Source organism: Brevundimonas sp. T2-11 (assembly GCF_055397675.1).
Map to the genome: position 1 here is coordinate 554,292 of NZ_AP027920.1, position 109,356 is coordinate 663,647.

Below are 109,356 nucleotides of genomic sequence, written 5' to 3' on the forward strand. Positions count from 1 at the left end.
CGACAGCTTCGTGCACAACACCCTGTCCTTCACATGGGCCTCGGGGGAAACAGGCACGGCCTACGATGTCCAACTGGCCCGCAAGCTCCTGAGCGAATACGGCCTCAGCGTGGATCAGGTGAAGGCCATCTGGGGCGAGGACCGTTCGGTGGAGGGCGAACTGGGGCGTCTGCTTGACAACCCCGTGGTTGCGGCGGCCGCCCGCACGGTGCTGGACGCCGGACGCAGCCTGCGGACGAAGGAGGCGTGGATGCGGGACGCTCTGCTGCTGCGTGAAGTCCTGGACGCTGACCTGGGCGACCACGGAACAGTGGAGGGGGCAGCGGGGGCGATCGCCACGCCGCCGGTCGCGGACTTCAGCGATCACGACGACCTCTACGCCGAGGACGAGGCGCGCTGGCGGGATGTCCTGTTCGGGGACGGTGACGACGGCAGGGGCGCCAACGTCACCGATCCGAGCGTCCGCGCGTCACTGGAAGCCTTCTTCGGACAGGCGGGCAGAGGCGCCTACGGCTCGGCTTTCGGGCGGCCGGATATCGACGACGGTGTGGGTGAGCCTGCCGTGCCAGCGGACGGCGGCGAGGTCGGTCCGATCGGTTCGCGCGTCATGGGCGGCTCGGGTCATAGCTCCGACCTAGATCAGCCGCTGCCCGGTCAGGCGCGTCAGACGAGCGCGGGCGATCTCGATCCCGCCCTGGCCGCCGCGACGGACCTGATCAGCACCGGTTCCGAAGATCTCTGGGCGCCGGCGGAATTCGGTCTGGCCTCGACCGAGTCCGGGCGGTCCTGGTGGCTTCAGGGCGAGGGCGTGGCGCGCTTCAGCGACGGCGGTTCATTCCTGGCCGCCCTGGACCCGATCACGGAAGGCCTGCCCGCCTCGGCGGGTGTGGAACAGTTGTCCCAGCATCAGAAGCTGACCCAGGCCCTGGCCGCGTTCGGGCGCGACAAGGGGGCTTCGGCCGCCGTGTGGAAGCGGTCGGGCGAGATCGAGGCCGAGGCGACGTCGCAGATGCTGGGGGCTTCGGGCTCGCGCTTCGCGGCGCTGGCGCGTATGCCCGCGTGAATTCATGAGTGAGACGAATGTAATGACGGATACGACTTCTCCCGCCGCCCAGGCCCAGGCGCCCAAGACGGTCTCGCAGATGCTGGGCGAGATCGTCTGGCTGATGTCGCAGTCGCCGGTGCACAAGCAGTTGTTCATCGGCGACCTGGAATGGTTCGCCATGCCGGCCATCCTGCTGGAACAGTTTCGTACCTTCTACGGTCCGAATGCGCCGGCCGCCGTGGCCTTCTGGGCCATGGTGTCGGAAGAAACCGAGCAGAGGCTGGAAGCTGGGGCGCACAAGCTGCGGGCCGACGAATGGAAGGGCGGCGACCGGCCATGGCTGATCGAACTCGTGGCGCCCTTCGGGGCCCAGGACGAGATTCTCGCCGATCTGTCCCTGAGCGTCTTCAACGGCAGGCCGTTCAAGTTCCATACGGTCGGCGAGGGCGGCCAGCGGGTGGTGAAGACCTATGAAGCGCCTGAAGCGACCCTCAACTAGTCGCCTGATCCCGGCGGCGGGCCTTGTGCTCGCCGTCGGCCTCGGGGCCTGTCAGACACTCGTGACCACGCCTTCCCTGTCGGAGCGGCTGGCGCCTCTCGATCGGGCTCTGGCGAGCAAGCCGGCCGAACTCGAGGCGGCGGCGGCCTCGGGCGACGGCGAGGCGCAGTTCGGCCTCGCCCTGATCTGGGAGCATGGTCTGCATGGCTATTCCGTGGATATGAACAAGGCGGCTGAATGGCGGGCGAGAGCCCTGGCCAACCGTCGCTTCATGCCGATCACCCAGTATACGGCGGCGTTCAACGGTCAGCCGTCGCGGGTCAACATCATCAACGTCCCGACCTATGACCTGACCCCGGCGGAGGCGATGACGGCGGACGCCTGCATCGCCTGGCTGACGGGACAAAGGGCTGGGGCTGAAGTCTGCGGCGAAGAACCCGATGCAGCGCGGCGGCGGAATTTGTGGAATGCCGCATCGCGGCGATAGCTCGAGGTCCTGACGGACTGAACCGAAGGGGATCCGGTGTGTCCGGTCCCCGTTTTTCCTTGGGGGAAATCAGAATGAAAACGAACCTCTTCGCGGGCCTGGCCCTGGCCGGCCTCGTGGGTCTGGGCGCCTGCGCGACCTCGGAGGACATTGTTCCGGTGCCCTATACCGTCAGCGCGGCGACCGCCACGCCAGGCGCGCAGAGCATCCACGTGACTGTCGCCTCAAACGACGCCCGCACCGAGAACCGCGCGCGGATCGGGGCCCAGATCAACGGTTACGGCATGGAAATGGCCGCGATCCGATCCCAGGCGGAAGTCACCGAGATCGTGCGCGACGCGATCACTGCGGAACTGCGTCAGCGCGGTTATCAGGTCGGTGAGAGCGGATCGCGGGTCAACGCCGAGATCGGCGCCTTCTACAATGACTTCTCGACCGGCATGCTGGCCGGCAAGTCCAAGGCTGACGTCGCCCTGACCGTGACTGTGACCACGGCGTCGGGCGCCGAGGTCTATCGTCGGGCGATCGCCGGCCAAGCCGAGCGTAGCGTGCAACTGGCGAACGGCGGCAACGCCGCCAAGACCCTCGACCTGGCCCTGGGCAAGGCGCTTGAGGAACTGATGGGCGATCCCGCTTTCGTCGCGGCCCTGACGCGCTGATCGGAGAATGCGGGACGCGCGTGATCGCGCGTCCCGCCGGGACTCAGGCGCCGAAAGCGCGCTTGCAGATTTCCTGGCCGAAGGCGCCGGTCATCTGTTCTTCCGCCTGACTCATGCCTGCCGCGGCGATCAGGCCGCCGCCGCCGACCGAGCGGGCGATGTCGAAGTCGGCGATCTTCTGACCGGTCGCCGGATCGATGAGCACGGCCTGTCCCTTGATCACATTGGAGTCGCCGACCAGGAAGGTCATGGCCGGGTTGGCGCGCTTGAACTCGGTGATGCGGACCTCCAGGCGAAGCGGCGTCGATCCCTTGGCGCACTTGTCCATCTCTTCGCGGATCTGCGTTGCGAAGACCTGATCGAAATCAGCTGAAACGGTGTCGGGGCGTGCGGTCAGGACGATCTGACCGACCGACATGCGAGCGGCCTGTTCCTTCGGCATGGCGAGGATGGTGTCGCCGCTGCCGGACGACACGCAGCCGCTGACGCCCAGCGCGATCAACGCAGCGGCAAAATATTGAACTTTCATGACAAATCCCTAGCGCAGAACTGCGCTTGGCGAAAATAGCGGCGAACTCACGTGGCGCAACTGGAAGTCGTCGCAGGCACCTGAGATTCGCCAATCGGTATTGGCCCGGGCTTTGACGCCTTCCCCTTTCATCAGGCTTCGTCCTGTTGAAGACCTGTCGGCGTGGACCGGATGCGTCAACGGATGAGATCACCGGCATGGGCGCGGGGGCGCTGCTGACCGGCATCGAAAGCCATCACGGGCAAACAGCAGGCCGGGTGACGGATTAGGAGGGCAAGATAAAAGAGGGTGTGTTCGCTTCGCTTTGTCCTTTGGTTTCCACACTCTAGCGAGCGCGTCGACCGGTTCTGCGACTTGTAACGACTTGCGACGGTCGACGACGTTCTCGCGCGCCCTTGGGAGGCGTCGTCATGACCGTCCGCAGCGCCATCGAAGACCGCATGTCCGCCCTGTCCGGCGCGGAGGGGGAGGGCCTTCATGTTCGACTGGCGATGAACCCGAAGCGGGACGGCTCGGTGCGCGCCTCCATGCTGAAGCGGCTCTCGTCGTCGATGCGCTTCAGCTACGGCGGCAAGACAGGGGCGCTGAAGACGGCCGCCAGGCGATCAGGCAGCGCCTTCCGTGTGGACGTGCGTCAGCGGGTCATCGTCAAGGCTCTGGTGTCGCGTCACATGGGTAAGGGGGCGGCGCGAGGCGCGGCGCTCGCCGCCCACATCCGCTATCTCGGTCGTGAGGGCGCCGGCCACGAAGGGGAGGCGGGGACCTTCTTCGACCGGCAGGCCGAAGGGGTGGATGCGGCTGAGCGGACGAGAGGCTGGGTCGAACATCGCCACCACTTCCGCTTCATCGTCTCGCCCGAACATGGCGACCGCATCGCTGACCTGCAGGACTATGTGCGCGACGTCATGGGTCGGGTGTGCGCCGACCTGGGCGAGCCGGAGCTGCCGTGGATGGCGGTCTGCCATTACGACACGGGCCAGCCTCACGCCCATGTCCTGATGCCGGGCAGGCGCGCGGATGGGCGCGACCTGGTCATTCCTCGTGACTATGTCGCCTACGGCTTTCGGGCGCGGGCCCAGGAGACGGCGCAGGAGCGGCTGGGCGACCTGTCACGTATCGACGCCGAGCGCCGCGTCTGGCGCGAAACCCAGAGGGACGGCTTCACCGGCTTTGACCGGCGGCTGCTGGCCTCAATGGACGGGGAGGGGATGGTCGGCGACGCCGTGGGCGGCCGGAACGCCTGGGCGGCGCTGACGCGCGGCCGGCTGGCGCATCTGGAAGCCTTGGGCCTGGCCGAGCGTCAGGGGCGACGTTTCAAACTCGATGAGGACCTGGAGGGAAAGCTGCGGCGGCTGCAGATCTCGAAGGACATCATCCGCACCCTCAGTGAGCGTCGGCTGGAGACCGGCCAGACCGCTGAGGTCCTCAGGGAGGGCAGGGTCAGCGGACAGGTGATGAAGGCGGGTTTCCACGATGAGCTCGGCGTCTCGCCCTTCGTCGTGGTGAAGGACGCCCAGGGCCTGGAGCACTACGCGCGAATGGCGGTCGGAGCGGCCCTGCCGTCGGTCGGCGCCCGGGCGACGCTGGGTATGGATGCGCGGGGCCTGGCGCAGATCATCCCGGGGATCGGAAGGGGCGGGCCGGGTCTGGGCTTGTGAGACGAGCTGCGGCGCCGTCAGGGATGGACGTCCGCTCCATGGCATGGCGCGCTCCAGTCGCCGGCGCGTCGCGGCTGGCTCGAGGACGAGCGCAGGGCGGACAACTGGCTGCGGGCCCAGTCATGCAGCCTCTGGCGCGGATAGTAGGGCGTGCGCCCCAGATGCATGCAGGGCGGGCCGTCGGATCGGGTGCTGAAGATCTTGGCCAGGGTGGCCGGGGAGCGACGGATGCCCATACGCAGCAGTTCGGTGGACGCCTCCTTGCGGGTCAGCAGAAGGTCTTCAGTCTCTCCGAGGTAAAGGCCGGTCATTGCGGGCGCTCCTTTGTGAGGCGCTATCCGGCGATCATGATTCACGGGAGGTCAATGAGGCCTCTCGGCGCTGATCACGAAGCGGGCCCGTTTCAGGAATGTGCAGGGAGCTTCAGCGCGTTTCACCGGCTCCGACGCCATCACGGAGACTCTCGCGAACGTGACTCCTGATCGGGGCGAGAGGGAGGGAAGGCGAGGGCGATGAAGGCGAACAGGGTGGCGATCGGAGGTCGACTTCATCCGGCAATCTGGCTGCGCCCTTGTATGGCGTGGCCGTATCGGGGAGACTCTCGCCATGGCCAAGGCGCTCAAATCACTACCGGAAGCGAAACGCAGGGAGCTCGACCGCGCGGTCGAGATTCTGACGACCTCGTTTGCGGAGGCCGTTTCGACGCGCAAGGCCGACCGTCTGAAGAATGGCCGTATCCTCAAGATCATCCTGTTCGGCAGCTATGCGCGCGGCGACTGGGTGGAAGATCCGGTTGGACGTTACTTCTCCGACTTCGATCTTCTGGTCGTGGTCGATCATGAGGATCTGACGGACAGCGACTTCTGGCGTCAGGCCGAGCAGCGGCTGCTGTCAGCGACCGTGTCGGGACAGAACCTGCGCACGCCCGTCAGCGTCATCGTTCACAGCCTGGACGACGTGAACCATCAACTGGAGCGCGGACGGTACTTCTTCATCGACATCGTGCGCGACGGCGTGGTGCTGCTGGACACGCCGGGCGTCGAGTTCGTGGAGCCGACGCCGCTGGCGCCCGAAGAGGGTCAGCGGGAAGCAGAGGCTCACTATTCAGATGCGCTAACGGTAGCCGAGCAGTTCTTCGTGCATGCAGAAGTGGATATGGAACGCGGGTGGAATAACCTCGCGGCTTTCCATCTTCATCAGGCAACCGAAAATTTGTACCGCGCGGTGTTGCTGGTTCGTACCTTGTACGCACCAAAGTCGCACAAGATCGTCGCGTTGAGACGTTTAACGGAGCCTCTGTCGCCTGAACTCGTCGCGGTTTGGCCGGGCGCGACAAAGTTCGAGCGGCGGGCCTTCGAGCTCCTGCGCGCCGCCTATGTGAAGGCGCGCTATTCGCGGCACTACAAGATCACGCGTGAAGAACTGGACTGGCTGGCAGGACGGATCGAGTTCCTGAAGGGCGTCGTGCGCGAGACGTGTGAGGCGCATCTCGCCCGTGGGGCTGAGCCGACTAAGACCTAGCTTCAACCTTCCCTCGCAAGCTGACCCTCGGGCTCGTCTGGGCTCGAGGTCTGCTGTCGACCCGTTGCGGACCTTCGGCGCGTCCGTCAGCGCGCGAGCAGAGCCACAGACGGTCAGTCGACAACGGGCGAAGGGAAGTAGGTGAAGCGGGCCGATTGTCCTGATGCGGTCGAAAAGCTGACCTCGTAGGTCTCGGCATCCACCCCAATCGTGACCCCTTCGTGGGTCATGCGACGCAAGGCGTCCAGACGGGACGCGTCTGCAGCTTGGCATTGATCCTGCGGTGCCCGGCCTGCGTACGTAGCGTCGCTGACCAACAGCTTCCGTTTCGAATCCCACCGACCCGCATCCGTGCAGCCAAGGCGTAGTTCGTATGTGGTGGGCGTGAGATCGGTTGTCTCAATGTTGTCGAGCCAAAGCTCCACGCTAGACCCGGTGACGTCTTGACCGTTGATTTCCGTGGGGAACCAGTGGCCGGGCAAGCCGTCGCCCTCGTCTGCACAGCCCAACAAGGCCAGCATGGCTAATGTGCACCCAGCCCTGAGTGATGACCGGCTGCAAGAAAGAGTTGGATTGACCATCCCTAAACTGAGCATTGTCCGTGTCGGCTTTCCACCCATAAACGAACTTCGGCTCACGACCCGTTGCGGACATTTGGTAGGTCCGGTCTTCGGTTGTCGGCCAGGCTGGATATGGAGTCGCTCACTTGACCCAGAACTAGCCAATTCGATTAGGACCACTCTGCCAACTGAAACGCGCCACCGCCCATTACGGTGAAGGCTTCGGGGCGTTGCATTCCGATGAGACCTCGGCCTGCCAACTTGATTATCGATGTCGGCAAGTCGACCACGCCGGGAGGCCAGAGGCTTTCGATGTCATGGCCAAACACAGGCCACGCCAACGACACGTAAGAGGGGCCGTCCTCATGTTCGATCGACGATGCCAAGACACCCAGAAGGTGACCGCTTTCATCGAATGCCGGGCCGCCACTCATGCCGCCGACTGTGAGGCATTTCACCTCGATGCAGGGATGGGGGAGCATTACTCTGTCTCGGCCGGTCGAATAAATGGCGGTGACTTCGCCCACGCCCACCCGAACCTGTCCGGATATTTCGGCTTCGCTAGCCTTCTCAGATCGAAACCCCGCAATCTGTACACGTTCCCCAATCTTAGGAATGCGTGTTGTGAGGGCAGCGGTGTGGAACAACCTCTCGGGTGGAAACTTCGATGCCAGGTCGATCCGCAGTATGACGATATCGGTGTCGTTCATGACTACCTGATGCAGGCGCCAAAGCTGCAATCCGTCTTCAGTGACAGCCCCGAGAAAGGGGGCGTCTTCAGAGGCCAAAATCCTCGCAAGCCGTGGCTGGATAACGTGCTTGGCGGCCAAAGCGAGGCCCGGCCCAATCATGACGGCCGAGCCTTCCATGGACACCGACACGCCCGTTTTGAAACCTAGTCCCAGCAGCACGCTCCCGAAATGCGTCCACTCAGCTAAATCCCCTGCGCCATTCGATATGACGGGTGCGAACTGTACCGGCTGGAAACGAAGTTCTTCATGGATTCGAGCCGTCTTGGCCGGGTCATCCACCACAGTCCCCATCACGAACTTATTCATGGAGATGAGTGTGCGCTCGTCCGCCTCAAACCGTAAAGGTTGATGCCAGTGAAACATGCTTGGCGTGGAATTCGTTTTTCAGGCGCTATGTCCGCCTTCCACCCTTTTCGGACTTCGCCGGCGACCGTTTACCGGCCTGAAAGCCAATGTCCGCTTCCGGCGTCGAAGCTCAGGGCCGAAATCGACCCGTTGCGGACGTTCGCCCTTTCGCGTTCACTGAAGACATGGCCGACGACATTGATCGATCAGGAAATGCTATTCGCGACCATGTGTTCAGTGCGCTGAAGCGGATCACCATGTGCGCGGACCCAATCACCGACACAACGGAACTGTATTACGATCTGGGTCTGGCCGGTGAGGATCTGGGCGATGCCATCGACGCAATTAGGGAGCCGTTCGGCACCGACTTCAGCCTCATGGACTTGAGAAAGTACGCGCCAAACGAGGTAGCACATAACTTCGGCCTGAACCTCGTTCGAGAGTTTCGCGAATTGCGCGACGAGCGAACCTATCGCAGTTTGACCGTTGGAAGCCTTATCACGGCGGTTCAAGCCGGATCTTGGAGCGACCGCTAACCTCCCTTAAGCGAACTTCGCTTCTCGACCCGTTGCGGACGCTGGAGCGCGCTTTCGCTTTCGTCATCCTCCGGCGAGCGCAGCGAGACCGGGGGACCCAGCGGCGCCCGTAGGGCGAAAAGCCCACGCGCTGCGCTCGCAATGAAGATCGCCTTCGGCGCCGCTGGGTCCCCCGGTCTGCGCCGCCAAGAGGCGGCTTGCCGGAGGATGACGAAAGCGAAAAAAACGCCACTCTGGGGATGTCCGCTTCCCACCCTTAGCGGAAGTTGAGAACGCCCGCTGCGGGCAGCGTGTGGCCAAAGTCCGACTTCGGGCCAGATCCGAATGTCGCGAAATGACTCGAAGCGGCGGTTCGGAAAGGCCGCCTTGGGGCTATGTTAACGAGGCTCGCTCAGGATGGCAGGCTGCCAAGTTGCGCCGCTGCTGTAGCAGCCTCCCACCAAATACCGCCGACACCTTGGAGGCTTTGGGGGAGGAAGTGATTACCTATCACGCTTGCCTAGCCGACGAAGCTCGCCGCCGCAGCCTCGATCTGCGCTCGGATTTGTTCAGAGCCAGTCGAAGCTTTAAAATCGTCTGGCAGAGTGGCGAGCGATTGTGCGGTCCTAAGCAACCAGAACTGCAACGCTGTGCGCTCACCCGCTGCCAGATCGAATCGCCGCTTGGCGATGAAGGGCTGAACGCCCGTCAACACCCGCACCGCATAAGCACGATGGCTCGCATCGCTCAACATAGCTTCAACCCGCTCAAGCCCCGTGAGAATTGTCGCAATGTTTGCGATCGGCTGTCCCGGCCTTTCATCTAGTGCGCGCAGCAGCGCAATGCGGAAGGCTTGGGTGTCGATCTGATACGTCTGGAACCCGGGAAGTTCGTCAGCCTTCCGATAGGCCGTTCCGATACACTCTTCGGCCATGTCAAGCCGTGGCGCCTCAGCCATAGCGATTGCGTATTGAAGCCAGAAGAGCGGTTCGCCGTTAACCCGCTCATCGTACCGCAGGCGCTCATAAATGCTGATTATTGTAGCATCGGGATTGCCCTTGCCGCGCAGGGTCCGTCGCAGGCTGGAATAGGCCATCATGTTTGACATCAAGATGCGATAGGGTCGCTCATTACGACGCTTGGCAGCCGCGAGGGTGACTTCGACGACGGCATTCGCGATTTCCGTGGGTTCGATGAACTCATTGATCACGAAAGACGAGAAGACCGCCGAGCGGGCGCGGAAACTGTCAGCAGATGTTTCGAAGATTTCGTGAGACAAATCTTCGAGAGGTTTGAGGGCCGTAAACGGATCTTCCCCCACGATCGAGCGCAGGAATGCTGAGCCGACCGCTCCTTGGTGGGTCGCGATGAGCATCGTCATCGTGAGAACTCGCCGTGTCGCGATGCTCGCGAACAGCGGTGTCAATGCGGAACGGACACGATCTTGTATCGACTTGTTGTTGAATAGATCGAGCAGTAGGTCCCGGAAGTCAGACACCCGTCGATCTGTCGACATTCGCAGCCCGGCACTAACGCATAGCTTGCGGAAGGAGTTTACATCCGCTTGCGATAAGCCGTTCAAGCTGACGCGGTCAAATGGCTTTGGCAGCAACTCGGCAAGCTCATGAAAACGTACCTCGAAGGTACCTGTCCGAACCTCAACAACGATTTTAGCCTTGGGCAGCGCTTCCCGAAGGCCGCGCAGGGCGTCCTGCGCTGCTGAGTATTGTTCGACGAAAATTATCAGTCGCTCGACAGTCGCAAGCGCGGCTACTTCACGCTGAAGCGCTGGATGGCCAGGGCGGAGGACCAAGCAGCGCCAACCTCGTGCGGTGAGTTCGGCAGCTAACAGATGCAGAAAAATGGACTTGCCGTTCCCCAGGCGACCGTCGACTACCAACGCCGCCTTGGCTTCGATGATTTCCGCCGCCTTCTGAACCGCCGCAGCCCTGGAAATCGCGTAACTCTCGCCGGGCAGAGACCGAGCGAGCCTCGCAGCATCGAAGTCCCCGTAGACGAGCAGGTCGAAAACCTCTGGAGCCGTGGGCCGCGCGCTGGCGCGCTTATCGCGGGTGGGTCCGAGTGAGCCAAAAGCCTTTAGACTATCGAGACCAGCGGTTGGGGGATTTGCGGTTTTAGACAAGGCGTCAGCGAAACCATCGGTCCCGATAAACATCGAGCGGCCGTATTGGGCCGTGCGACGAACGAAGGTCGGATCAGGCGTTGGCCCTTGGATGAAGACCGTGCGGTTAGCGATCTGTGGGTTGGCCATCAGGAGGCCGGCAATGTGGTAATCGGCGAGGCTGTAGCCGATAATGTAAACCGCACTTGCGAACGCTAGGTCGCGCTGGAACTGGTCGTACCATGGCGAGCGCACAACGTACTGATTCACATAGGATGCTTCGCCAAGAACGAGGCTTTCGCGCACATTCTCGGGAGTAACCAGCCGGATGCTGCCGTGGAGATGTATGACTGCGCCTTGAGGCAATCGATTAGGAACCGGCTCCGAGACGTCAAAGGCGTTGGGTGTAACCTTTTTGTTCAGGCGGTGAAGCTCGACCGCATCATCGTAGTTGGTAGAGTAGATGCGTCGCCAAGATCGGTTCAGAATAGAAATCTGACCGTCAGTCAGCGACGCAATTCGGAAGATCTTGTAAAGTTCGTCACGCAATTTCTGAGCGTCGTCCTCTGCAAATTCTTCGGTTAGAACTTGCAGGTCGAAGTCGTTGTCCGACGGCAGTTCGAGCGCTTCGATGAAATGGCGACGCAAGCCGCGGCCATTCGGCGGATTGCCGCCGGCGATGTTGGTTGACCCAACGCTAAATCCAGATCCGAGAAAGAGGATGGACGATTCTGGATCGATCACCTTCAAATCAAAAACGTCGTCGGTCATCACTTGTCCCCACACCTAACCCTTAATAGCTGCAACTATAGCTACCTCTAGCTACTTCGTGACAGTCGAAACGGACACACCAGGCCCTAGGGGCCGACCCACGCCGGCCCGCGCTCAGCGGCTGAGGGCTGGGGGCTGGGTAATGTCTGGCGGTCTGGCACCGCGTAAAGTCTGTTCCTCGACCAGCAGCAGAAGTCCGCTTTTGGCGCGTTCCCGACCTCCGTATGCGCAGCACCTGATTCATTGCGGACTTCGAGGTCGTTCGCTCCATTCTTTTAGATTGCGAGGGGCGGAAGTGGACAACCAGGCGAAGGATATCGCGAAAAATAGAACGTCGCGCGATGATTGCCGCACTGGCGAATTGTCTCGTCCTAGCCACGCAATGCCCAAATGATGAGGCCGCGATTGACGACGGGTTCGTGGAACGCCGCGCATAGGTGGCCGTTTGCAACCGCCCTGTAGACCGCGCCGCTGAATTTGGTGTCGCCGTCGTTCGTCAAGGGCGCGTGGGCAGGGTACACCGACATGCGCAACTACCCTGAATAAACGCCCTCTCCGCCGCGGCACCCGCGCTCAGACCCAAGGTCCCGATGCTTCCGACGTTCCCGAAAATCATCGCGCTGCGAGCCGAAGCTAACGAAGCGTGCGTCAAGGCGATGGTGCGGGAGCTGGCTCCTCAGTTTGGGATGATCAAACACAACATCCAGTTCGAAGGCAGTGGACACTCGATCACTCGGGCGGACGACACGGTCAGCCACACCGAGCTGGAAGGGGTCTCCGGGGAGGTCGGGGTCAAGCGCGGCTCGCCACTGTCGGAGTTCACGCCGGACGTCGTGGATGAGCATCTGGCGAATATCGCCCGCCAGATAGCGGAAGGCTCAACCAAGCAGTTCTACAAGGTGATGGAGCGGGCGACCCGCGAGGCTGGCATGGTGATCGATGCGAAGGGCGGGCCAGCGACGGAGGGGCTGATCCTCGACGCGCTCGACAGGATGGAGCACACCTTCGACGAGGACGGGACGTGGAATCCGCCGACGATCATAGCGCCGAAGCACGTGGTGGAGCTGTTCGCGGGCAAGGACATGTCCCCTGAGGGGCAGGCCAGGCTGGCTGAAATTCTGGAACGAAAACGAAATGATTTCCGTCGTCGACAGGCTGGTCGAGTCCTGGCTGGATAGCCAAGGCGAGCGGCAGTACCAGCCGGCCTTCATCCAGCTGCTGGTGTCCGAAGGCTGGTCGGTTTTGCACAACACACGGCACTCGCCGATCGAGCTGGGCAAGGATGTAGTCGCCCGTAGCCCGAGCGGCGAGCTCCACTGTTTTCAGCTGAAGGGCAACCCGGCGAGCCGTGTCACCAAAACCGAAGCGCAGGGGCTTCTGCCGCAGGTGATCGAGTTGATCGATCTGCCGCCCTCCAATCTCTATCGGAAGGATGGCGAGCCGCATGTGGCAGTGTTCGTCACCAACGGCACAGTGGACGAGGAAGCCGAGCTGGTCTTCGGCCGTGCGGGTGATCGCACCGCGGCGCCCGCCTGCCCGGCCTCTCGGTTCGAGATCATCACCCGGGGCGACTTGTTGGCTAGGTTCGTGAAGGTCGCAGGGCTGGTCTGGCCGACCTCGATCGAGGGGACGCGCTCGGTCCTCAACCTGATGGCCGAGGACGGGCGAGGCCTTCCCGACCCGCTCAGGATCGGTGAGGTGCTCCTCGCGACCGCGCCACCGCCGGATGAAGATCTGTCCCAGCCCGCGCGATCTGCCCGGTTGAACGCCCTTCTGCTGATCGCCGAGATCATCAAGGCACCGTGGCGGGCGAGGTCGAACCATTTCGCGATGTTCGTCATCACCCTCCTGGCGGTCGTCCACGCGCTGCGCTTCTGCGACACAAGGCGTCGTCTGGATGTCGCCAGGCTCTACGCGGGCGTGGCGCTCGAACATGCGCGTGATCTCCTCGCCGAAGCCCAGGCCGCCGGGTTCGCCGCCGACCAAGTCTGGGCCGAAGGCTTCACGCTGGACGAGGTCGATGTCATGCATGAGCGCGGGCGACTGGTGGCCCTTTGTGCGGCGATCCTCTCGCTCAACCGGGACGAGGAGACGCCGACCGAGTTGGCCGACTACCGCGACACGCTCGTGGCCAAATCCGTCGAACAGCCGATGCTGTGGGGATTTGGCGCGGTCCCCGCGTACTTGGTGCGCTGGTGGGCCTATGAGCGACGGGGTGGCGTCACCCCTTCGCGTCAACTGGCGGCGATCCTTGTGAGTTTGCTCACGGCGTCAAAGGGGGCGGACGGTCTTCGTCCGCTGCCCGGGCCTTACTACGACTTCACCGATGTTTGGGCCTGGCGCAACGAGGTCCCCAACGTCGCCGATAGCGCCATCTTCGCCGACAATTTCGAAGGCCGCGTGTGGTTCGGTCGGGCGCTCCTCCAGATGCTCGCGAGTCGGGACGAGAAGGACTTATGTCAGTCCATCTGGCCGATCTACGCCGATCAGGTTCATGAGGAGCCTCAGCTTCCCGCTGATCGGTTCTTCGCCCCTGGGCTGGTGCGCGGTGTCGGACGTCTTTCGTCCCAAATCTTCGAGGCGAAGACCTGGGATGCCCTGCGCGCTGACAGTCAGGCGTTCGCCGGCGCCGACTTCCTCGAGGCCTTTCCCGACCTCGCCTGGGTGATCGCCGCCTACATTGCGATCATCCCCTATCGCGCCTGGACCGATGTCGTGATGTGGCTCGATCACACCCTCAAGCCTGCAACCGCCGCGACGATGGACAGACAAGCTGCGCCCTGAGCTTTTCGGCTATGGAGTCTGTCTCGACGGCTTCGGCGGCCAGGCAGGCCAGATGGGCCTGGGTTCCGGCTCGAACCGCCCCTTCAAGAGCTGGCGGATCGTCTGGACGATGCTCAGCTCGGCGAGCTCATCCAGGGCCGTCCATGGGGCCAACCCGCCGGAGTCATCTATCAGGGACGCGGCGGGATGATCCTCGCCGAGGAGCGACAAGAGATGGTTGTTGATTTCAGGCGTTGAAGGGCGCCTCAGCAAAACGATGAGGCCGCGGCGGTCGGCGCTGTCATTGAGCCGGGTCGCCAGCTGCTTGAGCTGGTCGACCTCACTCCGGCGCGTGACGATCAAGGTGAGCAGGACAGCGACGGAGCCGGGCAGGTTGAGCAATCGGTCTAGGGTGATCTGATCAACAATGCCCGGCTCGACGAATTTTGCGTTGTGGAACAGAGCGAGCGCTGCGTCCCGGCGAATGCCGAGCGGCCTTTCTTCATCGACGACAAGCCCCCAGAGCCATTGCCGGTAGCCGGCCGACTGCTGGCCGAGACGGCGCAGCAGAGGTCGACGAACGCCGGCGTCCTGCAATGCGAGCACGCTGCCTTGGACCGCATTGAGCAGCGCCGGGGACAGGACGTCGCGCGCGGCGAGGTGGGCGGCGGCCTCCCGAGCGAGTGAATGGTGTGGATCGCCGCTATGACCGGAATTGTAGGTATCCTTGGTCAGGTCCAGGAGCGCGGCCGAGGCGTTCTCGTCGGCAGGACGCTCCCCCAGTCTGGCGATCACCGCCTTCCTGACGATGCTGCCTTTCAGTCCCGGGAGCGCGACCAAGGCCGCGGTCGGTGTAGTGTCACCCACCGCCTCGATCGCCCGCCGGACGATATTGCCGATCGGATGATGCAGCGCGGCGCGCACCAGGTCGGTGCGGCCCAGATGCAATGCCACGGTCAACGCCGCGTCAGCAGGGGCGGTGTTGTCCGGAGACCACCCGTCCATCGCCAGGATGTACAGATGGTCAAAGGCGGGGTGCTGCCCATCGGTGAGCTTCAACAATCTCGCCGCGATCTCGGGATTGTCAGTTGTCACCGCGGCTGCGGCATCTGCAACCGGCCCCGGCTGCGCGAGCACGTTGTCCAGGTCGGCGCTGATCGCCCGGGCCAGTTCATCCAAGGGCGCTGGCAAGCGGGACGCCAACGCCATCCTGGCCGCCGCGAGGGCGTCTCGCGGCCAGAAATATTCCTGCAATGGGACGAGGTCGCGGTGGAGGGCGAGAACCTGCTCGGTTCGCGCCGCTGCAACATACTGCGACTGCGCGTCGGCCAAGCCTTCAAGGTCGTGGATCGCCCAGACGCGGCGCACCATTCCACGCACGGGTGCGTCGACGCCCGGCTCCCCGAGGCGCTTCTTCATTACAGGGATAAGACTGGTTTCGGTCCTGTGCGCCGCTAGCTTCCAGGCGGCTTTTTCTCGCGTACCGCCCCTGACAGCAGTCAGCAGGCTGTCGAACTCGTCCCGGTCGAGAGGCGCGGTGCCGGCTTCGATGTCCTCGGCCCATGACCAGCCAAGAAGGCCAACGTCCGGAAAGGCGGCAAGGCTCCGCCAACCGTCTCCCTGACGCTTGGCCCGGACCCAAGCTTTGGCGATCTCCCCAGCGGCCCAGTTCCCGTCGTCTGAAGTCCCGAGATAGTCGGCGTATTCATCGTCAAACACGCCGTTGATCAGATCAAGCTTCCAGCCCTCGCGGACCTCCTCGACATAGCCGTCGAAGATCGTTTGCGCCAACCGGACGGCTGGCTCGAGGCTCGACGGTGTGCGAAGGGCTCCATTGATGGCGACGTAGACTAGGGGGTCGTAGCTATGGCCGACGAGCCGGAGCGCCAAAGCGCCGAAGGCGTCCGTCAGATCGACGCCGAGCGCCGCGAGACGGTCCCCGAAATTGTCCGGGTGGAAGTCCCGCTCGTCTCCGATGACGTTGACTACGGCCTTGGCGAGAATATCCCGGATGCCGGGGTCAGCGGCGATGGCGGCCTTCCAGCCCGGCTGCGCAGGGGCGCCCAGCCACCGTCTCGACAGGTCGCCCAGATCCGGTTCGGGCGGCAGCGGAAGCGGTTCCAGGAACCATCGGGCCAGGTCGAAGGCGAGAATGCCGGCGCTCCCGACCTTGGCGGCCGTGCGAAACGCGACCTCGAACGGCGAACCGTCCAACGCCCGCAGCGCAGCCAGCAGTTTCGCGTCAATGGCGTCTCTGGCCGCCCTGGAGACGGTATCGACCAGACCTTCAACCGCGGTGGGGTCGCTCGACACGGCGCCGGCGAGCATCCGCGCCGCGATGAGGGGACCGACGAAACCCTCCCCGGACTGGCTTGCGAAGGCCTCAATCAGTCGTGCGCCGGCGGCCTCGAAGACCGCCGGATCGTCGAATGCGGCCGCCTTCAGGCCGGCTTCGACCTGGGGATGGGCGTAGCTGTAGCGGTCGTCCGCCTGGTCCAAGCTCTGCCCCGCGCGGAGGAAATGGACCAGGCTTTCAACCTGGATCGTCGTCCCGGGCAAACGGTTCACGGCGCGACGCGCGCGGGCCATCTCGTCAAGGCTGAGGCTGGCCTCGGCCTTGAACAGCAGCCAGAGAATCGTCGCAGCCTCGGCATCATCGCGCTCGATGATCTGGGCGGAGACCACGTCCTTGTACTGTGCGCCCTTGGCTCGGCGAAGCGATGCGCCAACCACATCGCCGGCGTCGCCCTCATCGGATATCGCCCTGGCGGCGCCGGCGACGAAGGTGCGGATCTCAAGAGGGGTGGTGAGGTCGTCGACTGCCCGTTCGATATGAGGCTCGATCACGCCGCGCAGCCGCAGGGGCAGGGTCTTGAGCATCCGCGCGAGCAGCTGGCGGCGTTCGGCGGGGCCATAGGCGCTCGCATCGAGCGTGACCTTCCAGGGCGCGAACGCGTCGTCCGGGATCTTGGCGTCACTGTAAACGTCCGAGCGGCTGGTGATGATCAACCAGGTCCCGCGCCGGCGGTGTTCGGACACTGCCTGCAGCGCCTTAGTCCAGCCGCCGGCATGATCGGCTAGGACGACCGGTCCCCAAGGGTCGTCCAGATAGACGATGACGGGGCTCGCCTGGAGGGCATCACTCAAAGCGCCGGGGCCGTCGGACGATCCCAAACGCATCAGGCGGGGGCCCTTGAGATCAGCTCTCAGCTGGTCGCGCAGACGTTCCGCGGTCCGGGTCTTGCCCGTGCCGCTCGGGCCCACGATCAGGACCGCCTGCTGGGCCGTCAGCGTCGCCTGGATCTGATCGAAATTCTGCGGTTCGACATAGTCTTCGCGGTCGATGCGCCCCGGCAGCAGGGCGTCGTGACGTTGCAGGATCTCCTCGACCTCGGCCTTACTCCAGACTCCGCAGTGATCTGACCGGCCGCGGACATGCGCCGCGGCGAACAGGGCGTCCAGGCAGGCCTCGATCCTATCGAACGGCATCAGCAAGGCGTCCTTGCAGAGGCGGGCGAGGCGATCCCGGATACCAGCTTCGGTCAGGCTGTCGATGACACCGACACGGCACTGGTCGCCCGCGAAGTAGGTTTGAAACCGGGGATCGACCTCGGCGAGGTCCGGCCATTCGCCGAACCGTTGGACACGCAGCTTGGCGGCCCGATCGACCAGATGGCCGCTGGTGGCCAGCAGGTAGCGGATCTTCAGGTCGGCGATCAGCCGGTTCTTGGCCGACGGTCGTCGCGTCCCGAGATCTCCGCCATGGTGGAGGAGGGTTTCAACGCCGGAGACCGTCCAGACTCCGTCGTCTCGTCGTTTCGACTGGATGACAAGCGTATAGGGTTCGGCGGCGGCCGCCAAGGCTTGGTTTTCCGACGGGGTGGGCTCGTCCGCGCCGAGCGCGCGGTGGATGTCCCCCTCGATGTCTTCGTGGCTGGGCGGCTCGACGATCAGCTGCGTCGCTGAATCCTGGATGACCAGAAACTCCACCGCCGCCAGAACTGTAACCCAAGCTTGGTAGTCGAGGCCGTCGTGTAATGTTGAACCGCTCAAGGCGAATCTTCCTCAAGAGGTCATTCGCGACTACTCAACCCGAGCCTTGTCCACCGCGCAACCCGGTCGACCGAGGTCCGTGCGTCAGCAGACGTTCTCACACTTTCGGCCGGTCGTCTCTGCTCCCGGCGGACGGATCTCGACGTCGTCGTCGCCCGCCTCGTCGCGTCCGCAGCCGCGCACCGCTCCATACGCCCATTCACGGGTTGGCCCGCGTCCGGGCTCGTTGTCGCTGCAGTTGGTTCTGAACATGTCCTCGGGGCGAACGCCGAACGCGACGAGGCGGTCCACCGTGGACTGGCGGGGATGCCGATAGCGGCTGCCGGCGGAGAAGACGACGAACTCCGGCGACACCGCCCGGATGAAGCAGCTGCTTGTCGCATTGTCCGCGCGATGATGCTGCCCGATGAGTCGGCGTATCCGGCACCGCCCCGTCGCGCTTGGACACCCTAGAGTTCCGTCCTACAAGCCATGCTGGCTAAAGCAGCGGAATGTCCACTAAGCGGGCGCAGCTAGATGTCCGCTGTTGGCGCGTTTCAGCCGTTGACGGCGACTTTTCCGCTGGTTTCAGGTAGCCTCTATCGCGTGCTAGAAATCGCTACGATTTCCGTCGCTGTGGTGACCATATGGTGACCACAGGCATCGGTCTCGTTGGCTGATATACTTTTTTATCAATGCTCTCAGGAGTTTATCGGCGCGGATAAGGCGGTTTCAGCTACCTGTATTGTGCTATCAAGGGCGAGAGCTGTTCCGTGCGGAGGGGAGCTTGCGGAGTCCCTCGCAGCCGTTTCAGCGTGTTTCAGGGCGTTCCATTTGGTTTCAGCAATTTTGCCCCACTAGTGCCCCACTAGAGAGACGCTAACATGACCACCCGAGAGGAGGTTCCTTGTTAGGAGTTTGATTTCTCAAGAGAAAGAATGGTGGACGCGACAGGGATTGAACCTGTGACCCCTACGATGTCAACGTAGTGCTCTCCCGCTGAGCTACGCGTCCGCCTGTTCTGCGGCCCGGCCGACTGATGTGTCGGTGGGCGGGAAGGCGGCGTCTATAACCCGCAGTTCGCGGGGGCCGCAAGAGGCTTGTGTCTTCTTTTTTCGGATTTTTTCGTTAGGCCGCGATCATGCGTTCGACCTCGTTCACCAGGTCGCGCAGGTGGACGGGTTTGGACAGGACCTTGGCCTGGGGCGTGGCCTGGGCGGCCGACAGGGCCACGGCGGCGAAGCCGGTGATGAACATGATGCGGATGCCCGGCTGGCGCGCGGCGGCGACGCGCGCCACCTCGATCCCGTCGGCGCCCGGCATGACGATGTCGGTGAGCAGCAGGTCGTAGGGGCCCTGTTCCAGGGCGTCGATGGCGTCGTCCCCGTTTTCGCAGTCCACGACGGCGTGGCCGGCGCGTTCCAGCGCGCGGGTCAGGAAGCCTCGGAGCGAGCCGTCGTCTTCGGCCAGCAGAATACGCGCCATGCGGGGTCAAGTCCTTGAATACCGGGCGCGACCCTAGGCGCTGATCTGTAAACTCACAGTGAAAATCGCCGTGAGGGCGAGCGCGTAGAGGGCGCGGCCGGGGATAAATCAGGCTATGGCCAAGCCATGAACCCCGTGGCGACCGATGCGACCTTCAGCCTGACGCCTTCCCTGGCGGGACGGGCGACGCCGCTGGTGTTCGCCTCGCCCCATTCGGGCGACCTCTATCCCGGCGACATGGGGGCGGCGGAGCGGCTGTCGGAGGCGACCTTGCGCAGCGCCGAGGATGCGGCTGTGGATCGGCTGCTGGCTGCAGGATCTGCGGCGGGGGCGGTGTTGATCGCCGGTCGAATCGGGCGGGCCTATGTCGATCTGAACCGGGCGCCGGACGAACTGGATCCGATGCTGGTTCTCAACTGTCCCGAGGCGCCGCCGCCGGGGCTGAAGACCCTGGCCGGATATGGCGTCGTGCCGCGCCTCGCCGGGGACGGGACGCCGCTCTATGATCGAGGCCTGACGCTGGAGGAGGCCAGGCAGAGGGTGGCGCGGGTGCATGTTCCCTATCACGACGCTCTGACCGGTCTGATGCAGGCGGCGCGCGACCGGCACGGACGCGCGGTCCTGATCGACTGGCATTCCATGCCCTCGCGCGCCACCGGGCCGCATGGGCCGGACGTGGTGCTGGGCGACCGTCACGGGACCAGTTGCACGACCGGGCTGACGCGCCGGCTGCGGGCGCTGTTCGAGGCCATGGGCTGGCGCGTGGCGCTGAACCGGCCCTATGCGGGCGGCTATGCCACCCAGGTCTGGGGGCGGCCCGAGGCGGGCTATGAGGCGATCCAGGTCGAGCTGAACCGGCGGCTTTACTGGGACGAAGCGGCGGGCGGGCCTTCGGCGGGGTGGGGGCGCTGCCAGTCGGGTCTGAACCGCGTGATCGCGGCCCTGGGCCAAGACTTCGCCTGACCCTGGCGGCGAGCCAAAAAAAAGCCGCGCCCGGGGGCGCGGCATATAAAGTCTATAGGGAGGAAACGCCCAGGAAGGGCAAGACGCTCGAAAGCGTCGAAAGCCAAGTTAGGTTGCAGCGCACAAAAATTCAAGCGCCGATTTTTGACTCGCGATCACAGGCTGTTACGTAAATCTGTTTCGTCGTTACGCAGCGGAAAGCGGCGCATGAACATGAATTGTTCGCGGCTGCAATAAGACCAAAGTCGGGCCTAACTGCGCTCCAGCAGCCGTCGGGCCGCCCGAACGGCTCGCGCCGCCGGCGATCCGGCCTGCCGCCAGACCAGCAGGCCGAAGGCCGAGATCACGCCCAGCGCCAGCCAGACCGGTCCGAACAGCCAGGCCGCAGCCGCCAGGGCGAAGTAGTAGCCGCGCACCCCCTGGCTAAATCCGCCCAGGGCCGGGTTCAGCACCTGGGCCACCGCGTGACCATAGGCGACGCGGTCGGTCTCGGTGTGGATTTCGGGGGCGGCGCCGATCAGGGCCAGGGCGTAGTTCATCTGGCGCAGCGACCAGATGAAGTCGAGGAAGCCGCGCGCCAGGCAGACCAGAACCAGGGCCAGCTTGGCCTCCAGAATCTTCATCGGCACGGCCTCGGCGCCCACGGCGGCGAAGCCCTTCAGCGCGTTCTCGCCGCCGAACAGGATGCCCGCCACCGCCGCGATCAGCAGCAGGTTGGTCGAGGCGAAGAAGGAGGCCGAGTTGATCGAATGGCCCATCAGCTGGCTGTCGATCAGCCGCATCTCGCGGTGGGTCATGGCCGTCATCCAGCTGTCGCGGACCACCAGCATGTCGTCGTTCAGCGACCCGCTGCGCCGGGCGATCAGCTTCAGCAGCGGGCCATAGCCCAGCCAGGCTGTGAAGAAGAGGACGAGGGCGATCCAGTCGAGCAGGGTCATGCCCTGTTGATGCCTTCAGTTCGGCCTAGGGAGCAAGGGCGAACGCCGCAGAAAGCCTGCCCTGAAGCTTGCTGTTCGGCGACGCAAAGCTTATCACGCGCCCCAATCTCCCCGTTCGCACCTGCAACAAGAGCGTAACATGAACATCGAAGCCATTCCGGTCGGCCCGAATGCGCCGTGGGACATCAACGTCATCATCGAGATCCCGCAAGGCGGCCTGCCGGTGAAGTACGAGATGGACAAGGAATCCGGCGCCCTGTTCGTCGACCGTTTCCTGCACACCGCCATGTATTATCCGGGCAACTACGGCTTCGTGCCGCACACCCTGTCGGACGACGGCGACCCCTGCGACGTCATCGTTCTGAACCCGACCCCGGTGGTGCCGGGCTGCGTCATCCGCTCGCGCCCGATCGGCGTGCTGAAGATGGTCGATGAAGCCGGCGGCGACGAAAAGATCCTGGCCGTGCCGGTCGACAAGCTGAACCCCTACTACACCGAGGTTTCCAGCTACCGTCAGCTGCCCGCCATCCTGATCGAGCAGATCGAGCACTTCTTCACCCGCTACAAGGATCTGGAGAAGGGCAAGTCGGTCACGGTCAAGGGCTGGGGCGACGCCGGCGAAGCCGCCGAACTGATCGCCCTGGGCATGAAGGCCCATCAGGACAAGCTGGCCAAGGCCGAAGCCGCCTGATCCGCTTGCGGTTCTGAATAAAGAAGGCCCCGCTGGTTCGACCGGCGGGGCCTTTTTTGTTTCTCCTCCCTATCGCCGTGCGATGGGGAGGTGGCGCGGCGCGAAGCGCCGTGACGGAGGGGCCGCTTCATCCAAACGCAGAAGCCCCTCCACCACTTGTGGTCCCCCTCCCCACAGAGTGGGGAGGAAAAGCGCAGCGTTACTTTTTCGCCCGGAACGCCGCGATCGCCTCGACCGTCTGGCGCACCTTGGCTTCGATCCCGGCCCAGTCCTTCGCCTGGATGGCGGCGTCGGTGATCAGCTTCGACCCCATGCCCGCCGCCACGATGCCGGAGCCGAACCACTTGGCGATCGAGGCCTCGTCCGGATCGACCCCGCCGGTCGGCATGATCTTGGTCCAGGGCATGGGACCCAGCACCGCCTTGACGAAGTCCGGCCCGCCGACCGAGGCGCCGGGGAAGAGCTTGACGATCTCACAGCCCAGGGCCTGGGCTTCCGAAATATCGCGCACCGAGCCGCAACCCGGCGAATAGGCGACCTGGCGGCGGTTGCAGACCTGCGCCACCTCGGGCACCAGGCAGGGGCTGATGACGAAGCGCGCGCCCGAGGCCAGGTAGAGGGCCGCCGTCGGCGCATCCAGGATCGAGCCGACGCCCATGATGATGTCGGGATCGGTCTGGGCGAACTGCTTCGACAGGGCGGTGAAGGTCTCCCAGGCGAAGTCGCCGCGGTTGGTGAACTCGATGGCCCTGGCCCCGCCGCGGGCGCAGGCGCGGATCACCTCGGCGCAGACCTCCGGGTCGGCGTGATAGAAGACCGGGACGACGCCCTGGCTTTCGAGGGCGGTCAGCACGCTGAGACGGTCGTGGCGCATGGGGTCTCCTTCAGGCCTTGAAGCCCGCAGATCGACGGTTGGCGGCCCCTGCGTCAAGGGTAACCGGGATCAATCCCGGTAACCGGTCGCCTATTCGGCGGTCGCCAGGGTCACGAGGCGCCGGACCATGGCGCTGTCCTTGTCGGCCAGCGGGTCCAGCATGGTGAAGTGGTCCAGCCCGTCCAGCACCTCGACATGGGTGTCGGCGCCCTTGCCGCCCCACTCGGCGGCCATCTGGCGGCTCTGGCGGATGAACTCGTTGCTTTCCGATCCGCCGACCCAGCAGTCCAGCGTCCGCCCGCCCGGCGCGCCCCCGTTGGGCGCAGGCCAGTGGATCGGCGACAGGGCCCGCGCCGTCATGGCGTCCAGCCCCAGCGCCGCGTTCAGAGAGGTGTGGATCAACGGCTCGATGTCGAAGACGCCCGAGATGGCCAATGCGGCGCGGGCGCGTCCCTCGGACAACATGCAGGCCGCCATGTGCCCGCCGACCGAATGGCCGAAAACCAGGGGCCGCTTGCCGGTGCGGTCGCGCACCAGCTCGGTGGCCCGGCGCATCTGGCTGATGATGGCGCCGACCCTGACCGTCGGGGCCAGGTCATAGCCGGGAATGACCACGCTGATCCCCTGATCCAGCAGGGCGGGCGCCACCCAGGCGAACCAGGCCCGGTCCAGCGCCTGCCAGTAGCCGCCGTGGATGAAGACGGCGGTCGGCGATCCCGCGCCGGCGTCGAACCACTCCATCCGCTGACGTTCGCCAGGGCCGTATTCGACGGTTTCCGGCCTCAGGGCGTCGATGACGCGGGCCGAATCTTCTCGCCATCGTTTCAGGATCGCCGGGTGGCCCGGCACCCGTTCCCGATTGTTGTAAGCCGCCTCGTAATCGACTGGAGGGGCCGTCAGTGTCGCCGGAGCCTTACCCATGCCGTTTCCATCCGCTATGCACCTCCGCTTGAACGGGAGGTTCCGACCATGATGACCGCCATTTTCGTCTTCATCAAATGCGAGTTGGGCTACGCCAACGATGTCGCCGCCGATCTGGTCGACAATGTTGAAAACGTGTCGGAAGTTTACTCGACCTCGGGTCAGCACGACCTGCTGGCCAAGTTCCAGCTCCATCGCGATTCCGACATCGGCGCCTTCGTGACCAAGCAGGTGCAGACGCGCCCGCACATCCGCGACACCTTCACCGTCATCACCTTCTCGCCCTTCCTGCCGTCGAAGAAGTAGCGCGACGGAAGGATCAGGTCTGAGGCCTGGCTGTCGGCTTGCGCCGCGCCGGGCGGCTCTCCCTGGCGGCGTCCTTGCGATCGGCGGCTTCGTCCTCGGCCCCGACCTTCTGCTCCACGGCGGCCGAGAACCGCTGGTAGACGCCCAGGCCCACCAGCACGACCACCGCCGCCATCAGCAATGCGGTGGGATAGATCAGCAGGGCCACGTCCTCGCGCGCCGTCTTGAACACCACCACCAGGGCCTCCAGGAAGACGGCGATGACGATGGTCGAGAGGAACTTGGTCAGGCTGCGCCGGGCCTCGGCCGCGCTGCGCTTTTCCTTGTCGCGCTGGACCTCTTCCTCGAACAGGTACTTGGCTACGTCGAAGACGGCGATGGCGACGATGACATAGCCCAGGACGTCCAGCAGGGCGTCCACGCCCGAATGGTCCGGACTGACCACGGCGCGCAGCGCATCGCCGACGCCCAGGAACACAAGTCCGAGCGCCAGAAGCAGCAACAGCAGGCTGGCGCCGCCGAAGACGATGCGGGTCAACAGGGTCATGTGGGGCCTTTCTCATGCTCCCTGCCAACGTTCGAAAGGCCAAGGCGTTTCCACGCATCAGAGACCGTAGCCAATCGCAACGGATTGCTGTTAGCGTGGCTTCAGGGAAACGCAGCAAGGGCACGCGAGATGGCCGATCTGGAGACGTTCCGCGCCGAGACGCGCGCCTGGCTGGAGGCCAACTGCCCGCCGGAGGTGCGCGGTCCGCGCGACGGCGACGAGGACTATGTCTGGGGCGGCCGCAACCCCGTCTTCAAGACGCCCGCGCACAAGCTCTGGCTGGACCGCATGGCCGAACGCGGCTGGACCGCCCCGGAATGGCCCAGCGAATACGGCGGCGGCGGTCTGAGCCGCGAGGAGGCCAAGGTTCTGGCCGCCGAGATGCGCCGCATCAAGGCGCAGATGCCGCTCGCCAGCTTCGGCATCTGGATGCTGGGCCCCGCGCTTCTGGCCTTCGGCACCGAGGAGCAGAAGCTGCGCTTCCTGCCTCCCATCGTGCGCGGCGAAATCCGCTGGTGTCAGGGCTATTCCGAGCCCGGCTCCGGCTCTGACCTAGCCTCGATCCAGACGCGGGCGGAGGATCACGGCGACCACTGGATCGTCAACGGCCAGAAGGTCTGGACCTCCTACGCCGACAAGGCCGACTGGATCTTCTGTCTGGTCCGCACCGACCCCGAGGCGCCCAAGCATCTGGGCATCAGCTTCGTCCTGTTCGACATGGCGACGCCGGGCGTCAGCACTCGCCCCATCACGTTGATCAGCGGCAAGTCGCCCTTCTGCGAGACCTTCTTCGACGATGTGCGCGTCGAGAAGGAGAACCTGATCGGGACGCTCAACCGGGGCTGGGACGTGGCCAAGGCCCTGCTGGCGCATGAGCGGACCATGATCGGCGCCATGGGCGACACCGGCGTCGGCCGCCCCCTGGGCCAGGTCGCGACGGATGCGCTCGGCGTGGACGAGGCCGGGCGGCTGGACGAGCCCAGCTTGCGCGTCCGCATCGCCGACTACGACATCGACGCCGCCGCCTTCCGTCTGGCGATGGAGCGGGTGGGGGATCAGGTGAAGGCGAAACAGGCCCATCCGGCCATCGCCTCCATGCTGAAATACTACGGCTCGGAACTGAACAAGCGCCGCCACGAACTGGCCATGGCGGCGGGCGGTTCGGACGCGCTGGAATGGGAAGGCGAGCGCTCCAAGGACGGCGCCGCCGCCCGCGACTGGCTGCGCACCAAGGCCAACTCCATCGAGGGCGGCACCAGCGAGATCCAGCTGAACATCATCGCCAAACACCTGCTGCAACTGCCGGGAGCGTGACAATGATCGCCCAAGTGAAGCCGAAGGAACTGCTGCTGATCGCCGCGGTCATCGGTATCGTTTTGAGCGGCCTGCTTAGCTTCGTCATGCTGACGCCGCTGGGCTGGGGGATGTCCTGGCAGGTGCGTGCACCCAGCTTTGGCGCCAAGCTTTTCTTCTTTGCACCGTTGATTGCGCTGATCGTCGCTGGCTTGGCGAGGTTTTTGCCGCGACCGTCGCCGTCACAGGAAATCGCTTTGCTGGCCGCACCGATCTACCAGGCGATCTATCTCGCCTTCTCCTACCTTGTCCTGAAGCCGGGAGCCTGAGCCCATGCCCCTGATCCTGACCGAAGAGCAGACCATGCTTCAGGACGCCGCCGACGGCTTCCTGAACGAACACGCGCCCATCGCCCACCTGCGCCAACTGCGCGACAGCCGCGATTCTGACGGCGTCTCGCGCGACCTGTGGCGGGCGTTCGGCGAGATGGGTTTCGCGGGGGTGATCATCCCTGAGGCGGACGGCGGCTCGGACCTTGGCGCCGTCGAGGCGGGCGTCATCGCCGAGAGCCTGGGCCGCACCCTGACGCCCTCGCCCTTCATGGGGGCGTCGGTGCTGGCCGCGACGGTGCTGAAGGCGGCGGGATCAGAGACGCAGAAGGCCTGGCTGGCGAAGATCGCGGCGGGCGCGGCCATCCTCAGCCTCGCCGTCGACGAAGGCCCCAAACACGCCCCGAGCAAGATCGTCACGCGGGCTGAACGGTCCGGCAACGGCTTCAGACTGAACGGCGCCAAGGGGTTTGTCCTGGACGGCCACGTCGCTGACGCCCTGATCGTCGCGGCGCAAACCGATGACGGCCTGACCCTCTTCCTCATCGACCCGAAGACCCCCGGCGTCGGCGTCGAGCGCACCGTCATGGTCGACGCCCACAATGCCGCCCGCGTGACCCTGACCGATGTGCTCGTGGACGCCGACGCCGTGATCGGCGCCGTGGGGGCGGGGCAGGGGCCGCTGGACGCCGCCCTGGTTCTGGGTCGCGCCTGCGCCGCCGCCTCTCTGGTCGGGGCGGGGGATCAGGCTTTCAAGGTGACGCTGGAATACCTGCGCACCCGCAAGCAGTTCGGCAGGCTGATCGGTGAGTTCCAGGCGCTGCAGCACCGCGCCGCCCACCTGTTCACGGAGCTGGAGCTGGCCAAGGCCGCAAGCCTGGCCGCCTTGCAAGCCATCGACGCGGGCCGCCCCGACGCCGAACAGGCCGCCGGCATCGCCAAGGCCAAGGCCGGCCGCGTCGCCGAGCTGGCGGTGCAGGAGGCGGTCCAGATGCACGGCGGTGTCGGCATGACCGACGAGTTCGACGTCGGCCTGTTCATGAAGCGCGTCCGCGTCCTGAACGAACTGCTCGGCGACGCCGGCTTCCACGCCGAACGACTGGCGCAGGCGCAGGGGTTCTGACCCTGCGGGATTGATCCAGGGCAAAGCTGGGCGGGGCCGGGGTGACGCATCGGCCTGGCCCGGCTAAACCTCCCGCAAGGGAGAAACCACATGACGCGATCCAACGCGCCCGCCTATCAGACCGGCTTCGCCAACCACTTCGCCACCGAGGCCGTCGAGGGCGCCCTGCCGGTCGGCCGCAACTCGCCGCAGCGCCCGGCCCTGGGCCTCTATGCCGAACAGCTGTCGGGGGCGGCCTTCACCGCCCCGCGCGACCACAATCTGCGCAGCTGGCTCTATCGCCTGCGGCCCTCGGCCCAGCACGGGCCGTATGCGCCCTTCGCGCAGGGCCGCGTGCGCTCCGGCCCCTTCAACGAGACCCCGCCCAATCCCAACCGGATGCGTTGGGACCCCCTGACCATGCCGGACCAGCCGACCGACTGGGTCGAGGGCCTGACCACCTATGGCGGCAACGGCGACGCGGATTCGGGCGTCGGCGTGGGCATCCACCTCTATGTCGCCAATCGGTCGATGGTCGATCGCGTCTTCTACTCCGCCGACGGCGAGCTGCTGATCGTGCCGCAGCAGGGGAGCCACCGCTTCGTCACCGAGATGGGCGTGATCGAGGCTCAGCCCGGCCACGTGGTGGTCATCCCGCGCGGCGTTCGCTTCCGTGTGGAAGTCGATGGACCCATGCGCGGCTATGTCTGCGAGAACTACGGCGCGCCCTTCCGCCTGCCGGACCTCGGCCCCATCGGCTCCAACGGCCTGGCCAATCCGCGCGACTTCGAGACCCCGGTCGCCTGGTTCGAGGACGTCGACCGCCCGACGGAGTGCATTCAGAAATACGGCGGCCTGCTGTGGACCACGACCTTCGATCACAGTCCGCTGGACGTGGTCGGCTGGCACGGCAACTACGCCCCCTATCGCTATGACACGGCGCGGTTCAACACCATCGGCACGGTCAGCTTCGACCACCCGGACCCGTCGATCTTCACCGTCCTGACCTCGCCCAGCGACACGCCCGGCACCGCCAACTGCGACTTCGTCATCTTCCCGCCGCGCTGGATGGTGGCCGAGGACACCTTCCGTCCGCCGTGGTTCCACAGGAACGTCATGAGCGAGTTCATGGGGCTGATTTTCGGCGAGTACGACGCCAAGGCGGGCGGCTTCGCCCCCGGCGGCGCCTCGCTGCACAACCGCATGAGCGGCCACGGCCCGGATCAGGCCAGCTGGAACGGCGCGACCCGGGCGGAGCTGAAGCCGCACAAGATCGAGAACACCCTGGCCTTCATGTTCGAGACGCGGATGCCGATCCGCACCACCGCCTGGGCCGAACAGACGCCGCTGATGCAGCTCGACTACGACGACTGCTGGACCGGGTTCGAAAAAGGAAGCGTCGGATGAGGCTGAAAGCTGTTCTGCTGGCGGCGGGCCTTGCCCTGGCCGCCTGTTCGCCAGCGCCGGCGCCTGAACCGGTGGTCCCGACGCCCGCCGAGGCCCCCGAGCCGCCGCCGACCATGAGCATCAGCACCTCGTCCTGCTCGTCGCGGGGCGGGCAGATGCAGCAGGTCGGCCGGGCCCAGACCTGGCAGTGCGTGGTTAGGTACGCCGACGCCGGCAAGCGCTGCACCGACGCCTCCCAGTGCGAGGGCCAGTGCGAGATCGCGGGCAACAGCGGCGTCGCGCCCGGCGCCCGTGCGGTCGGCCAATGTCAGGCCGACAGCAACCGCTTCGGCTGCCGCACCACCGTCAAGGACGGCAAGGCCGAGGCCACCCTCTGCATCGACTGATCAAGGCCTGAGGCGGGCGTCAGCCCGCCTCGTTGAAGGCCACTCGCGCCGCGCCCAGAAGCGCGGCCTGCTTGTGCAGGATCACCTTGGTCGGGATGGCCTGCATGTATTCCTTGAACCGGCCCTTGCGCTCGAAGCGGGTGCGGAAGGGGCTGGCCTTGAGGAAGGGCAGGATGCGCGGGGCGATGCCCCCGGCGATGTAGACCCCGCCGCGCGCTCCGGTGGTCAGGGCGATGTCCCCGGCCACGGCGCCCAGGATGGCGCAGAAGCGGGCCAGGGTGGCCCCGCAGGGGCTGTTGGGGTCCTTCATCGCCGTCTCGGTGATCTCGGCGGGATCCTCGATGTGCGTCTCGCGCCCGTCGATCTCGGCCAGGGCGCGGTGCATGTTCAGCAGGCCGGGGCCGCAGATCAGCCGCTCGATCGAGACCCGGTCATAGCGACGGCGCAGGATGCGCAGGATTTCGTCCTCGACCGGATCGCCGGGGGGGAAGCAGGCGTGACCGCCCTCGGACGGCATGGCCATCTCCTTGCCGTGGGCGTCGCGCACAAGGGCCGAGACGCCGAAGCCGGTGCCGGGACCCAGCACCGCCACCGTGGCGTGCGGGTCTCCGTCCACGGGTCCGCCCAGCGAGGCCAGCTGGTCCTCCGGCACGATGGGCGCGCCCCAGGCCAGGGCCTCGAAGTCGTTGATCAGCTTGACCGGATTCAGGCCCAGGGTCTGAAGCTCGCCTTCCGACACCCGCCACGGCGAATTGGTCAGGTCGATCTCGCCGTCCGTCACCGGTCCGGCCACGGCGATGACGCCGCCGCTCGGCTTGACGTCGCAGCCGTCGAGGAAGGCCTTCACTCCGCCGAGGAAGGTCGGATGTTCGGAGGCCGGGAAGCTCTCGTGGTGCTCCAGCACCGGACGGCCGTCGACCATGCGGGTCAGGGCGAAGCGGGCGTTGGTGCCGCCGACGTCGCCGACGAGGAGGATCTTGTCATTCATGGGTCGTTTCCTGCGCTCGGTTGGGCGGATCAGGCGTCCACCGTCCGGTCGACGAAGTTGGGATGGGGCAGGGTGTCGGTGTGGCCGCCCGGGCGGACGGGGAAGGCGAAGCAGACGGTCGCGCCTTCCTCCGCCGTGGTCACGACCTGGCGGAAGGCGCCGAACAGCTCGCGACCATAGCCCCAGGACGATCCATGGGCGTTGGCGCTCGAACGGACGGCCAGGGGGCGCGCGGTCAGATTGCCGACGCCCACCGTGGTCAGCACCCCGGCCTCGGCGTCCAGACGGATGATGTCGCCGTCCCGCACATGGGCCAGGGGGCCGCCGGCCAGGGCCTCGGGCGAGACGTGGATGGCGGCGGGGGTCTTGCCGCTGGCGCCCGACATGCGGCCGTCGGTGACGAAGGCGACCTTGAAGCCCTTGTCCTGCAGGACGCTGAGAGCCGGCGACAGGGAGTGCAGTTCCGGCATGCCGTTGGCCTTCGGCCCCTGGAAGCGTAGCACCAGCACCACGTCGCGGTTCAGCTTGCCGTCCTTGAAGGCCTGCAGGGCGTCTTCCTGGGTCTCGAACACGGCGGCGGGGGCTTCGACGATGCGGTTCTCGGGCTTGACCGCCGAGACCTTGATCACCGCCCGGCCCAGGTCGCCCTGCACCAGCCGCAAACCGCCCTCGCGGTCGAAGGGATCAGAGGCGGGACGCAGGATGTCGCGATCCAGGCTTTCCGACACGCCGTCGCGCCAGACCAACTCGCCGTCGATCAGCGACGGCTCCTGGAAATAGGCCTCGATCCCCTGACCCATGACGGTCACGACGTCGGTGTGGATGTTGCCCGCCTGCGCCAGCTCGCGCGCCACGAAGGCCACGCCGCCCGCCGCCTGGAAGGCGTTCACGTCAGCCGAGCCGTTGGGATAGACCCGCGCCAGCAGCGGCGTCACCGACGACAGCTGGTCCATGTCGGTCCAGTCGATCAGCACCCCCGCCGCCCGCGCCATGGCGACCAGGTGGATGGCGTGGTTGGTTGATCCCCCGGTGGCCAGCAGGGCCACGATCATGTTGACGATCGACTTCTCGCTGACGACGTCGGCCATGCGGCTCTCGCCCGAGCGGGCCAGTTCGACGGCGCGCTTGGCGGCGGCGGCGGTCAGGGCGTCGCGCAGACCCGTCTCCGGATGGACGAAGGCGGTCGAGGGCAGGTGAAGCCCGCCCAGCTCCATCATCATCTGGTTGGAATTGGCCGTGCCGTAGAAGGTGCAGGTGCCGGGCGAGTGGTAGCTGCCGATTTCGCTGGCCAGCAGGGTGGTGCGGTCCACCATCCCCTGCGCGTATTCGGCGCGGACGCGGGCCTTTTCTGCGTTGGGAATGCCCGAGGGCATAGGACCGGCGGGGGCGAAGACGACCGGCAGGTGCCCGAACGCCAGGGCCCCCATGAACAGACCCGGCACGATCTTGTCGCAGACGCCCAGCATCATGGCGGAGTCGAAGGCGTCGTGGGTCAGGGCCACGCCCGTCGCCATGGCGATGGCGTCGCGGCTGAACAGCGACAGCTCCATGCCGGGGCGACCCTGGGTGACGCCGTCGCACATGGCCGGGGTTCCGCCCGCCACCTGGGCCGTGGCGCCGACCTCGCGCACCGCCTTGCGGATCACGTCGGGGAAGCGCTCGAACGGCTGATGCGCCGACAGCATGTCGTTGTAGGCGGTGACCACGCCGACGTTGGGCTTCGACCCGTCCATGGCCGTCAGCTTGTCGGCGATTGTCTGACCGGCGAAGGCGTGGGCCCAGTTGGCGCAGGACAGCTTGGCCCGTCCGGCGCCGCTGTCACGGGCGGCGTCCATGCGGTGCAGATAGTCGGCGCGGGTGGCGCGGCTGCGTTCGGTGATGCGGGCGGTGACTTCCGCCACCACAGGGTTGAGAGCCATCAGACGGCCTCCGTCCAAAGCACTTCAAGAGGAACCTTCGCTGCGATCATGGCGGCGATGGGATGGATGCGCGGATCGCCCGCCGCCTCGCGCTCGAACACGGCGCGCTTCTTCGCTCCGGTCAGGGCCAGGATCACGCGGCGGGCGCTGATCAGATAGGGCAGGTTGATCGACAGGCGCTCCTGCGGCGGGGCCATCCCGTCCCGGCCCGGCGGCACGCCATAGACGGCGGGTTTCAGGCTCGGCGTCAGCAAGGTCTTCAGCGTCGGGCTCTCGGGGAACATCGAGCAGATATGCCCGTCCTCGCCCATGCCGAGCAGGACGGCGTCCAGACGCGCGCCCGCTGCGGCCAGCGCCTTCGACGCCTCGGCGGCGGCGCGGTCCACCGTCACCGATGGCGCATACAGGGGTAGGAAGCGCGCGGCCGCCGCCGGTCCCGTCAGCAGGGTCCGCTTCATCAGGGCCGCGTTCGAATCCGGCGAGGTCTCGGGCACATAGCGCTCGTCCACCAGGGTCGCCGTGACCTTCGACCAGTCCAGATCGGCTTGCGCCAACCGCGCATAGACGGGCGAGGGGGTCGATCCGCCCGCGCCGGCGAAGACCGCGCGGCCTTCGGCGGCGACGCCTTCGGTCAGGGCCTCGGCCAATCGCGCGGCGGCGGCCTCGGCCCAGGCGGGGGCGTCGGGGAAGGTTTCGATGGCGGGACTACTCATCGCGCGTGTTCCACTTGCGCCCGGTCCGCGACAGCAGCAGGTCCGCCGCCTCCGGTCCCCAGGTTCCGGCTGCATAGTCCAGCGGCTTGAAGGCGGCGCCCGCCCAGGCCTCGGACACCTCGTCCACCCATTTCCAGGCCTGTTCCGCCTCGTCGCGGCGCACGAACAGGGTGCTGTCGCCGTGCATGGCGTCCAGCAGCAGGCGCTCATAGGCGATGCGGCGGCGCGGCGGCGCGGCGTCCTTGCCGTTGACCCCCCAGGACAGGCTCATCTTGATCGGCTGCAGCTGCATGCGCTGATCCAGCCCCGGCTTCTTGTTCATCACCGACAGCGAGATGTCTTCCTCGGGCTGCAGTTCGATGACCAGGCGGTTGGCCTCGATCGCGCCGCGGTCACCGTGGTCGAAGATGGAGTGGGGCACCGGCTTGAACTGGATGACGATCTCGGTGCGCTTCTCGGGCAGGCGCTTGCCGGTCCGCATGAAGAAGGGCACCCCCGCCCAGCGCCAGTTGTCGATGTCGGCGCGGATGGCGACGAAGGTCTCGGTGTCGGACGGCTGGCCGCGTTCCTCGTCATAGCCTTTGGCCGGCTTGCCCTCGCTGGTCCCGGCCACATACTGGCCGCGCACGGTGACGCGCTCGGCTTCTTCCGGCGTGATGGGGCGAAGAGATCGCAGCACCTTGACCTTCTCGTTGCGCACCGAGTCCGGGTCCAGGTCGCTGGGCGGCTCCATGGCCACCAGGCACAGCAACTGAAGCATGTGGTTCTGCAGCATGTCCCGCAGGGCGCCGTATTCGTCGTAATAGGGCCAGCGGTCGCCGACGCCGACCGTCTCGCCCACCGTGATCTGGACGTGGTCGACCGTCAGATTGTTCCACAGCGGCTCGAAGATGGTGTTGCCGAAGCGCAGGGCGATCAGGTTCTGCACCGTCTCCTTGCCCAGGTAGTGGTCGATGCGGAAAACCTGACGCTCGTCAAAGGCGTGGGCCACCGCGTCGTCGATCTCCAGGAAGCTCTCCAGATCGCGGCCGACCGGCTTCTCCAGCACGATGCGGCAGTTCTTTTCGGCCAGGCCCGCCGCCTTCATCGCCGTGACGATGCGGCCATACAGGGACGGCGACACCGCCAGGAAGGAGGTCACCTCGCCGTCGCCGCACTTCGCCTTCAGCGGCGCCAGGCTGGCCGGGTCGGTGGCGTCGACGGCCAGATAGTCGAGGCGGGATTTCATCCGCGCCCAGCTGGCCTCGTCCCAGCCGCCATCGGCTTCGGCCCGGGCCTTCACCGCCTCATGGACCTTGGCGACATACTCCTCGGCGCTCTCGGTCGAACGGGCGGCGCCGATGATCTTCAGATCGTCCGGAAGCAGGCCGTCGTGGTCAAGAAAATAGAGCGAAGGCAACAGCATCCGCATGGCGAGGTCGCCGCCGCCGCCGAACAGAATCAGTGCCGCCATTCGTCCCATTCCTCCCTGATCCCGACATGCGGGATATTCGCCTCAAGGCTTATGTATCGGTCTTGGCCGCTTCCGCGCGCTTCGCCAAGACGACCAATACGTCCTGAAACACCATGTTACGGGCATGGAGAAGAACCAGCAGGTGATAGATCAGATCCGCCGCCTCGCTGGCCAGTTCCGCCTCATCGCCCGCCGCGCCCGCCAGAGCCGTCTCCACGCCCTCCTCGCCGACCTTCTGGGCCGCCCGTTTCGGCCCCTGGGCGATCAGGCGGGCGGTCCAGCTGTCGTTGGGATCGGCCTGGGCGCGGACCTGGATGGTGCGCTCCAGCCGCCCGATCCGGCCCAGGCCGGGCGCGTCTTCGTCGCCGAAGCAGCTGATGCGGTTCAGGTGGCAGGCGTTGCCGACGGGGCGCACCTTCACCACCACGGCGTCGCCGTCGCAGTCGGGCGTCACCGAGACCACGTTCAGGAAATCGCCCGAAGTCTCGCCCTTCCTCCAACGGCCCCCGCGCGAGCGCGAAAAGAAGGTGGCCTGTCCGCTGTCCAGCGTCTCGCGCAGCGCCGCCTCGTCCATATAGGCCAGGGTCAGCACCTGCAGGGTGTCGGCGTCCTGCACCACGGCGGGGATCAGGCCGTTCCCCTTGGCGAAGTCGATCTTGGTGATGTCGAGGGTCATATCCTCACCTCCACGCCTTGCGCATCCAGGTAACGTTTGAGATCGGGAATCGCGATCGCGCCCGAGTGAAAGACGCTGGCGGCCAGGGCCCCGGACACATCGGCCTGCTGGAATACATCGCGGAAATGCTCGACCGCTCCCGCCCCGCCGGACGCCACCAGCGGAATGGTCAGCCGCCGCCGCGCCTCGGCCAGCTGTTCGATGTCATAGCCGCGCCGCACCCCGTCCTGATCGATGCAGTTCAGCACGATCTCGCCCGCGCCCAGTTCTTGCGCCTCGATGATCCAGTCCATGGTCAGCCGGCCGGCGCCGCGCCGGGCGTCGGGATCGCCGGTGTATTTGTGGACCCGCCATTCGCCGTCCTGAAAGGCGCTGTCGACGCCGACGACGACGCACTGACGCCCCAGCCGCGCGGCCATCTCGCCGATCAGCTCGGGGCGCTCCAGCGCCGGCGAGTTGACCGACACCTTGTCCGCCCCGTGATCCAGACACCGCGCCGCCTGTTCCACCGTGCGGATGCCGCCGGCGACGCAGAAGGGGATGTCCAGCAGCCGGGCGATGTCCTGCACCCAGCCATAATCCAGCGTCCGCCCCTGCGGGCTGGCGGTGATGTCGTAGAAGACCAGTTCGTCGGCGCCCGCATCGCGATAGCGCGCGGCCAGTTCGGCGGCGTCGCCCATATCGACGTGGCCTTCGAACCGCACGCCCTTGACCACCCGTCCGTCCTTGACGTCCAGGCAGGGGATGATGCGCCTAGCGGTCATTGGCTGAAATCGGGGTCATGGCCACGGCCCGGACGGCCTCGGCCACGGTGAAGCGACCGGCGTAGATGGCGCGTCCGGTGATGGCCCCGGCGCAGCCAATGGCCTTGGCGGTGGTCAGGTCGTCCAGACTGGCGATCCCGCCCGAGGCCTGAATCGCCAGATCGGGGCGCCGTTCGATGGCCTCGGACAGCAACTCCCGGTTCAGACCGGTCAAGGCGCCGTCGCGCTCGACGTCCGTGATCAGGATATGCCGCAGCATGCCGACCGGATAGCGATCCAGCACGCTCCACAGATCCACGCCCGACGACTGGGTCCAACCCTTCAGGGCGGGCACGGGCAGGCCGTCCTCGTTTCTGACGTCCAGGGCCAAGGCTATGGCCTCGGGGCCGAACTGCTCCAGCCATTTCAGCACCTGATCCGTGTCGGTGACGGCCAGGGAGCCGACGACGACCCGGCTGATCCCGGCCCCCAGCAGGTGCTCGATATCCCTGGCCGAACGGACGCCGCCGCCCGACTGGACCTTGATGTCCACGGCCCGGGCCATGTCGCCGATCAGTCCATACTGGCGCGCCTCGCCCGCCTTGGCCCCGTCCAAATCGATGACGTGGATCCATTCCGCCCCTTCGGCGGTGAAGGCCGCCATCCGGTTGGCGGGGTGGGAATCATAGCGGGTCACGTGATTGAAATCGCCGTGCAACAGGCGAACCGCATGGCCGTCGATCAGGTCAATGGCGGGATAGATGATCACGCGGGCAGCTCCAGGAAGTTCTTCAGGATACGCGCCCCGGCGGCGGCCGACCGTTCCGGGTGGAACTGGCAGCCCCAGCGGTTGGCGCTGTTGACCACGGCGGGCACGGGGACGCCGTAGTCGGCGGCGGCGAGGGTCGCCGGGCCGTCGGGGCAGACGAAGCCGTGGACGAAATAGGCCCAGTCGCCGTCCCTGATCCCCTCCAGCAGGGGATCGGGGCGACGGATCGTCAGCCGGCTCCAGCCCATGTGCGGCGAGGGGCGAGACGGCGCGGGGGCAATGGCCTCGACCCGGCCGGGGATCAGACCCAGCAGGTCGGCCCCCCCATTCTCAGTGTCCTCGTCTTCGGCGCTGGTCTCGAACAGCAGTTGCTGACCCAGACAGACGCCCAGCAAGGGACGCTTGAACCGCCGCAGCGGCTCCACCAGACCCAGGGCGTTCAGCCGCTGCATGGCGTAGCCCGCCGCCCCGACGCCGGGCAGGATGACGCGTTCGGCCTCATCCAGATCGGCGGGATCGGCGCTGATCCGCACCCGCGCCCCCAGCCGCTCCAGCGCGAACCGCACCGAGGCGACATTGCCCGAGCCGTAACCGATCAGGGTGACGTTGCTCATGAGCCTGCTCCGATCCTCCCCTGTCGCAGGGCGACGGGGGAGGGGGACCATGCGCAGCATGGTGGAGGGGGCGAGATCGGGGCGCGGTCCCCCTCCCCCGCTCCGCAGGGGAGGATCGATGGCGCCGCCGTCATCACAGCACCCCCTTGGTCGACGGCACCACATCGCCCTCGACCCGGATAGCCTGCCTCAGGGCCCGGCCCAGGGCCTTGAACACGGCCTCGGTCTTGTGGTGGTCGTCGTCGCCGGTGACGCGGACGTGGATGGCCGCGCCCAGGTTTTCGGCCAGCGATCGCACCACGTGCGCCGTCAGGTCGGTGCGGTAGTCGCCGATGAAGGGGGTGGCGAAGGTCCCCTCGAACACCGGATAGGGCCGCCCCGACAGGTCGATGGAGACCGCCGCATTGGCCTCGTCCATCGGCAGGACGAAGCCGTAGCGGGCGATGCCCTTGCGCTCTCCCAGCGCCTGTTTCAGCGCTTGGCCCAGGGCGATGGCGCTGTCCTCGATGGTGTGGTGCGGGTCGGTGTGCAGGTCGCCTTCACACGACAGGCGGATGGAGAAGCCGCCGTGCGCCGCCACCTGTTCGATCATGTGGTCGAAGAAGCCGACGCCGGTGTGGATCGTCACCGGCCCGGCGCTGTCCAGATCGACGGCGCAGACGATGCGGGTCTCTTTCGTGTCGCGCACGGCCTGTCCGACGCGGGTGCGCCGCACCTTGGGCGTGGCGGCGCCGAGCGCCACCAGCAGCCGGTCGTTGACCTCGGGCTTCAGTGAAACGGGCAGGCGCACCCGCTCGCCCGCCGCGTCGGCGGTCAGGCCGAAACGGCGCAGGTCGGCGATGACGGCGGCGGGATCAGAGGGACGCGCGATGATCACCGGCCCGACACCGGCCTCCAGCGGCATCTGGCGCGACAGGGCCTCGGCGACGCGGGCGCGTTCGCGACGCACGCCGTCGATGCGCTCGGCGGTCTCGATCATCCGTGACGGGTCCAGGGCCTGCAACGCCAGCCGCACCGAGACCTCGGGCAGGGCGTAGGGCTCCAGCACGCGCGCCAGCCGCGCCAGGGTCTGCTCTTGTGCGACGGCGGCGCCGACCCGCGCCCCGGCCAGGCCATAGGCTAGAGACAGGCTGCGCAGCACGATCAGGTTGGCGTGGTCCTGCACGACCGTCGCAGCGGAGGGTCCTTCCGCGAACTCGACCAAGCCTTCGTCCACGACCAGCAGGGCGGGGGCGACGCGCTCGGCCATCTCGGCCACGGCCTCGGGCGAGCCCAGGGCGCGGATGACGACGGCGGCGACCTCCGCCCCCTCAGCCGGTCGGGCGTAGAGGGCGGCCAGTCCCTGATAGGGCTCGGCCTCGGGCGCCTGGACCTTCAGCCCGTCGCGGGCGGCTAGTCGCCAGACCAGCTCCAGTCCATGCGTCAGGCCGCGCACCGGCAGCACCTGATCGGCGGCGACGCCGTAGAGCTCGGCCAGTCGCGCGCTGAGCGCGGTCGGGTCGGCTGGATAGCGGTCCAGACCTTCGCCGCCTGACACCAGCGGCGGATAGGGGGCGGGCAGGGTCACGCTTCGGTCCTCAGATCGGCCGCCCGCGCGTGGGCCTCCAGCCCCTCCATCCGCGCCAGGCGGGCGGCGACGGGGGCGAGGGCGGCGGCGCCCATCTGCGTCACCGTCTGCACCGACATGGTGGTCATGAAGCTGGCGGTGGTGACGCCGCCCAGGGTTCGCGCCCCGCCGTCGGTCGGCAGGACGTGGCTGGGCCCGGCGGCGTAGTCGCCCAGCGTCTCGGCCGCCCACTGGCCGACGAAGACGGCGCCGGCGGCGGTGATCCGGTCCACCAGCCGTTCGGCCTCCTCGGCCTGGATCGACAGGTGTTCGGGGCCGTAGAGGTTGGCGACGGCGCAGGCCTCGGCCATGTCGGCCACGCGGATGGCGCGGGCCTGCTCCAGCGAGGCGCGGGCGATGTCGGCGCGGGGCAGGCTCTCTACCTGACGCTCCACCTCGGCGAGGATCTCGGTCAGGGCGGTGCCGCTGTCGGAGACCAGCAGAACCTGCGCGTCAGCGTCGTGCTCGGCCTGGCTCAACAGGTCGGCGGCGACGATCTCGAAGTCGGCGTCGCGGTCGGCGATGACCAGCAGCTCTGACGGACCCGCCGGCATGTCCTGGGCCGGACCGTTCGGCAGGCTGGACGCATAGCGCTTGGCCTCGGCCACATAGGCGTTGCCGGGGCCGAACAGCTTGTCGACAGGCTCGATCACGCCCGTCTCCAGCTCGACGCCAAAGGTCAGGGCCGCAATCGCCTGCGCCCCGCCCAGCAGCCACAGCTCGTCCAGCCCCGCCTCGGCGGCGGCGACGATCATGGCCGGGTGGACCGAGCCGTCCTTCGACGGCGGGGTGACGGCCACGCGCCGCCCGACCCCGGCCACGCCCGCCGGAATGGCCAGCATCAGCAGGGACGAAAACAGGGGCGCCGTCCCGCCGGGCACATAGAGGCCCGCCGAGCCGATGGGCCGCCAGACCAGCTTCGACTTCACGCCGGGCGTGGTCTCGATGAAGGCGGTGTCCTCGGGCCGGGTCGCGGCGTGGAAGACGCGCACATTGTCGGCGGCGACTCTCAAGGCCCGCGCGGCGGCGGGCGGCAGGTCGGCGCGGGCTTCAGCGGCGGCCTTCTCGGTGATGGCTACCCGGCGCGGCGCGGCGCCGTCCAGCTTGATCGCCCAGTCGGTCACGGCCTGACCGCCGCGCGCCTGCACGTCGTCGAAGATCTCGCGCACCACGCTGGTGACGAAACCCTCGGTGCGTTGCTGCGGACGCGCCAGCGCCGCCTGGCGCCCGGCGGCGTCCAGCCTGTTCCAGTCGATACGCTTCATCACATCATCTTCTCGATCGGCAGGACCAGGATGGCCGAAGCCCCCGCCGCCTTCAGCTTCTCCAGCGTCTCCCAGAAGACGGCTTCCTGACAGACGGCGTGGACGGCCACGGCGTCGTCGCGGCCCGACAGGGGCATGACGGTCGGCGAACCGGCGCCCGGCAGGATGGCGGTGATCTGATCCAGCGCCGAGCGCGGGGCGTTCAGCATGACGTACTTGGCCCCCTGCGAGGACACCACGCCGGCCATGCGCTCGATGATGGAGTCCAGCAGGTGTTGCAGTCCGGCCTCGGGCGGGGTGGGCGACTTGATCAGGACCGCCTGGCTGTCCAGCACCGTCTCCTTCGCCACCAGGCCGTTGGCCTCCAGCGTCGCTCCGGTCGAGACCAGATCGCAGATGGCCGAAGCCAGCTTCAGCCGCGGGGCCACCTCGACCGCCCCGCGCATGGTGACGATGTCGGCGGCGACGCCGCTCTCGTCCAGAAACCGGCGCAGGATCTTGGGGTAGGAGGTGGCGATGCGCAGCCCGTCCAGCGACGACGGCCCGGCATAGTCCAGCGTCGGCGGCACGGCGATCTTCAGCGTGCAGCGGCCAAAGCCCAGCGGCATGACCACCTCCGCGTTCGGCCCGCCATTGCGGCCTTCCTCCAGCACGTTCTCGCCGACGATGCCCAGATCGCAGACCCCGTCCGCCACGAAGGTCGGGATGTCGTCGTCGCGCACCCGCAGCAGGTCGATCGGATAGTTCTCGATCCGGTACAGCAGGTCGTTGTTGCCCTTGACCACCCGCAGGCCCGCGTCGCGGACCAGGTCGAGGCTGCGTTCGGCCAGACGGCCGGATTTCTGGACGGCGATGCGTAGCCGCCCCTGCACGGTGCTCATGATCTCAACTCAGGCTTTCAGTCTGTCCAGCACCAGGCGATAGCCTTGGTGCGGCATGTCCTTCAGGGAACGCGCGACGCGCACCACGGTGGTCGGGCTGGCCGAGGCCTCCACAGCGATCTCGCGATAGGTCTTGTCCCCCCCGTCCAGCAGCCGCGCCACCTGCCAGCGCTCGCCAAAGGCGCGCAGTTCGGCGGGGGTGCACAGGTCGGACAGAAAGGCGTCGGCCTCCGCCCGCGTCTGCAGCGAAAGCAGGGCGTCCAGCAGGGCGGTCTTGGCGGCGTCGGTGCTCATGGCGCGTTCCATTATGCTGTAACAATGGAACGGTCAAGCGCGACTCCCTCTTTCCTCCCCACGCGAGTGGGGAGGGGGACCGCGAAGCGGTGGAGGGGCTGCTACCGCCCCGTCACGCGCTGAAGGATCAGGGTCAAAACCCCGTCGAGATGATCGCGCACATCGGTCGAGCGCACCCGCAATACCTCGACGCCACGCGAGGTCAGCCACAGCGTCCGTCGCTCGTCATGCGCGATCTGCTCCGGATCATCATGACCCGCGCCATCGACCTCGACCGCCAGACGCGCGGCATGACAGTAGAAGTCGAGGATGTAGGGGCCGACCGGATGCTGACGTCTGAACTTCAGGCCCTCCAGTCCGCCGCCCTTGATCTGCGTCCACAGCCTGGCTTCCGGAGGCGTCAGGGCGCGGCGCATCCCGGCGGCGCGGCGATAGGTTTCAGCGGTCGGCGGCATGGCCCCTCCACCACTTCGTGGTCCCCATCCCCACAAGTGGGGAGGAGAGAGTAGCCGCTACGCTCGATCCGTCCTATCTCCCCACCCATGACCAAGGTTCTGATTATCGGCGCGGGACACGCGGGGGGCTCGGCGGCGGCGTTGCTGAGACAATATGGCTTCGAGGACGAGATCGTCCTGGCGGGCGAGGAGGCGGCGGCGCCCTATCAGCGGCCGCCCCTGTCCAAGGCCTGGCTGAAGGGGGAGGCGGGTCTGGAGGACCTGCTGCTGCGCCCCGAGAGTTTCTATGTCGAACAGAAGATCGACCTGCGCACCGGCGTCACGGCGACCGCCATCGACGCAGCGGCCAAGGTCGTGACCTTCGCCGATGGGGCGGTCGAGTCCTACGACGTGCTGATCCTGGCCACCGGCTCGACCGCGCGTCGTCTGGCCATTCCCGGCGCCGACCGGCCCGATCTGCTGGAGTTGCGCACCCTGGAGCACGCCGAGCGGCTGAAGGCCGTGCTGGCCCCCGGCAAGCGGCTGGCTGTGGTCGGCGGCGGTTATGTCGGGCTGGAGGCGGCGGCTTCGGCCCGCGCCCTCGGCGCCGAAGCCGTCGTCATCGAGCGCATGGACCGGGTGCTGGCCCGCGTGGCGTCCGAGCCTCTGTCAGCCTTCTTCACCGACCTGCACCGGCGCCACGGCGTCGAGATCCTGACCGGGGCCGAGGTCTCGGGCTTCGAGGACGACGGCGTGCGTCTGGCGGACGGGACACTGATCACGGCCGACGCCATCCTGGTCGGCGTCGGCGCCCTGGCGCGCGAGGCCTTGGCGCGAACGGCGGGCCTGGCCTGCGAGAACGGCGTCGTCGTGGACGAAACCGCCCGCACCAGCGACCCTTCCATCTACGCCATCGGCGACGTGACCCACCGCCCCATCCCGGTTCACGGCGGACGGATGCACCGTCTGGAAAGCGTGCCCAACGCCCTGGAACAGGCCAAGCAGGCCGCCGCCGCCCTCGTCGGCCGCGCGGCGCCCGCACCCGAGGTGCCCTGGTTCTGGTCTGACCAGTACGACGTCAAGCTGCAGATCGCCGGCCTGCCTTTCGACGCGGACCGACAGGTGGTGCGCGGCGATCCGGCCAGCGGCGCCTTTTCCGTCTTCCACCTGAACGGCGACCGCATCCTCTGCGTCGAGGCGGTCAACGCCCCGGCCGACTTCATGGGCGGACGCCTGCTGATCGGCAAGGCGACGCCGGTGGACGCAGACCTCCTGGCCGACCCGGCAACCTCGATCAAGGCGGTGGCGAAACCGGCCTGAGGGCGCGGTCGTGACGCCAGTGTGACATCTCTGCCGCAACTGCGATTTAGTCGCAGGAGTCAGATTGTCGCACCCTCAAAAGGTGATATTGCGAGCCGGTCTCAAAATTAACCGACTGGCTCCCCCATGTCCGACGCTCGTTCCACCGCCCTCAAGGCGCTCCTGTTCGCTTCCAGCGCCGCCGGCATGCTCTGCGCCGCGCCCGCCATGGCCGCTGATGAAGCCCCGATCGCCACGGCGGACATCACCCAGGACGCCACCACCCTGAGCGCCGTCGACGTGCACGGCCAGCGCATCAAGCGCGAGCCCAAGGACCCGACCTTCGTCGCCCCCCTGGTCGACACGCCGCGCTCGGTCACGGTCATCCCGCAACAGATCATCGAACAGACCGCCGCCACCTCGCTGCAGGACATCCTGCGCACCTCGCCGGGCATCACCTTCGGCGCCGGCGAAGGCGGCCAGCCTCTGGCCGACCGTCCCTTCATCCGCGGTCAGGCCTCGGGCAACAACATCTTCGTCGACGGCATCCGCGACACCGGCGGCCAGCAGCGCGAAGTCTTCAACCTGGAACAGGTCGAGGTCATCAAGGGGCCGGACTCGGTCTATTCGGGGCGCGGCTCGGGCGGCGGCAGCATCAACCTGGGTTCCAAGGCCCCGCGCCTGCAGAACTTCGTCAACGGCTCGGTCGGCGCCGGCACTGACAACTATGTGCGCGGCACGGTGGACGCCAACTGGCAGGTCAGCTCGACCGCAGCCATGCGCCTGAATCTCATGGTCGGACAGGGCGACGTCGCCGGTCGCGACTCGGTCGATTTCGACAAGTGGGGCGTGGGCGCGGCCATCGCCGCCGGCCTCGGCACGCCGACGACCTTGACCGCCAGCTACTACCACCTCGACAGCGATCAGATGCCCGACTACGGCATCCCGCTCTACACCAAGCTGGGCGGGGCCACGGCGCCGCGCCCCGACGCTTCGGGCATCCTCGACGTGCCCTATGACAGCTTCTACGGCCTCAAGGCGCGCGACTATCTGAACAATACGGTCGACACCCTGACCCTGGATATCGAGCACCGCTTCAGCGACACGCTCGCCCTGCGCAACGTCACCCGCTATTCGCAGACGGTGAACGACTACATCGTCACCAACCCCGGCGACGGCGGCGCGGCCCAGAACATCGGCGGCGTCTGGTGGATGAAGCGTGGTCTGAAGTCGCGCTGGAACCCCACCGAAACCCTGGCCAATGTCACCGACCTGCACGGGTCCTTCCTGACCGGCTCCATCAAGCACAATTTTGACATCGGTCTGGAGCTGTCGCGCGAGAAGAACCGCAACGCTTCCTATGTGGTGACGACCCTGACCGGCACGGCCTGCCCGGCGCCGCTGACGGGTCTGGATTGCACCCAGGTCTACAACCCGAACCCGAACGACCCCTGGACCGGCACGGTCACGCGCGGCAACGTCAACCGCAACACCACCGACACCATCGGGGTCTACGCCTTCGACTCGATGGTGTTCGGCGAGAAGTGGATCCTGAACCTCGGCCTGCGCTGGGACGACTACTCGGTCGAAGGCGCGGACTGGGTGAACGTGGGCACGCCCGCCGTTCCGACCCTGACGCCCCGCAGCGGCGACTGGGACTTCGTCAACTATCAGATCGGCCTGGTCTACAAGCCGACGTCGAACAGCAGCATCTACGCCTCCTACGCCACCTCCTCGACCCCGCCGACCATCTCGGCTGGCGACCAGAACAACGGCAGCGGCCTGGGCTCGGGCAATCTGGCCACGGAACTTCTGGATCCGGAAGAGACGCAGAGCTTCGAAATCGGCGCCAAGGCCAACCTGTTCGGTGACCGCCTGGCGGTCAGCGGCGCCCTGTTCAAGACGGTTCGCGAGAACGCCCTGATCCAGATTTCGTCCGGCTTCTACGAACAGGCCGGCGAGGCCGAGGTCCAAGGTCTGGAACTCGGCGTCTCGGGCAATGTCACCAGCAAGTGGCAGGTCTTCGGCGGCTACACCTGGATGGACTCGGAACTGGTCAAGGGCGCCTACAACAACGCCAACGTCGGCGATCCCCTGGCCAATACGCCGGAGCACACGGCCAGCCTGTTCACCACCTATCGCGTCATGCCCAAGCTGAGCCTGGGCGGCGGCGTCTACTATGTCGGCAAGTCGTTCGGCGGCAACCAGGGCGGCGCCGGCGGCGGCGGCAACCGCATCTACGCTCCGGAGTACACGCGACTGGACCTGTTCGCCTCCTACGACATCAGCGACCGGGCCTCGCTGCAGCTGAACGTCCAGAATGCGGGCGATGAGGAATACATCATCCGCACTAACGGCGTGCACCACGCCGACGTGGCCCCGGCCCGTTCGGCCATCCTGACGCTGAACGTCCGCTACTAAGCGACCGCGTTTCGCGCCATCATGTCGGCCCCGTCGTTCACCTGAGCGGCGGGGCCGATGCGTTTCCCACGGTGAGAGAGCCATGCTGCTGCACATCCCCGACGTCTTCACCAAGGCCGAGGTCGCCGCCCTGCGCCGGACCCTGGACGCCGGGCCCTGGGCCGACGGCAACATGACCTCGGGCCATCAGTCGGCGACCGCCAAGAAGAACCAGCAACTGCCCGAGGACAGCGCGGCGGCGAAGGAGGTCTCGGCCCTGATCGTCCAGGCTCTGAACGCCAACCCCATGTTCGTTTCGGCCGCCCTGCCGCACACGATCTTTCCGCCCCTGTTCAATCGTTACGAGGGCGGCGGCGAGTTCGGCGTCCACGTCGATAACGCCATCCGCCAGCGCGGGGATGTGCGTATCCGCAGCGACCTCTCGGCCACCCTCTTCCTGTCCGAGCCCGAGGACTATGACGGCGGCGAACTGATCATCGAGGAGCTTTACGGCGCCCAGTCGGTCAAGCTGCCGGCCGGCGACCTGGTCCTCTATCCGTCCAAGAGCCTGCACCGGGTCACGCCCGTCACCCGCGGCGCCCGCGTCTCCAGCTTCATGTGGCTGCAGAGCCTGGTCCGCGACGACGCCGACCGCGAAAGCCTGTTCCGCCTCGACGTGGCCACCCAGCGGGTCAACCTGGACAAGGGGCCGAAGGATCAGGCCGTCATCGAGCTGACCGGCCTCTATCACAACCTGCTGCGACGCTGGTCGGAGGTGTAGCCGCTGCTTTCCTCCCCACTTTGTGGGGAGGGGGACCGCGTAGCGGTGGAGGGGCTGCTTGGCCCCACCGCGCCCCTCCGTCTCGCCGCCTTCGGCGTCGATCCACCTCCCCATTTCATGGGGAGGAGAAAGCTCAGTAAACGTCCCGCCGATACCGCCCGCTTTCGGTCAGCCAGGTCAGCCGCTCCTCGCCCAGCGCCGCCTCCAGGGCCGCGTGAACGCCCTTGGACATGCCCTCCAGACTGCCGCAGACATAGACATAGGCCCCGCGATCGACCCAGTCGGCCATGGGCCGGGCGTGTTCCGCCACCAGCGACTGGACGTACCGGTTCTCGCCGCCGTCGCGCGAGAAGGCGCGGTCCAGCCGGGTCAGGGCGCCCGACGCCAGCCAGGCCTGCAGATCGGCGTCATAGAGGGCGTCGTGCGCCCGCGTCCGCTCGCCGAACAGCAGCCAGGCGCCGCCGGTCGTCTCATGCTGCGCCCGGGCCTTCAGATGCCCCCGCAGGCCCGCGATGCCCGTGCCGTTGCCGATCAGGATGATGGGGGCTTCCGGCGGCGGGGCGTGGAAGCTGCGGTTGGCGCGCACCCGCATGGCCACTTCGTCGCCGATCTTGGCGTCCTGCGTGAGCCAGCCCGAGGCCAGGCCCGGCGTCGCGTCCGGGCGGGTCATCAAGCGGATGCAGAACTCGACCCGCCCGTCCGAGGGCAACGAGGCGACCGAATACTCACGGCTGGCCGGCTGCTCGTCGTCGCGGACGGGCAGGCCGATCTCGGCGATGTCGCCGGCCGCCCAGTCGGGCGCGTGGTCGATGGGCTCGAAGGCCAGATGCCAGGCCTCGCCGCCGGGGCTGCCCGCGTTCAGCAGGGTCCGCTCGACCAGACGCCAGCGGTCATAGGCGGGCGGGGTCCAGTCGGGGACGGCGGTCGAGCCCGTTATCTGGTTCAGCTGGTGCTGCCAGTGGCGGATGGCGCCCGCGTCGCCATTGTCCACCTCGACCCGGTCGAACAGGGTCTGGGCGCCGCAGCCGTCCAGCCAGTCGCCGACCGCGTGGCCGAAGCCGCAATAGGCGTCATAGGACCGGTCGCCCAGGGCCAGCAGGCCATAGGACAGGTGCGACAGGTCGGCCTCGGCCTTCATCGCCTGCCGCACGAAGCGGGCGGCGCCGTCAGGCGCATCGCCCTCGCCGGTGGTGGAGGCGATCACCAGCAGGCGACGCGCCCCCTTCAAGGTCTCCAGATCCAGATCGGCGAACGACAAGGGCCGCGCGCCCACGCCGCCGTCGCCCAGCGCCCGGGCCGTCATCCAGGCCAGTTCCTCGCCAAACCCGGTCTGGCTGGCGAAGGCGATCAGCACGGCGTCCTCGCCCGCCGCCTCGGCCAGGGCGCGGGCCTGCTCGGCGGCCTTCCTGGCGGCGGCGCGCATGCGCCACACGGTCAGGCCGATCAGGGCCAGCCACAGGATCAGAGCGACGCCGGCCCACAGCCAGCGGGACAGGTCGGCGGTCACGGTCAGGCTTCTTCTTCGTCCATCATGGCGGCGAAGGCGGGCGTCATGCGTTCGACCAGGCCGCGCGGGGTGCGCTCGACAAAGCAGGCCGCGATCTGCATGGCCTCGGCCAACTCCGGCCCGTCATAGGGGCCCAGCACGGTCAGGGCCGTGGCCCATGCGTCGGCGCGCATGGCCGAGGCGTCGAACACCGTCACCTGCGCCAGGCCGTTGTCCACCGGTCGTCCGGTCGAGCCGTCGATCGTGTGCGGATAGAGGCGCTCTTCATGCACGAAGGCGCGGCGCCAGTCGCCGGACGTCGCCACCGCCACGTCGAACAGGGCCGCGACCGTATGCGGCGCGGGCGACCCCGGCACGGCCTCGATCTCGACCCACCAGGGCTGGGCGTCCGGCTTGACCCCGCGCCCCAGAAGCTCGCCGCCGACCTCGACCAGATGCGAGGTCGCGCCCATCTCGGTCAGGCGCGCGGACACCCGGTCCACCGCGTGACCCTTGGCGATGCCGGAAAAGTCCAGCTTCATCCCACCGGCTTGCACCGCCGCCTGGGCGTCGCGGTTCAGCCGCAGCTTCTGCCAGCCGGACACGGCCAGCGCCGCCCCGACCTCTTCGGCGGAGGGCAGGGGATTGAGCGGATCGCGCGGTCCCGGCGGGCCGAAGCCCCACAGATCGACCAGCGCCCCCAGCGTCGGATCGACCGCGCCGTTGACGTCGTCGGCCAGATCCAGCGAAGCGTTCAGCAGGCTCCAGAAGTCGTCCGACAGCTTCCACGTCCCGGCCAGCGCGGTGTTGAAGCGGCTGATCTCGCTGCCGGGCGTCCACGGACTGAACAGGGCGATGATGCGCGCCAGCTCCTCCTCGATCGCCGACTGAAACGCGTCCTGTGTCACGCCCATCGGCGGGACCAGACGCACCGACCAGGTGGTGCCCATGCTTTCCCCCGTCAGAGACCAGATCAGGTCGCTGGGCGGCCGCTCGGGCGCCTGGGCGCTCGGCGGGATCAGGACGCGCGTGTCCTGACGGCCTTCAACCGCCGCTCCGATCTGGAGCGGCGGCGGGGCCGAACTGGATTTCTTGACGGTCAGGGCAGGACTTCCAGCGCGCCGTTCCACGAGGCGTTGGAGCCGGGCTGGCCGTTGACGCCCGCCGTGCGCACCGAGGCGCCCAGCCAGTAGAGACCGGCCTCAGGCCAGGTCACGCTAAAGGCGCCGTCCGCGCCCGTCTTGACCGTGATCTCTTCGGGATTGTTGCGATAGCGGGTGCCGCCGCGCGCGATGGTCACCTCGACATCGGCGGCGGGTTGGCCGTCCTTCAGCAGCTTGAAGGTCGCGGCTTCGCCGACGGCCAGATCGTTCGGGTGGGTGACCGGGGCCAGTTCCAGACCCTTGCCGATGACGGCCAGATCGGTCGGCTCGCCCAGGGTCACGAAGGTCTCGGTGCGGCTGTCGGTGCGCGTGGCCTGAACCTCGGTGGCGTCAGTCGGGATGGCGGTGGCGAAGTCGGCCTCGGCGCCGCGCCAGCGCTTCTGCTCGCCGCCCTGCTTGTAGCTGGCCATGAAGCCCGAACCGACATTGGCGATGCGATAGGTGCCCGGCTGCGACAGGTGCAGGTCGAAGCTGGAGCGGTACTTGGCCTGATTGACGTTCTCGGCCTGGGCGGTCGAACCGTCCGGGGCCGTGATGGTCAGACCGGCCAGGCGCATGGCGGCGTGGTCGGGGATGAAGACCCCGTTCGACATGCCGGCGTCGAAACCGACCCAGGCGTCGTTGCCCGACAGCACGGTCGAGGTCGGGGCCAGCCAGGCGCGGTGCGCCTGGGCCGAGAGCGGGGCGGCCAGAACGGCGGCCAGCGACAGGAAGGCGAGGGTCTTTTTCATGATCTCAGATCCTTAGCGGGTCACGGCGACGCGAACGGCGCCCAGTTCGGTGGCGCCGGTTCCGGCGGCGGTGTTGGCGGCGCCCCAGCGGAAGGGCACGCGAACGACCTCGCGGCCGCCCAGTTCACGGGCCGCCTCGACGACGATGTTGTACTGGCCGGCGGGCAGGTTGCGCAGGCGGGCGCCGGGCACGGTCACCGAATGACGGCCGGGGGCCTTGGTCGGGCCGGACACGCCGTCGGCGGGCATGGCCATGGCGCGGCCGCCCTTGCGCCACCAGGTGCGCAGGTCCTTCAGCCAGTCCTTGCCGTCGCCCTCGTTGTTGCGGGTCTGCTGGTACCAGACGGCCAGGGTCTGGGCCGTGGTCTGGTCCGGCTTCTCGATCCACACGGCCACATAGGGGCGGTGATAGGAGGCGCTGGAAATGCGCGGCAGCTCGACGTTCACCGTCAGATCGGCGGCGACGGCGGGTGCGGCTGCGGCGGTCAGGCCGGCGGCGGTCAGGACGAGGGGAAGCTTGCGCATGAGGGGGAGCTCGCCAGTGAAAGGGTCAGTGGATGAAGAGAAGGGCGATAACGACAGGAACCAGCAGACCCAGGGCCACGATGGGCCAGGTCGAGGGACGGCCGCGGGCGTGCAGCCACAGCAGGGCCAGACCGGTGACGGAGAAGATCACGCAGGCTGCGGCGAAGACGTCGATGAACCAGTACCAGACCTTTCCGGCGTTCCGACCTTTGTGCAGGTCATTCAGGTAGGCGATCGCGCCGCGCGTGGTCTTCTCGTGCACGGCCTCCCCGGTTGAACGGTCGATGGTCAGCCATCCGTCGCCGCCGGGCGTGGCCAGGGCGACATAGATCTCGTCCGCCGTGGTCTCGGTCGGCTTGCCGTCCACCTGCACCTTGAAGGCCTCCGCCGCCCAGCGCGCGACGGGGGCGGGAACAGGGTCGGTGGTGTCCTCGGGGAAGTCCGCCAGACGCACCAGCAGGGGGGCGGGCAGGGTCGCCGTCGCCTCCTTGGTCACCGGCTCGGCCGGGATCTGGGCGGCGTGGTTCAGGGTGATGCCGGTGATCGCAAACAGGATCATGCCGACCAGGCTGACCGCCGCCGAGATCCAGTGCCAGCTGTGCAATTGCTTCAGCCAGAACGATCGCCTGGCGTTCAGCGCCGCCTTGGGTTTCGCGGGGGTCTTGGCGGGATTTGCAGCGGCTTCGGTCACAAGATGGCTCTGCCACACTGTGCGAACGATTAGCAATGCCATTCACCGACCGGAATGTCGCGGTTCGGCGGAAACAGAAGCCCCTAGGCCGCCACCGCCACCGCATGCCGCGACAGGGCCAGCCGGATGGCGTTCAGCAAGGCGTCGGGCTGGATCGGCTTCTGCGCCACCCCGTCCATGCCCGCCGCCAGATACTCGGCCTCGTCGCGCGGGTCGGCGTTGGCGGTCAGGGCCAGGATGGGCACAGCCGAGGCCGCGCCGGGCAGGGCGCGAATGGCCCGCGTCGCCGCCACCCCGTCCATCACCGGCATCTTCACGTCCATCAGGATCAGGTCGAAGGGCGCGATGGCCGCCCGCTCCACCGCCTGCCGCCCGTCCTCGGCGGTCTCATGGGTGCAGCCGAACAGCTCCAGCACCTTGCCGGCGACGAAGCGGTTGGCGGCGTTGTCGTCCACCACCAGGACATGCAGGGTCTCGTGCGCCGTCGGGGCGGCGGCGCGGTCCTCATGGCTGCGCGCGTCGGCCTCGGCCAGCGGCAGGTGCAGGTCGAAGCGGAAGCGCGCCCCGCCGGCGGGCGAGCGCTCCAAGGCCAGCGTCCCCTCCATCCGCTCGACGATCTGGCGGCATATGGCCAGGCCCAGGCCCGCGCCCGCGCCCTGACGCCCCGCCTCGCCGGTGTTGAAGGGCTCGAAGATGGCGGTCGCCGCCTCCTCGCTGACGCCGGGGCCGCTGTCATCCACCACGGCGTCCAGCCGCACCCGCCCGTCGTCCAGCCGCGTCGTCAGGCTGACCTCGACCGCGCCGGCTTGCGTGAACTTCAGCGCATTGCCGATCAGGTTGTTCAACAGCTGCTTCAGCCGCATCTCGTCGCCGACGACCCAGCGTGCGGCGGCCGTGTCCGTCGTCACCGTCAGGCGCAGAGCCTTCTCCTCCGCGCGCGGCCGCCAAAGGGCCGACAGGTCGGCGGCGACGGCGTCGAGATCCAGCGGCGCCGGCTCCAGCGTCAGGATGCCCGCCTCGGCGCGCGACATGTCCAGGGCGTCGGTCAGCAGCCGCAGCAGGCTGTTCCCCGAATCCAGAATGGTGCGGACATAGGGGCGCAGCGAGCCTTGAGTCAGTTCGCGCTCCATCAGGGCGGCCACCCCCAGCACCCCGTTCAGCGGCGTGCGGATCTCGTGGCTCATCACCGCCAGAAACTCGGACTTGGCCCGGCTGGAGGCGCGGGCCTCGGCCTCGGCGCGGACCAGGTTCTGGGCCAGCTGGCTCATGGCCTCGGCCCGGCGCTTGTGGATGGCCACCCCGGCCTGCAGGACGTGCAGCCCCGCCCCCACTCCGACATAGCGGCCGCGCGACACGACGATGAAGCCCTTCAGCAGGGCCCCCAGCCCCGCCGCGTCCATGTTCTGGAACAGGACGTCGGCCGAGGCGTCGGCCTCGACCAGCAGCGGCTTGGGCTCCATCAGGGCCGAGACCGGGCGGCGGGCATAGAGGGCGCGACCGAACTCGGCGGCCATCTTCAGGGTGAAGGCGTTGCGCTCGATCAGGCCTATGGGGCGACCGTCCTCGTCCACCACGGCGATGACCAGGGTGTCGGGCTCGGCCTGAAACCGGTCGAAGGCCTCGGCGCCGAACGCCTCGGGCGCCATGGGCGGCGCCGTCTCGACGAAGTCTCCGATCCTGGCCATCCTGACGCCCCTTCCGCGTTTTGCGTGAGCGCAGTTAGGCGGGCGGCGCTTAACAGCCGATTTTCCGAAAGTGAATGTTTTACAAGAGCAATTTGACGATTGCTCCGGGCGCGGAGCTTAAAGTCGGGCCAGCAGCTCCGCCGCGAAGCTGGACAGGCTGTCGTCGCGCGCCCCCATGACCACCACCCGGTCGCCGGGCCGGGCCATCTCCACGATCCGGTCGCCGCAGTCGGCGCGAGTCGCCAGCGCCTCGGCCCGACGCCCCTCGGCGCGCACGCCTGCGGCGATGTCCTCGCTGGCCACGCTGCGATCGGTGGTGCCGCCGTAATAGACCGGCTCGGGCATCAGCAGGACGTCGTGCTCGCGCATCAGGCCGGCGAAGCCCTCGATGAACTCCCGCTTCATCAGCTTCAGCGGGCCGAAGCCGTGCGGCTGGAACAGGATCAGCAGCCGCCCGTCGAAGGCGTGCAGGGTCTTCAGGGTGGCGGCGATCTTGTCGGGGTTGTGGGCGAAGTCGTCGATGACGGTGACGCTGTTTCGCGTGCCCACCACCTCGAGGCGCCGCCGGATGCCGGCGAAGCTCTCCAGCGCCGCGACGGCCTGATCGACCGGCACGCCCAGCGCCTTGACCGCGCCCAGCGCCGCCAGGGCGTTGGCGACATTGTGCGCGCCGGGGACGTTCAGCACGACCGGACGCGGGGCCTCGCCGCGCACCCGCAGCTCGAAGCTCATGCCGGTCGGCAGGGGCTTGAGGTCATGCGCCGACAGGTCGGCCTCCTCCTCGCCCAGCGCGAAGGTGATGGCCTTGCCGGGTTCGAGCGTCTGCGCCAGCGCCGCCGTCTCGGGGTTGTCGAGGTTCAGCACCGCCGTGGTCGCCCGGCCGACGAAGCCGCCGAACAGGTCGCGCAACTCCTCCATCGACTTGTGGTCCAGCGAGATGTTGGAGACGACCGCCACGGTGGCGTCATAGCGGGCGATGGAGCCGTCGCTCTCGTCCACCTCGGCCACGAACAGGTCCGGACCGCCGATCAGGGCGCTGGCGAAGGGATGATCCGCGTCGGCGAAATTCTTCATCACCGCGCCGTTGACCACGGTGGGCTTGCGTCCCGCCTGATCCAGAATCCAGGCGATCATGCCGGTGATGGTCGACTTGCCGCTGGTCCCGGCCACGCCGATCGAGGTCGGGGCGGCGTTGAACAGTTCGCTCAGCAGTTGGGGCCGGATCTTGATGGTCGCGCCGACACGTCTGGCCGCCCCGATGTCCGGCACCGTGTCCTCGACGGCGCCGGTGGCGACGACGATCTGATCGGGGCTGGTCACGCCCGATCCGTCCTGCGGCGACAGGGTGACGCCGTGGGCGCGCAGCCAGTCGAACTTGTCCGGCGTCCGGCCCTGATCCAGCGCCCGGTCCGAGCCCGCGATGCGGTTGCCCTGCGCCTGAACGATCATGGCCAGGGGCAGCATGCCGGACCCGCCGACGCCGCAGAAGAAATAGTCTTTGTTCATCGGCTTGATTTTGACGCGCGAAACCGGGGAATGTCCGGCGGCCTGACTAGCACGGGCGACGCCGGAGGCCAGCCCCATCCCTACGTCCACTCCCTTCAAGATCGGCGTCGTCAACGCCAGCTCGCGCCTCGACCCCGCCCGCGGCGAGGCCATTCAGGCGTGGATGGATCAGGCCTGGCCCGGCGGCGAGGTCCAGCTGGTCTTTCATCCGATGGCGTTCGAGAAACACGGCCACTTCGGCGGCGACGACGCCGTCCGCGCCGCCGCCTTCGTCGAGTTCGCCAATGATCCGCGTCTCGGCGCCGTCTGGTTCGCGCGCGGCGGTTACGGCGCGTGCCGCATCGCCGAGGCGGTCCTGCCGCAACTGACCGATGTGGCGAGGAAGAAGCGCTACCTCGGCTATTCGGATGCCGGCAGCCTGCTGGCCCTGCTCTACAAGGCGGGCTTCCCTCATGTCGCCCACGGCCCGATGGCCTCGGACGGGGCGCGGCATGACGCGACGGGCCGCCGCGCGGTGGACTGGCTGGTCGGCGGCGATCGCGCCTCTCTGGAGCCGTCCCTGCTGGACGACCCGCGTCCGGCCGTCGCCTTCAATCTGACCATCCTCAATGAACTGGTCGGCACGGCGCTGGAACCGGACCTGACCGGCCACGTCGTCATGCTGGAAGAGGTGTCAGAGGCCCTCTATCGCGTCGACCGGATGATGTTCCACCTGACGGGTCAGGCCTCGATCCGACGGGCGGCGGGCATCCGCCTGGGCCGGGTCTCGGACGTCACGCCCAATGATCCGGACTTCGGCCTGACGGCGGAGGAGATAGTCCGCTACTGGTGCGAGCGTTCCGGCATCCCCTACCTCGGGACCGCCGACATCGGCCACGACGCGGACAACAAGGTGGTGCCCTTCGGGGCTAACCGCTGACGTCGCAATCCTCCCCTGCGCAGCGGGGGAGGATCGAGCGCGGTTCTAGCCCTTGAAGGTCAAACCCTCGGGTCGGGCCTCGAAGCCCGACAGCCGGCCCAGGTAGCTCATGCCCAGCAGGGAGGCGGGCATGTCGCCATCGACGACCAGGGCCTCGACCGAAGTCAGTCGCACCCCCGCCACCGCCAGCGACGGCAGGACCACGGGCGCGGCCTTCACGGGACCGGAGGCGGTGTTGAGCGTCCGCGTGAAGTCATGGGCGTCCACGCTGAGGCCGGCCTTTTCCGCGTCGGCGCGGGTCAGGGTCACGACGCTGGCGCCGGTGTCGACCAGCATCCGCATGGGACGCCCGTCGATGACCGCCTCGGCCCAGTAGTGACCGTCCGCCGAACGCACGACCGAGGGCGCGGCGATGGCGGCCTGGGCTTCACCTGCGCCGTCCATCCAGCGCAGGGCGCCCGCGCAGGCCAGGGAGGTGGCCAGGGCGGCGGCGAAGACGACAGCAGAGCGCGGGTCGATGCGGATCATGACGTCACTGTGCCGCAAGGGTCTTGGCAGGCGATGAAGCGATACGGCGAACGAAAGGTTGACGGTCGAACGGCGTTAGCCGCCGCTTCGATCCTCCCCTGCGTAGCGGGGGAGGGGGACCATGCGCAGCATGGTGGAGGGGGCGAGGTCAGACGCGGCCGTTCTGAGATCAGTCGCCAGTGCGGCGTGAAATTGGCTGGAAGTCCGGCGCATATCCGCCCCCTCCACCGCCTGCGGCGGTCCCCCTCCCCCGTGAACGGGGGAGGATCAAATGTCTCGCTATCCGCCCAGCAGCACAGGATCGATCAGCCCCCGCCGCCCGTCCAGTTCGCCCATGATCTTCGCCCGCTCCTCCTCGCTCATCCGGCTCCAGGTCGCGATTTCGGGCAGGGTGCGGAAACAGCCCAGGCACAGTCCCGAGGCCCCGTCCACGGTGCAGACCATGACGCAGGGCGTGGCGATCGCACGCGGCGGCCGGGCGGGAGAGGGGGCGGCGGGCTGGTTCATGATTTTATGACGTTCAAACTACAACAAGTCCGACTCCGGACCAAAATCTTGACTTTTTAACCAGGCGGAGCTATCTAAGCCTCTGACGCGAAACGACTGACAGGGTGAGAGTCCCAATAAGCACGACGCGTCTTCTTTCATCGTTCAGCGAAAGGAGACGCCAAAAATGAACGACAAGGAGCGCAACCTCCAGCACGCCATGATGTCCTTCGCCCTCTGGGGCGGGATGCTGGTCAACACGAAGCAGATGAACAACGCGAACAACCGCGTGGTCAGTCATCCCTCGAACTTCGTGCCCATAACGATCAAACGGCCGCGCGCGTAGTCGCGAGGGTATTTGGTCCAACCGCAACCCCGGTCAGAACGACCGGGGTTTTTCAATTCCGCTTGCCTTCGCCCGCCGCCCCGCTGAAACCGGCTCCATCTTTCGGAAGGAGCATCGCCATGGGTCTGATCGTCGAGGAGCGCAAAGGCGCGGTCATGGTCTGGACCCTGACCCGGCCCGACCGGCTGAACGCCCTGCCGGATCTGGAAGACGGCGAGGCCTTCGCCAGCGCCTGCGAGGCGGTCAACGCCGATCCCTCGATCCGCTGCGTGGTCATGACCGGGGCGGGCCGCGCCTTTTCGGCGGGCGGCGATCTGAAGGCCATGAAGGCCCGCGCCGACCTGTTCGAGGGCTCGGGCGCCGCCATCCGCGAACGCTATCGCCGCGTGGTCCACCGCATCGTCCGCTCGCTCTACGGGCTGGAGGTTCCGCTGATCGCCGCCGTCAACGGCCCGGCCATGGGCCTGGGCTGCGACATCGCCGGCCTGGGCGACATCCGCATCGCCTCGGACCGCGCCAGCTTCGGCGTGCCCTTCATGAAGCTGGGCATCATTCCCGGCGACGGCGGATCCTGGCTGCTGCCGCGCAACGTCGGCTATGTCCGCGCCGCCGAGATGCTGTTCACCGCCCGCGCCATCGACGCCGAGACGGCCGACCAGTGGGGCCTGGTCAACCGGGTGGTCCCGCACGAGACCCTGATGGACGAGGCCATGAGCACGGCCAGCCAGATCGCCGCCCAGCCGCCCCAGGCCCTGCGCATGGCCAAGAGCCTGCTGCGCCAGGGCCGCGACATGAATTTCGATCAGATGCTGGAACTGTCCGCCGCCATGCAGGCCCTGGCCCACCTGACCGAGGACCACATCGAGGGCGTGACGGCGGTGCTGGAAAAGCGGACGGGGGAATTCACGGGCGACTGACCATCATGAAGCCCTTCCCCTCGAGGGGGGAGGGTTGGGTGGGGGTGGAGGCAGGCCGGGTCCTATTGATCACGGGAGGCGCGGACCGCCTCATGCGATCAACAAAAAAGGGGCCTCTCGCGAGGCCCCTTTTCCATTTCAGTCGTCGGCCTTAACGACGGGCCGGGGTCTGCATCGAGCGGTTGGCGGGCACGCCCGTGACGTTGGTGTCGCGCTTGGCGCCGGCCGTCTGGCCCGGCTTCATGAACTTGACCAAGACGCGCTGGCCGATCAGCAGCGGGGCGTCGTTGACGGCCACGACCACCTCGACCACGCGCTCGTCGGTGCGTTGCGAGGGATCGTCCGAGGCCAGCTTGCGGGCGCCGAAGACAGCGGCGCGGCGCAGGACCTTGCCGACATAGACCTTGCTGGGGTCGCCTTCGGGGGTGATCTCGACGGCCTGGTCGGCGGTGACGTTGGGGATGTCGGCCTCGACGATTTCGGCGCGGGCGATGCGCGGGGCGTCGGGCTCCAGGTCGAACATGTTGGACACGTTCAGGGTCGAGGCGCCGGCGCCCGGGTTGGCGTAGCGGCGCACGATGCGGCCGTCGGCGGGCGAGCGGATGACGGTCAGTTCGACGTCATAGGCGGCCTGGTCGCGGCGGGCGCGGGCGGTCTGGACCGCCGACTGGGCCGAGCCGAGACGGGCCTGGGCCTGGGCGATGGCGTCGCGGGCCTGATCCAGACGCTGGGCGGCGACGAAGTTGGTCGAGACCAGCTTCTGCAGACGGTCGTACTCGCGCTGGGCGGTGGCGATGTCGACATTGATCAGACGCAGCTGGCTTTCGGCCTCCGACAGGTTGGCGGCGGCGGTCTGCAGGGCCAGGCGCGGCTCGTCGTCTTCTTGACGGGCCAGGATCTGGCCGGCGACGACGCGGTCGCCTTCCTGCACCAGGACCTCACGCACCACGCCGCCGCGACGGGCCGCGATCTGGATGATGCCGCCCTCGATGTCGACCTTGCCGTTGGCGATGGCCGCATAGGGGCTCTCGACCTTCTTCTCGGCGGCCGCCGCGGCCTCGGCCTTCTTCGCCGCATTGGCCTTCTGGACCATGCTGAAGCCGACGAGGGCCACGATCAGGGCGACGAGGCCGATCCAGAGCCATTTGTTTTTCAGGAAAGCGGGCATGTGAGGCGTCCTTGAGGATCGGTGTCAGTGCGAGGCCAGAACGGCGTCGGGATTGGGGGTGCGGCGCTGATCGTCGATGATCACGCCGTCTTCGATGTGGATGACCCGGTCGGCCCAGGCTTCCAGGCGCGGGTCGTGGGTCACGCAGATGACCGCCGCGCCGTGCTCGGTGGCGGCCCGGCGCAGCAGGCGAATGACCACCTGGCCGTTCTCGCCGTCCAGGGCCGAGGTCGGTTCGTCGGCGAACAGGATCTGCGGGTCCTTGGCCAGGGCGCGGGCGATGGCGACGCGCTGCTTCTCGCCGCCGGACAGGGCCGCCGGGCGCTGGTGCAGACGATGGCCCAGACCCACCTCCTCCAGCGCCAGGGTGGCGCGCTTCTTCGCCTGGTCCGGCGTCAGGCCCTGGAATTTCAGCACCGTCGTCACCTGTTGCAGGGCGCTGAGCGACGGGAACAGGTTGAAGCCCTGGAAGATGAAGCCACAGTGATCCAGGCGGAACTTGTCGATCCGTCCCGACGACAGCTTCCACATGTCGTCCACGTCCAGGGCGTCGACCCGGCCCTCTTCGGGACGCAGCAGGCCGGACAGGGCGGCGATCAGGGTCGACTTGCCCGAACCGGACGGACCCATGACCATGGTCAGGTCGCCGTGGCGGGCGTCGAAATTCACGCCCTTCAAGACCTCGACATAGTTCTTGCCGGACTTGAAGCGCTTGACCAGGCCCTGGGCCTCGATGGCGAACTCGCCATGCTTGCCGTGAACTTTCGTATGCATGTTCATCGCAGCAGATCCGCAGGTTGGCTCTTCTTCAGGATGCCCATCGACAGCAGGCCGGACACCATGGCGATGAGGATCAGGCCGCCGCCGACCACGATCAGCAGGGGCAGGGGCAGGGCGATGATGACCGCCTTGGACATGGCGAACAGCGACAGCAGCCAGGTCAGGCCGATGGCGGCGGCGACGCCGACCACCCCGACCCAGAAGCTCAGCTCCATGACGATGCGCCGCAGGCTCCCCATGCCGACGCCCAGGGCGCGCAGCGAGGCGAACTCCTTGATATTGGCCATGATGGCGCCGCGCAGGGTCTGCCAGGTGATGGCCACGCCGATGATGATGCCCAGCACCACGCAGCCGCCGATGATGATGACCAGGATGCCTTCCTCGAACATGGCGCCGGCGTTGGCGTCGGCCAGTTCCTGACGGGTCCAGGCCTTCCACTGGCCGTTGCCCATCTTGTTCAGCTCGGCGACGACGGCGGGGGCCTGGGCCGGGTCCTTGATCTTGATCATCAGCGGGCCGACGCGCGGGCCGGTGTCGGCCTGACCCAGCATCCGCAGGGTGTCGCGCGACATGACCACGCCGGGCTGCATCATGTTGGGATAGCCGCGCGTCACGCCGACGACGGTGACGGTCTGGCCGTTGTACAGGGCCTTGTCGCCCAGCTTGACGCCCAGGGTGTTCAGGGCCGTCTCGTCGACGGCGACCGTGTAGGGCTGACGCAGGGCGTCGACCAGTTCCTGGGAATAGTCGGTCGGGATGGTGACCGAGCCCGGCGTGGTGTCGATGATGCTGGACTGGACGAATTTCTGACGGGGCGCGCCCTGCTTGGCGTTGTCGGCCTGGCTGCGGGTCGGATCGACCTCCTTGACCGACTGGAAGGTGCCGCCGGCGCCGTCCAGGGGCTGGACCTCAACCACGGCGGGGTGGTTGTAGGCCAGCGGAATGAAGCGGCGCGGCACGCCCGACGGGCCGTTGATCAGGCTCTTGGCCCCCGGCTGCAAGATCATGATGTCCGCGTTCGAGCGCTCGATCTGGGCCGTGAAGCCCTTGCCGATGCCGATGAAGACCCCGGTCATCGCCAGCACGAGCAGACCCGAAAGGGCCAGCGCCATGACGGCGGCCATATAACGTCGCCACTCAAAGAGCAGCGTGGATAGCGCGAGCGACATGACGCGTATTCATTCCCCTGACTTGCAGCGTTATCTGACCGCGCGCCGGTCCGGGGCCAAGTTAAATCGGGGTAAGGCTGCGGCTTCCCCCCGGCGTCTTGCGGCACTAAGGGGGCTTGAGGCCCGTCCATCGACGGCGCTAGTTACAAAATAACAGACGTGAGGCGCCGTGCCTTGCGCTCGGGAGAGAGCCTGAATGTCGCTTCGTCGCACCTTTTCCTTCACCGCCTCGCTGGCGGCCCTGGGCGTAGCCGCCGCCGTCACCGGCGCGACCGCCACTCCGGCCCGCGCCGACGAGGGCATGTGGACCTTCGACAACTTCCCGATCCAGACGGTGAACGACAAGTACGGCACGCGCATCGACCAGGCCTGGCTGGACCGCGTGCGCAACGCCGCCGTCCGTCTGCAGGGCTGCTCGGCCTCCTTCGTCTCGGGCGAAGGCCTGATCCTGACCAACCACCACTGCGTCATCTCCTGCGTCCAGGACCTGTCCACGGCCCAGAACGACTACGTCAAGAACGGCTGGATGCCGGCCATGCGTGAGGAAGAGAAGACCTGCCCCGGCCAGACCGCCGAGGTCCTGACCGACATCACCGACGTGACCGAGCGCGTCCTGGGCGCCGGCGCGGGCCTGGAAGGCGCGGCCTTCGTCACGGCGCGCGCCGCCGAGATCGACAAGATCCAGAAGGAAGCCTGCGGCGACGACCGCAAGCTGACCTGCCAGGTCATCAGCTTCTACCGCGGCGGCAAGTACGCCCTCTACAAGTTCCGCAAGTACGAGGACGTGCGTCTGGCCTTCGCGCCGGAGTTCCAGGCGGCCTTCTTCGGCGGCGATCCGGACAACTTCAACTTCCCGCGCTACGCCCTCGATGCGGCCTTCCTGCGCGCCTATGAGGACGGCAAGCCGGTCGCCTCGCCGAACCACCTGAAGTGGAACCCCGAGGCTCCGGCCGAGGGCGACGTCACCTTCGTCGCTGGCAACCCCGGCTCGACCTCGCGTCTGCTGACCATGAGCCAGCTGGAGCGCCTGCGCGACCAGCAGATTCCGGTCACCCTGATCCAGGGCTCGGAACTGCGCGGCCGTCTGGTCGAATACTCGACCCAGGGCGACGAAGAGAAGCGCGTCGCGCTGGACCCCATCTTCGGCCTCGAGAACAGCTTCAAGGTCTATTACGGCCAGCAGGGCGCCCTGACCGACCCGGCCTTCATGGCCAAGAAGCGCGACGAGGAGACCGAGCTGCGTCAACGCGTCGCCGCCGACCCGGCCCTGGCCGAGCGCATCGGCGATCCGTGGGCGGACCTGGAAAAGGTCCAGTCGACGGCCCGCGACCTCTATCTGCCCTACCGTCAGCTGGAAGGTAACGCCGGCGGCGGCTCGACCCTCTATTCCTACGCTCGCGCCATCGTCCGCGCCTCCAAGGAACGCGCCAAGCCGGTCGCCGAACGTCGCGCCGGCTACGCCGACAGCGACATCGCCGCCCTGGGCCGCCGCCTGGCCTCGGAAGCGCCGATCGCCAAGGGCGTCGAGGAAATCCAGCTGTCCTTCTGGCTGTCCAAGACCCGCGAATACCTGACCGTCGACAACGCCAATGTGAAGTCGATGCTGGGCCGCGAAAACCCCGAGGGCATCGCCGCCCGCCTGGTCGAGACCAGGCTGATCGACCCGGCCTTCCGCGCCGAGGCCCTGGCCATGACGCCGGAACAGCTGGCTGCCTCGGGCGACCCGATGATCGCCTTCGTCCTGGCCAATGACGACGCCGCCCAGGCCGTCCGCACCCAGTGGGACGCCGGCGTCAACGGCCCGACCGCCCGCGCCGCCGAAAAGGTCGCCCAGGCCCGCTTCGCCGTCTATGGCGACAACCTCTACCCCGACGCGACCTTCTCGCTGCGCCTGTCCTATGGTCAGGTGAAGGGCTGGACCTATCGCGGCGTAAGCGTGCCCTCCTTCACCTACATGGGCGGCCTGTACGAGCGCGCCACCGGCGCCGAGCCCTTCAACGCGGCCGCCCGCTTCGTCGACGCCGAGAGCCGCATCAACAAGAACGTGGTCTATGACTTCGTCTCGACCAACGACATCATCGGCGGCAACTCCGGCTCGCCGGTGATCAACGCTCGTGGTGAAGTGATCGGCGCCGCCTTCGACGGCAACATCCACTCCCTGGGCGGCTCGTTCGGCTACGACGGCGAACTGAACCGCACGGTGACGGTCTCCACCGCCGCCGTCACCGAGGCCCTGCGCAACGTCTACAACCAGCCGCGCCTGCTGCGCGAACTGGGCGTGCGCCGCTAAGCTTGAACTTCTCCTCCCCATTTTATGGGGAGGGGGACCACGAAGTGGTGGAGGGGCCTGCCCGGTTGACACGGCCCCTCCGTCTCGTCGGCTTCGCCGTCGATCCACCTCCCCATAAAATGGGGAGGAGACGCCCCCGTCTGACGCAGCGCCCTGCTAGCTTGCTTTGAACGGCGCGCCGATTTCAGACTATTCAGACGAATTGGACTCTGTTTTTCCCTCGCCAGAGTCTGAACCAGGAGTTCTCCATGCGTCACATGTTCTTCGCCTCGGCCGCCGTCCTGGCCTTCGCCGCTGCTTCTTCTTCGGCTCGGGCTGAGGAGGGCATGTGGACCTACGACAACTTCCCCATCGCCCGCGCCAACCAGACCCTGGGCACGAACATCGACCAGAACTGGCTGGACCGCGTCCGCCTGTCGTCGGTCAAGTTTGGCGGCTGTTCGGCGGGCGTCATCTCGGGCGAGGGCCTGGTGATGACCAACAACCACTGCGTCGCCACCTGCGTCGCCAACCTGTCCACGCCCCAGCTGCAATACGCCGAGACCGGCTTCACGCCCAGGAGCCGCGAGGAGGAGCTGAAATGCCCCGGCGGGTCGGCTGAAATCCTGACCGACATCTCCGACGTCACCGAGCGCGTCCAGAAGGCAGGCGAGGGTCTGGACGGCCAGGCCTTCACCCAGGCCCGCGAGGCCGAGGCCGGCCGCATCGAGACCGAGGCCTGCGGCTCCGATCCCAGGATCCGCTGCCAGGTCGTCAGCCTGTATCGCGGCGGCCAGTTCAAGCTCTACAAGTTCCGCAAATACTCCGACGTGCGTCTGGCCTGGGCGCCGGAAGACCGCGCCGCGACCTTCGGCGGCGACCTGGACAACTTCTCCTTCCCGCGCTTCGCCATCGATGCGGCCTTCATCCGCCTCTATGAGGACGGCAAGCCCGCCGCGACCCCGACCCACTTCACCTGGAACCCGAACCGGCCGACCGAGGGCGAGCCCGTCTTCGTCACCGGCAACCCCGGTTCGACCCAGCGCCTGCTGACCCAGGCCCAGCTGATGACCATCCGCGACGTGGTCCTGCCGATGGACCAGCTGATCGCCTCCGAACTGCGCGGCCGTCTGATCCGCTATTCCGAGGAAGGCGAGGAACAGGCCTTCATCGCCATGGACCCCATCGTCGGCGTCGAGAACACCTACAAGCGCGGTCGCGGTCGCATGGCCGCCCTGATCGACCCGGCCTTCATGGACCAGCTGGCCGGTCAGGAGACCGTCTTCCGCCGTCGCGTGGCCGAGAACGAGGCCCTGTCGGGTCAGGTCGGCGATCCCTGGGCCGCCCTGGCCGAGGTGCAGCCGATCGCGCGCGAACTCTATGCGCCGATGGCCCTGCTGGAAGGCGGCACGGGCATGGGCACCACCTCGGTCGCGGGCGGCTCGCCCCTGTTCCAGTGGGCGCGGGCCATCGTGCGCGGCGCCCAGGAGCGCGCCAGGCCGTCCGACCAGCGCCTGTCCGAGTTCGCCGACAGCCGCCTGCCGGGCGTCCAGTCCGGCCTCTTCGCCGAGCGCCCGACCTATCCGGCTCTGGAGCAGATCCGTCTGGAGTGGTGGCTGTCCAAGACCCGCGAATGGCTGACCGTCGACAGCCCCTATGTCCGCACCCTGCTGGGCAAGGAAAGCCCGGAAGGCCTGTCGGCCCGTCTGATCGAAGGCACGAAGCTGGCAGACCCCGCCGTGCGTCGCGCGTTGTGGGAAGGCGGCCTGCCCGCCGTCCAGGCCTCGACCGATCCGCTGATCCAGTATGTCCTGGCCATCGACGCCGACGCCCGCGGCGTGCGCGCCGACTGGGACAACAAGGTCAAGGCCCCGACCGACCGCGCCTCGGAGCAACTGGCCGCCGCCCGCTTCGCCGCTTTCGGCGACGCCGTCTATCCCGACGCCACCGGCACCCTGCGTCTGACCTATGGCCGGGTCGAAGGTACGGACGTTCCGGGCCAGCGCATCGGCGCCTTCACCACCTTCGCCGGCCTGTGGGACCGCGCGACGGGGGCCGAGCCCTTCAACGTCGCGCCCAAGCTGCTGGCCGCCAGGGACCGCATCGACCCCAATGCGGTGATGAACATGGCCGTGTCGTCGGACACCATCGGCGGCTCGTCCGGCTCGCCCGCGGTGAACGCCAAGGGCGAGATCATCGGCGCCAACTTCGACTCCACCGTCCTGACCCAGCGCAACGCCTACGGCTATGACCGCAACGTCAACCGCAGCGTCATCGTCACCACCCAGGCCGTGACCACGGCCCTGCGCGACGTCTACGGCATGGATCACCTGATCCAGGAACTGGGCGTGGCTCCCAAGGTCGCGCCGCGCCGGGCCCGTCGTTGATCGCCCCGACCTTTCGGCCCGCCACGTCTTCGGATGTGGCGGCGCTGCACCGCCTGATCGAAAGCGCCTATCGCGGCGACAGCGCCAAGGCGGGCTGGACCCACGAAGCCGACCTGCTGGGCGGGCAGCGGACGGACGAAGCCGAGCTTCTGGACATCCTCGCCGACGCCGGCCGGGTCATCCTGTTGGCCGAGGTGGACGGGGCCCTGACCGGCTGCGTTCAGGTGGCGGATCAGGGCGCAGGTCTGGCCTACCTCGGCCTGCTGACCGTCGACCCGACCCGTCAGGCGGGCGGTCTGGGTCGCCTGCTGATCGACGCCGTCGAGGCCGAGGCCCGCAGCCGCTTTACCGCCACGCGCATGGAGATGACGGTCATCCGCCAGCGCTCCGAACTGATCGCCTGGTACGAACGTCGCGGCTACGCCCTGACCGGCGAGACGCGGCCCTTCCCCTTGGACGAGACCACCTTCGGCCTGTCCGACCGCGACCTGACCTTCGTGGTCATGGAAAAGGCGCTCAAGTAAAAAACCCTCTCCCGGCGGGAGAGGGCTTGAGCCTCGGAGAGCCGAAGGCGATCCGCTGGGCGACCCAAAGGGCGGCGCGTAGCAGCCAAAGGGTGAGGGGCCACGGCTCCAGTCGGCGGCAGCCGTGGCGCGGGCGGCTTGCGCCGACAGATGCCGACGACCCTCATCCGGCCCTTCGGGCCACCTTCTCCCAATGGGAGAAGGGATTTGTCCTACAGCTCCCGCATCTGCTTCTGGGCGGCGTTGAAATACTGCCAGCCGGTCCACAGGGTGACGATGGCGGCCAGCCAGATCAGGGCGTCCGAGAACAGCTGGAAGTGGGGCAGGTAGTCGAAGGGCAGGCCCCAGCCGTCCCAGTTGCGGGCGAACAGCTGGCAGCCCAGGGCCACCATCTGCAGGGTGGTCTTCCACTTGGCGGCCAGGGTGACGGGCAGGTTGATGCGCCCGGCCATGGTCTCGCGCAGGGCCGAGACCGCGAACTCGCGGAACAGGATCAGGCCGCAGGGAATGATGATCTGCTGCACCGAACCCGAGGTCAGCACGCCCAGCACGGCGCCCGTGACCAGGATCTTGTCGGCGATGGGATCAAGAATGGCGCCCCAGCGCGTCTCGGCGTGCCAGCGCCGGGCCAGATAGCCGTCGATCCAGTCCGTCGAGGCGGCGATGACGAAGATCCAGAAACCGGTCCGGTACATGGCGAACTGGTCGTCGGGGCTCAGCATGGCCGACAGGAAGGGGAAGCCGCTGGTGGCTCCCGCCAGCAGCAGGAACATGACCACGCCCGCCGCCAGACGGATGCCGGTCAGGATGTTCGGGATCGGATTGGCTTTGTGGGCAGAAGTCATCATCACGTCCATTGCAACGCCTGCGGGTGTGGCATGGTTCGCGGCTGGATGCGAGGGCGACGACCTGTCGCCCTCGGCCGAGGTTCAGTCCAGGCGTTCGAAACGCCTGGCGCCCGTCAGCTTGGTCAGGAGGCCGGCGGCGATGCCGAAGTGCAGGCCGCTGAGGCGCAGCTCGCCCGCGGCTTCCTTCTCGGCGATCCAGGGGAAGGTGCGCAGGTTGTCCAGCGACAGGCGCACCACGGCCTCTTCGGCCACCGTCTCCTGCTCGTCAGCGGGCACGCCTTCGAGGGCGGCGCTGACGGCGGGCACGCCCTGGGCGACCCAGGGGGCGACGAAGTCCTGGCAGTTGGACGGGGCGCCGTTGCGCATGGCGTTGACCCCGCCGCACGAGGCGTGGCCCATGACCACCACGTGCTGCACCTTCAGCACGTTGACGCCGAACTCCAGCGCCGCCGAGACGCCGTGCAGCTTGCCGTCCGGCTCATAGGGCGGGACCAGGTTGGCGACGTTGCGCACCACGAACAGCTCGCCCGGCGCGGTGTCGAAGATCAGGGCCGGGTCGGCGCGGCTGTCGGAACAGGCCACGACCAGGGTGTGCGGCTTCTGACCGTTCGTGGCCAGGGCCTCGTATTCGGCGCGTTCGGACGGCCACCGGTTCTGGCGGAAGCGGTGATAGCCCTTGATCAGTTCATTGGTCATGAACGCCTTCCTAGACCCGCAGCGGTTTCCGGCTCAAGTCCTGATCAGGACTTATGGAAGAAGCCGTGGATGCGCTCGGCCAGGGCCTGATTGACGCCGGGGACCTTGACCAGGTCGGCGACCGAGGCGCGCGACACCCCCTTGGCCGAGCCGAAGGCGTGCAGCAGGGCCTTCTTGCGCGAGGGGCCGACGCCTTCGATCTCGTCCAGCGGGTTCTTTGTGATGTCCATCGAGCGGCGCTTGGCGTGGGCGCCGTTGGCGAAGCGGTGGGCCTCGTCGCGCAGTCGCTGGATGTAATAGAGGGCCGGGCTCTTCATCGGCAGCATGAAGGGCGGCTTGCCGGGCATGAAGAAATGCTCCTTGCCCGCGTCCCGGTCCGGCCCCTTGGCCACGCCGACGGCGGTGATGTCGTCGACGCCCAGATCGGCCAGAACCGCCAGCACCTCGGCCAGCTGGCCCGCGCCGCCGTCGATCAGCAGCAGGTCGGGGCGCTCGACGACCTCGCCGGCCTCCTCGTCCTTGACCATCTTGCCGAAGCGACGGCGCATGACCTCTCGCATCATGCCGTAGTCGTCGCCGGGGGTCAGGTCTTCGCCGCGGATGTTGAACTTGCGGTACTGGTTCTTGCGGAAGCCCTCGGGCCCCGCGACGATCATGCCGCCGACCGCATTGGTCCCCTGGATGTGGGCGTTGTCATAGACCTCGATCCGCTCGGGCCGGGCGTCCAGACCGAAGGCCTCGCAGACCTCGTCGAGGATTTTCGAGGTGGCCGAGTTCTCGGCCAGCTTGCGGCCCAGGGCCTCGCGGGCGTTGGTCAGGGCGTAGTCCACGACGGCCAGCTTCTCGCCGCGCTGGGGACGGGCGATCTCGACCTTGCGTCCCGATTTCAGGGTGAAGGCCTCCTGCAGCAGCTCCAGCTCGTGCGGGCGCACGTTGGACAGGATCTGACGCGGGATCGGCTTGTCCTCGTAGAACTGGGCCAGGAAGGCGCCGAGGATCTCGGGATCGGTGTCCGACCTGTCGATGCGCGGGAAGTAGGCGCGCCCGCCCCAGTTCTGGCCCGCGCGATAGAAGAAGACCTGGACGCAGGCCTGACCGCCCTCGGAATGCAGGGCGAAGACGTCGGCCTCGGCGTCGCCGACCCCCTCGGCGTTGAGGCCTGATTCCATGGCGATGGCCGACAGGGCGCGGATGCGGTCGCGCACCCGGGCGGCGTGTTCGAACTCCATCTCGTCGGAGGCCGTCTGCATTTCGGCGGACAGGCGGGCGATGACGGCGCGCGACTTGCCGCGCAGAAAGGCCTCGGCCTCCTTCACCAGATCGCCGTAGTCCTCCAGCGAAATCAGGCCGGTGCAGGGCGCCGAGCAGCGCTTGATCTGATGCAGCATGCAGGGCCGGGTGCGGGTCTCATAAACGCTGTCGGAGCAGGTCCGCAGCAGAAAGGCCTTCTGCAGGGTGTTCAGCGTCCGGTTCACCGCCCAGGTCGAGGCGAAGGGGCCGAAATAGGCGCCAGGCGTGGTGTGGGCCCCGCGATGCTTCCTCACCTGGGGCGCGCGATGGTCGCGCCGGATCATGATCTCGGCGAAGGACTTGTCGTCCTTCAGCAGGACATTGAAGCGGGGTTTCAGCCGCTTGATGTAGCCGGCCTCGAGGATCAGGGCCTCGGTCTCGGTGGTGGTGACCACCAGCTCCATCGAGCGGGTCAGCGACACCATCAGGCCGATGCGCTGGGTGTGGAAACGGCCCTGCGCATACTGGACGATGCGCTTCTTCAGCGACTTGGCCTTGCCGACATAGAGGCAGTCGCCGTCCTCGCCGTACATGCGATAGACGCCGGGCTTGTCGGGGGCGCGGCGCGCCTCGTCGGCGATCAGGGCGGTCGCCTGAAGCGGCAGGTCCTCGGTCGCGGCGGTGTCTATCGTCTCGTCGGTCATCGGGGCGGATATAGGCTCAGGAACGGCGAACCAGAACCACGCCGCCGATCACCAGGGCCACGCCGACGATCCGGCCCAGGCTCAGCGGCTGCTTCTCGACCCCCAGGGCGCCGAAGTGGTCCAGCGCCAGACTGAGCAGAAGCTGGCCCGCGATCATGACGGTGATGGTGGTCGCCACGCCCAGGCGGGGCACGCCCCAGGCGGCGGAGACCACGAAGGCGCAGCCGTAGAGCCCGCCCATCCACGCCCACCAGGGCAGGGCCTTCATCGCCCCGACGTCGGGCCGCGCCTGCAGGATCATGGCCAAGACGCCCAGGGCCACCGTGCCGACGGCGAAGGAGACGAAGGCGGCGTTCAGCGGCGAGCCGACCGCCGTGACCAGCTTGGCGTTGGTCGGGCCCTGCAAGGCCGTGGCGGCGCCCGCCAGCAGCAGGGTCAGGAAGACGAGGATCGGTGTCTGCATGGGCGGACCCTACCAGTTCGGATCGGCGGGCGCGCCGCCGAAGACCTCGGCCAGGCGGTCGCGGGTGGCGCGGGTCGTATCCTCGGGCAGGGCGTCGGGGGCGAACCAGCCGATCTCGGCGATCTCGCCGTGGCTGGTGCGCTCGGTCAGGTCGAAGGCGTCGATGGCGAAGACCAGGACGTGATCGCCGGGAAAGAAGCGCTCGTTGGAATGGACCGAGATCAGGCGCGGTTCGCCCTTGGCGATCAGCCCCGCCTCTTCGCGCAGTTCGCGGACCACGGCGGCCTGGGTCGTCTCGCCCCGGTCCACCCCGCCACCGGGCAGCCACCAGCCGTGCAGATAGGTGTGCTTGACCAGCAGCACCCGGCCTTCGCTATCGACCGCCACGCCGCGCACGCCCAGGGTCATGCCCCGGTTCATCCGTGACCAGGCGAAGAAGATGGGGCGGGTGAAGGGCTCGATTCGGGTGCGCCATGTGGTCATGGGGCGACGATAGGCCGGGCGGCGGCGGCTTGAACAGTCGCGCCTGTGCCTCTATGCGAAGCTTTGAACAGGAGCCTTCCCATGCTGGCCATCGCCATCATCTTCGCCTTCATCGCCGTCATCGCCGCCGTGAACTTCTACGAGTTCGGCCGGGTTGACTGAATCCGCCGCCGGCGCGGGCGGGTTCGACTGGCGCCACGCCGGGGACCATGTCCGCGTCCTGTTGTCGGATGTGGCGGTCGATGTGCGCATCGGCCTGCACCCGTGGGAGCGGCATTCCGAGCGCCCCACGCGGCTGATCGTCAATGTCGAGATGTTCGCCGTCTGGCCTTTGGCGCAAGGCGGTTTCATCGACTACGACCGGGTGCGCGATCACATTTCCGGTTGGCGCGGACGTGATCATGTCGAGCTGCTGGAGACCCTGGCCGAGGAACTGATCGGCGTCTGCTTCAATCTGCCGCCGGTCGAGGCCTGCCGGGTGCGGATCACCAAGCCGCACATCTTCCCCGAAGCCGCCGGCGCGGGCGTGGAAATCTTCCGTCGCAGGCCGGGCTGAATGGGCGAGCCCCTGAACAAGACGGTGCTGATCACCGGGGCCGCGCGGCGCGTCGGCGCCGGGATCGCGCGAACGCTGGCCGAGGCGGGCTGGGACGTGGCCGTCCACCATCGCGGCGGGGCCGACGAGGCGGCAGCTCTGGTCGCCGAACTGACCGGTCTGGGCGTGCGGGCGGCGGCCTTCGCCGCGGACCTGAACCAAGCGACCGAGCGCGACGGACTGATCGACCGGGTCGTCGGCCATTTCGGGCAGATCGACGCCCTGATCAACAACGCCTCCCTGTTCCGCTATGACACCCTGTCGACCCTGACCGAGGCGTCGTGGGGCGAGCATCTGGCGTCGAACCTGACTGCGCCGGTCTTCCTGATCCGCGACTTCGCCCGGGCGGTCGAGGCGGCGGACGGGCAGGGGGTGGTGGTCAACATCCTGGATCACAAGGTGGATAGCCCGAACCCGGACTTCTTCGCCTATACGGCGGGCAAGGTGGGGCTGGCGGGGCTGACGCGGACCCTGGCCATGGGGCTGGCCCCCCGTGTCCGGCTGTGCGGCGTCTCGCCCGGCCTGATCCTGCGTAGCGGCGAGCAGACTGAAGCCGAATACGAAGCGGCGTGGCGCGATACGCCGCTGGGGCGAGGGGCCTCGTTGGAGGATGTGGCCCGCACCGTGCGCTTCATCCTCGAGACGCCCAGCCTGACCGGGCAGAACCTGACCATCGACGGGGGCGAGACCCTGATCGGCCGGGGGCGGGACGTCGCCTTTGACGGGATTCCGGTTCCCTGACGCTGTTCCTGGACCCGCCTTTACTTCGCCGTCGTCAGGGTGTTGATGCGCGAACCCTTCGCGGCGCCTATATGGGGCGACTGCGTTTTCGGAACCCTTGCCCCTGATGCCTGCCGTCCAGTTCACCCGCCGCTTCTCGATGGCGCACCGGCTGATCGCCGATGCGGGGTCGAAGTGCGCCGTGCCGCACGGGCACAACGAGTTCGTCAAGGTGACGCTGGAGCCGACGGCCGAGATCGCCTTTGGCCAGTCGAACCACGCCGCATCCTTCGAGAACCTGAAGCGGCGCTGGCACGGTTTCGTTGACCGCAGCCTGGACCACGCCTTCCAGCTGAACCGGGCCGACCCGCTTCTGGCCTGGTTCCAGACGCATGAGCCGCAGCGGCTGAACCAGGTCCTGACCATCGACGGCGACCCCACGACCGAGGCCCTGGTCATCGCCCTGTGGCGCAAGCTGGAAGCCATCCTCAAGGCCGAGGGCCTGCCCTTCCGTCTGGCAGAACTGGCTATCGAGGAGACGCCGACCAATACCGTCCTGACGCGCGGCCTGACCGAGGCCGAGCGGGCGTGGAAGCTGGGCGACTGGTGCGACCGGGCCGATTTCAGCATCAATGACCTTCTGCCGCCGGAGACCTGGTCGTGAGCGCCGTCGTTACGCCCTTGCCGTCCGCCGAGCCGCGCCGTCTGGGCCTGACCGTGCTGGTGCGCGGTCTGGAGGTTCAGGCCGCCATCGGGGTTCACGCGCACGAGCATGGCCGGCTGCAGCCCCTGTTCGTGGACGTCGAGCTGGACCTCGGCGCCGCCCCGATCCGCGCCCTGTCCGACACCCTGGACTATGAGGGCGTGGCCCGGATCGCCCGCGAACTGGCGGCCGGCGAGCACATCGCCCTGGTCGAGACCTTCGCCGAGCGCGTCGCCCTAGCCTGTCTGGAGGACCATCGCGTCCTGGCGGTCAAGGTCCGGGTCGAGAAGCCCGGCGCCATCCCCGGCGCGGCGGCGGCCGGCTGCGAAGTCGCCTATTCGCGCTGAGGCCGGTTGCGCGGGGCGTTGCGTCCCGCCATTGTCCCGCGTCGTTCAAGAGGTTCCGATGGTCCAGTCCGGCGATTACAGCAGCAACAGCGCGGCCCCGTCCGGCCAGACCAGCGACCTGACCAGTCTTTATGTCGGCTATGCCCTGATCCTGTTCGCCGTGCCGACTTTCGGCGTGGCGGCGGCGATCGGCCTGCTGCGGGTCTGGCGCAAGGCGCCGCCTGCCGATCCGGTGGCGCGCAGCCACTTCATCTTCCAGCAGCGGACCCTGTTGGCGGCCGTCGCCGCCATCATCGGCGGGGTGGTGCTGATCCTGATCAACGTGGGCGTCTTCGTCCTGTTTGTCATGTCGGTGTGGACCATCGTGCGCGGCGCCCTGGGCCTGAAGGATCTGCTGGAAGGCCGCCCGATCCGCCATCCGCTGCGTCTGTTCTACTGAGGCCTGTCATGACCGATCAGATTTCCGAGGCGCGCGGCAATGGTCGAGACGGGGCCGTTCTGGCCTGGATCCTCTATATCCTGTCGATCCCCAGCGCGAACCTGCTGGTCCTGGCGGGCCTGATCGTGGCCTATGCCTGCCGGGGTTCGGCGACGGGGCTGGCGGCCCAGCATATCGAGGCGCAGATCAGCCTGTTCTGGTCGGTCTTCTGGGTCAGCGTCGTGCTGTGGGGCCTGATCGCGGTCAGCGCCGTGGCCTCTGTTCTGCTGATCGGCATTCCCTTCCTGCTGCTGTTCGGACTTCTTTTGCTGCTGGTGTCGATCTGGTTCACGGTCAAAAGCGTTCTTGGTCTGCTGGCCCTGCTGAACGACCGGCCGGCCTGACTTCAGGAGCCTTTCCGTGACCGCCTTTCGCGACCAGCCCGCCGACCGCCGCTTCCAGCAGGAGTTCGCCGACGCCGACGGGCAGGAGCATCCCGTCTGGGCCGAATATGCGGTGCGCGGCCACGCCCGCGTCATCCTGCACGTCGAGGCCCATCCGGCCCTGCGCGGCTCTGGCGCGGCGGGAAGGTTCATGCAGGCCCTGGCCGAGCACGCCCGGGCCCAGAAGCTGACCCTGATCCCGCACTGCAGCTATGCGGTGGCGTGGTTGAAGCGCCATCCCGAGTACGCAGACATTCTTGGTTAGGCCGCGGTCGTCGGCCCTTCGGGACCTCCCGACCCGACGCGGCCTGGCGCTTCGCGCACGCCTGAACAGTGAGAGGCGACGCGCTCAGGCAGCGAGGCTCCGCGAGCCGAGCGTTAGCGCCCTTCAGCCATCATGGATGGCTCTTGGCGATGATGGCCTTCATGGTTTCGGCCTTGGCGGGCAGGTCCTGGACTAGGCGGTGGGCCAGTTCGCGGGCGCCGACCGGATAGGCGTCGCCGCCGTCGGCGATCTCGCGCGCCATGTCGGCGGCCTTGAGCAGGACCTCTTCCAGAGCCTCGACCTGTTCGAGCGCCAGGGCGCGCGCCTCGGCCTGGAGGCGTTTGACGCGCTCGGCGGTCGTCTCGGGCGCACGCATCAGGTCATAGACCTCGGCCTCAGGCGAAGAGACGACGCGCAGGTTGGCGCGGGCCTCGTTGTCGGGGTTGCTCGATTTGGTCATCGCGTATCTCCGTAACGCACCATGCCGCATTTTCGCCGCAAGGTCGCAATCGATTTGCGGCCAAGCTTGAGGCAGGCGGCCCATGTTGCACCGACGCATCATGAATCGGGGATGAAGGGCGGCCCCTTGCCGCAGGCGTCCGCCGCATCGCGCTTGTGCTGGAAGGCGACGGTCGCGTTTACCGCCCCTTCCTGAACGCCTCCGCCTTCTCGGCCGCCGCTTCCTTGCGCCAGCGTTTGGGGGCTGACTTGTCGACCTCTTCGCCGGCGCCGGTGAGGGCTTCGTTGGCGAATTCGAGGTCGAGGAGCTTCATGCGCTTGATCTCGTCGCGCAGGCGGGCGGCTTCCTCGAACTCGAGGTTGGCGGCGGCGTCGCGCATGCGGCCTTCGAGGTCCTTGAGGGCGGCCTGGAAGTTGGAGCCGAGGAAGGGCTTGGCCGCCTCGGCGACGCCGGGGCGGGTCAGTTGGTCGAGGTCGCGGGACTCGTAGGGGCTCTCCAGGATGTCCTTGATGTCGCGCTTGACGCTTTCGGGCGTGATGCCGTGTTCGAGGTTGTAGGCCTGCTGCTTGTCGCGGCGGCGGTTGGTCTCGGCGATGGCGCGCTCCATCGAGCCGGTCATCTTGTCGGCGTAGAGGATGACGCGGCCGTCGACGTTGCGCGCGGCGCGGCCGATGGTCTGGATCAGGGAGGTTTCCGAACGCAGGAAGCCCTCCTTGTCCGCGTCGAGGATGGCGACCAGGCCGCACTCGGGGATGTCGAGGCCCTCGCGCAGCAGGTTGATGCCGATCAGGACGTCGAAGGCGCCGAGGCGCAGATCGCGCAGAATCTCGATGCGTTCCAGGGTGTCGACGTCGGAGTGCATGTAGCGGACCTTCACGCCCTGCTCGTGCATGTACTCGGTCAGGTCCTCGGCCATCTTCTTGGTCAGGGTGGTGACCAGGGAGCGGTAGCCGTTGCGGGTGGTGGCCTTGACCTCGTCGATGACGTCGTCGACCTGGTTGCGGGTGGCGCCGGAGACGGGGCGGATCTCGACCGGCGGATCGATCAGGCCGGTGGGGCGGATGACCTGTTCCACGAAGACGCCGCCGGTGCGCTCCATCTCCCAACTGCCGGGGGTGGCGGAGACGTGGACCGTCTGGGGCCGCATGGCGTCCCATTCGTCGAACTTCAGCGGGCGGTTGTCTATGGCGGAGGGCAGACGGAAGCCGTACTCGGCCAGGGTGGATTTGCGACTGTAGTCGCCTTTGAACATGGCGCCGATCTGGCCGACAGTGACGTGGCTCTCGTCGACGAACAGCAGGGCGTTGTCGGGGATGTATTCGAAGAAGGTGGGCGGGGGCTCGCCCGGCGCGCGGCCGGTCAGCCAGCGGCTGTAGTTCTCGATGCCGGCGCAGGAGCCGGTGGCCTCCATCATCTCCAGATCGAAGCGGACGCGCTGTTCGAGGCGCTGGGCCTCCAGCAGCTTGCCGTTCTCGTTCATCCAGGCGAGCGTCTCCTTCAGCTCCTCCTTGATGCCGGTGATGGCCTGGTTCAGCGACGGGCGCGGGGTGACATAGTGGCTGGCGGCGTAGACGGTGACCTCGTCCAGCTCGGCGGTCTTCTTGCCGGTCAGGGGGTCGAACTCCTGGATCGACTCCAGCTCGTCGCCGAACAGCTGGATGCGCCAGGCGCGGTCCTCCATGTGGACGGGGAAGATCTCCAGCACGTCGCCGCGCTTGCGGAACATGCCGCGTTCGAAATTCAGGTCGTTGCGCTTGTACTGCAGGGCGATGAGGTCGGCGCGCAGCTTGGCCTCGTCGATGACGTCGCCGACCTTCAGGGAGAAGGTCATGGCGGTATAGGTCTCGACCGAGCCGATGCCGTAGATGCAGGAAACCGAGGCGACCACGATGACGTCGTCGCGTTCCAGGATGGCGCGGGTGGCCGCGTGGCGCATCCGGTCGATCTGCTCGTTAATCGAGCTGTCCTTCTCGATGTAGGTGTCGGTGCGCGGGACGTAGGCCTCGGGCTGGTAGTAGTCGTAGTAGCTGACGAAATACTCGACCGCATTGTCGGGGAAGAAGGCCTTGAACTCGGAATAGAGCTGGGCGGCGAGCGTCTTGTTGTGGGCCAGGATCAGGGCCGGGCGCTGGGTCTGTTCGATGACCTTGGCCATGGTGAAGGTCTTGCCCGAGCCGGTGACGCCCAGCAGGACCTGATCGCGCTCGCCGGCCTCGGCCATGGCGGACAGTTCGGCGATGGCGGCGGGCTGGTCGCCGGCGGGGGTGTATTTCGTCTCCAGCCGGAAGCGGCCGCCCTTTTTCGCGCCCTCGCGCGAGGGGCGGTGGGGGACCCAGTCGGCCGGGGCGGCGGGCGGAATCTCCGGCGTCAGGCGCGGGCCGGCGACGGGGGCGAACATCGGCATGGCCTTGCCGCCGCGGCCGCGCGGCGCGTCGTGGACGAAGGGCGCGGCCATCTCCTGCATCCCTGCGCTCTGGGCGGCGCTCTGGCCGGGCACGTGAACGGGCTTGGGGGGCGGTGTCGAAGGAGAACGAGCCATGAACGTCAAGGTAGTGCGCGCGGGCCGATGACGCCATAGGGCGTCCGATCGCGCGTCCGGGCGATCCGCCCCGGTTCGGCTCAAGCTTCGCCGTAATCTCGTCGAATATCGCCACAATGCCGACTAGAAATGACTATTTCTCGCCATAAAGCGGAAAATTATGGTGTGAAACTGGTCTATTGGCGTCAAAAATGACGCACTTTTTCGCCGAACGTCGCTTTGTCGCAATAATTTGGTTGCCCTGATGTGGCGGTTTGCATAGCGCTGGAGCAACCAAGAAACGTAGAGTCGAACATTGGTATACGAAACGGCGTTCAATGAGCGTCGGGTCTGCTGTTCAATATTCACAGGTACACAGAGGCATATGAGCACTCGTAAAGACTACCTGCTGGGCACGACGATGGTGGCCGGCGCCGCCGCACTGTCGTTGACCCTGCTCGCACCGGGAGCCGCGTTCGCTCAGGACGCAAACGGCCAGGAAGCCGCTTCGACGGTCGACGAAGTCGTCGTCGTCGGTTCGCGCATTCGTCGCGACAACTTCAACGCCCCGTCGCCGACCCAGGTCGTGACGCGTGAAGAAGCCACCCTGCAAGGCTTCGCCTCGACCACGGAAGCCCTGCAGAGCACGGCTGTCACCGGCGGTACGGCGCAGATCAACAACTCCTACGGCGGCTACGTCACCAACGGCGGCCCCGGCGCCAACACCATCGGCCTGCGCGGCATGGGCCCGAGCCGCACCCTGGTGCTGCTGAACGGCCGTCGCGTCTCGCCCGCCGGTTCGCGCGGCTCGGTCGGCTCGGCTGACCTGAATGTCCTGCCGACGGCCATGATCGACCGCGTCGAAGTCCTGCGCGACGGCGCCTCGTCGGTGTACGGCTCGGACGCCGTGGCCGGCGTGGTCAACATCCAGACCCGCAAGAACTTCGAAGGCCTGATCGTCGAAGGTCAGCACAACGAGCCCCTCGACGCCAACGGCGCAGGCGGTTCGGACCGCTTCTCGGTCGTGGCCGGCGCCCGTGGCGACCGCTGGCGGGCCGCCGGTTCGCTGGAACTCTACAACCGCGACGAACTGACCCTGCGCGACCGTGAGTTCACCGAGTGCCAGACGGACGGCCGCCGTCCGACCGCCGCCGGCGTGAGCCGCGACTTCATCGACCCGCTGACCGGCAAGTCGAAGTGCTATCCGATCACCGGCACCGGCTCGAACGGCACCTCGATCAACACGATCGGCGTCAGCATCGACGGCGGCCTGGACGGCGACGGCAACCGCATCTTCTCCAGCGTTGCGGGCACCCCCGCCGCCGGCGCTCCGAACGTCCTGTTCAACCGCTTCCGTCCGAACTCGGGCGTCACCGGCCCGATGGCCGGCTATGAAGGCGTTGGCGGCACGGGCGTGAACGTCAACGTGCGCGACACCTTCGACGACCGCATGCTGAACCGTTCGCTGATCTCGCCGGTCGAGATCGCCACCATCTACGGTGAAGCCGGCTATCAGCTGAACGCTCTGGGCAACGCCGAAGTCTACGGCGAATTCCTGGTCAACAGCCGCAAGTCGTCGCAGACGGGTTACCGTCAGCTGGCCCTGGACTACGCCAAGGGCAGCCCGCTGATCCCGACGGACCTCGCCTTCAGCACCTTCTCGGGCGACCAAGGCCTGAACAAGGGCCAGGACATCGGCGTCCGCGCCTTCATCGGCTTCGGCAACGACCACTCGCGTCAAGAGCAGCTGTTTAACCGCAACGTCGTCGGCATCAAGGGTGACTTCTTCATCCCGGAATGGCGCTATGACATGTCGGCCAGCTACTCGCGTTCGCGTTCGGAATACACGAGCGAGCAGTTCCTGACGAACCGTCTGGTCGAAAGCCTGGACGTCGTCGAAACCTCGCCGGGTCAGTTCCAGTGCCGTGAACTGGCTTCGAACCCGGGCTGCGTCGCCGCGCCGAAGCTGAGCACGCAAGTCATCGGCGGCGTCCTGCCGCAGGCCTGGGTCGACTACGTCTTCCGTCCCGTCACCGGCGTGACCATCTATGAAGAGAAGATCGTCAGCCTCGGCATCGACGGTCCGCTGTTCGACCTGCCGGCTGGCAAGGTGATGGGCTTCTTCGGCGCCGAATGGCGTGATGCGGAAATCGACGACACCCCGGGTCTCGATTCGCAGAACAGCAACACCTACAACTACTCGACCTCGGCGATCACCCGCGGTTCGGACTCGGTGTGGGAAGTCTTCGGTGAAGTCGAAGCTCCGCTGCTGCGCGACGCTCCGTTCGCTCGCGAACTGACGGTCAACGCCTCGTTCCGCTACACGGACTATGACTCGTACGGCGACGACACGACCTACAAGGTGGGTCTGGTCTACCAGCCGATCGACATGCTGACGTTCCGCGCCACCTACGGCACCTCGTACCGCGCCCCGGCGCTGTTCGAGCAGTTCGTCGGTGCGACCTCGGGCTTCCAGTCGGCCAGCTTCGACCCCTGCAGCGAAGTCGATCCGGCTACGGCTACGCCGACCCTCATCGCCAACTGCGCGGTTGACGGCGTGTCCCCCGACTTCCAGCAGAAGTCGAGCGTCGCGGTCATCACCCAGGGCGGCGCTGAAGCCGGCCTGGCTGCTGAAACCTCGACCAACATGACGGTCGGTCTGGTGCTGAAGCCGACCCTGCCTGAGGGCTGGGGCGACTTCGCCTTCGCAGTCGATTACTACGAAATCGAAGTGAAGAACGGTGTGGCCCAGTACGGCGCAGCCAACATCCTGGAACGCTGCTACGACTCGAACACGGCTGACTTCGCCGCCGACGTCGGCTTCTGCTCGCTGGTGACGCGTGACGCCAACGACAAGACGCTCACGGTCCAGAACGGCTACGTCAACCTGGCCACCGACATCGTCAAGGGCCTGGACTACACCGCTCGCTACCGCAAGGACGTCGGTCCGGGCACGGCGCTGTTCAACCTGGCCATCACCCAGTACACGGAAATCTCGAACAAGCTGTTCGCTGAAGACCCGCTGGTTGAATACAAGGGCCGTCTGAACAACCCGGAGTTCACCGGTACGGCTGACGTCTCCTACGCCTGGGATCAGTGGCGCGTGCGCTACGGCGTCGAGTGGATCCAGGGCACGTCGGACTACGCCTATCGTCGTCAGGACCCGGCCACGAGCCAGTTCGACCTCGAGGTCAGCGACTACTACCTGCACAACGCTTCGGTGCAGTACACGGGTGAAGGCTGGACGGTCACGGCCGGCGTTCGCAACCTGTGGAACGAAGAGCCGCCGACTATTTCGTCGGGCTACAACAACCGGGTCGGCAACGCCCCGCTGTACTCGGGCTACGACTACCTGGGCCGCACGGCCTTCGTGAACCTGTCGAAGGCCTTCTAAGGTCCGACCTGATTTCAGGTTGAGGGAAGGGCGGCGGACTTCGGTCCGCCGCCCTTTCTGCGTCTGGCGTGCGTCCGGCCCTGAAGAGGGGCGGGGGAAGTCGTGACGCCGGGGTGGGAAGGGCCGGGCAGACCTCTTCCGCCGGCCTTTCAGCAGCAGTTCAGCAGGCCGCTCACGGGAGGAGCGCGGGGGGAGGTCGCCGTGTGCGGCGCAGCGCCTCAGGCACGGGCGTCTCCCCACGCGCGGGGTCGGTCATGTCGTGGACGACCGCTTCCCGCTCGCCTTCATCGGCGGGAGGGGGCGCAGCTTCTGCTGCGGTCGCGACCAGGAAAAACCCCGGAGCACGGGCTCCGGGGTTTGGTCATTTCTGCGTGCGGCCCGATCAGTCCTGAAGGGGCGCGACCTCGCCGGGACGGGTGCCGTCCGCCAGTCGGCGCTGGCCGGCGAACATCCGGCCCAGCATCCGGCGACCGAAGCCGGCGATGTCGTCGACGATGGTGAAGATGGCCGGGATGTAGAGCAGGGACAGGAAGGTCGAGGAGATCAGGCCGCCCAGGACGGCGATGGCCATGGGCGAGCGGAACTCGACGTCGGCGCCGATGCCCATGGCGATGGGCACCATGCCCGCCCCCATGGCGAAGGTGGTCATCAGGATGGGGCGGGCCCGCTTGTGGGCGGCGTCCATGATGGCTTCGCGGCGGCTCAGGCCGCCCTCCTTCTCGGCGATGATGATGTAGTCCACCAGAAGGATGGAGTTCTTGGCCGCGATCCCCATCAGCATCAGCACCCCGATCAGGGCCGACATGGAGAAGCTCTTGCCGCCGATCACCAGGCCGATGAAGGCGCCGCCGATGGCCAGGGGCAGGGCCGCCATGATGGTGACCGGATAGGCGAAGCTTTTGAACAGCAGGGTCAGGACCGCATACATCAGCAGGATGCCGGAGATGAAGGCGATGCCGAAGCCGACCAGCATTTCCTGGATGAACTCGGCGTCGCCCGCCGGCACCTGACGCACGCCGGCCGGCAGGTTCTTGACCGAGGGCAGGCGGTTGACCGCCTGACCGGCGGCGCCCGTGGTGATGCCGTCCAGTTCGGCCGTGATCGAGGCGATGCGCGAACGGTCCTGGCGGCTGACGGTGGCGGGACCGGCGCCGAACTCGATGTCGGCGACGGCGCTGAGCGGGACCGAGGCGCCGGAGGCGGTCGGGACGCGCAGGCTTTCCAGGACGTTCAGGTCCTCGCGGGCGGCTTCGGTCAGTTGCAGCCGGATCGGAATCTGACGGTCGCCCAGGTTGTACTTGGGCAGGTTCTGCTCGATGTCGCCGATCGTGGCGACCCGCACGGCCTGGGAGATGGAGCCGGCCGAAACGCCCAGGAGGGCGGCCTCGTCAGGACGCGGGGTGACCAGGATTTCCGGGCGGGCGATGGCGGCCGTATTGACGATATTGGCCAGGCCCTTCACGCCGCGCATCTCTTCCTCGACCTTGCGGGCCGCGGCTTCCAGGGTGACGGGGTCGTCGCCGAGGATGGAGAAGGTATAGCTGGTGCCGTCGCCGGGACCGCCGCCTTGCTGGGCGATGCCGGCGCGGATGCGGGCGCCGGGGATCTGCTTCAACTCGTCGACCAGGACGCGCTGGAAGGCCTGCTGGCTGAGCGCCCGCTCGCCCTTGGGCGTCAGGTCGGCGTAGACATTGGCCTGACCCACGTCCTGGCCGCCGATGGCGGCGTAGACCGAGGTGACCTCGGGCCGGGCGTTGAGCTTCTGCGTGACCTGCTGCACGACCGTGTCGGTCTGGCGCAGGGTCGAGCCGGGGGGCAGTTCGATCTGGAAGGCGGCGCGGCCTTCGTCGCCGGGCGACATGAACTCGAACGACATCCTGGCCACGATCGACAGGCCGATCGAGCCGAACAGGAAGACGGCGCCGAGGACGAAGACCTTCCAGCGGTTGCCGAGGCACCAGTGCAGGGCCTTCAGATAGCCGCCCATCCAGAAGGGATCCTTGTCCTCATGCTTGGTGTGCTTGAGCAGGTAGGCGGCCATCAGGGGCGTCAGGGTCCGCGCCACCACCAGGGAGAAGAAGACGCTGATGCAGGCGGCCAGGGCGAAGGCCTTGAAGAACTGGCCAATGATGCCGGGCATGAAGCCGACGGGCGCGAAGACGGCGATGATGGTGCCGGTCGTGGCCACGACGGCCAGACCGATCTCGTCGGCGGCCTCGAAGGCGGCGTCATAGGGCGGTTTGCCGTCGCGCATGTGGCGGACGATGTTCTCGATCTCGACGATGGCGTCATCGACCAGGATGCCGATGGTCAGCGACAGGGCCAGCAGGGTCACGACGTTCAGCGACTGATCCATCGGCCCCAGCAGGGCGAAGGTCGGGATCAGCGACATCGGCATGGCCGTGGCCGCGATCAGGGTCGCGCGCCAGTCGCGCAGGAAGATGAAGACGACGATGACGGCCAGAACGGCGCCCAGAAGCAGGGCTTCCAGCGAGGCGAGGTAGCTCTCCTCGATGTATTTCACGCTGGAGGTGACCTGTTCGATGGTCAGCTCGGGGTGGGCCTCGTCGATCTTCTCGACCTCGGCGCGAACCTTTTCGGCGACCTTGACCTCGCTGGCCTCGCGCGAGCGCAGGAAGTTGAAGGTCACGGCCTCCTGACCGTTGTAGCGGGCCAGACGACGGGGTTCGCCCCACTTGTCCACGACGGCGCCGAGGTCGCCCAGACGGACGCTCTTGCCGTCGCCGACAGGGACCAGGGTCTCACGCAGCTGCGCGACCGAGCCGGCGGCGCCCAGGGTGCGGACCGCGCGCTCGGATCCGGCCACGGTGACGCGGCCGCCGGGCAGGTTGTTGTTGACGTTGGTCAGGGCTTGGCTGACCTGGGCGGCGGTGACGCCGTAGGCCGAGAGACGCTGAGGGTCCAGTTCGACGCGAATCTCGCGGTCCACGCCGCCCGAGCGGTTGACCTCGCCGACGCCGCCGAGCGCCAGCAGGGCGCGGCTCATCTCGTTGTCGATGAACCAGCTGATCTGTTCCGGCGTCATGGTCGGGGAGCGGACCACATAGGTGATCAGGGCGTCGCCGGTGATGTCGATGCGCTGGACCGTCGGCTCCTGCATGTCCTGGGGCAGGGAGCCGCGCACGCCGCTCATGGCGTTGCGCACGTCGTTGGTGGCGCGCTCGGTGTCGGTGCCCAGTTCGAACTCGATGGTGGTCGAGGACACCCCGTCGGTGACGTTGGAATAGATGTGGCGCACGCCCGACAGGCCGGCGATCGAATCCTCGATCACCCGGGTGACCTGAACCTCCATCTCGGCCGGGGCCGCGCCGGGGCGGGCGGCGGTGACGGCGACCAGGGGGAAGTCGATGTCGGGGTTGTTGTTGATCCGCATCCCCAGGAAGCCGGTCACGCCGCTGAGCGTCAGCAGGACGAACAGCAGGATGATCGGGATGGGGTTCTTGATGGCCCAGGAGGAGATGTTGTTCATGGCCGGGCCTTACTTCGCGGCCGGAGCAGCGGCGGCGGGGGCGGCGGCCGGAGCGGCGGCGATGGTCACGCGATCGCCCTCGTTGAGGAAGCCTGCGCCCTGGACGACGACGCGGACGCCGGGTTCGATGCCGCTGACCGAGGTCTGCTCGTCGCGGCGCGACAGGACCGTCACCGGGCGGAAGTGGGCCGCCGCCTGGGCGTCCAGGACGAAGACGCCCGACTTGTTGTTGCGATAGAGGACGGCGCCCGTGGGCACCACGGTCGTCGGCTGGGCCCCGGCGTTGATCGAGGCGCGGGCGAACATGCCCGGCTTCAGGCCGCTGCCGGGCGACAGGGTGATGCGGGCCAGGCCCAGGCGGGTCTGGGCGTCGACCTCGGGCGTGACGATGCGGATGGTGCCGCTGGTGGGCACGCCCTCGTTCGAGGTGATGTTGGCGGTCTGGCCGGCGCGCAGGGCGGGCAGGTCGGTCTCGGGCACCTGGGCGTCCAGCTCCAGACGGCCGTCGCGGACCATGCGGAACAGCTCGGTTCCGGCCGAGACGATCTGGCCCTTGGTGACGCTGCGGCTGATGATCAGGCCCGAGACGGGGGCCTTGATCTCGCTCTGGGCCAGGCGGGTGCGGGTTTCCGACAGCGAGGCGCGGGCCGAGGCCAGGTTGGCCTGGGAGGCGCGCTGGTTGGCCAGGGCCGTATCCAGCGAGGCCTGGCTGAGGAAGCCACGCTCTTTCAGCTCCTGGGCGCGGCCCAGCGCCGCGTCGTCGCGGGCGGCGTTGGCCTCGGCGGTCTGAACGCCCGCCTGTTGCTGGCGCAACTGGGCCTGGAGCAGGGCGTCGTTCAGCTTCACTAGGGTCTGACCCTGACGAACATAGGAGCCTTCATCGACATAGACGCCGACGGCGGTCAGGCCGCCGGTCTCGGCGCCGACCGGCACTTCTTCCCAGGCGGAGACGGTGCCCGAGGCCACGATGACGCGGGGCAGGGCCTGCTCGACGGCGGTGGCGACGCTGACGGTCTGGCGCGAGGCGCCGGGCTTTTCACCGGCCTTGGACTTGTCGTCGCCGTGGCTGCCGCAAGCCGACAGGGTCAGGGCGACGGCGGCCGCCAGAAGGAGGGCCGGGGTACGAAGGGTTTTCGCCACGTGCGAGGATCCTTTGAAAGGGTCGGGGCAGGGCGGCGCGAACCTTCTGTCCGGCGCCGGAACGCAGTTATGCTCGGCTGACGTCTTAGCGTTTCAGCGAAGCCTTCTCAAACCTCGCACGCCAGGATTACCGCGAAGTAATCCAGAGCCTCAGGGACGGTTTCGCGCCGGCAGGGCCTCGATCTCGGCCTCGCTCAGCTTCTTGACCACCTGAACCCGGCAGGGGGTTCGCGGCGAGCCGCCGCCGGCGATGCCGATACGGGTCATGTCGCCTGTGCAGAGACGGTTCATGCCCGCGTCCGGCACGAAGGCGATGCCCAGGGCGAAGTCGATATCGGAGCAGTAACCGAGCGTCTGGAGCTCGAACACGTCCTTGTTCCGACCGCGAATGTAGAGGGTCTGGTTGTCGCCGCGGAAGTTGTCGACCTGGTCGGCGTAGAAGCACTGGCGGCTGCTTCCGGACGGCGAGGCGGGGGGGGCCGCGGTCGGGGCGGCCACGGGGGCGCAGGCGGACAGGGCGCCGACGGCGGCGAGCAGGAACAGGACGGGGCGGGACATGGTGACCTCCAGGGAGCCTGAGCCGTGCCTAGCGCGCCCAGATGAACCTAGGCTGTATAAGCCGGATCGTCGGCCTTTGGTTGCGGCGGGAAACGCGTCGGCGCCAGTCTGCGGGCGAAGTCTCTGGGCAGGGGCGAGGGCTGGTCCAGAATCACGGCGGCCAGGTGCTCGGCCAGCAGCGGGGCGACGCAGAATCCGCGCGAACCCAGGCCGCCCAGGACATAGAGCCCGGGCGCCGACAGCGGCCCGGCGACGGGCAGGCGATCCGGCGTCGTGGCGCGCACGGCCTTGCGGCTGCGGGGCCGGCCGGCCAGGCCCACGCGCGCGGCCAGGTCAGGCAAGGCGGCGGCGAGGGCCGCCAGGTTTCGCGCGGAGGCTTCGGCGTCCGGCGTCCGGTCGGTCCGGCCACGGTCATGGGTGGCGCCGAACAGCAGGCCGGCGCCGGTCGGCACGGCGTAGCCGCCCCAGGCGACGGGGGACGCGGACGGGCCTTCGACCCAGTCCGCCTGGCCGGCGACCGGGGCGAGTGGCAGGTCGGGAGCGAGAGCCGCGACGCCCCATCCGGCGCACAGGACCACGGCGTCCGCCTGAAGGATCTGGCGGTCGTCCGCGTCGATGAGCCGCCACCCGCCTTCATCGGGCAGAAGGCGCGCGATCCGGGCGGCGACGTGCGCGGCGCCGGCCAGCCAGGGCGTGAGCGCCGCCGAGGGGCGCAGGGCCATCGCGCCGGACATCAGCAGGCCGCCGGCCTGGACGGGTTCGCCGAGGCGCCCGGCTGCGGCGGCGGCGTCGAGACGGCTCATGGCGCCGGCCGGCCACAGATCCTGGGCGGCGACCTTGTCGAAGCGGACGGCGTCGCGCGGCGCCTGTTCCAGCTGCAGCACGCCTTCAGCGATCACGGCCTCGGGCAGGGCGCTGTAGAGGATGCGGGCCCGCTCCAGGGCCTGGGCGTGGAAACCGGCGATCAGGGCGTCGCCGGCGTCGAGACGCGGCGTGACCAGGGCGGCGGGAAAGCCGGAACCGCCGGCGCCGGGGTGTTCGGCCTCGACGATGGTGACGCGGGCGCCCCCGGCGATCAGGGCGCGGGCGACCGAGGCCCCGGCGATACCGGCGCCGACGACGGCGACATGGGGTTGAGGTCGGGCTTCTGACGGCGGGGAGGGCAGGCGGGCTTCCAGCCGCTCGCGCTTGCGGCCGTGCCCCGGCCTCTTTTCGACGACGAAGCCGTGTTCGGCCAGGCCGCGCCGCACGGCGCCCGCGACGGTGAAGGTGGCGATCCGCGCGCCGGGGGCGGAACGGGCGGCGATCAGGGCCATGATCTCGGGCGACCACATGCCGGGGTTGAGCGCGGGGGAGAAGCCGTCGAGGAACCAGGCGTCGGCAGGGCCGGACCACTGACCGAGCGCCCATTCGGCGTCGCCGACGGCCAGGTCGATCACGGCGCCCCATTGCGGCAGATCGAGACGATGGAAGCCCGGCGTCCCGACGGGCCAGACGGCCAGCAGGGCCTCGGCGGTCTCGGCCAATTCGGGCCAGGCGGCGAGAGCGCGGGCGGCTTCGTCGCGAGTCAGGGGAAAGCCTTCGACGGAGAAGACATGCAGGCGGCCGTGCGCGGGACGGGCGCGTCGCCACAGGTCCAGCAGGGCCACGATGTTCAGGCCGGTGCCGAAGCCCAGTTCGGCGACGGTGAAGTCGGCGCGTCCGGCCCAGGCTTCGGGGAGGCCGCAGCCTTCGAGGAAGACGGCGCGGGTCTCGGCCAGGCCGTCGTCTTTCGAGAAGTAGACGTCGCCGAATCGACCGGAGCGGGGCGAGCCGTCGTCGGCCCAGACCAGTCGGGGCGAGGCGTCGTCAAGATCAGGGTCGGGCAGTTCGTCGGCCATGCGGGGGCTTTAGCGGTCCGGCCCCGGGCTGGATAGCGGGCACGAAAAAAGGGGCCGTCCGAAGACGACCCCTTTCCGCATCGCGACCCGAAGGCCGCGATCCAAGACGTAAGTCTTAGTGAGCGGCAGCCGGAGCGGCCGGAGCAGCGGCGGCGTCAGCGGCCGGAGCAGCAGCGGCGTCAGCAGCCGGAGCGGCGGCAGCAGCCGTGGCGGCTTCGCCAGCAGCGGCGGCGGCGTCGGTGGCGGCGGCGTCGGCGGTGGCGGCGGCGTCCGTGGCGGTGGCGGCGGCGTCGGTGGCGTCGGCGGCGGCGTCTTCAGCCTTGTCGGTGGCGGCCGGTTGGCAAGCAGCCAGGGCCAGAGCGGCGGCCGAAGCGGCGATCAGAGCGGTGATGCGCATAGTTGTTGTCCTTCAGAAGGTAAAAGCGAGATCATGAACCCTCGCTGGGATGGAGATAACGGGATCGTGAGCGAATCCGCAAGCGAAATTCTCACGGGTTCGTGAAGTCTCGTTATCTGCGGCATGCGAAGGCCGCCCCAACGCCAGTCGGGGCGGCCTTGAACCGGTCTTTGGAAGGCCGATTTTTTTAGTGAGCGGCGGGCGCCGGGGCGGCCGGTGCGGGGGCTGCGGCGGCGGCCGCGGCGTCAGCGGCCTTTTCCGTGGCGGCGCCGGCCGAGGCGGCGGCGTCGGTGGCGGCGCCCGCAGCGGACGACGCGGCGTCAGCGGCCGTGGCGGCGGCGTCGGAGGCCGTGGCGGCGGCGGCGTCCGCAGCGACGGCGGCTTCTTCGGTCTTCTCGGCCGGTTGCTGGCAGGCGGCCAGCGACAGGGCGGAGAGCCCGGCTGCGACGATCATCAGGCGACGGATGGTCATGACTAAAGCCCCTTGGATTTCAGAATTTCGGCGGGACCATCCCGCCATCTCTAGGCGTAACGCGAGATTACGGGGTTCGACAAGTCCGATGTCAGGCCGGGGGGATCGGGCGGGCGGTCGGATCCATCGGATCGGTCGGCGGCCGGTCCTCGGGCAGGGTCGGCGGCGTCTGCGCCGGAGGTGATGCAGGCGGCGCGACGCCTTCGCCCGGCGGGGGCGCGGCGGAGTCAGGCGCCGGCGGCATGGAGTCGTCGGACGCCGAAGACGGGGCGGCGGCCGTCGTCGGAGGCGGCGAGTCGGGCGCGGGGGAGTCGTTGCAGGCCGCCAGCGCGAGCGCGACGCCGGCGCCGAACAACAGGGAGGGCAGGGCTTTCATGCGGGTCTCCTGAATGGGCGCACGCGAACGTGACCCCGGGAGAACCGTCGTGAGCGACCCGTGTTCCCGTCGGCGGACGGATCCGTGCGACGGATCAGGCGTCCGTCGGGGCGGCGGCCAGGGCTTCTTCCATCTCGGTGAAGGAGGGCTGGGCCGTCGAGGGGATGTCGCCACGGCCGATCTCGACCGAGATCTGGGCGGCGTTGCCGTGCAGGTGGGCGACCAGGACCGACTGGATGATCTTGTAGTAGGCGCCTTCCTCTTCGATGATCGCGTTGAGGCGCGCGGCGAAGGGGCCGACCAGGCCATAGGCCAGGAAGACGCCCAGGAAGGTGCCGACCAGGGCGCCGCCGATCATGCCGCCCAGGACTTCCGGCGGCTCGGTGATCGAACCCATGGTCTTCACGATGCCCAGAACGGCGGCGACGATGCCCAGAGCGGGCAGGCCGTCGGCCAGGTTCTGCAGGGCGTGGGCCGGGGCCAGGGCTTCGTGGTGGTGCTTCTCCAGCTGCTTTTCCATGGCGTCCTCGATCTGATGCGGATCCTCGAGGTTCATGGTCATCATCCGCAGGGTGTCGCAGATGAAGTCGGTGGCGAAGTGATCCTTCAGCACCTTGGGGTACTTCTGGAAGATGGTGCTTTCGGCCGGCTTCTCGATGTGGCTCTCCAGGGCGATCACGCCCTTGGACTTCATCGTCTTGGTCAGCTGGAACAGCAGGCTGAGCAGGTCCTTGTAGTCCTGCTTCTTCCACTTGGGCCCGGCGAAGGTCTTGCCCAGGCCGCCCAGCGAACTCTTGATGACCGGCAGGCTGTTGGAGATCAGGAAGGCGGCGACGCCCGCGCCGCCGATGGCCATGAACTCGTGCGGCAGGGCGTGCATGATGACGCCGAACTTGCCGCCCGCCAGAACGTAGCTGCCGAACACCATGGCGAACAGCAGGACAATGCCGATAATCTGGAACATGGGGCGGTCGGACGTCCTGCGGGAGAAAACTCAGGACGCCCGTTATCGGCGTTAATGCTTAAGGGCGAGTTTCACGAATCCCGGTTCGGGACGCAAACTCACAGCCGCGTCGTGCCGTCGAGGATGGCCTCATAGGCCTTGGCGGTCAGCTTCTGATAGCCGGCCTTGCCGCCGCGCACATAGACGGCGCCGTCGACCTTGGCCGCGTCGAAGCCGTCGGCGACCAGATCGACCTTGCGGTATTTGAAGGTGCCGGTGGTCTCGGCCGACTTCATCAGGCGCAGGAAGACCGGGCGGGCGTAGGGCGGCAGCTGCTCGTCGGCGTAGGCGGCGAAGGCGGCGGGATCGAACTTGCCCTCCAGCACCAGGGCGGCCATGCCGGCCTTGCCTTCCTGACCGGGGACGGCGACGCCATAGGCGATGACTTCCTGCACGCCCGGGGCGTCATGCAGGCGCTGCTCGACCTCGGCGGTCGAGACGTTCTCGCCCTTCCAGCGGTAGGTGTCGCCCAGGCGGTCCATGAAGTAGAAATAGCCCTCGCGGTCCTGACGCATCAGGTCGCCGGTGCGGAACCAGCGGTCGCCCTTCTTGAAGACGTCGGTGAGGATCTTTTTCTCCGAGGCCTTCTTGTCGGCGTAGCCCGAGAAGTCGTGACGGATGTCCGAGGCGATCTGGCCGATGGCCTCGCCGGTCTCGCCGATGGAGACCAGCTGGCACAGGCCGTCCGAACGGCGCAGCGGCTCGCCCGTTTCCGGATCCAGGGCGATCAGGCGGATGTTGATCTGCGACTTCAGATAGCTGGGCACGCGGCCGATGGCGCCGGCCTTGCCGTCGAAGTTGAACAGGGAGACGTTGCCCTCGGTGGAGCCGTAGAACTCCATGATGTCCTTGATGCCGAAGCGCGACTGGAACTCGGTCCAGACGTCGGGGCGCAGGCCGTTGCCAAAGGCCAGGCGCAGCTTGTGGGCGCGCTCGTCCTCATTGGGCGGGCAGTTGACCAGATAGCGGCACAGCTCGCCGATATAGACGAACATGGTGGCGCCGGACGTCTTCACATCGGGCCAGAAATGGGTCGAGGAGAAGCGGCGGCGAATGATCATCCGCCCGCCGTTCAGCAGGATCGAGCCGACCCCGACCAGGCCCCCGGTCGAGTGATAGAGCGGCAGGCAGTTGTAGAGGGCGTCCTTGGTCGTCGAGGCCGTGGCCCCGGCGAAGGCGCGCATATAGGTGCGGGCGCGCGAATGGGGGATGCGCGCGGCCTTGGGCAGGCCGGTCGTGCCCGAGGTGAAGATGAACAGGGCTGTGTCGCGGTTGGTCAGGCCGCTGCGCAGGCTCTTGTCGGGGCGCACCGAGGAGGCGCTGCGCACGGCGTTGTCGATGTCGCGACGGTCGTTGCTCTCGTCCTCGTCGGCCAGGCCGTGGACCCAGCTCATCAGGTTGCGATCGACGAAGGGGCGGGCTTCCTCCACCGCGCGCCAGCAGTCCTGGTCCGTCACCACGTTGAAGGCGTTGGAGATGGTCAGGCAGTGGGCCAGGGCCTGGCCCGTCAGGTTGGTGTTGATCAGGGCCGTGGCCACCCCGACCTTGGAGAAGCCGAACCAGGCGGCCAGGTATTCGACCCGGTTGTGCATGACCAGGGCGATGACGTCCGAGCGCTTCAGGTTCCGCGCCTTGGCCCAGTGGGCGTAGCGGTTGGCCAGGGCGTCCAGTTCGCGATAGGTCAGGCGACGCGTCTCGTCCTCGAGCGCGACATTGTCGGGGAATTTGTCGACGGCTTCCTCGATGTCGTCACAGACCAGGACGTCGCTGTCGAGGGTGATGGGCTTGATGCGCTTCAGGAGGCGGTACAGCCCGCCCGCGAACTTCATATCGCGCCGGATGTTCGCTGCCAGACCCATGGATGCGCCGCCTCTTCCCGAATTATGACTTTCAAGGGTGATGAACGGGCGACGGCGGCGGGTCAACAGGTCGCAAGCGCGCATCGCCACAATGTTTCGTCAATACGATGCTTGAACCTCGTTTTCGATGACGTCGCGTAAGGTTGCTGCGCGACGTTACGTCAACCTCCGCCGGGTTTGCAGGACAGAAGGTCGCAAGAAACGACAGTTTGATGACTTGATCACGCTTTCGCCTGAACTGTGGCGGGGGTGGTGTTTCTTCGCGGCGGCGCGGCTTTTCGCGGAACCTTGCTCTTTTGGTCGGGGTTGAGGGGCCTCGATCAAAGGAGAAGACATCATGTCCGTGACCTATACTGATCAGGTTCGCCCTGCCGCCGCCCGCGTCGACGGCGACGCCTATGTGCCCGTCTACGCCCGCAGCGACGTCCGCAAGTCGAGCAAGCCGGTGAAGACCTGGATGATCCTGGCGCCCCTGGGCGTGCTGGTGGTCGGCGGCGCGGCGGCGGCCATGCTGATGCAGCCGCAGGAAGCCGCGGCGCCGGCGCCGGCGACGATGGAGGCCGCGCCGGTTGCGCCTGCCGCAACGCCTTTGACGGCGCCGACCATTCCGATGGAGACGCCGGCGGAGCTGGCGACGGCCCCGTCCATTCCCCCGTCCGAGGCGGCGCCGGTCGAGCGCCGGGCGACGCCGGCCCGAACCGCTCCGGCCGCGTCCAGGCCCGCCCCAGTCCCGGCGCCGACGCCGGTGGTGGAGGCGCCCGTCCCCACGGGGCCGCAGCCCTATCTGTCGGTCGCCCCGCAGGCGACCGCCCCGACAGCCTTGACCCCGGCGGCGCCGGTCACGCCGACGGCCCCGCCCGCGCCCATCGTGATCACGCCGCTGAACTGATCAAGGCCACGGCGCAAACGGAGAGGCCCGGCTGACGCCGGGCCTTTTCATTGGGGCCTCAGGGGGCGGAAGGGGTCACGCGCCAGATGACGTCACCCACGTCGTCGGCGACCAGCAGGGCGCCGGAGCGGACGCCCAGAACCCCGACCGGACGCCCCATGGCCTCGCCCTTGTCGTTGCGGAAGCCGGTCAGGACGTCCTGCGGCGGACCTGCGGGCTTGCCGCCGCTGAAGGGAACGAAGATGACCTTGTAGCCCGCGGGCGGGTTGCGGTTCCACGAGCCGTGCTGGCCGACGATGGCCCCGTTGCGCCGCTGGGGCATGAGGGCGCCGGTATAGAAGGTCAGGCCCAGGGAGGCCGTGTGCGCGCCCAGGGCGTAGTCGGGCCTGATGGCCCTGGCGACCATGTCGGGGCGGGGCGGCTGGACCCGCGCATCGACGGTCTGGCCGTAATAGCTCCACGGCCAGCCATAGAAGCCGCCGGGCGTGACCGAGGTCATGTAGTCGGGGACAAGGTCGTCGCCGATCTCGTCGCGCTCGTTGACCGAGACCCACAGGCGGCCGTCCTCGGGGTTCCAGGCCATGCCGACCGGATTGCGCAGGCCCGAGGCGAAGACGCGCCGGGCGCCGGTCGCCGGATCGATCTCCAGCACGGCGGCGCGGTCGATCTCTTCATCCAGCCCGTTCTCGCCGACATTGGAGTTGGAGCCGACCCCGACATAGAGCCTGGAACCGTCCGCCGAGGCGACCAGGCTCTTGGTCCAGTGGTGGTTGCGACCGGCGGGCAGGTCCGCGACCTTGACCGGCGTCGCCGTGATCTGCGTCTGGCCGGTCTGATAGGGGACGGCGACCACGGCGTCGGCGTTGGCGACGAACAGGCGATCGCCGATCAGGGCCATGCCGAAGGGCGAGGTCAGGCCGGACAGGAAGACGGTCTTCACCTCAGCCACGCCGTCGCCGTCGGCGTCACGCAGCAGGGTGATGCGGTCAGGGCTGGGGACGCCCGCGCCCGCCCTGCCCATGACGCGGCGCTCGAACCAGCCGCGTATGCCGCCTCCGTTCCCCTCCGGCTTGGGCGGGGCGTTGGTCTCGGCGACCAGGACGTCGCCGTTGGGCAGTTCGTAGAGCCAGCGCGGATGGTCCAGGCCGGTGGCGAAGGCGTTGACGGACAGGCCAGGGGCGGGGACCGGCGTGCGGCCCTGGGGCCAGCCGACGGCGGGGGCGATCCTGACCGTCGGGATGCGCTGGACGCGGGCTTCGGGCAACTGTGGATTGGCGCCGAAGCCGACGCTTTCGGGCAGGGCGTTCTCGGTCTCGCAGCCGCAAAGGGCCAGCAGGGCGAGAGCGGGCAGGATGCGGCGTGCGGACATGAGGCGATCCTTGATGTTCGGCGGCACTATAGCGCGAACCAGAACAGAAACCCTCTCCCATTGGGAGAGGGGCGGGGCCTTGAGCAGAAGGCGAGGGCTGCCTATCTGCGCAACCTGCGCCGGGGAGGGTTCATGCCGCCAGTCATCTCCATTCAAGGTCTGACCAAGACCTACAAGGCGGGGCATCAGGCCCTGAAACGCGTCGATCTAGAGATCGAGAAGGGCGAGATCTTCGCCCTGCTGGGTCCGAACGGGGCGGGCAAGACGACGATGATCTCCATCGTCTGCGGCATCGTCACGCCCTCGACCGGGACTATTATGGCGGACGGCTGTGATATCCAGAAAGACTACCGCGCCGCGCGCACCCGCATCGGCCTGGTGCCGCAGGAGCTGACGACCGACGCCTTCGAGACCGTCTGGGCCACCGTCACCTTCAGCCGGGGCCTGTTCGGCAAGGCGCCGAACCCGGCCCATGTCGAACAGATCCTTCGCGACCTCAGCCTGTGGGACAAGAAGGACGCCAAGATCATGACCCTGTCCGGCGGGATGAAGCGCCGCGTCATGATCGCCAAGGCCCTGAGCCACGAGCCGGACATCCTGTTCCTGGACGAACCCACGGCGGGCGTCGACGTCGAGCTGCGCCGGGACATGTGGTCCCTGGTGCGTCGCCTGCGCGAGCGCGGCGTGACCATCATCCTGACCACTCACTACATCGAGGAGGCCGAGGAGATGGCCGACCGGGTCGGGGTCATCCTCAAGGGCGAGCTGATCCTGGTCGAGAAGACCGCCGACCTGATGCAGAAGCTGGGCAAGAAGACCCTGACCCTTCAGCTTCAGGAGCCGCTGGCGGCCGTGCCGCCGGAACTGGCCGAATGGAACCTGACGCTGCAAGGCGACGGGGCCGAACTGGAGTACGTCTTCGATTCCAACGCCGACAAGACCGGCGTGCCGTCCCTGCTGCGCCGCCTGTCGGACCTCGGGATCGGGTTCAAGGATCTCAGCACCCGCCAGAGCTCGCTCGAGGACATCTTCGTCGGCCTGGTCCATCAGGATCGGGAGGCCGCGTGATGAGCTTCAACGGATACGGCGTCTGGGCCATCTACCGCTTCGAGATGGCGCGCGCCCTTCGCACCCTGTGGCAGTCGCTGGTGACGCCGGTCATCACGACGTCGCTCTATTTCGTCGTCTTCGGCGGCGCCATCGGCAGCCGCATGACCGAGGTGGACGGCGTCCCCTACGGCGCCTTCATCGTGCCGGGGTTGATCATGCTCAGCCTGTTCACCCAGTCGATCTTCAACGCCTCCTTCGGCATCTACTTCCCCAAGTTCACCGGCACGATCTACGAGATCCTGTCCGCCCCCGTCTCGCCGCTGGAGATCGTCCTGGCCTATGTCGGGGCGGCGGCGACCAAGTCGGCGATCCTCGGCCTCATCATCCTGGCCACGGCGGCCTTCTTCGTGCCGCTGGAGATCCTGCACCCCTTCTGGATGCTGGCCTTCCTGATCCTGATCTCGACCACCTTCGCCCTGTTCGGCTTCATCATCGGGGTCTGGGCGCAGAATTTCGAACAGTTGCAGTTCGTGCCCATGCTGATCGTCACGCCCCTGACCTTCCTGGGCGGCGCCTTCTATTCCATCGAGATGCTGCCCGAGGGCTGGCGCACCGTCGCCCTGTTCAACCCGGTGGTCTATCTGATCTCGGGCTTCCGCTGGGCCTTCTACGGGGTGGGGGACGTCAGCGTGGGGGTCAGCCTGACGGCGACGCTGGGCTTCTTCTTCGCCTGTCTGGCGGTGGTGGGCTGGATCTTCCGCACGGGGTATCGTCTGAAGAACTGAGGGCGAAAGCGGCTGTCACGAAACCGCCGAACTCGCTCAGCAGTTTGAACGTTCGCCGACCCTTTCCGTGATGCGCGCCGCCCGGCGCCGGAGCCCGAATGTCCGACGCCGACGACAAATCCGTTCCCTTTGCTCGCCGTCAGGCGCAGTGGGGACGACCGCCCCAGACGACCTTCATTGCAGGTCCCTTGCCGCGCGGCACGGGGCTGATGCCGCCCGTGGCGTCCGCGCCCAAGACCGAGGCGTCCAGGACCCAGGCGCTCGGAGGCGAAACGGCCAGACCGGCGCCTCGCGCGCCGGCCGCCGGGCCGGGCCATGCGTTCGGAGGGTCTCTGGTGCCGCAACGGCGCGCGACGCCGCCGGCCGCCGCGCCGACCTTTCTGACGGCCCCGATGCCGGGGTTGGCCACGCCGCCGCGGCCTGCGCCGAGCCTGGCCCCTGTCGCCCCGACCTTGACCTCGGCTGCGGTCGAGACGGCGAAGTCCGCGCCGGTCGACGCCACGCCGCGCCCCTTGCCTCCGGTCCAGGCCCCCGTGGAGCCGGTCGTCGCGAAAACGCCGCGAGCCGTCTCTCATGAGGATGCGCCCCGGCCGGTCGCGTCACGACCTGATCCGGTCGTCCGCGCCGCCGCCGCGCCGGCGTCCGCCCCTGTCCCGCCGCGGAAAACCGCCAATCGCCTGCCCCTCTATATCGCCGCCGCAGCCGTGGTGGTGGTCGGCGCTCCCGTCGTCACCTGGCTGATCACGCGCTCGAACAGCGAGCCGGCGCCTGCAGCGCCGTCGCCGGTCCTGGAGGCTTCGGGCACCGCCGTCTCGGTCCCGCCGGTCGTCGAGAATGCTGGGACGGTCGCGGCGGAGACGCCCGTGGCCGCCGCGCCGCCGCCGGCGCCCTCGCCCGTCGCTCCGCGTCCCGCCGTCGTGCGTCGCGCGCCGGCCGCCGCATCGACACAGGGGCGGACTACGGACAGGAGCTCTTCCGCTCCGACCACGGCCGTCGCTGCTCCGTCTGTTGTGCCCCCCGCCTCGCCTCCGCCCGTGGTGGTGGTGGCGCCGGCGCCCGAAACGAGCCCGCCTGCCGCTCCGCCGCCGACCGCCGCGCGTCCGGCGCAGAGCGATCCCGACGCCCCGGTCGTCACCAAGCCCCAACCCCTGGACTAGGATCGCCTCGCGGGCCGGGCGCTTGTCGGGCCCGATCCGCCCGGCTATGGCCCGGCCTGGGCGAGACCCCCGCTGGTTTGCGGCGGGTCGGCGCCCCGGTTGTTTGTAGCGTGAGGCCCAGAATGCAGATCTCGAGTCCGGCGGTGTTCGCCATCCGTAGCGGGGGAAAGGGCGACGAGGATGCGGCGGCGGCGTCGGTGCAGGCCCTGTTGCACGATCACGCCGACAACCTGGTTCAGGCCTTCTACGACACCCTGCTGAAAGACCCGGAGGCCAAGGCCTTCCTGCATCACTCCATCGTGCAGGAGCGGCTGAGCCGATCGCTGCATGACTGGCTGCTGGACCTGCTGAACACCGACGAGGCGGCGAACGACGCCGCCTTCGTGGCCCGCCAGGTCAAGATCGGCGAGGTTCACGCCCGCATCAAGATTCCGATGCACCTGGTCATGGCCGGGGCCTCGGTCCTGAAGGCCCGGCTCGCCGACCTGCTCGAGAACGAAGCCGACGGCTTCCGCCAGTTCCGCCTGATCGACGAGCGCATCGATGCGGCCATCCGCCTGATGAGCCAGTCCTATGTGAAGGGCACCATGAACCGGGCCCGGCTGGACGAGGCCTATCGCCTGTTCTCGCTGGATCAGGACGTCAATCTGGAGCGCGAGAGCCAGCGGGCCAGCCTGATGGAATGGGGCCAGAAGACCCTGTTTCGCATCCTGGGCAACGGCGCCGTCGACGGGCGCGAGGCCATGGCCAACTCGGCCTTCGGCCTGTGGATCCGTCACCGCGCGGGCTTCCTGTTCGAGACCTCGCCGCATCTGGCGGCGTTGAACCAGGTCATGGCGCGGATCGACGGCGAACTGCTGCCTCGGCTGGAGCCCGACAGCGGCGGCGATCGCGCCGAGGCCCTGAAGGCCCTGCAGGCGGCGGTCGAGGAGGTCGCCTATCTGCTGAACGAGATGTTCCAGGTCCTGGGCGACATGGAGGGCGGCCGCGATCCCCTGACGCGGGCGCTGAACCGGCGCTTCCTGCCCTCGATCCTGAGCCGCGAGATCGGCTTCGCCAACGCTAACAAGAGCGCCCTGTCGGTCATGCTGATCGACGTGGACCACTTCAAGAGCGTCAATGACACGCGCGGTCACCAGGCCGGCGACGAGGTCCTGCGTCAGGTGGCCGAGGCCATCACCGAGAACGTCCGGCCCAGCGACTTCGTCTTCCGTTATGGCGGCGAGGAGTTCCTGGTGGTGCTGGTCGAGACGCGGCTGGATCAGGCCACGGCCATCGCCGAGCGCGTCCGCGCCGCCCTGCAGGGACGAGAGATCAAGGCGGGCGGTCTCGAGACTTTTGGCGTCACCGCCTCGATCGGCGTGGCCGAACACGGCGGCCACCCGGACGAGAACTTCCTGATCAAGGCTGCCGACGAGGCCCTGTATCGCGCCAAGAACACGGGCCGGAACCGCGTCGAGCGGGGGTAGGGAGCTGCCGGCTCGAAGCTAGTCGAGCCGGTAGAGCATACGTGAAACCATGAGGCGGCCCGGCTCGACGCCGGGCATCAGTTGCAGGCGAGCGGCTGGCAGGGCGGCCAGAGTGGCCTGTCCAAAGCCGACGCCAGGGGGCGTCTCGCGTTCGATCCGGCAGTCTTTCATGGCGCCCGCCTCGGCGACGATGCAACTGAAGAGAACCTCGCCGGCGCCAGCCGACATGGCGCTAGGCGGATAGTTCGGCCGCGCCATCTTCCGGTAGATGTTGCCCACAACGCCTGGACGCTCGAAGGGCGGCTCGATCTCGATCAGGTCGTCGCGTGGGTCATCAAGGCTTACCTCACAGGCGGCCAGGACCTGATCGACGCCGCTGGCGTTTGTCGGCAGCGGCAGGTCGTACTGGTGAACCCGCTCGATCTGTTCCGTCGGCAGAAGGCGGACGGACAGTGCGCCGCCCTGTTTCAAAAGGCGTGCGACGTGGGCGGGGCGCGCAGCCGAGATCAGGGGGCGTCCCGGAGCATTGATCCAGGTTTGTCGGGCTTCGCCGCTGGAAGTCATCCAGCCGACCCAGCGCGTCTTGCCCTCGGCGTCGATGGGCACGCCGTTCATGATGACATCCAGTCGCCGTCCGCGGCAAACCACCATGAAGCTTTGTCCGCTGGCGTATTCGACGCTGGCGATCAGGCCGTTTTCGATCCGGGTCATGTCCCAGCCGTCGTCATCCTGGGCGGCGGCGGGTGAGGCGAGCACTACCAATAGGGCGGCTGCGAGGCGGCTGCGATTCTTCAGGATCATGCGCCGGACGATAGGTGCAGCAGCGCCTAGCGCAAGGTCAGGTAGCCGCGTTCAACCATGCGGCGCAGGGCCTCGTAGGCTTCGGCCAGTTCCTCGTAGGCGGTGCGGGCGGCGGTCAGGCGGGCGGTCTGGTCGACCGTCACGGCCGAGCCGGATTCCGACAGGCGCAGGGCCTCGGCGGCCCAGCGGGCGCGGGCGTTGGCGGTCAGGACGGCCAGCTTCTGGAAAGTCCCGGTGTTCACCTGCGACAGGGTCTGGCTGATGACCTCGCGGTTCGAGACGAAGGCGGCGTAGTCGATCTGCTCCAGCTGGCCGCGCAGGCGGCGCTGCTCCTGCGGGTCCAGGTCCTGGGGCTCGAAATGGTCGCGCTGGCGGCGGTAGCTCTGGGTCAGCACGGTCGACATCGGCGGCGCTCCACAAGACGGCCCACAGGGACTGCGGCCTGAGGCTGCGCCGCTTTGGTTAAGGAGCGGTTTGCGGACCAGTGGGCGCCAGCTTCAGCCGTTCGCGGTCGGGGGCGCCCAGGCCGCGCGGGCAGCGCATCGGGCGGTAATCCTTGGAGTAGCAGAGCCGCGCCTCGCGGAACCAGCCGTCGGTCGTGGCGATGAAGACGCCCTCGCGCGGCAGGCCGGGGTTGGCGGCGACGAAGGCGTCACGGATGGCGCCGGCGGTCAGGCGCCCGGCCGGAATGGCCTCCAGGTCGGGCTTGTTCAGGCCGTCCCACAGGCGCGCGGCCTGTTCGAAATAGGCCTCGGGGCTGTCCCAGCCGCAGGTGCCGTGGGCCGCCCATTCGTGCTGCTGCAGCGAGGGCGAGGGGGTCATGCAGAAGTGCTTTCTCACCGTCGCGATCGGGATGGCCGGGCCGGGGGCGGCGCAGTAGCGCGGATGCCTGTTGTCGGCCCCATTGGGCCACAGGCCGTGCAGGGTCAGGCCGAACTGGTTGCTGGCGCACTGATGGCGCGCGTCCGGGTAGTCCTTGCCCGAGCGGCAGGCCTGGGGCGACCAGCTGACGGCCAGCATGTTGAAGGCGACGGGGACGTCGGCGGCCACCTCGTCGGCTGGCGGCGTATAGGGGCGGGCGGGCGTCAGGTCGGCCGGCACGGCGCAGGTCGCCCCGGTCGCGGCGGCCGTGGCCGGAATGCGCGACACGGCGTCGGGGCCGAGCTCGCAGGCGGCCAGCAGCAGCGTCAGCAGGCCGGTCGTCAGGGTCAGGGTCCGCATCAGGGCGCTCCGCAGGCAGGGGGTCAGGTCGTCCCGCCCCGTAAACCCTTCGTGAGCGGCGGCCAAGACGGAACCCGCGCCGCATCCCGCTCATTGATAAGCGTGAGCATAAGAGGAACGTCATGCCCGACCAAGCCGCCTTTGAAGCCGCCCTTGAAGAAGCGATCGCCCTGTTCGAGCAGGGCGAGGGGCTGGACCACAAGCGCTTTGACGCCCTGCTGGCGGAGATCGAGGCGCGCCGCGCGGCCCTGGTCGCCGTGCCCGAGGACGACCCCCGCATCGAGGATATTCGTCGCCTGCAGGAAAGGGCCGACGAACTGGAGTCCCGCGTCGCCGCCGGCAAGGGCTCGGTCATGGACGAGGTCAACCAGACCCTGTCGCCCCTGATGGGGCGCAAGGGGGCGTAAAAAGCCGCCTCCGATCTGGCGCGTCTGATCAGCAACACCATATGGTGCGGATAACCGGAGGAACCGCCCCATGACCGACACGCCCGCCCCGCTGAAGACCCTGAAGATCGACTTCGTCTCGGACGTGGTCTGCCCCTGGTGCGCCGTGGGGCTGGGCGGGCTGACGACCGCGCTGGAGACGCTGAAGGGCGAGGGGGTCGCGGCCGACATCACCTTCCAGCCGTTCGAGCTGAACCCGCAGATCGCGCCCGAGGGCGAGAACATCGTCGAGCATATCGGCCGCAAGTACGGCTCCACGCCCGAACAGTCGGCCCAGAACCGCGAGATGATCCGCGCCCGCGCCGCCGAGGTCGGTTTCGACATGCGGATGAGCAACGACAGCCGCATCTGGAACACCTTCGACGCCCACCGCCTGCTGCACTGGGCCCACGAGACGGCGCCCGACAAGCAGGAGGCCCTGAAGCGCGCCCTGTTCACCGCCCACTTCACCGACAACCGCAACATCACCGACGCCCGCGTCCTGACCGAGGCCGCCGAGGCGGCGGGGCTGGACCGGGCCGAGGCGGGCGAGGTCCTGGCTTCGGGGCGGTATGCGCAGGAGGTGCGCGGGGCGGAGGAGTTGTGGCGCGCTCGGGGGATTACGTCGGTGCCGGCGGTGGTGGTCGAGGGGAAATACCTGATCAGCGGCGGCCAACCGGCGGCGGCGTTCGAACAGGCGCTGCGGCAGATCGCGGCGGAGGTTTAGAGCGCGTCCTGAAAGCCCTCCCCCTCGAGGGGGGAGGGTTGGGTGGGGGTGTAGTCTGGCGGATGGCCTGTTTTGGCGAGGGAGGCGGCGCCTCTTGCGCCTAATCCGGCGTCGGCGGCGGGCCCACCCCCATCCCCGACCCTTCCCCCCTCGAGGGGGAAGGGGGATTAAGGAAAACAGAGTCCAATTCGTCTGAATCGTCTGAAATCCTCCCCTCGGGGTCGAGGCGGGCCTTGAGGGCGGCGATGCGGGTTTCGATGGCGCGGCGGCCGGCGTGGTCGTCGGGCGAGAGGCGCGCGGCGTCGCGGGCGACCTCGGCGACGGCTTTCAGGTCGGCGTCCAGCCGGGCGGCGGGATCGGGTTGGGGTTCGGGTGCAGCGGCGGCCAGAAGGGCGGGGTCGGCCAAATTAACGCTGGAAAGCGCGCGCCAGGTGCGCAGCCAGGAGGCGGCCTCGGCGGCGCGGCCACGTTGCAGGGCGCGGTTCAGGCGCATCAGGGCCTGGGCCGCCATCCGGGCCAGGTCGGGCGGGGAGGCGTCGGGAGCCTCGTCCTGCGGATCGGGCCAGACGTCCTCGACGTCGCTGCGGCGCCAGCCCTCGCGCGCGGCGCGGGACCGTAGGGTCCCCAGCTTCAGGTCATAGCGGGCGCAGACGGCCTCGGCCGCGTCCCCGGCCAGATAGTCGCGCCGCGCCGCCGCCCAGGTCCGCTCCGAGCGGACGCGATAGCCAGTGTCGCCGGTGGGGTCGTTTGCGGGATCGTCCATGAGGCCGCCGCCGACAGGCGGGCCGTCCGCCCTGGTGGTTTCCGCCGTCGAGGGCCGCACATGGTCGGGGATGTAGGTGGTGTCGCCGAACTCATCCTGCTCCCACCGTCCCGAGGCGACGATCCGGGGCTCGCCCTCGTGCCAGTATGCCTCCCGCGCGTCGTCCATCTCGCCTCCTCCTGCCTACGGGAAGGAGGGTGGCGGACGGGTGCGTCAGGATCGGACGGGGGTTAGGCGCGCCCCTTGCTTCCGTTATCCCCCGGCCTGCGCCGCGAAGACGCGGCTGCGGTGGGCGTGTTGCCTGTGCCCGCTCCCGCAGGAAGCTCTTGAATGAAGGGGTCTTCTCGGCGCCGTTCGGCCCAGCGAGGAGGGCGAGGGTGTGTAAGGAACGGTGATAACTAATGCGGATTGAGCCCTGAACATATCGCTGGCAATGTCGTCTAGAAAATTTGGGGATTCTAATGACGAGCGCGGCACTTAGCATTCAAATCGAAACGGCAGAACGCCAAGTTTCGACCGACAGCTATGATATGTCTGTCGGTGAACTTATAAATATTTATCGTGACGGCGAGATAAAGATAACTCCGGAATACCAGCGCCTGTTCAGGTGGAATATAGAACAGAAAAGTTCGTTCATTGAATCGTTGCTTCTTGGTATACCTATTCCTCCGATTTTTGTTATAGAAACAGAATCTAGGGTTTGGGAGTTGATCGACGGACTTCAGAGAACGTCTACGATACTGCAGTTTGTTGGGGAACTTAGAAATCCGGAGGGGGACGGTATTATTGATCCGATACCTCTGGTTGCAGGTCGACACTTAACCGAGCTTGAAGGGGTGGCTTGGCGAGAGACCGAAGCCTCGCGGTCTGATCTTCTGCTTGGAAATGGCGAGCGTATTCGTCTCAAGCGTGCAAAAATATCAATTCAAATTTTGAGACGATCTTCCGATCAAACTAGCAAGTATGATCTGTTTCAAAGGTTGAATAGCGGAGGAACAAAAGCAAATCGACAAGAGCTTCGAAACTGTATGGTTGTAATGCAGGATCCAACGTTCTTGACGAGGATTCGGGAATCTGCTCAGCGTAATGCGTTTACGACATTGTTCCGTTTCAGTCGAAATCAAATGAATGAGCAGGTTGATATTGAGTATATCAACCGTGCTGCCGTGCTTACAAGATGGGGTATAGGCGGAAATCAAGACGTGGAGGATTTCTTTGACGATCGCACTCTAAATTTAATTGAAGGTGATGATGTCGACAGGAATGTTGTTCTTGAGGCCGTGGAAAATACTTTTGACCTAATCGTTGCGGCAGGTGGGGATCGTGCATTGTATAAGCCTGGCCGGGATGGCCAAGCTGCAAAGCCTCCTCAGAATACAGCGCTTGAGGCGATCGTTGTTGGTATTGCAAGAAATTATCAAGCGATTAGCGAGCTTCCTGACCCTGTCGCCTTTGTTAGGGGGCGATTGGCCGATGTGTGGGAAGAGCCTGTTATGCGTCGTGCTTCGTCCAGCGGTGTCTCGGGCACCAGCAGGCTCAGGCTGACAATCCCGTTTGGCGAGGCGTGGTTCGCGCCTCAATGAATTTGTTGGGTCTGACCGCTGCTCTAGAGAGCGACCTTATCTGGCGTCGCCGAGAAATTCTCGCCCTCACCGCAATGCTTGCGGCGGCTACATCTGAAGACGAGAAATTGACGCTCATGCGAGCTTCATTGACATTGCTTTACGCGCATTGGGAAGGTTTTGTAAAAAACGCCGCGCAGCAGTATCTCAATTATGTAAGTGAGAATGCTCGAAAATTCTCGGATCTAAGCGACAATTTCGTTTGGGTTATGTCTAAGCGTGAAATGGATCTCTTTATGGGTACCAAAAAAGGTTCCGCAGATCACATTGCGATAATGATTAATGTAATAAATAGGAGAAAATCTCTAGATAAAGATTTATTCAGGGACCGAATAGATACGGGGTCGAACCTAAAGGAGAAGGTTTTTGACAACATATGTGCAGTTATCGGTCTTGATGTAGATAAATCTAAGTATGATCTTGATGTCATATGCAAGCGTCTTCTAGAGCGGCGAAATAAGGTCGCTCACGGCGCTTTCGTTGAAGCTGATTTGCAGAAAATAGAGCGGTATCGTTCGGCTGTATTGTCTGCTATAAACGAATTTACCTATGATGTCCTGTCTCTTGCTTCCACCGAGGCATACCTAAGTCAGGCTGAGCGCGAGAGACGTGCCGGTGTTTTAGCGAGGCGACAAGCTAGGCTGGCTCGGCAGGAGCAAGCCGCCTAGCTGTCGGCAATCTTCCCTTAGACCTTCACCTCAATCGCTGCCCCACCCGCCCGGAACCTGGCGCTCATCTCCGCCATGCCGGCTTCGGCTTCCTGAGCGGCGAGGCTGGCGCCCGCGTCGTTCTGGGCCTTGGCGGCGTCGCGGATGTCCTGGCTGATCTTCATGCTGCAGAACTTGGGGCCGCACATGGAGCAGAAGTGGGCGGTCTTGTGGGCCTCCTTCGGCAGGGTCTCGTCGTGGTATTTGCGGGCGGTTTCGGGGTCGAGGCCGAGGTTGAACTGGTCCTCCCAGCGGAACTCGAAGCGGGCGCGCGACAGGGCGTCGTCGTGCATCCGGGCGGCGGGGTGCCCCTTGGCCAGGTCGGCGGCGTGGGCGGCGATCTTGTAGGTGATGACGCCGTCCTTGACGTCCTGACGGTCAGGCAGGCCCAGGTGCTCCTTGGGCGTGACGTAGCAGAGCATGGCCGTGCCGAACCAGCCGATCATGGCCGCGCCGATGGCGGACGTGATGTGGTCGTAGCCGGGGGCGATGTCGGTGGTCAGCGGGCCAAGCGTATAGAAGGGCGCCTCGTGGCAGTGCTTGAGCTGCTCATCCATGTTGGCCTTGATCTTGTGCATCGGCACGTGGCCGGGGCCTTCGATCATGACCTGGCAGCCCTTGGCCCAGGCGATCTTGGTCAGCTCGCCGAGGGTGCGCAGTTCCGCGAACTGGGCCTCGTCATTGGCGTCGGCGATGGAGCCGGGGCGCAGGCCGTCGCCGAGGCTGAAGGAGACATCATAGGCGCGCATGATGTCGCAGATGTCCTCGAAGTGCTCGTAGAGGAAGCTCTCCTTGTGGTGGGCCAGGCACCACTTGGCCATGATGGAGCCGCCGCGCGAGACGATGCCCGTGACGCGCTTGGCCGTCATCGGCACGAAGGGCAGGCGCACGCCCGCGTGGATGGTGAAGTAGTCCACGCCCTGTTCCGCCTGTTCGATCAGGGTGTCTCGGAACACCTCCCAGGTCAGATCCTCGGCGATGCCGTTCACCTTCTCCAGCGCCTGATAGATGGGCACGGTGCCGATGGGGACGGACGAGTTGCGGATGATCCAGTCGCGGATGTTGTGGATGTTGCGGCCCGTCGACAGGTCCATGACGTTGTCGGCGCCCCAGCGGGTGGCCCAGACCAGCTTGTCCACCTCGTCATCGACGCTGGAGAGGACGGCCGAGTTGCCGATGTTGGCGTTGATCTTCACCAGGAAGTTGCGGCCGATGATCATCGGCTCGACTTCAGGGTGGTTGATGTTGTGCGGGATGATGGCGCGGCCGCGGGCGATTTCCTGACGCACGAACTCAGGCGTCACGAAGTCGGGGATGGAGGCGCCGAAGTCTTCGCCGTCGCGGATGCAGGGCGCGTTCTGCTCGCGGCGCAGGTTCTCGCGGATGGCGACGTATTCCATCTCGGGCGTGATGATCCCGGCCCTGGCGTATTCGTATTGGGTGACCGGGCGGCCCTCGACGCCCTTGAAGACCTGATGGTTCGAGACGTCGAAGCGGGGGGCCAGGTGCTTGCCGCTGGCGTGGCCGTTGTCCTCGGGCTTGACCTCGCGCGGGTTCAGGACGGGGGCGATGTCGCCGCGGTCCAGCTGCCACGACGACTTCACGCGGGGCAGGCCCTTCCTGATGTCGATGGCGACATTGGGGTCGGTGTAGGGGCCGGAGCTGTCGTACATCGTCACCGGCGGTTCGTTGGCGCTGGGGTGGACGGCGACCTCGCGGAAGGGGACGCGGATGTCGGGGTAGAGCTCGCCCGCCACATAGACCTTTACGCCGCCGGCGCGGGGGCCGGTGGGGATGCGGCCGTGCTCGGCGGCGACGGCCTTGCGGGCGTCGGCGAGGGGGAGCTCGATGTTCGGCTCGTGCGGCTGTTCGGTCGTCGCGGTGACGTTGATGTTCATGGCGGCCTCAAAACGTTTGAGGTCCGCCGACGTCGGGCGTGCCGGTCCTGTGGCGTGAAGCCGAGGCCGGAAGCGTACTCATCCCTTCGCCGGCATGACCCGGATCAGGTTCGACGGGTCAGAGGAGAAACCTCTATCTCAGCCGCTCGATTGCGACCCCCCGGAGAACGGCGCGACCCTAGCCCGTTTCGGGGGCAGGTCAAGCGAGGCGGGCGCGCGAAGGCTTGATCGAGATGTTGAAGCGTAGGGGGAGAGGGGGGCGGTCCGGCTTCTCAGTCGGGGGGGCGTTAAGGCCGGACCGCCACAGACGACATCGGGGTTGGGGGGCGTCCGATGTGTCCGATGCAATAACAACGGACCTGAAACTTGGTTCCGCAAGAATTCACGCGTTCACCATGATTGTCGAACGCAGGTCGGCGAGGGGGCGGTTTCCTTCGTCAGCGAACGGTTGAAAGATGTGTTTCCGAGCAAGACAGGGGCGCGCGGCATGAAGACTTTGGGCGTTCTGGGCGGCATGGGACCGGCGGCGACGCTGGCCTTTCTGGCGCGAGTCCAGGCCCTGACCCCGGCCAGGGGCGATGAGGACCATGTGCGGGTGGTCATGGACATGAACCCGCAGGTCCCGAACAGACACAGCCAGCCCGAGGCGGCGGGGTGGACCCTGGGCGAGATGGCGCTGCGGCTGAAGGCCGCCGGGGCCGAGGTCCTGGCCATGCCGTGCAACACGGCCCACGCCCATGCAGCAGCGATCCGGGCGGCGGGTGTTCCCTTCATCGACATGGTGGCCGAGACGGCGAAGGCTGCGGCCGCGGACGGGGCTACCCGGATCGGGGTGCTGGCGACGCCGGGGGGCGAGGCCCTCTACGCCGAGGCTCTGGCGGTCGCGGGCGTGGAGATGGTGCGGCTGTCCGAGGCCGACCGGGCGCGCTTCATGGCCGTGGTGTTCGGGGTCAAGGCGGGCGACACGGGGCCGGAACAGAGGGCGGCCATGCGGGGGCTGGCCGAGGCCTTGGTCGCGGCGGGGGCGCAGGGGATCATCGGCGGCTGCACCGAGGCGCCCTTGCTGCTGGACGCGGGCGACGTGGCGGTTCCGCTGACGGACTCGGCCGAGGTGCTGGCGCGGGCGTGCGTGGGGGCGTGTCTGTAGAGCCGGGATCCTCCCCCGTGCAACGGGGGAGGGGGACCGCCGCAGGCGGTGGAGGGGGCGGACACGCGCTCGACCTCCTGCCGATTTCGCGTCGAGGCGCGGCTGGTTTTCAGACCCGGCGCTCGATCTCGCCCCCTCCACCATGCTGCGCATGGTCCCCCTCCCCCGCTGCGCAGGGGAGGATTGAGGGTGATGCGGTTGCCTCGTGCGCCGTCACGCGGCACACCCGTCGGGTGAAACAGTCCCTCATCATTGATTGCGACCCCGGCGTGGATGACGCCACGGGGTTGCTGACCGCCTTCGCCTCTTCCGACCTCGACCTGCTGGCCGTGACCACGGTGGGGGGCAACGTCAGCGCCGAAAAGACGGCGCGCAACGCGCGCATCCTGCGCCAGATCGCCGGGCGCGAGGACGTGCCTGTCTTTGTCGGGGCCGAGCGGCCCCTGAAGCGCGAACCGGCGGGGGCGGGTGAGTTCCACGGGCCCGAGGGGCTGGGGGATCTTGAGCCGTTCGAGCCGACCGTGCCGACAGCCGAGGGGACGGCGGCCGAAGCCATCGCAAGGCTGGTGATGGAACGGCCCGCGGGCAGCGTGGCCCTGATCGTCATGGGGCCGATGACCAACCTGGCCCTGGCCATGCGGGCCGAGCCGAAGCTGGCGGACCATCTGGGGCCGGTGGTGGTCATGGGCGGGGCGCGCAGCGAGGGCGGCAACATCACCGCCAGCGCCGAGTTCAACATCTGGGCCGACCCGGACGCGGCGGCCGAGGTCTTCGCGTCCGGTTGCCGGATGATCGTCCTGGGGCTGGACGCCACCCATCAGGTGCGCTCGACCGAGGAACGCATCCGGACGATCGAGGCGGTGGACACGGCCTCGGGGCGGACGGCGGCGGGGATGCTGCGCTTCTCGCAGCGGACCGAACGCGAGATCGTCGGCTGGGACGCCGGGCCGCTGCACGATCCCTGCACCGTGGCCTGGCTGCTGAAGCCGGAGCTGTTCGAGCTGGCGCCGTGCCGGATCGCGGTGGAGACCGAGAGCGATCTGACGCGCGGCCATACGGCGGTCGAGTTTCGCGTCGAGGCCGCGACGGCCAGGCATTTCTGGGCGACAAGGGCGGATGCGGACGGGGTCTTCGCCCTGATCGCCGAACGACTGGGAGCAGGGCTATGAGGATCACCGTCGTCGGGTCGATCAATCTGGACATGACAGCCTCGGCGCCCAGCCTGCCTGCGCCGGGCGAAACGGTGACGGGGGCGACGCTGGCGCGCCACGCGGGCGGCAAGGGCGCCAATCAGGCGCTGGCGGCGCGACGGCTGGGGGCGGAGGTCAGCCTGATCGGACGGGTCGGCGAGGACGAGATGTCCGGCGCGGCGGTGGCTTTGATGCTGGCGCACGGGGTGGACCTGTCGGGGGTCGAGACGGACATCGCGGCGCCGACCGGGGTGGCCCTGATCGCGGTCGATCCCAGCGGAGAGAACCAGATCGTGGTCGCCGCCGGGGCCAACCACTTCGTCACGCCGGAACAACTGCCGTCGCGGATCGAGACGCCGCTGATCGTCCAACTGGAGCTGCCGATCGAGACGGTCGAGGCGGCGGTGGGCCGGGCGACGGACTTCGTCTGCGCCAACCTGGCGCCGGCGGCCCCGGTGTCGGAGGCCCTGCTGCGGCGGGCCGACCTGATCGTGGTCAACGAGACGGAGGCGGCCTTTTATGGCGACGCGCTGCACGTCGGCGGCGGACTGGTGGCGGTGACCAAGGGCGCGCGCGGGGCGGTCATGTACCGGCGCGGCGTCGAGATGGCCTGGGCCACGCCGCCGCGCGTTCACGCCATCGACGCGACCGGGGCGGGCGACGCCTTCGTGGGCGCCATCGTCGTGGCCTTGCTGGACGGAATGACGCCGGACGCGGCCCTGCACTTCGCCTGTGCGGCGGGCGCGCTGGCGGCGACCCGGCCCGGCGCGCAGTCGTCGCTGGGCACGCGGGAAGAGGTCGAGGACCTGCTGGCGTAGTCTGATCCTCCCCCGTTGCACGGGCGAGGATTGGTCAGGCGTCGGCGGATACGGGACATGATCAGGGTCCAGATGGAGGCGGCGACTTCATCAGCGTCGGCCAGAACATCGGCGCCTAGAAGCGGATCACCTGTCGGACGGCCCGCCCGTCGGCCAGGGCGTCGAAGGCGGCGTTGATGTCGTCCAGCGGCAGGGTTCCACTGAGCAGGCGATCGACCGGCAGGCGGCCCTGGCGGAACAG

106 protein-coding genes, 1 tRNA gene and 1 riboswitch (2 of these 108 running past the window's edge) are annotated in these 109,356 nt (G+C 67.4%); of the genes, 46 read left to right on the top strand and 61 right to left on the bottom strand.

Going from position 1 to position 109,356, the window contains the following annotated elements:
• From ACZ5XO_RS02705 to ACZ5XO_RS02720, 4 genes are all read left to right on the top strand, one after another.
• Positions 1-1,063, top strand: partial view of a hypothetical protein gene (locus tag ACZ5XO_RS02705; RefSeq protein WP_464163791.1) — the final stretch only. 4,673 nt of this gene lie to the left of the window's left edge; 1,063 of the gene's 5,736 nt are visible here — the last part of the coding sequence; its start codon lies off the left edge, out of view; its stop codon occupies positions 1,061-1,063.
• Between the two features lie 22 nt (positions 1,064-1,085).
• Positions 1,086-1,544, top strand: coding sequence for a toxin-activating lysine-acyltransferase (locus tag ACZ5XO_RS02710; protein ID WP_464163792.1), 459 nt, complete (start codon positions 1,086-1,088; stop codon positions 1,542-1,544).
• 61 nt (positions 1,545-1,605) lie between these two features.
• Positions 1,606-2,031, top strand: a complete 426-nt coding sequence (locus ACZ5XO_RS02715; protein ID WP_464163793.1) for a hypothetical protein — start codon at positions 1,606-1,608, stop codon at positions 2,029-2,031.
• 74 nt (positions 2,032-2,105) lie between these two features.
• On the top strand, positions 2,106-2,690 hold the full coding sequence (locus ACZ5XO_RS02720; RefSeq protein ID WP_464163794.1) for a YajG family lipoprotein: 585 nt from the start codon (positions 2,106-2,108) through the stop codon (positions 2,688-2,690).
• 43 nt (positions 2,691-2,733) lie between these two features.
• Here the strand turns inward: ACZ5XO_RS02720 and ACZ5XO_RS02725 are convergent, their stop codons facing one another.
• A complete protein-coding gene (locus tag ACZ5XO_RS02725; RefSeq protein WP_464163795.1) occupies positions 2,734-3,219 on the bottom strand; it encodes a hypothetical protein in 486 nt (161 codons plus the stop codon).
• A 410-nt stretch (positions 3,220-3,629) separates the two neighbouring features.
• Between ACZ5XO_RS02725 and ACZ5XO_RS02730 the strand changes: the two genes are divergently transcribed.
• A complete protein-coding gene (locus ACZ5XO_RS02730) occupies positions 3,630-4,877 on the top strand; it encodes a DUF3363 domain-containing protein (RefSeq protein WP_464163796.1) in 1,248 nt (415 codons plus the stop codon).
• Positions 4,878-4,894: 17 nt separating this feature from the next.
• Here the strand turns inward: ACZ5XO_RS02730 and ACZ5XO_RS02735 are convergent, their stop codons facing one another.
• Positions 4,895-5,188: a hypothetical protein gene (locus ACZ5XO_RS02735; protein ID WP_464163797.1), complete on the bottom strand. Its 294-nt coding sequence runs from the start codon at positions 5,186-5,188 to the stop codon at positions 4,895-4,897.
• Between the two features lie 295 nt (positions 5,189-5,483).
• Between ACZ5XO_RS02735 and ACZ5XO_RS02740 the strand changes: the two genes are divergently transcribed.
• Entirely contained in the window at positions 5,484-6,398 is a 915-nt protein-coding gene (locus ACZ5XO_RS02740; RefSeq protein WP_464163798.1) for a HEPN domain-containing protein, read from the top strand.
• Positions 6,399-6,511: 113 nt separating this feature from the next.
• Here ACZ5XO_RS02740 and ACZ5XO_RS02745 read toward each other — a convergent pair whose 3' ends face one another.
• Positions 6,512-6,919, bottom strand: a complete 408-nt coding sequence (locus ACZ5XO_RS02745) for a hypothetical protein (protein WP_464163799.1) — start codon at positions 6,917-6,919, stop codon at positions 6,512-6,514.
• A 209-nt stretch (positions 6,920-7,128) separates the two neighbouring features.
• The gene (locus tag ACZ5XO_RS02750; protein ID WP_464163800.1) at positions 7,129-8,016 is read right to left on the bottom strand and encodes a S1 family peptidase; all 888 of its coding nucleotides are present in this window, start codon (positions 8,014-8,016) and stop codon (positions 7,129-7,131) included.
• A 224-nt stretch (positions 8,017-8,240) separates the two neighbouring features.
• Here ACZ5XO_RS02750 and ACZ5XO_RS02755 point away from each other — a divergent pair, with 224 nt between their 5' ends.
• Positions 8,241-8,591, top strand: coding sequence for a DUF1493 family protein (locus tag ACZ5XO_RS02755; protein ID WP_464163801.1), 351 nt, complete (start codon positions 8,241-8,243; stop codon positions 8,589-8,591).
• A gap of 499 nt (positions 8,592-9,090) precedes the next feature.
• Here the strand turns inward: ACZ5XO_RS02755 and ACZ5XO_RS02760 are convergent, their stop codons facing one another.
• Positions 9,091-11,463: an SIR2 family protein gene (locus ACZ5XO_RS02760; RefSeq protein ID WP_464163802.1), complete on the bottom strand. Its 2,373-nt coding sequence runs from the start codon at positions 11,461-11,463 to the stop codon at positions 9,091-9,093.
• 590 nt (positions 11,464-12,053) lie between these two features.
• On the opposite strand from ACZ5XO_RS02760, the gene ACZ5XO_RS02765 reads away from it, so the two are divergent.
• On the top strand, positions 12,054-12,641 hold the full coding sequence (locus ACZ5XO_RS02765) for a hypothetical protein (RefSeq protein WP_464163803.1): 588 nt from the start codon (positions 12,054-12,056) through the stop codon (positions 12,639-12,641).
• Complete coding sequence (locus ACZ5XO_RS02770) at positions 12,598-14,247, top strand: hypothetical protein (protein WP_464163804.1); 1,650 nt, start codon at positions 12,598-12,600, stop codon at positions 14,245-14,247. Before ACZ5XO_RS02765 ends, ACZ5XO_RS02770 begins: the two co-directional genes overlap by 44 nt.
• A gap of 9 nt (positions 14,248-14,256) precedes the next feature.
• Here the strand turns inward: ACZ5XO_RS02770 and ACZ5XO_RS02775 are convergent, their stop codons facing one another.
• The 3 genes from ACZ5XO_RS02775 to cpdR form a co-directional block, all read right to left on the bottom strand.
• Positions 14,257-18,279, bottom strand: coding sequence for an nSTAND3 domain-containing NTPase (locus ACZ5XO_RS02775; protein WP_464163805.1), 4,023 nt, complete (start codon positions 18,277-18,279; stop codon positions 14,257-14,259).
• Between the two features lie 918 nt (positions 18,280-19,197).
• Positions 19,198-19,272: transfer RNA gene (locus ACZ5XO_RS02780), tRNA-Val, on the bottom strand.
• A 114-nt stretch (positions 19,273-19,386) separates the two neighbouring features.
• Positions 19,387-19,743: a cell cycle two-component system response regulator CpdR gene (gene cpdR, locus ACZ5XO_RS02785; protein ID WP_464163806.1), complete on the bottom strand. Its 357-nt coding sequence runs from the start codon at positions 19,741-19,743 to the stop codon at positions 19,387-19,389.
• Between the two features lie 126 nt (positions 19,744-19,869).
• On the opposite strand from cpdR, the gene ACZ5XO_RS02790 reads away from it, so the two are divergent.
• A complete protein-coding gene (locus tag ACZ5XO_RS02790; RefSeq protein WP_464163807.1) occupies positions 19,870-20,706 on the top strand; it encodes an N-formylglutamate amidohydrolase in 837 nt (278 codons plus the stop codon).
• Between the two features lie 251 nt (positions 20,707-20,957).
• Here ACZ5XO_RS02790 and ACZ5XO_RS02795 read toward each other — a convergent pair whose 3' ends face one another.
• Entirely contained in the window at positions 20,958-21,644 is a 687-nt protein-coding gene (locus ACZ5XO_RS02795; RefSeq protein ID WP_464163808.1) for a DUF599 domain-containing protein, read from the bottom strand.
• Positions 21,645-21,783: 139 nt separating this feature from the next.
• Here ACZ5XO_RS02795 and ppa point away from each other — a divergent pair, with 139 nt between their 5' ends.
• Positions 21,784-22,335, top strand: a complete 552-nt coding sequence (gene ppa / locus ACZ5XO_RS02800; protein ID WP_314428483.1) for an inorganic diphosphatase — start codon at positions 21,784-21,786, stop codon at positions 22,333-22,335.
• Between the two features lie 199 nt (positions 22,336-22,534).
• On the opposite strand, the gene ACZ5XO_RS02805 is transcribed toward ppa, so the two are convergent.
• Together ACZ5XO_RS02805 and ACZ5XO_RS02810 are read right to left on the bottom strand one after the other, a co-directional pair.
• Complete coding sequence (locus tag ACZ5XO_RS02805; RefSeq protein WP_464163809.1) at positions 22,535-23,209, bottom strand: bifunctional 4-hydroxy-2-oxoglutarate aldolase/2-dehydro-3-deoxy-phosphogluconate aldolase; 675 nt, start codon at positions 23,207-23,209, stop codon at positions 22,535-22,537.
• Between the two features lie 90 nt (positions 23,210-23,299).
• Positions 23,300-24,130 (bottom strand): alpha/beta hydrolase, encoded by an 831-nt coding sequence (locus ACZ5XO_RS02810; RefSeq protein WP_464163810.1) that lies wholly within the window; start codon positions 24,128-24,130, stop codon positions 23,300-23,302.
• Between the two features lie 48 nt (positions 24,131-24,178).
• Between ACZ5XO_RS02810 and ACZ5XO_RS02815 the strand changes: the two genes are divergently transcribed.
• Positions 24,179-24,436: an Lrp/AsnC ligand binding domain-containing protein gene (locus ACZ5XO_RS02815; protein ID WP_464163811.1), complete on the top strand. Its 258-nt coding sequence runs from the start codon at positions 24,179-24,181 to the stop codon at positions 24,434-24,436.
• A 13-nt stretch (positions 24,437-24,449) separates the two neighbouring features.
• Here ACZ5XO_RS02815 and ACZ5XO_RS02820 read toward each other — a convergent pair whose 3' ends face one another.
• Positions 24,450-24,983, bottom strand: a complete 534-nt coding sequence (locus ACZ5XO_RS02820; RefSeq protein WP_464163812.1) for a GNAT family acetyltransferase — start codon at positions 24,981-24,983, stop codon at positions 24,450-24,452.
• Between the two features lie 129 nt (positions 24,984-25,112).
• Between ACZ5XO_RS02820 and ACZ5XO_RS02825 the strand changes: the two genes are divergently transcribed.
• The 5 genes from ACZ5XO_RS02825 (at position 25,113) to ACZ5XO_RS02845 (ending at position 29,500) form a co-directional block, all read left to right on the top strand.
• The gene (locus ACZ5XO_RS02825; RefSeq protein WP_464163813.1) at positions 25,113-26,297 is read left to right on the top strand and encodes an acyl-CoA dehydrogenase family protein; all 1,185 of its coding nucleotides are present in this window, start codon (positions 25,113-25,115) and stop codon (positions 26,295-26,297) included.
• Between the two features lie 2 nt (positions 26,298-26,299).
• On the top strand, positions 26,300-26,605 hold the full coding sequence (locus tag ACZ5XO_RS02830; RefSeq protein WP_464163814.1) for a hypothetical protein: 306 nt from the start codon (positions 26,300-26,302) through the stop codon (positions 26,603-26,605).
• Positions 26,606-26,609: 4 nt separating this feature from the next.
• Positions 26,610-27,728, top strand: a complete 1,119-nt coding sequence (locus ACZ5XO_RS02835) for an acyl-CoA dehydrogenase family protein (protein ID WP_464163815.1) — start codon at positions 26,610-26,612, stop codon at positions 27,726-27,728.
• 90 nt (positions 27,729-27,818) lie between these two features.
• The gene (hmgA, locus tag ACZ5XO_RS02840; protein WP_464163816.1) at positions 27,819-29,114 is read left to right on the top strand and encodes a homogentisate 1,2-dioxygenase; all 1,296 of its coding nucleotides are present in this window, start codon (positions 27,819-27,821) and stop codon (positions 29,112-29,114) included.
• A complete protein-coding gene (locus ACZ5XO_RS02845) occupies positions 29,111-29,500 on the top strand; it encodes a hypothetical protein (protein WP_464163817.1) in 390 nt (129 codons plus the stop codon). The genes hmgA and ACZ5XO_RS02845 overlap by 4 nt, the downstream gene beginning before the upstream one ends.
• A gap of 19 nt (positions 29,501-29,519) precedes the next feature.
• Here ACZ5XO_RS02845 and glk read toward each other — a convergent pair whose 3' ends face one another.
• The 13 genes from glk to ACZ5XO_RS02910 all read right to left on the bottom strand — a co-directional run bounded on the left by glk (position 29,520) and on the right by ACZ5XO_RS02910 (position 41,876).
• Complete coding sequence (gene glk, locus ACZ5XO_RS02850; protein WP_464163818.1) at positions 29,520-30,488, bottom strand: glucokinase; 969 nt, start codon at positions 30,486-30,488, stop codon at positions 29,520-29,522.
• 29 nt (positions 30,489-30,517) lie between these two features.
• On the bottom strand, positions 30,518-32,407 hold the full coding sequence (gene edd, locus ACZ5XO_RS02855) for a phosphogluconate dehydratase (protein ID WP_464163819.1): 1,890 nt from the start codon (positions 32,405-32,407) through the stop codon (positions 30,518-30,520).
• Positions 32,407-33,120: a 6-phosphogluconolactonase gene (gene pgl / locus ACZ5XO_RS02860; RefSeq protein ID WP_464163820.1), complete on the bottom strand. Its 714-nt coding sequence runs from the start codon at positions 33,118-33,120 to the stop codon at positions 32,407-32,409. The genes edd and pgl overlap by 1 nt, the downstream gene beginning before the upstream one ends.
• Positions 33,113-34,573 (bottom strand): glucose-6-phosphate dehydrogenase, encoded by a 1,461-nt coding sequence (gene zwf, locus ACZ5XO_RS02865; RefSeq protein WP_464163821.1) that lies wholly within the window; start codon positions 34,571-34,573, stop codon positions 33,113-33,115. Before zwf ends, pgl begins: the two co-directional genes overlap by 8 nt.
• A gap of 49 nt (positions 34,574-34,622) precedes the next feature.
• The gene (gene hisIE / locus ACZ5XO_RS02870) at positions 34,623-35,249 is read right to left on the bottom strand and encodes a bifunctional phosphoribosyl-AMP cyclohydrolase/phosphoribosyl-ATP diphosphatase HisIE (protein WP_464163822.1); all 627 of its coding nucleotides are present in this window, start codon (positions 35,247-35,249) and stop codon (positions 34,623-34,625) included.
• Positions 35,246-36,013, bottom strand: a complete 768-nt coding sequence (hisF, locus tag ACZ5XO_RS02875) for an imidazole glycerol phosphate synthase subunit HisF (RefSeq protein ID WP_464163823.1) — start codon at positions 36,011-36,013, stop codon at positions 35,246-35,248. Before hisF ends, hisIE begins: the two co-directional genes overlap by 4 nt.
• Positions 36,003-36,761 carry a 1-(5-phosphoribosyl)-5-[(5-phosphoribosylamino)methylideneamino]imidazole-4-carboxamide isomerase gene (gene hisA / locus ACZ5XO_RS02880; protein WP_464163824.1) on the bottom strand — a complete coding sequence of 253 codons (759 nt, stop codon included), beginning with the start codon at positions 36,759-36,761 and terminating at the stop codon, positions 36,003-36,005. The genes hisF and hisA overlap by 11 nt, the downstream gene beginning before the upstream one ends.
• Positions 36,758-37,375 (bottom strand): imidazole glycerol phosphate synthase subunit HisH, encoded by a 618-nt coding sequence (gene hisH, locus ACZ5XO_RS02885; RefSeq protein ID WP_464163825.1) that lies wholly within the window; start codon positions 37,373-37,375, stop codon positions 36,758-36,760. Before hisH ends, hisA begins: the two co-directional genes overlap by 4 nt.
• Before the next feature lie 133 nt (positions 37,376-37,508).
• Positions 37,509-38,942 (bottom strand): imidazoleglycerol-phosphate dehydratase HisB, encoded by a 1,434-nt coding sequence (gene hisB / locus ACZ5XO_RS02890; RefSeq protein ID WP_464163826.1) that lies wholly within the window; start codon positions 38,940-38,942, stop codon positions 37,509-37,511.
• Positions 38,939-40,246 (bottom strand): histidinol dehydrogenase, encoded by a 1,308-nt coding sequence (gene hisD, locus ACZ5XO_RS02895; RefSeq protein WP_464163827.1) that lies wholly within the window; start codon positions 40,244-40,246, stop codon positions 38,939-38,941. The genes hisB and hisD overlap by 4 nt, the downstream gene beginning before the upstream one ends.
• Positions 40,246-41,127, bottom strand: coding sequence for an ATP phosphoribosyltransferase (gene hisG, locus ACZ5XO_RS02900; RefSeq protein WP_464163828.1), 882 nt, complete (start codon positions 41,125-41,127; stop codon positions 40,246-40,248). Before hisG ends, hisD begins: the two co-directional genes overlap by 1 nt.
• A 9-nt stretch (positions 41,128-41,136) precedes the next feature.
• Positions 41,137-41,433, bottom strand: a complete 297-nt coding sequence (locus ACZ5XO_RS02905; RefSeq protein ID WP_409449637.1) for a YerC/YecD family TrpR-related protein — start codon at positions 41,431-41,433, stop codon at positions 41,137-41,139.
• An 89-nt stretch (positions 41,434-41,522) separates the two neighbouring features.
• On the bottom strand, positions 41,523-41,876 hold the full coding sequence (locus ACZ5XO_RS02910) for an endonuclease domain-containing protein (RefSeq protein WP_464163829.1): 354 nt from the start codon (positions 41,874-41,876) through the stop codon (positions 41,523-41,525).
• Positions 41,877-41,963: 87 nt separating this feature from the next.
• Between ACZ5XO_RS02910 and ACZ5XO_RS02915 the strand changes: the two genes are divergently transcribed.
• The 3 genes from ACZ5XO_RS02915 to ACZ5XO_RS02925 all read left to right on the top strand — a co-directional run bounded on the left by ACZ5XO_RS02915 (position 41,964) and on the right by ACZ5XO_RS02925 (position 46,335).
• Positions 41,964-43,175 carry an NAD(P)/FAD-dependent oxidoreductase gene (locus tag ACZ5XO_RS02915; RefSeq protein ID WP_464163830.1) on the top strand — a complete coding sequence of 404 codons (1,212 nt, stop codon included), beginning with the start codon at positions 41,964-41,966 and terminating at the stop codon, positions 43,173-43,175.
• Between the two features lie 126 nt (positions 43,176-43,301).
• Positions 43,302-45,575 (top strand): TonB-dependent receptor, encoded by a 2,274-nt coding sequence (locus tag ACZ5XO_RS02920; protein WP_464163831.1) that lies wholly within the window; start codon positions 43,302-43,304, stop codon positions 45,573-45,575.
• A gap of 82 nt (positions 45,576-45,657) precedes the next feature.
• Positions 45,658-46,335, top strand: a complete 678-nt coding sequence (locus ACZ5XO_RS02925; RefSeq protein WP_312144056.1) for a Fe2+-dependent dioxygenase — start codon at positions 45,658-45,660, stop codon at positions 46,333-46,335.
• Positions 46,336-46,468: 133 nt separating this feature from the next.
• Here the strand turns inward: ACZ5XO_RS02925 and ACZ5XO_RS02930 are convergent, their stop codons facing one another.
• The 7 genes from ACZ5XO_RS02930 to ACZ5XO_RS02960 form a co-directional block, all read right to left on the bottom strand.
• Positions 46,469-47,842: a sulfite reductase subunit alpha gene (locus ACZ5XO_RS02930; RefSeq protein WP_464163832.1), complete on the bottom strand. Its 1,374-nt coding sequence runs from the start codon at positions 47,840-47,842 to the stop codon at positions 46,469-46,471.
• A 2-nt stretch (positions 47,843-47,844) separates the two neighbouring features.
• Complete coding sequence (locus ACZ5XO_RS02935) at positions 47,845-48,951, bottom strand: FAD:protein FMN transferase (RefSeq protein WP_464163833.1); 1,107 nt, start codon at positions 48,949-48,951, stop codon at positions 47,845-47,847.
• The gene (locus ACZ5XO_RS02940) at positions 48,921-49,715 is read right to left on the bottom strand and encodes a DUF4198 domain-containing protein (RefSeq protein WP_464163834.1); all 795 of its coding nucleotides are present in this window, start codon (positions 49,713-49,715) and stop codon (positions 48,921-48,923) included. Before ACZ5XO_RS02940 ends, ACZ5XO_RS02935 begins: the two co-directional genes overlap by 31 nt.
• Positions 49,716-49,727: 12 nt before the next feature.
• Positions 49,728-50,240: a DUF2271 domain-containing protein gene (locus ACZ5XO_RS02945; RefSeq protein ID WP_464163835.1), complete on the bottom strand. Its 513-nt coding sequence runs from the start codon at positions 50,238-50,240 to the stop codon at positions 49,728-49,730.
• A gap of 25 nt (positions 50,241-50,265) precedes the next feature.
• The gene (locus ACZ5XO_RS02950; protein WP_464163836.1) at positions 50,266-50,931 is read right to left on the bottom strand and encodes a PepSY-associated TM helix domain-containing protein; all 666 of its coding nucleotides are present in this window, start codon (positions 50,929-50,931) and stop codon (positions 50,266-50,268) included.
• An 83-nt stretch (positions 50,932-51,014) separates the two neighbouring features.
• Positions 51,015-52,616, bottom strand: coding sequence for an ATP-binding protein (locus ACZ5XO_RS02955; protein ID WP_464163837.1), 1,602 nt, complete (start codon positions 52,614-52,616; stop codon positions 51,015-51,017).
• Between the two features lie 117 nt (positions 52,617-52,733).
• The gene (locus ACZ5XO_RS02960) at positions 52,734-54,122 is read right to left on the bottom strand and encodes a UDP-N-acetylmuramate--L-alanine ligase (protein WP_464163838.1); all 1,389 of its coding nucleotides are present in this window, start codon (positions 54,120-54,122) and stop codon (positions 52,734-52,736) included.
• Between the two features lie 151 nt (positions 54,123-54,273).
• On the opposite strand from ACZ5XO_RS02960, the gene ACZ5XO_RS02965 reads away from it, so the two are divergent.
• Positions 54,274-55,041 carry an LD-carboxypeptidase gene (locus ACZ5XO_RS02965; protein ID WP_464164850.1) on the top strand — a complete coding sequence of 256 codons (768 nt, stop codon included), beginning with the start codon at positions 54,274-54,276 and terminating at the stop codon, positions 55,039-55,041.
• A 45-nt stretch (positions 55,042-55,086) separates the two neighbouring features.
• On the opposite strand, the gene ACZ5XO_RS02970 is transcribed toward ACZ5XO_RS02965, so the two are convergent.
• Both ACZ5XO_RS02970 and ACZ5XO_RS02975 read right to left on the bottom strand, forming a co-directional pair.
• Positions 55,087-55,569, bottom strand: a complete 483-nt coding sequence (locus ACZ5XO_RS02970) for a retropepsin-like aspartic protease family protein (protein WP_464163839.1) — start codon at positions 55,567-55,569, stop codon at positions 55,087-55,089.
• 279 nt (positions 55,570-55,848) lie between these two features.
• A complete protein-coding gene (locus ACZ5XO_RS02975) occupies positions 55,849-56,076 on the bottom strand; it encodes a DUF1289 domain-containing protein (RefSeq protein WP_464163840.1) in 228 nt (75 codons plus the stop codon).
• Positions 56,077-56,242: 166 nt separating this feature from the next.
• Here ACZ5XO_RS02975 and ACZ5XO_RS02980 point away from each other — a divergent pair, with 166 nt between their 5' ends.
• Positions 56,243-56,401 (top strand): hypothetical protein, encoded by a 159-nt coding sequence (locus tag ACZ5XO_RS02980; RefSeq protein ID WP_292083720.1) that lies wholly within the window; start codon positions 56,243-56,245, stop codon positions 56,399-56,401.
• Between the two features lie 119 nt (positions 56,402-56,520).
• Positions 56,521-57,318, top strand: a complete 798-nt coding sequence (locus ACZ5XO_RS02985; protein ID WP_464163841.1) for a crotonase/enoyl-CoA hydratase family protein — start codon at positions 56,521-56,523, stop codon at positions 57,316-57,318.
• Between the two features lie 151 nt (positions 57,319-57,469).
• Here the strand turns inward: ACZ5XO_RS02985 and ACZ5XO_RS02990 are convergent, their stop codons facing one another.
• From ACZ5XO_RS02990 to ACZ5XO_RS03000, 3 genes are read right to left on the bottom strand one after another with little or no spacing between them, the layout of a single operon-like run.
• Entirely contained in the window at positions 57,470-58,486 is a 1,017-nt protein-coding gene (locus tag ACZ5XO_RS02990) for an HlyD family secretion protein (RefSeq protein ID WP_464163842.1), read from the bottom strand.
• Between the two features lie 24 nt (positions 58,487-58,510).
• A complete protein-coding gene (locus ACZ5XO_RS02995; RefSeq protein WP_464163843.1) occupies positions 58,511-59,266 on the bottom strand; it encodes an ABC transporter ATP-binding protein in 756 nt (251 codons plus the stop codon).
• Positions 59,263-60,435, bottom strand: coding sequence for an ABC transporter permease (locus tag ACZ5XO_RS03000; protein ID WP_464163844.1), 1,173 nt, complete (start codon positions 60,433-60,435; stop codon positions 59,263-59,265). Before ACZ5XO_RS03000 ends, ACZ5XO_RS02995 begins: the two co-directional genes overlap by 4 nt.
• A gap of 196 nt (positions 60,436-60,631) precedes the next feature.
• On the opposite strand from ACZ5XO_RS03000, the gene ACZ5XO_RS03005 reads away from it, so the two are divergent.
• From ACZ5XO_RS03005 to ACZ5XO_RS03015, 3 genes are all read left to right on the top strand, one after another.
• The gene (locus ACZ5XO_RS03005) at positions 60,632-62,725 is read left to right on the top strand and encodes a S46 family peptidase (protein WP_464163845.1); all 2,094 of its coding nucleotides are present in this window, start codon (positions 60,632-60,634) and stop codon (positions 62,723-62,725) included.
• Between the two features lie 248 nt (positions 62,726-62,973).
• Positions 62,974-65,091 carry a S46 family peptidase gene (locus ACZ5XO_RS03010; RefSeq protein ID WP_464163846.1) on the top strand — a complete coding sequence of 706 codons (2,118 nt, stop codon included), beginning with the start codon at positions 62,974-62,976 and terminating at the stop codon, positions 65,089-65,091.
• Positions 65,088-65,615, top strand: a complete 528-nt coding sequence (locus ACZ5XO_RS03015) for a GNAT family N-acetyltransferase (RefSeq protein WP_464163847.1) — start codon at positions 65,088-65,090, stop codon at positions 65,613-65,615. The genes ACZ5XO_RS03010 and ACZ5XO_RS03015 overlap by 4 nt, the downstream gene beginning before the upstream one ends.
• A gap of 212 nt (positions 65,616-65,827) precedes the next feature.
• Here the strand turns inward: ACZ5XO_RS03015 and pgsA are convergent, their stop codons facing one another.
• From pgsA to ACZ5XO_RS03040, 5 genes are all read right to left on the bottom strand, one after another.
• Positions 65,828-66,460, bottom strand: a complete 633-nt coding sequence (pgsA, locus tag ACZ5XO_RS03020; protein ID WP_464163848.1) for a CDP-diacylglycerol--glycerol-3-phosphate 3-phosphatidyltransferase — start codon at positions 66,458-66,460, stop codon at positions 65,828-65,830.
• A gap of 84 nt (positions 66,461-66,544) precedes the next feature.
• The gene (locus tag ACZ5XO_RS03025; RefSeq protein ID WP_464163849.1) at positions 66,545-67,159 is read right to left on the bottom strand and encodes a carbonic anhydrase; all 615 of its coding nucleotides are present in this window, start codon (positions 67,157-67,159) and stop codon (positions 66,545-66,547) included.
• 44 nt (positions 67,160-67,203) lie between these two features.
• Complete coding sequence (gene uvrC / locus ACZ5XO_RS03030) at positions 67,204-69,093, bottom strand: excinuclease ABC subunit UvrC (protein WP_464163850.1); 1,890 nt, start codon at positions 69,091-69,093, stop codon at positions 67,204-67,206.
• A gap of 16 nt (positions 69,094-69,109) precedes the next feature.
• Positions 69,110-69,556 (bottom strand): DMT family transporter, encoded by a 447-nt coding sequence (locus tag ACZ5XO_RS03035; RefSeq protein ID WP_464163851.1) that lies wholly within the window; start codon positions 69,554-69,556, stop codon positions 69,110-69,112.
• A gap of 9 nt (positions 69,557-69,565) precedes the next feature.
• Positions 69,566-70,039, bottom strand: coding sequence for an NUDIX domain-containing protein (locus tag ACZ5XO_RS03040; RefSeq protein WP_464163852.1), 474 nt, complete (start codon positions 70,037-70,039; stop codon positions 69,566-69,568).
• Positions 70,040-70,193: 154 nt separating this feature from the next.
• Between ACZ5XO_RS03040 and ACZ5XO_RS03045 the strand changes: the two genes are divergently transcribed.
• The 7 genes from ACZ5XO_RS03045 (at position 70,194) to ACZ5XO_RS03075 (ending at position 73,530) form a co-directional block, all read left to right on the top strand.
• On the top strand, positions 70,194-70,595 hold the full coding sequence (locus ACZ5XO_RS03045; protein WP_464163853.1) for a dihydroneopterin aldolase: 402 nt from the start codon (positions 70,194-70,196) through the stop codon (positions 70,593-70,595).
• Positions 70,596-71,375 (top strand): SDR family oxidoreductase, encoded by a 780-nt coding sequence (locus ACZ5XO_RS03050; protein ID WP_464163854.1) that lies wholly within the window; start codon positions 70,596-70,598, stop codon positions 71,373-71,375.
• A gap of 106 nt (positions 71,376-71,481) precedes the next feature.
• On the top strand, positions 71,482-72,018 hold the full coding sequence (locus ACZ5XO_RS03055; protein ID WP_464163855.1) for a 6-pyruvoyl trahydropterin synthase family protein: 537 nt from the start codon (positions 71,482-71,484) through the stop codon (positions 72,016-72,018).
• Positions 72,015-72,404, top strand: a complete 390-nt coding sequence (gene folB, locus ACZ5XO_RS03060) for a dihydroneopterin aldolase (protein WP_464163856.1) — start codon at positions 72,015-72,017, stop codon at positions 72,402-72,404. The genes ACZ5XO_RS03055 and folB overlap by 4 nt, the downstream gene beginning before the upstream one ends.
• A gap of 58 nt (positions 72,405-72,462) precedes the next feature.
• The gene (locus tag ACZ5XO_RS03065) at positions 72,463-72,843 is read left to right on the top strand and encodes a serine/threonine protein kinase (protein WP_464163857.1); all 381 of its coding nucleotides are present in this window, start codon (positions 72,463-72,465) and stop codon (positions 72,841-72,843) included.
• Positions 72,844-72,851: 8 nt separating this feature from the next.
• Positions 72,852-73,226 carry a hypothetical protein gene (locus tag ACZ5XO_RS03070; RefSeq protein WP_464163858.1) on the top strand — a complete coding sequence of 125 codons (375 nt, stop codon included), beginning with the start codon at positions 72,852-72,854 and terminating at the stop codon, positions 73,224-73,226.
• 16 nt (positions 73,227-73,242) lie between these two features.
• Positions 73,243-73,530, top strand: a complete 288-nt coding sequence (locus ACZ5XO_RS03075) for a GNAT family N-acetyltransferase (protein ID WP_464163859.1) — start codon at positions 73,243-73,245, stop codon at positions 73,528-73,530.
• A 130-nt stretch (positions 73,531-73,660) separates the two neighbouring features.
• Here the strand turns inward: ACZ5XO_RS03075 and ACZ5XO_RS03080 are convergent, their stop codons facing one another.
• Both ACZ5XO_RS03080 and uvrB read right to left on the bottom strand, forming a co-directional pair.
• A complete protein-coding gene (locus tag ACZ5XO_RS03080) occupies positions 73,661-73,990 on the bottom strand; it encodes a hypothetical protein (protein WP_464163860.1) in 330 nt (109 codons plus the stop codon).
• A 178-nt stretch (positions 73,991-74,168) separates the two neighbouring features.
• The gene (gene uvrB / locus ACZ5XO_RS03085) at positions 74,169-76,529 is read right to left on the bottom strand and encodes an excinuclease ABC subunit UvrB (protein WP_464163861.1); all 2,361 of its coding nucleotides are present in this window, start codon (positions 76,527-76,529) and stop codon (positions 74,169-74,171) included.
• Positions 76,530-76,893: 364 nt separating this feature from the next.
• Here uvrB and ACZ5XO_RS03090 point away from each other — a divergent pair, with 364 nt between their 5' ends.
• On the top strand, positions 76,894-79,902 hold the full coding sequence (locus ACZ5XO_RS03090; RefSeq protein WP_464163862.1) for a TonB-dependent receptor domain-containing protein: 3,009 nt from the start codon (positions 76,894-76,896) through the stop codon (positions 79,900-79,902).
• 382 nt (positions 79,903-80,284) lie between these two features.
• Here ACZ5XO_RS03090 and ACZ5XO_RS03095 read toward each other — a convergent pair whose 3' ends face one another.
• The 9 genes from ACZ5XO_RS03095 to ACZ5XO_RS03135 form a co-directional block, all read right to left on the bottom strand.
• A complete protein-coding gene (locus ACZ5XO_RS03095; RefSeq protein ID WP_464163863.1) occupies positions 80,285-83,392 on the bottom strand; it encodes an efflux RND transporter permease subunit in 3,108 nt (1,035 codons plus the stop codon).
• 9 nt (positions 83,393-83,401) lie between these two features.
• Entirely contained in the window at positions 83,402-84,532 is a 1,131-nt protein-coding gene (locus ACZ5XO_RS03100; protein WP_464163864.1) for an efflux RND transporter periplasmic adaptor subunit, read from the bottom strand.
• Between the two features lie 150 nt (positions 84,533-84,682).
• Entirely contained in the window at positions 84,683-85,090 is a 408-nt protein-coding gene (locus ACZ5XO_RS03105; protein ID WP_464163865.1) for a DUF6491 family protein, read from the bottom strand.
• 47 nt (positions 85,091-85,137) lie between these two features.
• A complete protein-coding gene (gene mnmC, locus ACZ5XO_RS03110; RefSeq protein ID WP_464163866.1) occupies positions 85,138-86,970 on the bottom strand; it encodes a bifunctional tRNA (5-methylaminomethyl-2-thiouridine)(34)-methyltransferase MnmC2/FAD-dependent 5-carboxymethylaminomethyl-2-thiouridine(34) oxidoreductase MnmC1 in 1,833 nt (610 codons plus the stop codon).
• A gap of 115 nt (positions 86,971-87,085) precedes the next feature.
• Entirely contained in the window at positions 87,086-87,367 is a 282-nt protein-coding gene (locus tag ACZ5XO_RS03115; protein WP_464163867.1) for a hypothetical protein, read from the bottom strand.
• Positions 87,368-87,554: 187 nt separating this feature from the next.
• Positions 87,555-87,839 carry a hypothetical protein gene (locus tag ACZ5XO_RS03120; protein WP_464163868.1) on the bottom strand — a complete coding sequence of 95 codons (285 nt, stop codon included), beginning with the start codon at positions 87,837-87,839 and terminating at the stop codon, positions 87,555-87,557.
• Between the two features lie 91 nt (positions 87,840-87,930).
• Complete coding sequence (locus ACZ5XO_RS03125) at positions 87,931-88,215, bottom strand: hypothetical protein (RefSeq protein ID WP_464163869.1); 285 nt, start codon at positions 88,213-88,215, stop codon at positions 87,931-87,933.
• 94 nt (positions 88,216-88,309) lie between these two features.
• Positions 88,310-89,179: a flagellar motor stator protein MotA gene (motA, locus tag ACZ5XO_RS03130; protein ID WP_464163870.1), complete on the bottom strand. Its 870-nt coding sequence runs from the start codon at positions 89,177-89,179 to the stop codon at positions 88,310-88,312.
• 98 nt (positions 89,180-89,277) lie between these two features.
• Entirely contained in the window at positions 89,278-91,077 is a 1,800-nt protein-coding gene (locus ACZ5XO_RS03135; RefSeq protein ID WP_464163871.1) for a long-chain-acyl-CoA synthetase, read from the bottom strand.
• Positions 91,078-91,414: 337 nt separating this feature from the next.
• Between ACZ5XO_RS03135 and ACZ5XO_RS03140 the strand changes: the two genes are divergently transcribed.
• Positions 91,415-91,966: a hypothetical protein gene (locus ACZ5XO_RS03140; protein WP_464163872.1), complete on the top strand. Its 552-nt coding sequence runs from the start codon at positions 91,415-91,417 to the stop codon at positions 91,964-91,966.
• A 58-nt stretch (positions 91,967-92,024) separates the two neighbouring features.
• Here ACZ5XO_RS03140 and ACZ5XO_RS03145 read toward each other — a convergent pair whose 3' ends face one another.
• Positions 92,025-93,335, bottom strand: coding sequence for a PQQ-dependent sugar dehydrogenase (locus ACZ5XO_RS03145; RefSeq protein ID WP_464163873.1), 1,311 nt, complete (start codon positions 93,333-93,335; stop codon positions 92,025-92,027).
• 132 nt (positions 93,336-93,467) lie between these two features.
• On the opposite strand from ACZ5XO_RS03145, the gene ACZ5XO_RS03150 reads away from it, so the two are divergent.
• Both ACZ5XO_RS03150 and ACZ5XO_RS03155 read left to right on the top strand, forming a co-directional pair.
• Positions 93,468-94,403 (top strand): ABC transporter ATP-binding protein, encoded by a 936-nt coding sequence (locus ACZ5XO_RS03150; protein ID WP_464163874.1) that lies wholly within the window; start codon positions 93,468-93,470, stop codon positions 94,401-94,403.
• Positions 94,403-95,170 (top strand): ABC transporter permease, encoded by a 768-nt coding sequence (locus ACZ5XO_RS03155; RefSeq protein WP_464163875.1) that lies wholly within the window; start codon positions 94,403-94,405, stop codon positions 95,168-95,170. The genes ACZ5XO_RS03150 and ACZ5XO_RS03155 overlap by 1 nt, the downstream gene beginning before the upstream one ends.
• Before the next feature lie 139 nt (positions 95,171-95,309).
• Here the strand turns inward: ACZ5XO_RS03155 and ACZ5XO_RS03160 are convergent, their stop codons facing one another.
• Positions 95,310-95,672, bottom strand: coding sequence for a hypothetical protein (locus tag ACZ5XO_RS03160; RefSeq protein WP_464163876.1), 363 nt, complete (start codon positions 95,670-95,672; stop codon positions 95,310-95,312).
• 31 nt (positions 95,673-95,703) lie between these two features.
• Between ACZ5XO_RS03160 and ACZ5XO_RS03165 the strand changes: the two genes are divergently transcribed.
• A complete protein-coding gene (locus tag ACZ5XO_RS03165) occupies positions 95,704-96,327 on the top strand; it encodes a hypothetical protein (protein WP_464163877.1) in 624 nt (207 codons plus the stop codon).
• Positions 96,328-96,449: 122 nt separating this feature from the next.
• Positions 96,450-97,796, top strand: a complete 1,347-nt coding sequence (locus ACZ5XO_RS03170) for a GGDEF domain-containing protein (protein ID WP_464163878.1) — start codon at positions 96,450-96,452, stop codon at positions 97,794-97,796.
• An 18-nt stretch (positions 97,797-97,814) separates the two neighbouring features.
• On the opposite strand, the gene ACZ5XO_RS03175 is transcribed toward ACZ5XO_RS03170, so the two are convergent.
• The 3 genes from ACZ5XO_RS03175 to ACZ5XO_RS03185 are packed head-to-tail and all read right to left on the bottom strand — an operon-like array spanning position 97,815 to position 99,818.
• Complete coding sequence (locus ACZ5XO_RS03175) at positions 97,815-98,597, bottom strand: energy transducer TonB (protein WP_464163879.1); 783 nt, start codon at positions 98,595-98,597, stop codon at positions 97,815-97,817.
• Between the two features lie 26 nt (positions 98,598-98,623).
• Positions 98,624-99,001 (bottom strand): hypothetical protein, encoded by a 378-nt coding sequence (locus tag ACZ5XO_RS03180; protein ID WP_464163880.1) that lies wholly within the window; start codon positions 98,999-99,001, stop codon positions 98,624-98,626.
• Between the two features lie 58 nt (positions 99,002-99,059).
• Positions 99,060-99,818: a ribonuclease T2 family protein gene (locus ACZ5XO_RS03185; protein WP_464163881.1), complete on the bottom strand. Its 759-nt coding sequence runs from the start codon at positions 99,816-99,818 to the stop codon at positions 99,060-99,062.
• Positions 99,819-99,940: 122 nt separating this feature from the next.
• Here ACZ5XO_RS03185 and ACZ5XO_RS03190 point away from each other — a divergent pair, with 122 nt between their 5' ends.
• Both ACZ5XO_RS03190 and ACZ5XO_RS03195 read left to right on the top strand, forming a co-directional pair.
• Positions 99,941-100,225, top strand: a complete 285-nt coding sequence (locus ACZ5XO_RS03190; protein WP_464163882.1) for a hypothetical protein — start codon at positions 99,941-99,943, stop codon at positions 100,223-100,225.
• 70 nt (positions 100,226-100,295) lie between these two features.
• Positions 100,296-100,970: a DsbA family oxidoreductase gene (locus ACZ5XO_RS03195; RefSeq protein WP_464163883.1), complete on the top strand. Its 675-nt coding sequence runs from the start codon at positions 100,296-100,298 to the stop codon at positions 100,968-100,970.
• A 100-nt stretch (positions 100,971-101,070) separates the two neighbouring features.
• On the opposite strand, the gene ACZ5XO_RS03200 is transcribed toward ACZ5XO_RS03195, so the two are convergent.
• Positions 101,071-101,901: a hypothetical protein gene (locus tag ACZ5XO_RS03200; protein WP_464163884.1), complete on the bottom strand. Its 831-nt coding sequence runs from the start codon at positions 101,899-101,901 to the stop codon at positions 101,071-101,073.
• A 293-nt stretch (positions 101,902-102,194) separates the two neighbouring features.
• On the opposite strand from ACZ5XO_RS03200, the gene ACZ5XO_RS03205 reads away from it, so the two are divergent.
• Together ACZ5XO_RS03205 and ACZ5XO_RS03210 are read left to right on the top strand one after the other, a co-directional pair.
• A complete protein-coding gene (locus ACZ5XO_RS03205; RefSeq protein WP_464163885.1) occupies positions 102,195-103,316 on the top strand; it encodes a GmrSD restriction endonuclease domain-containing protein in 1,122 nt (373 codons plus the stop codon).
• Entirely contained in the window at positions 103,313-104,023 is a 711-nt protein-coding gene (locus tag ACZ5XO_RS03210) for an MAE_28990/MAE_18760 family HEPN-like nuclease (protein WP_464163886.1), read from the top strand. Before ACZ5XO_RS03205 ends, ACZ5XO_RS03210 begins: the two co-directional genes overlap by 4 nt.
• Before the next feature lie 17 nt (positions 104,024-104,040).
• Here ACZ5XO_RS03210 and thiC read toward each other — a convergent pair whose 3' ends face one another.
• A complete protein-coding gene (gene thiC / locus ACZ5XO_RS03215; RefSeq protein WP_464163887.1) occupies positions 104,041-105,960 on the bottom strand; it encodes a phosphomethylpyrimidine synthase ThiC in 1,920 nt (639 codons plus the stop codon).
• A gap of 63 nt (positions 105,961-106,023) precedes the next feature.
• A riboswitch (TPP riboswitch) is annotated at positions 106,024-106,133 on the bottom strand.
• 314 nt (positions 106,134-106,447) lie between these two features.
• Here thiC and cuyB point away from each other — a divergent pair.
• The 3 genes from cuyB to ACZ5XO_RS03230 all read left to right on the top strand — a co-directional run bounded on the left by cuyB (position 106,448) and on the right by ACZ5XO_RS03230 (position 109,115).
• On the top strand, positions 106,448-107,107 hold the full coding sequence (cuyB, locus tag ACZ5XO_RS03220; protein WP_464163888.1) for a cysteate racemase: 660 nt from the start codon (positions 106,448-106,450) through the stop codon (positions 107,105-107,107).
• 233 nt (positions 107,108-107,340) lie between these two features.
• Positions 107,341-108,276: a nucleoside hydrolase gene (locus ACZ5XO_RS03225; protein ID WP_464163889.1), complete on the top strand. Its 936-nt coding sequence runs from the start codon at positions 107,341-107,343 to the stop codon at positions 108,274-108,276.
• Positions 108,273-109,115, top strand: a complete 843-nt coding sequence (locus ACZ5XO_RS03230; protein WP_464163890.1) for a ribokinase — start codon at positions 108,273-108,275, stop codon at positions 109,113-109,115. Before ACZ5XO_RS03225 ends, ACZ5XO_RS03230 begins: the two co-directional genes overlap by 4 nt.
• 115 nt (positions 109,116-109,230) lie before the next feature.
• Here the strand turns inward: ACZ5XO_RS03230 and ACZ5XO_RS03235 are convergent, their stop codons facing one another.
• A protein-coding gene (locus ACZ5XO_RS03235) for a zinc-dependent alcohol dehydrogenase family protein (RefSeq protein ID WP_464163891.1) crosses the window boundary here: on the bottom strand, positions 109,231-109,356 show its 3' portion. 1,014 nt of this gene lie beyond the right edge of the window; only the last 126 of its 1,140 coding nucleotides appear in the window; its start codon lies off the right edge, out of view — the gene reads right to left on this strand; the stop codon is at positions 109,231-109,233.

What these genes read in the sequence shown, in the direction of transcription:
- ACZ5XO_RS02920 (WP_464163831.1), top strand. Translation starts at nt 43,302, where the DNA reads ATGTCCGACGCTCGTTCCACCGCCCTCAAGGCGCTCCTGTTCGCTTCC.
- ACZ5XO_RS03210 (WP_464163886.1), top strand. Translation starts at nt 103,313, where the DNA reads ATGAATTTGTTGGGTCTGACCGCTGCTCTAGAGAGCGACCTTATCTGG.
- ACZ5XO_RS03230 (WP_464163890.1), top strand. Translation starts at nt 108,273, where the DNA reads ATGAGGATCACCGTCGTCGGGTCGATCAATCTGGACATGACAGCCTCG.
- ACZ5XO_RS03090 (WP_464163862.1), top strand. Translation starts at nt 76,894, where the DNA reads ATGAGCACTCGTAAAGACTACCTGCTGGGCACGACGATGGTGGCCGGC.
- ppa (WP_314428483.1), top strand. Translation starts at nt 21,784, where the DNA reads ATGAACATCGAAGCCATTCCGGTCGGCCCGAATGCGCCGTGGGACATC.
- ACZ5XO_RS03055 (WP_464163855.1), top strand. Translation starts at nt 71,482, where the DNA reads ATGCCTGCCGTCCAGTTCACCCGCCGCTTCTCGATGGCGCACCGGCTG.
- ACZ5XO_RS03180 (WP_464163880.1), bottom strand. Translation starts at nt 99,001, where the DNA reads ATGTCGACCGTGCTGACCCAGAGCTACCGCCGCCAGCGCGACCATTTC.
- uvrB (WP_464163861.1), bottom strand. Translation starts at nt 76,529, where the DNA reads ATGGCTCGTTCTCCTTCGACACCGCCCCCCAAGCCCGTTCACGTGCCC.
- ACZ5XO_RS03145 (WP_464163873.1), bottom strand. Translation starts at nt 93,335, where the DNA reads ATGTCCGCACGCCGCATCCTGCCCGCTCTCGCCCTGCTGGCCCTTTGC.
- ACZ5XO_RS03155 (WP_464163875.1), top strand. Translation starts at nt 94,403, where the DNA reads ATGAGCTTCAACGGATACGGCGTCTGGGCCATCTACCGCTTCGAGATG.
- ACZ5XO_RS03200 (WP_464163884.1), bottom strand. Translation starts at nt 101,901, where the DNA reads ATGGACGACGCGCGGGAGGCATACTGGCACGAGGGCGAGCCCCGGATC.
- ACZ5XO_RS02745 (WP_464163799.1), bottom strand. Translation starts at nt 6,919, where the DNA reads ATGCTGGCCTTGTTGGGCTGTGCAGACGAGGGCGACGGCTTGCCCGGC.
- ACZ5XO_RS02960 (WP_464163838.1), bottom strand. Translation starts at nt 54,122, where the DNA reads ATGAACAAAGACTATTTCTTCTGCGGCGTCGGCGGGTCCGGCATGCTG.
- ACZ5XO_RS02835 (WP_464163815.1), top strand. Translation starts at nt 26,610, where the DNA reads ATGCCCCTGATCCTGACCGAAGAGCAGACCATGCTTCAGGACGCCGCC.
- ACZ5XO_RS02755 (WP_464163801.1), top strand. Translation starts at nt 8,241, where the DNA reads ATGGCCGACGACATTGATCGATCAGGAAATGCTATTCGCGACCATGTG.
- ACZ5XO_RS02955 (WP_464163837.1), bottom strand. Translation starts at nt 52,616, where the DNA reads ATGGCCAGGATCGGAGACTTCGTCGAGACGGCGCCGCCCATGGCGCCC.
- ACZ5XO_RS02945 (WP_464163835.1), bottom strand. Translation starts at nt 50,240, where the DNA reads ATGCGCAAGCTTCCCCTCGTCCTGACCGCCGCCGGCCTGACCGCCGCA.
- edd (WP_464163819.1), bottom strand. Translation starts at nt 32,407, where the DNA reads ATGGCTCTCAACCCTGTGGTGGCGGAAGTCACCGCCCGCATCACCGAA.
- ACZ5XO_RS03035 (WP_464163851.1), bottom strand. Translation starts at nt 69,556, where the DNA reads ATGCAGACACCGATCCTCGTCTTCCTGACCCTGCTGCTGGCGGGCGCC.
- ACZ5XO_RS03185 (WP_464163881.1), bottom strand. Translation starts at nt 99,818, where the DNA reads ATGCGGACCCTGACCCTGACGACCGGCCTGCTGACGCTGCTGCTGGCC.
- ACZ5XO_RS02940 (WP_464163834.1), bottom strand. Translation starts at nt 49,715, where the DNA reads ATGAAAAAGACCCTCGCCTTCCTGTCGCTGGCCGCCGTTCTGGCCGCC.
- ACZ5XO_RS02975 (WP_464163840.1), bottom strand. Translation starts at nt 56,076, where the DNA reads ATGAACCAGCCCGCCGCCCCCTCTCCCGCCCGGCCGCCGCGTGCGATC.
- ACZ5XO_RS02830 (WP_464163814.1), top strand. Translation starts at nt 26,300, where the DNA reads ATGATCGCCCAAGTGAAGCCGAAGGAACTGCTGCTGATCGCCGCGGTC.
- ACZ5XO_RS02710 (WP_464163792.1), top strand. Translation starts at nt 1,086, where the DNA reads ATGACGGATACGACTTCTCCCGCCGCCCAGGCCCAGGCGCCCAAGACG.
- ACZ5XO_RS03175 (WP_464163879.1), bottom strand. Translation starts at nt 98,597, where the DNA reads ATGATCCTGAAGAATCGCAGCCGCCTCGCAGCCGCCCTATTGGTAGTG.
- motA (WP_464163870.1), bottom strand. Translation starts at nt 89,179, where the DNA reads ATGTTCCAGATTATCGGCATTGTCCTGCTGTTCGCCATGGTGTTCGGC.
- ACZ5XO_RS03025 (WP_464163849.1), bottom strand. Translation starts at nt 67,159, where the DNA reads ATGACCAATGAACTGATCAAGGGCTATCACCGCTTCCGCCAGAACCGG.
- ACZ5XO_RS03095 (WP_464163863.1), bottom strand. Translation starts at nt 83,392, where the DNA reads ATGAACAACATCTCCTCCTGGGCCATCAAGAACCCCATCCCGATCATC.
- hisD (WP_464163827.1), bottom strand. Translation starts at nt 40,246, where the DNA reads ATGAAGCGTATCGACTGGAACAGGCTGGACGCCGCCGGGCGCCAGGCG.
- ACZ5XO_RS02795 (WP_464163808.1), bottom strand. Translation starts at nt 21,644, where the DNA reads ATGACCCTGCTCGACTGGATCGCCCTCGTCCTCTTCTTCACAGCCTGG.
- ACZ5XO_RS03135 (WP_464163871.1), bottom strand. Translation starts at nt 91,077, where the DNA reads ATGGGTCTGGCAGCGAACATCCGGCGCGATATGAAGTTCGCGGGCGGG.
- ACZ5XO_RS02970 (WP_464163839.1), bottom strand. Translation starts at nt 55,569, where the DNA reads ATGATCCGCATCGACCCGCGCTCTGCTGTCGTCTTCGCCGCCGCCCTG.
- ACZ5XO_RS02735 (WP_464163797.1), bottom strand. Translation starts at nt 5,188, where the DNA reads ATGACCGGCCTTTACCTCGGAGAGACTGAAGACCTTCTGCTGACCCGC.
- ACZ5XO_RS03190 (WP_464163882.1), top strand. Translation starts at nt 99,941, where the DNA reads ATGCCCGACCAAGCCGCCTTTGAAGCCGCCCTTGAAGAAGCGATCGCC.
- ACZ5XO_RS03115 (WP_464163867.1), bottom strand. Translation starts at nt 87,367, where the DNA reads ATGCGCATCACCGCTCTGATCGCCGCTTCGGCCGCCGCTCTGGCCCTG.
- ACZ5XO_RS03140 (WP_464163872.1), top strand. Translation starts at nt 91,415, where the DNA reads ATGTCCGTGACCTATACTGATCAGGTTCGCCCTGCCGCCGCCCGCGTC.
- ACZ5XO_RS03120 (WP_464163868.1), bottom strand. Translation starts at nt 87,839, where the DNA reads ATGACCATCCGTCGCCTGATGATCGTCGCAGCCGGGCTCTCCGCCCTG.
- thiC (WP_464163887.1), bottom strand. Translation starts at nt 105,960, where the DNA reads ATGAACATCAACGTCACCGCGACGACCGAACAGCCGCACGAGCCGAAC.
- ACZ5XO_RS02770 (WP_464163804.1), top strand. Translation starts at nt 12,598, where the DNA reads ATGATTTCCGTCGTCGACAGGCTGGTCGAGTCCTGGCTGGATAGCCAA.
- ACZ5XO_RS02810 (WP_464163810.1), bottom strand. Translation starts at nt 24,130, where the DNA reads ATGGGTAAGGCTCCGGCGACACTGACGGCCCCTCCAGTCGATTACGAG.
- hisH (WP_464163825.1), bottom strand. Translation starts at nt 37,375, where the DNA reads ATGAGCAACGTCACCCTGATCGGTTACGGCTCGGGCAATGTCGCCTCG.
- ACZ5XO_RS02750 (WP_464163800.1), bottom strand. Translation starts at nt 8,016, where the DNA reads ATGAATAAGTTCGTGATGGGGACTGTGGTGGATGACCCGGCCAAGACG.
- hmgA (WP_464163816.1), top strand. Translation starts at nt 27,819, where the DNA reads ATGACGCGATCCAACGCGCCCGCCTATCAGACCGGCTTCGCCAACCAC.
- ACZ5XO_RS03105 (WP_464163865.1), bottom strand. Translation starts at nt 85,090, where the DNA reads ATGTCCCGCCCCGTCCTGTTCCTGCTCGCCGCCGTCGGCGCCCTGTCC.
- ACZ5XO_RS02845 (WP_464163817.1), top strand. Translation starts at nt 29,111, where the DNA reads ATGAGGCTGAAAGCTGTTCTGCTGGCGGCGGGCCTTGCCCTGGCCGCC.
- ACZ5XO_RS02820 (WP_464163812.1), bottom strand. Translation starts at nt 24,983, where the DNA reads ATGACCCTGTTGACCCGCATCGTCTTCGGCGGCGCCAGCCTGCTGTTG.
- ACZ5XO_RS02790 (WP_464163807.1), top strand. Translation starts at nt 19,870, where the DNA reads ATGAACCCCGTGGCGACCGATGCGACCTTCAGCCTGACGCCTTCCCTG.
- ACZ5XO_RS02925 (WP_312144056.1), top strand. Translation starts at nt 45,658, where the DNA reads ATGCTGCTGCACATCCCCGACGTCTTCACCAAGGCCGAGGTCGCCGCC.
- cpdR (WP_464163806.1), bottom strand. Translation starts at nt 19,743, where the DNA reads ATGGCGCGTATTCTGCTGGCCGAAGACGACGGCTCGCTCCGAGGCTTC.
- ACZ5XO_RS02980 (WP_292083720.1), top strand. Translation starts at nt 56,243, where the DNA reads ATGAACGACAAGGAGCGCAACCTCCAGCACGCCATGATGTCCTTCGCC.
- hisG (WP_464163828.1), bottom strand. Translation starts at nt 41,127, where the DNA reads ATGAGCACCGTGCAGGGGCGGCTACGCATCGCCGTCCAGAAATCCGGC.
- ACZ5XO_RS02910 (WP_464163829.1), bottom strand. Translation starts at nt 41,876, where the DNA reads ATGCCGCCGACCGCTGAAACCTATCGCCGCGCCGCCGGGATGCGCCGC.
- ACZ5XO_RS03070 (WP_464163858.1), top strand. Translation starts at nt 72,852, where the DNA reads ATGACCGATCAGATTTCCGAGGCGCGCGGCAATGGTCGAGACGGGGCC.
- ACZ5XO_RS03150 (WP_464163874.1), top strand. Translation starts at nt 93,468, where the DNA reads ATGCCGCCAGTCATCTCCATTCAAGGTCTGACCAAGACCTACAAGGCG.
- glk (WP_464163818.1), bottom strand. Translation starts at nt 30,488, where the DNA reads ATGAATGACAAGATCCTCCTCGTCGGCGACGTCGGCGGCACCAACGCC.
- ACZ5XO_RS03005 (WP_464163845.1), top strand. Translation starts at nt 60,632, where the DNA reads ATGTCGCTTCGTCGCACCTTTTCCTTCACCGCCTCGCTGGCGGCCCTG.
- mnmC (WP_464163866.1), bottom strand. Translation starts at nt 86,970, where the DNA reads ATGGCCGACGAACTGCCCGACCCTGATCTTGACGACGCCTCGCCCCGA.
- ACZ5XO_RS02720 (WP_464163794.1), top strand. Translation starts at nt 2,106, where the DNA reads ATGAAAACGAACCTCTTCGCGGGCCTGGCCCTGGCCGGCCTCGTGGGT.
- ACZ5XO_RS02805 (WP_464163809.1), bottom strand. Translation starts at nt 23,209, where the DNA reads ATGCGCCACGACCGTCTCAGCGTGCTGACCGCCCTCGAAAGCCAGGGC.
- ACZ5XO_RS02730 (WP_464163796.1), top strand. Translation starts at nt 3,630, where the DNA reads ATGACCGTCCGCAGCGCCATCGAAGACCGCATGTCCGCCCTGTCCGGC.
- ACZ5XO_RS02725 (WP_464163795.1), bottom strand. Translation starts at nt 3,219, where the DNA reads ATGAAAGTTCAATATTTTGCCGCTGCGTTGATCGCGCTGGGCGTCAGC.
- ACZ5XO_RS02765 (WP_464163803.1), top strand. Translation starts at nt 12,054, where the DNA reads ATGCTTCCGACGTTCCCGAAAATCATCGCGCTGCGAGCCGAAGCTAAC.
- ACZ5XO_RS03125 (WP_464163869.1), bottom strand. Translation starts at nt 88,215, where the DNA reads ATGAAAGCCCTGCCCTCCCTGTTGTTCGGCGCCGGCGTCGCGCTCGCG.
- ACZ5XO_RS03000 (WP_464163844.1), bottom strand. Translation starts at nt 60,435, where the DNA reads ATGTCGCTCGCGCTATCCACGCTGCTCTTTGAGTGGCGACGTTATATG.
- cuyB (WP_464163888.1), top strand. Translation starts at nt 106,448, where the DNA reads ATGAAGACTTTGGGCGTTCTGGGCGGCATGGGACCGGCGGCGACGCTG.
- ACZ5XO_RS03205 (WP_464163885.1), top strand. Translation starts at nt 102,195, where the DNA reads ATGACGAGCGCGGCACTTAGCATTCAAATCGAAACGGCAGAACGCCAA.
- ACZ5XO_RS03080 (WP_464163860.1), bottom strand. Translation starts at nt 73,990, where the DNA reads ATGACCAAATCGAGCAACCCCGACAACGAGGCCCGCGCCAACCTGCGC.
- ACZ5XO_RS02760 (WP_464163802.1), bottom strand. Translation starts at nt 11,463, where the DNA reads ATGACCGACGACGTTTTTGATTTGAAGGTGATCGATCCAGAATCGTCC.
- pgl (WP_464163820.1), bottom strand. Translation starts at nt 33,120, where the DNA reads ATGAGTAGTCCCGCCATCGAAACCTTCCCCGACGCCCCCGCCTGGGCC.
- ACZ5XO_RS03050 (WP_464163854.1), top strand. Translation starts at nt 70,596, where the DNA reads ATGGGCGAGCCCCTGAACAAGACGGTGCTGATCACCGGGGCCGCGCGG.
- ACZ5XO_RS03040 (WP_464163852.1), bottom strand. Translation starts at nt 70,039, where the DNA reads ATGACCACATGGCGCACCCGAATCGAGCCCTTCACCCGCCCCATCTTC.
- hisIE (WP_464163822.1), bottom strand. Translation starts at nt 35,249, where the DNA reads ATGACCCTCGACATCACCAAGATCGACTTCGCCAAGGGGAACGGCCTG.
- ACZ5XO_RS03195 (WP_464163883.1), top strand. Translation starts at nt 100,296, where the DNA reads ATGACCGACACGCCCGCCCCGCTGAAGACCCTGAAGATCGACTTCGTC.
- uvrC (WP_464163850.1), bottom strand. Translation starts at nt 69,093, where the DNA reads ATGACCGACGAGACGATAGACACCGCCGCGACCGAGGACCTGCCGCTT.
- ACZ5XO_RS03170 (WP_464163878.1), top strand. Translation starts at nt 96,450, where the DNA reads ATGCAGATCTCGAGTCCGGCGGTGTTCGCCATCCGTAGCGGGGGAAAG.
- ACZ5XO_RS03010 (WP_464163846.1), top strand. Translation starts at nt 62,974, where the DNA reads ATGCGTCACATGTTCTTCGCCTCGGCCGCCGTCCTGGCCTTCGCCGCT.
- zwf (WP_464163821.1), bottom strand. Translation starts at nt 34,573, where the DNA reads ATGGCGGCACTGATTCTGTTCGGCGGCGGCGGCGACCTCGCCATGCGG.
- ACZ5XO_RS02825 (WP_464163813.1), top strand. Translation starts at nt 25,113, where the DNA reads ATGGCCGATCTGGAGACGTTCCGCGCCGAGACGCGCGCCTGGCTGGAG.
- hisF (WP_464163823.1), bottom strand. Translation starts at nt 36,013, where the DNA reads ATGACCGCTAGGCGCATCATCCCCTGCCTGGACGTCAAGGACGGACGG.
- pgsA (WP_464163848.1), bottom strand. Translation starts at nt 66,460, where the DNA reads ATGACTTCTGCCCACAAAGCCAATCCGATCCCGAACATCCTGACCGGC.
- ACZ5XO_RS02740 (WP_464163798.1), top strand. Translation starts at nt 5,484, where the DNA reads ATGGCCAAGGCGCTCAAATCACTACCGGAAGCGAAACGCAGGGAGCTC.
- ACZ5XO_RS02815 (WP_464163811.1), top strand. Translation starts at nt 24,179, where the DNA reads ATGATGACCGCCATTTTCGTCTTCATCAAATGCGAGTTGGGCTACGCC.
- ACZ5XO_RS03065 (WP_464163857.1), top strand. Translation starts at nt 72,463, where the DNA reads ATGGTCCAGTCCGGCGATTACAGCAGCAACAGCGCGGCCCCGTCCGGC.
- ACZ5XO_RS02905 (WP_409449637.1), bottom strand. Translation starts at nt 41,433, where the DNA reads ATGGAACGCGCCATGAGCACCGACGCCGCCAAGACCGCCCTGCTGGAC.
- ACZ5XO_RS02915 (WP_464163830.1), top strand. Translation starts at nt 41,964, where the DNA reads ATGACCAAGGTTCTGATTATCGGCGCGGGACACGCGGGGGGCTCGGCG.
- ACZ5XO_RS02990 (WP_464163842.1), bottom strand. Translation starts at nt 58,486, where the DNA reads ATGCCCGCTTTCCTGAAAAACAAATGGCTCTGGATCGGCCTCGTCGCC.
- ACZ5XO_RS02995 (WP_464163843.1), bottom strand. Translation starts at nt 59,266, where the DNA reads ATGAACATGCATACGAAAGTTCACGGCAAGCATGGCGAGTTCGCCATC.
- ACZ5XO_RS02985 (WP_464163841.1), top strand. Translation starts at nt 56,521, where the DNA reads ATGGGTCTGATCGTCGAGGAGCGCAAAGGCGCGGTCATGGTCTGGACC.